The organism is Labrenzia sp. CP4 (assembly GCF_001579905.1).
In the GTDB taxonomy this organism is placed as follows: Bacteria; Pseudomonadota; Alphaproteobacteria; order Rhizobiales; family Stappiaceae; genus Roseibium; species Roseibium algicola.
In genome coordinates this window covers 4,953,157-5,068,032 of record NZ_CP011927.1, presented here as the reverse complement: position 1 = coordinate 5,068,032, position 114,876 = coordinate 4,953,157, and the positions used below count along the sequence as shown (strand labels likewise).

Annotated in this window: 105 protein-coding genes, 1 pseudogene and 1 riboswitch (1 of these 107 only partly in view); of the genes and pseudogenes, 56 read left to right on the top strand and 50 right to left on the bottom strand. The window is 59.9% G+C overall.

The annotated features are described in order from the left end of the window. The 4 genes from groES to ACP90_RS23185 all read right to left on the bottom strand — a co-directional run. Positions 1–146, bottom strand: partial view of a co-chaperone GroES gene (gene groES, locus ACP90_RS23200; protein WP_006935644.1) — the 5' portion only. The gene continues 142 nt to the left of window position 1, outside the view; only the first 146 of its 288 coding nucleotides appear in the window; it begins with the start codon at positions 144–146; its stop codon lies off the left edge, out of view. Between the two features lie 278 nt (positions 147–424). Then, on the bottom strand, positions 425–991 hold the full coding sequence (locus ACP90_RS23195; protein ID WP_062490300.1) for a hypothetical protein: 567 nt from the start codon (positions 989–991) through the stop codon (positions 425–427). A gap of 181 nt (positions 992–1,172) precedes the next feature. Further along, positions 1,173–2,663, bottom strand: coding sequence for a sigma-54 dependent transcriptional regulator (locus tag ACP90_RS23190; protein WP_055657767.1), 1,491 nt, complete (start codon positions 2,661–2,663; stop codon positions 1,173–1,175). Positions 2,664–2,877: 214 nt separating this feature from the next. Further along, positions 2,878–3,684, bottom strand: coding sequence for a hypothetical protein (locus ACP90_RS23185; RefSeq protein ID WP_062490298.1), 807 nt, complete (start codon positions 3,682–3,684; stop codon positions 2,878–2,880). A gap of 376 nt (positions 3,685–4,060) precedes the next feature. Between ACP90_RS23185 and ACP90_RS23180 the strand changes: the two genes are divergently transcribed. After that, entirely contained in the window at positions 4,061–5,623 is a 1,563-nt protein-coding gene (locus ACP90_RS23180) for an EAL domain-containing protein (RefSeq protein WP_082809835.1), read from the top strand. Positions 5,624–5,967: 344 nt separating this feature from the next. On the opposite strand, the gene ACP90_RS23175 is transcribed toward ACP90_RS23180, so the two are convergent. From ACP90_RS23175 to ileS, 5 genes are all read right to left on the bottom strand, one after another. Continuing rightward, a complete protein-coding gene (locus tag ACP90_RS23175; protein WP_062490294.1) occupies positions 5,968–7,296 on the bottom strand; it encodes a pitrilysin family protein in 1,329 nt (442 codons plus the stop codon). Positions 7,297–7,298: 2 nt separating this feature from the next. Then, entirely contained in the window at positions 7,299–8,774 is a 1,476-nt protein-coding gene (locus tag ACP90_RS23170; RefSeq protein WP_286145705.1) for a pitrilysin family protein, read from the bottom strand. Positions 8,775–8,970: 196 nt separating this feature from the next. Continuing rightward, entirely contained in the window at positions 8,971–9,642 is a 672-nt protein-coding gene (locus tag ACP90_RS23165) for a hypothetical protein (RefSeq protein ID WP_023002063.1), read from the bottom strand. Positions 9,643–9,756: 114 nt separating this feature from the next. Continuing rightward, positions 9,757–10,290 carry a signal peptidase II gene (gene lspA / locus ACP90_RS23160; RefSeq protein WP_023002062.1) on the bottom strand — a complete coding sequence of 178 codons (534 nt, stop codon included), beginning with the start codon at positions 10,288–10,290 and terminating at the stop codon, positions 9,757–9,759. Between the two features lie 21 nt (positions 10,291–10,311). Then, entirely contained in the window at positions 10,312–13,272 is a 2,961-nt protein-coding gene (gene ileS, locus ACP90_RS23155) for an isoleucine--tRNA ligase (RefSeq protein WP_062491912.1), read from the bottom strand. Positions 13,273–13,652: 380 nt separating this feature from the next. On the opposite strand from ileS, the gene ACP90_RS23150 reads away from it, so the two are divergent. Beyond that, complete coding sequence (locus tag ACP90_RS23150; RefSeq protein WP_062490291.1) at positions 13,653–14,936, top strand: glycosyltransferase family 87 protein; 1,284 nt, start codon at positions 13,653–13,655, stop codon at positions 14,934–14,936. Here ACP90_RS23150 and ACP90_RS23145 read toward each other — a convergent pair. The 3 genes from ACP90_RS23145 to ACP90_RS23135 all read right to left on the bottom strand — a co-directional run bounded on the left by ACP90_RS23145 (position 14,928) and on the right by ACP90_RS23135 (position 17,742). Next, positions 14,928–15,863, bottom strand: a complete 936-nt coding sequence (locus tag ACP90_RS23145; protein WP_062490289.1) for a DMT family transporter — start codon at positions 15,861–15,863, stop codon at positions 14,928–14,930. The two genes, ACP90_RS23150 and ACP90_RS23145, sit on opposite strands and share 9 nt — an antisense overlap. Before the next feature lie 248 nt (positions 15,864–16,111). Continuing rightward, entirely contained in the window at positions 16,112–17,110 is a 999-nt protein-coding gene (locus tag ACP90_RS23140) for a bifunctional riboflavin kinase/FAD synthetase (protein WP_062490287.1), read from the bottom strand. 185 nt (positions 17,111–17,295) lie between these two features. Continuing rightward, the gene (locus tag ACP90_RS23135) at positions 17,296–17,742 is read right to left on the bottom strand and encodes a MaoC family dehydratase (RefSeq protein WP_023002057.1); all 447 of its coding nucleotides are present in this window, start codon (positions 17,740–17,742) and stop codon (positions 17,296–17,298) included. Positions 17,743–17,992: 250 nt separating this feature from the next. Between ACP90_RS23135 and ACP90_RS23130 the strand changes: the two are divergent. After that, positions 17,993–18,377 (top strand): annotated as a pseudogene (locus ACP90_RS23130) (response regulator). A 173-nt stretch (positions 18,378–18,550) separates the two neighbouring features. Next, positions 18,551–19,243, top strand: coding sequence for a protein phosphatase CheZ (locus ACP90_RS23125; RefSeq protein ID WP_023002056.1), 693 nt, complete (start codon positions 18,551–18,553; stop codon positions 19,241–19,243). A 201-nt stretch (positions 19,244–19,444) separates the two neighbouring features. Here the strand turns inward: ACP90_RS23125 and ACP90_RS23120 are convergent, their stop codons facing one another. Together ACP90_RS23120 and ACP90_RS23115 are read right to left on the bottom strand one after the other, a co-directional pair. Beyond that, a complete protein-coding gene (locus tag ACP90_RS23120; RefSeq protein ID WP_062490285.1) occupies positions 19,445–22,570 on the bottom strand; it encodes an efflux RND transporter permease subunit in 3,126 nt (1,041 codons plus the stop codon). Beyond that, complete coding sequence (locus ACP90_RS23115) at positions 22,567–23,940, bottom strand: hypothetical protein (RefSeq protein WP_062490284.1); 1,374 nt, start codon at positions 23,938–23,940, stop codon at positions 22,567–22,569. Before ACP90_RS23115 ends, ACP90_RS23120 begins: the two co-directional genes overlap by 4 nt. 201 nt (positions 23,941–24,141) lie before the next feature. Between ACP90_RS23115 and ACP90_RS23110 the strand changes: the two genes are divergently transcribed. Next, complete coding sequence (locus tag ACP90_RS23110) at positions 24,142–24,714, top strand: TetR/AcrR family transcriptional regulator (protein WP_158514211.1); 573 nt, start codon at positions 24,142–24,144, stop codon at positions 24,712–24,714. A gap of 28 nt (positions 24,715–24,742) precedes the next feature. Here the strand turns inward: ACP90_RS23110 and ACP90_RS23105 are convergent, their stop codons facing one another. Next, the gene (locus tag ACP90_RS23105) at positions 24,743–25,618 is read right to left on the bottom strand and encodes a TIGR01459 family HAD-type hydrolase (protein WP_062490282.1); all 876 of its coding nucleotides are present in this window, start codon (positions 25,616–25,618) and stop codon (positions 24,743–24,745) included. Positions 25,619–25,732: 114 nt separating this feature from the next. On the opposite strand from ACP90_RS23105, the gene mutL reads away from it, so the two are divergent. Further along, the gene (mutL, locus tag ACP90_RS23100; protein ID WP_062490280.1) at positions 25,733–27,625 is read left to right on the top strand and encodes a DNA mismatch repair endonuclease MutL; all 1,893 of its coding nucleotides are present in this window, start codon (positions 25,733–25,735) and stop codon (positions 27,623–27,625) included. A gap of 63 nt (positions 27,626–27,688) precedes the next feature. After that, positions 27,689–28,567 carry an alpha/beta hydrolase gene (locus tag ACP90_RS23095; RefSeq protein WP_208993391.1) on the top strand — a complete coding sequence of 293 codons (879 nt, stop codon included), beginning with the start codon at positions 27,689–27,691 and terminating at the stop codon, positions 28,565–28,567. A gap of 77 nt (positions 28,568–28,644) precedes the next feature. On the opposite strand, the gene ACP90_RS23090 is transcribed toward ACP90_RS23095, so the two are convergent. Both ACP90_RS23090 and ACP90_RS23085 read right to left on the bottom strand, forming a co-directional pair. Beyond that, positions 28,645–29,829 carry a porin gene (locus ACP90_RS23090; protein ID WP_062490276.1) on the bottom strand — a complete coding sequence of 395 codons (1,185 nt, stop codon included), beginning with the start codon at positions 29,827–29,829 and terminating at the stop codon, positions 28,645–28,647. 162 nt (positions 29,830–29,991) lie between these two features. Further along, positions 29,992–30,453, bottom strand: coding sequence for a nucleoside deaminase (locus ACP90_RS23085; RefSeq protein ID WP_286145704.1), 462 nt, complete (start codon positions 30,451–30,453; stop codon positions 29,992–29,994). Between the two features lie 218 nt (positions 30,454–30,671). Between ACP90_RS23085 and ACP90_RS23080 the strand changes: the two genes are divergently transcribed. Then, a complete protein-coding gene (locus tag ACP90_RS23080) occupies positions 30,672–32,090 on the top strand; it encodes a pseudouridine synthase (protein WP_208993390.1) in 1,419 nt (472 codons plus the stop codon). Next, complete coding sequence (gene rsmD, locus ACP90_RS23075) at positions 32,087–32,644, top strand: 16S rRNA (guanine(966)-N(2))-methyltransferase RsmD (RefSeq protein WP_023002046.1); 558 nt, start codon at positions 32,087–32,089, stop codon at positions 32,642–32,644. The genes ACP90_RS23080 and rsmD overlap by 4 nt, the downstream gene beginning before the upstream one ends. Positions 32,645–32,701: 57 nt before the next feature. Here rsmD and ACP90_RS23070 read toward each other — a convergent pair whose 3' ends face one another. From ACP90_RS23070 to purD, 6 genes are all read right to left on the bottom strand, one after another. Then, a complete protein-coding gene (locus ACP90_RS23070; protein ID WP_055659388.1) occupies positions 32,702–33,511 on the bottom strand; it encodes an MBL fold metallo-hydrolase in 810 nt (269 codons plus the stop codon). Positions 33,512–33,779: 268 nt separating this feature from the next. After that, entirely contained in the window at positions 33,780–34,124 is a 345-nt protein-coding gene (locus ACP90_RS23065) for a hypothetical protein (protein ID WP_023002044.1), read from the bottom strand. Positions 34,125–34,239: 115 nt separating this feature from the next. Continuing rightward, positions 34,240–35,088, bottom strand: coding sequence for a patatin-like phospholipase family protein (locus ACP90_RS23060; RefSeq protein ID WP_023002043.1), 849 nt, complete (start codon positions 35,086–35,088; stop codon positions 34,240–34,242). A gap of 124 nt (positions 35,089–35,212) precedes the next feature. Beyond that, the gene (locus ACP90_RS23055; protein WP_062491909.1) at positions 35,213–38,362 is read right to left on the bottom strand and encodes an EAL domain-containing protein; all 3,150 of its coding nucleotides are present in this window, start codon (positions 38,360–38,362) and stop codon (positions 35,213–35,215) included. 427 nt (positions 38,363–38,789) lie between these two features. Further along, positions 38,790–39,707, bottom strand: coding sequence for an alpha/beta hydrolase (locus tag ACP90_RS23050; protein WP_062491907.1), 918 nt, complete (start codon positions 39,705–39,707; stop codon positions 38,790–38,792). A gap of 110 nt (positions 39,708–39,817) precedes the next feature. Continuing rightward, complete coding sequence (purD, locus tag ACP90_RS23045) at positions 39,818–41,089, bottom strand: phosphoribosylamine--glycine ligase (protein ID WP_062490272.1); 1,272 nt, start codon at positions 41,087–41,089, stop codon at positions 39,818–39,820. Positions 41,090–41,456: 367 nt separating this feature from the next. Here purD and ubiA point away from each other — a divergent pair, with 367 nt between their 5' ends. Then, complete coding sequence (gene ubiA / locus ACP90_RS23040) at positions 41,457–42,413, top strand: 4-hydroxybenzoate octaprenyltransferase (RefSeq protein WP_055657806.1); 957 nt, start codon at positions 41,457–41,459, stop codon at positions 42,411–42,413. Positions 42,414–42,468: 55 nt separating this feature from the next. Here the strand turns inward: ubiA and ACP90_RS23035 are convergent, their stop codons facing one another. Then, positions 42,469–43,059, bottom strand: coding sequence for a DUF6101 family protein (locus ACP90_RS23035; protein ID WP_208984425.1), 591 nt, complete (start codon positions 43,057–43,059; stop codon positions 42,469–42,471). Positions 43,060–43,502: 443 nt separating this feature from the next. Here ACP90_RS23035 and ACP90_RS23030 point away from each other — a divergent pair, with 443 nt between their 5' ends. From ACP90_RS23030 to lpxK, 6 genes are read left to right on the top strand one after another with little or no spacing between them, the layout of a single operon-like run. Then, complete coding sequence (locus ACP90_RS23030) at positions 43,503–44,846, top strand: TldD/PmbA family protein (RefSeq protein WP_062490270.1); 1,344 nt, start codon at positions 43,503–43,505, stop codon at positions 44,844–44,846. Next, positions 44,833–45,681 (top strand): 3'(2'),5'-bisphosphate nucleotidase CysQ, encoded by an 849-nt coding sequence (locus ACP90_RS23025; protein WP_197923128.1) that lies wholly within the window; start codon positions 44,833–44,835, stop codon positions 45,679–45,681. Before ACP90_RS23030 ends, ACP90_RS23025 begins: the two co-directional genes overlap by 14 nt. A gap of 34 nt (positions 45,682–45,715) precedes the next feature. Next, entirely contained in the window at positions 45,716–45,955 is a 240-nt protein-coding gene (locus ACP90_RS23020; RefSeq protein ID WP_023002035.1) for a DUF4170 domain-containing protein, read from the top strand. A gap of 32 nt (positions 45,956–45,987) precedes the next feature. Then, positions 45,988–46,686 carry a lysophospholipid acyltransferase family protein gene (locus tag ACP90_RS23015; protein ID WP_055657809.1) on the top strand — a complete coding sequence of 233 codons (699 nt, stop codon included), beginning with the start codon at positions 45,988–45,990 and terminating at the stop codon, positions 46,684–46,686. After that, positions 46,679–47,995: a 3-deoxy-D-manno-octulosonic acid transferase gene (locus ACP90_RS23010; protein ID WP_062490268.1), complete on the top strand. Its 1,317-nt coding sequence runs from the start codon at positions 46,679–46,681 to the stop codon at positions 47,993–47,995. Before ACP90_RS23015 ends, ACP90_RS23010 begins: the two co-directional genes overlap by 8 nt. Then, complete coding sequence (gene lpxK, locus ACP90_RS23005) at positions 47,992–49,014, top strand: tetraacyldisaccharide 4'-kinase (protein ID WP_062490266.1); 1,023 nt, start codon at positions 47,992–47,994, stop codon at positions 49,012–49,014. Before ACP90_RS23010 ends, lpxK begins: the two co-directional genes overlap by 4 nt. A 26-nt stretch (positions 49,015–49,040) precedes the next feature. Here the strand turns inward: lpxK and ACP90_RS23000 are convergent, their stop codons facing one another. Beyond that, positions 49,041–49,253 carry a DUF2093 domain-containing protein gene (locus ACP90_RS23000; protein WP_023002031.1) on the bottom strand — a complete coding sequence of 71 codons (213 nt, stop codon included), beginning with the start codon at positions 49,251–49,253 and terminating at the stop codon, positions 49,041–49,043. A 312-nt stretch (positions 49,254–49,565) separates the two neighbouring features. On the opposite strand from ACP90_RS23000, the gene tldD reads away from it, so the two are divergent. Further along, positions 49,566–50,990 carry a metalloprotease TldD gene (gene tldD, locus ACP90_RS22995; RefSeq protein ID WP_062490265.1) on the top strand — a complete coding sequence of 475 codons (1,425 nt, stop codon included), beginning with the start codon at positions 49,566–49,568 and terminating at the stop codon, positions 50,988–50,990. Between the two features lie 21 nt (positions 50,991–51,011). After that, positions 51,012–51,626: an HAD-IA family hydrolase gene (locus tag ACP90_RS22990; RefSeq protein WP_062490263.1), complete on the top strand. Its 615-nt coding sequence runs from the start codon at positions 51,012–51,014 to the stop codon at positions 51,624–51,626. A gap of 36 nt (positions 51,627–51,662) precedes the next feature. Here ACP90_RS22990 and ACP90_RS22985 read toward each other — a convergent pair whose 3' ends face one another. Then, complete coding sequence (locus tag ACP90_RS22985) at positions 51,663–52,277, bottom strand: hypothetical protein (protein WP_062491905.1); 615 nt, start codon at positions 52,275–52,277, stop codon at positions 51,663–51,665. Positions 52,278–52,577: 300 nt separating this feature from the next. On the opposite strand from ACP90_RS22985, the gene ACP90_RS22980 reads away from it, so the two are divergent. After that, a complete protein-coding gene (locus ACP90_RS22980) occupies positions 52,578–54,371 on the top strand; it encodes a monovalent cation:proton antiporter-2 (CPA2) family protein (RefSeq protein WP_023002027.1) in 1,794 nt (597 codons plus the stop codon). A gap of 83 nt (positions 54,372–54,454) precedes the next feature. On the opposite strand, the gene ACP90_RS22975 is transcribed toward ACP90_RS22980, so the two are convergent. Continuing rightward, positions 54,455–54,898, bottom strand: a complete 444-nt coding sequence (locus tag ACP90_RS22975) for an invasion associated locus B family protein (protein ID WP_208992238.1) — start codon at positions 54,896–54,898, stop codon at positions 54,455–54,457. Between the two features lie 661 nt (positions 54,899–55,559). On the opposite strand from ACP90_RS22975, the gene coxB reads away from it, so the two are divergent. From coxB to ACP90_RS22935, 8 genes are all read left to right on the top strand, one after another. Then, positions 55,560–56,462, top strand: a complete 903-nt coding sequence (gene coxB, locus ACP90_RS22970; RefSeq protein WP_062491901.1) for a cytochrome c oxidase subunit II — start codon at positions 55,560–55,562, stop codon at positions 56,460–56,462. A gap of 77 nt (positions 56,463–56,539) precedes the next feature. Further along, positions 56,540–58,135, top strand: coding sequence for a cytochrome c oxidase subunit I (gene ctaD, locus ACP90_RS22965; RefSeq protein WP_062490261.1), 1,596 nt, complete (start codon positions 56,540–56,542; stop codon positions 58,133–58,135). Between the two features lie 147 nt (positions 58,136–58,282). Continuing rightward, positions 58,283–59,218 (top strand): heme o synthase, encoded by a 936-nt coding sequence (locus ACP90_RS22960; RefSeq protein ID WP_062490260.1) that lies wholly within the window; start codon positions 58,283–58,285, stop codon positions 59,216–59,218. A 4-nt stretch (positions 59,219–59,222) separates the two neighbouring features. After that, complete coding sequence (locus ACP90_RS28560) at positions 59,223–59,384, top strand: hypothetical protein (protein WP_023002021.1); 162 nt, start codon at positions 59,223–59,225, stop codon at positions 59,382–59,384. 10 nt (positions 59,385–59,394) lie between these two features. Next, complete coding sequence (locus ACP90_RS22950) at positions 59,395–60,003, top strand: cytochrome c oxidase assembly protein (protein WP_023002020.1); 609 nt, start codon at positions 59,395–59,397, stop codon at positions 60,001–60,003. Between the two features lie 45 nt (positions 60,004–60,048). Further along, positions 60,049–60,921, top strand: a complete 873-nt coding sequence (locus ACP90_RS22945) for a cytochrome c oxidase subunit 3 (RefSeq protein ID WP_062490256.1) — start codon at positions 60,049–60,051, stop codon at positions 60,919–60,921. Between the two features lie 80 nt (positions 60,922–61,001). Continuing rightward, a complete protein-coding gene (locus ACP90_RS22940; protein ID WP_031269732.1) occupies positions 61,002–61,397 on the top strand; it encodes a DUF983 domain-containing protein in 396 nt (131 codons plus the stop codon). Positions 61,398–61,424: 27 nt separating this feature from the next. Beyond that, complete coding sequence (locus ACP90_RS22935) at positions 61,425–62,186, top strand: SURF1 family protein (protein WP_062490254.1); 762 nt, start codon at positions 61,425–61,427, stop codon at positions 62,184–62,186. Positions 62,187–62,447: 261 nt separating this feature from the next. On the opposite strand, the gene ACP90_RS22930 is transcribed toward ACP90_RS22935, so the two are convergent. After that, positions 62,448–62,936 carry a peroxiredoxin gene (locus ACP90_RS22930; RefSeq protein WP_055657820.1) on the bottom strand — a complete coding sequence of 163 codons (489 nt, stop codon included), beginning with the start codon at positions 62,934–62,936 and terminating at the stop codon, positions 62,448–62,450. Between the two features lie 131 nt (positions 62,937–63,067). Beyond that, entirely contained in the window at positions 63,068–63,889 is an 822-nt protein-coding gene (locus tag ACP90_RS22925; protein WP_062490253.1) for a protein-disulfide reductase DsbD domain-containing protein, read from the bottom strand. Between the two features lie 183 nt (positions 63,890–64,072). Here ACP90_RS22925 and ACP90_RS22920 point away from each other — a divergent pair, with 183 nt between their 5' ends. From ACP90_RS22920 to ACP90_RS22900, 5 genes are all read left to right on the top strand, one after another. Continuing rightward, positions 64,073–64,669 (top strand): YqgE/AlgH family protein, encoded by a 597-nt coding sequence (locus ACP90_RS22920; RefSeq protein ID WP_062490251.1) that lies wholly within the window; start codon positions 64,073–64,075, stop codon positions 64,667–64,669. A gap of 229 nt (positions 64,670–64,898) precedes the next feature. After that, on the top strand, positions 64,899–66,305 hold the full coding sequence (thrC, locus tag ACP90_RS22915) for a threonine synthase (protein ID WP_062490249.1): 1,407 nt from the start codon (positions 64,899–64,901) through the stop codon (positions 66,303–66,305). Positions 66,306–66,309: 4 nt separating this feature from the next. After that, positions 66,310–67,599, top strand: coding sequence for a pitrilysin family protein (locus tag ACP90_RS22910; protein ID WP_031269731.1), 1,290 nt, complete (start codon positions 66,310–66,312; stop codon positions 67,597–67,599). A 29-nt stretch (positions 67,600–67,628) separates the two neighbouring features. Further along, positions 67,629–68,267, top strand: coding sequence for a GNAT family protein (locus tag ACP90_RS22905; protein WP_023002011.1), 639 nt, complete (start codon positions 67,629–67,631; stop codon positions 68,265–68,267). A gap of 31 nt (positions 68,268–68,298) precedes the next feature. Further along, positions 68,299–71,208, top strand: coding sequence for an EAL domain-containing protein (locus tag ACP90_RS22900; RefSeq protein WP_023002010.1), 2,910 nt, complete (start codon positions 68,299–68,301; stop codon positions 71,206–71,208). A gap of 239 nt (positions 71,209–71,447) precedes the next feature. Here the strand turns inward: ACP90_RS22900 and ACP90_RS22895 are convergent, their stop codons facing one another. From ACP90_RS22895 to ispH, 4 genes are read right to left on the bottom strand one after another with little or no spacing between them, the layout of a single operon-like run. After that, positions 71,448–72,371, bottom strand: coding sequence for a diacylglycerol kinase family protein (locus tag ACP90_RS22895; protein ID WP_208984429.1), 924 nt, complete (start codon positions 72,369–72,371; stop codon positions 71,448–71,450). A gap of 17 nt (positions 72,372–72,388) precedes the next feature. Then, positions 72,389–72,859 (bottom strand): ribonuclease HI, encoded by a 471-nt coding sequence (rnhA, locus tag ACP90_RS22890; RefSeq protein ID WP_055657829.1) that lies wholly within the window; start codon positions 72,857–72,859, stop codon positions 72,389–72,391. After that, positions 72,856–73,821 carry a homoserine kinase gene (thrB, locus tag ACP90_RS22885; RefSeq protein ID WP_062490248.1) on the bottom strand — a complete coding sequence of 322 codons (966 nt, stop codon included), beginning with the start codon at positions 73,819–73,821 and terminating at the stop codon, positions 72,856–72,858. Before thrB ends, rnhA begins: the two co-directional genes overlap by 4 nt. 4 nt (positions 73,822–73,825) lie before the next feature. After that, a complete protein-coding gene (gene ispH / locus ACP90_RS22880) occupies positions 73,826–74,827 on the bottom strand; it encodes a 4-hydroxy-3-methylbut-2-enyl diphosphate reductase (RefSeq protein ID WP_062490247.1) in 1,002 nt (333 codons plus the stop codon). Between the two features lie 189 nt (positions 74,828–75,016). Here ispH and ACP90_RS22875 point away from each other — a divergent pair, with 189 nt between their 5' ends. The 8 genes from ACP90_RS22875 to ACP90_RS22840 all read left to right on the top strand — a co-directional run bounded on the left by ACP90_RS22875 (position 75,017) and on the right by ACP90_RS22840 (position 82,691). After that, positions 75,017–75,601 carry a hypothetical protein gene (locus tag ACP90_RS22875; protein ID WP_031269728.1) on the top strand — a complete coding sequence of 195 codons (585 nt, stop codon included), beginning with the start codon at positions 75,017–75,019 and terminating at the stop codon, positions 75,599–75,601. A 224-nt stretch (positions 75,602–75,825) separates the two neighbouring features. Continuing rightward, a riboswitch (glycine riboswitch) is annotated at positions 75,826–75,918 on the top strand. A gap of 182 nt (positions 75,919–76,100) precedes the next feature. Beyond that, complete coding sequence (gcvT, locus tag ACP90_RS22870) at positions 76,101–77,252, top strand: glycine cleavage system aminomethyltransferase GcvT (RefSeq protein ID WP_023002004.1); 1,152 nt, start codon at positions 76,101–76,103, stop codon at positions 77,250–77,252. 26 nt (positions 77,253–77,278) lie between these two features. Beyond that, entirely contained in the window at positions 77,279–77,650 is a 372-nt protein-coding gene (gene gcvH, locus ACP90_RS22865; protein WP_023002003.1) for a glycine cleavage system protein GcvH, read from the top strand. 3 nt (positions 77,651–77,653) lie between these two features. Then, entirely contained in the window at positions 77,654–78,139 is a 486-nt protein-coding gene (locus ACP90_RS22860) for an OsmC family protein (protein ID WP_023002002.1), read from the top strand. Between the two features lie 213 nt (positions 78,140–78,352). Continuing rightward, positions 78,353–79,699, top strand: a complete 1,347-nt coding sequence (gcvPA, locus tag ACP90_RS22855; protein ID WP_062490245.1) for an aminomethyl-transferring glycine dehydrogenase subunit GcvPA — start codon at positions 78,353–78,355, stop codon at positions 79,697–79,699. Continuing rightward, positions 79,696–81,288, top strand: a complete 1,593-nt coding sequence (gene gcvPB / locus ACP90_RS22850; protein ID WP_062490244.1) for an aminomethyl-transferring glycine dehydrogenase subunit GcvPB — start codon at positions 79,696–79,698, stop codon at positions 81,286–81,288. The genes gcvPA and gcvPB overlap by 4 nt, the downstream gene beginning before the upstream one ends. Positions 81,289–81,556: 268 nt before the next feature. After that, positions 81,557–82,024 carry a MarR family winged helix-turn-helix transcriptional regulator gene (locus tag ACP90_RS22845; protein WP_023001998.1) on the top strand — a complete coding sequence of 156 codons (468 nt, stop codon included), beginning with the start codon at positions 81,557–81,559 and terminating at the stop codon, positions 82,022–82,024. Between the two features lie 22 nt (positions 82,025–82,046). Continuing rightward, complete coding sequence (locus tag ACP90_RS22840; protein ID WP_062490243.1) at positions 82,047–82,691, top strand: cysteine hydrolase; 645 nt, start codon at positions 82,047–82,049, stop codon at positions 82,689–82,691. Positions 82,692–82,733: 42 nt separating this feature from the next. Here the strand turns inward: ACP90_RS22840 and ACP90_RS22835 are convergent, their stop codons facing one another. Further along, on the bottom strand, positions 82,734–83,438 hold the full coding sequence (locus ACP90_RS22835; protein WP_062490242.1) for a glutathione S-transferase family protein: 705 nt from the start codon (positions 83,436–83,438) through the stop codon (positions 82,734–82,736). 95 nt (positions 83,439–83,533) lie between these two features. Here ACP90_RS22835 and ACP90_RS22830 point away from each other — a divergent pair, with 95 nt between their 5' ends. The 3 genes from ACP90_RS22830 to tyrS all read left to right on the top strand — a co-directional run bounded on the left by ACP90_RS22830 (position 83,534) and on the right by tyrS (position 86,265). Further along, complete coding sequence (locus ACP90_RS22830) at positions 83,534–83,977, top strand: MarR family winged helix-turn-helix transcriptional regulator (RefSeq protein WP_062490240.1); 444 nt, start codon at positions 83,534–83,536, stop codon at positions 83,975–83,977. A 97-nt stretch (positions 83,978–84,074) separates the two neighbouring features. Further along, positions 84,075–84,659, top strand: coding sequence for a hemerythrin domain-containing protein (locus ACP90_RS22825; protein WP_062490238.1), 585 nt, complete (start codon positions 84,075–84,077; stop codon positions 84,657–84,659). 328 nt (positions 84,660–84,987) lie between these two features. Further along, positions 84,988–86,265 (top strand): tyrosine--tRNA ligase, encoded by a 1,278-nt coding sequence (gene tyrS, locus ACP90_RS22820; RefSeq protein WP_023001993.1) that lies wholly within the window; start codon positions 84,988–84,990, stop codon positions 86,263–86,265. A 6-nt stretch (positions 86,266–86,271) separates the two neighbouring features. On the opposite strand, the gene ACP90_RS22815 is transcribed toward tyrS, so the two are convergent. From ACP90_RS22815 to ACP90_RS22800, 4 genes are all read right to left on the bottom strand, one after another. Continuing rightward, positions 86,272–86,832 carry a DUF4166 domain-containing protein gene (locus tag ACP90_RS22815; RefSeq protein WP_062490236.1) on the bottom strand — a complete coding sequence of 187 codons (561 nt, stop codon included), beginning with the start codon at positions 86,830–86,832 and terminating at the stop codon, positions 86,272–86,274. Positions 86,833–87,201: 369 nt separating this feature from the next. Next, positions 87,202–87,417 carry a 4-oxalocrotonate tautomerase family protein gene (locus ACP90_RS22810; protein ID WP_023001991.1) on the bottom strand — a complete coding sequence of 72 codons (216 nt, stop codon included), beginning with the start codon at positions 87,415–87,417 and terminating at the stop codon, positions 87,202–87,204. 1 nt (position 87,418) lies between these two features. Next, the gene (locus ACP90_RS22805) at positions 87,419–87,805 is read right to left on the bottom strand and encodes a nuclear transport factor 2 family protein (protein ID WP_062490234.1); all 387 of its coding nucleotides are present in this window, start codon (positions 87,803–87,805) and stop codon (positions 87,419–87,421) included. Then, positions 87,802–88,416, bottom strand: a complete 615-nt coding sequence (locus tag ACP90_RS22800) for a glutathione binding-like protein (protein WP_062490232.1) — start codon at positions 88,414–88,416, stop codon at positions 87,802–87,804. The genes ACP90_RS22805 and ACP90_RS22800 overlap by 4 nt, the downstream gene beginning before the upstream one ends. Positions 88,417–88,584: 168 nt before the next feature. Here ACP90_RS22800 and ACP90_RS22795 point away from each other — a divergent pair, with 168 nt between their 5' ends. Then, positions 88,585–88,947, top strand: coding sequence for a helix-turn-helix domain-containing protein (locus tag ACP90_RS22795; protein ID WP_228148064.1), 363 nt, complete (start codon positions 88,585–88,587; stop codon positions 88,945–88,947). A 22-nt stretch (positions 88,948–88,969) separates the two neighbouring features. Next, positions 88,970–89,692, top strand: coding sequence for an alpha/beta fold hydrolase (locus ACP90_RS22790; RefSeq protein ID WP_062490231.1), 723 nt, complete (start codon positions 88,970–88,972; stop codon positions 89,690–89,692). 108 nt (positions 89,693–89,800) lie between these two features. Here ACP90_RS22790 and adh read toward each other — a convergent pair whose 3' ends face one another. Both adh and ACP90_RS22780 read right to left on the bottom strand, forming a co-directional pair. Continuing rightward, complete coding sequence (adh, locus tag ACP90_RS22785) at positions 89,801–91,321, bottom strand: aldehyde dehydrogenase (protein WP_023001986.1); 1,521 nt, start codon at positions 91,319–91,321, stop codon at positions 89,801–89,803. Between the two features lie 173 nt (positions 91,322–91,494). Further along, positions 91,495–92,439: a helix-turn-helix domain-containing protein gene (locus ACP90_RS22780; RefSeq protein ID WP_208993389.1), complete on the bottom strand. Its 945-nt coding sequence runs from the start codon at positions 92,437–92,439 to the stop codon at positions 91,495–91,497. A gap of 424 nt (positions 92,440–92,863) precedes the next feature. Between ACP90_RS22780 and ACP90_RS22770 the strand changes: the two genes are divergently transcribed. Continuing rightward, a complete protein-coding gene (locus tag ACP90_RS22770; RefSeq protein WP_062490227.1) occupies positions 92,864–93,448 on the top strand; it encodes a heme NO-binding domain-containing protein in 585 nt (194 codons plus the stop codon). Continuing rightward, positions 93,445–95,250, top strand: coding sequence for an EAL domain-containing protein (locus ACP90_RS22765; RefSeq protein WP_062490226.1), 1,806 nt, complete (start codon positions 93,445–93,447; stop codon positions 95,248–95,250). The genes ACP90_RS22770 and ACP90_RS22765 overlap by 4 nt, the downstream gene beginning before the upstream one ends. Positions 95,251–95,358: 108 nt before the next feature. Here the strand turns inward: ACP90_RS22765 and ACP90_RS22760 are convergent, their stop codons facing one another. From ACP90_RS22760 to ACP90_RS22745, 4 genes are all read right to left on the bottom strand, one after another. Beyond that, positions 95,359–96,498, bottom strand: coding sequence for a site-specific DNA-methyltransferase (locus ACP90_RS22760; RefSeq protein WP_062490224.1), 1,140 nt, complete (start codon positions 96,496–96,498; stop codon positions 95,359–95,361). A 131-nt stretch (positions 96,499–96,629) separates the two neighbouring features. Further along, positions 96,630–97,316 carry a DNA-3-methyladenine glycosylase I gene (locus ACP90_RS22755; RefSeq protein WP_062490222.1) on the bottom strand — a complete coding sequence of 229 codons (687 nt, stop codon included), beginning with the start codon at positions 97,314–97,316 and terminating at the stop codon, positions 96,630–96,632. An 88-nt stretch (positions 97,317–97,404) separates the two neighbouring features. Beyond that, positions 97,405–98,211 carry an amino acid ABC transporter permease gene (locus ACP90_RS22750; protein WP_062490220.1) on the bottom strand — a complete coding sequence of 269 codons (807 nt, stop codon included), beginning with the start codon at positions 98,209–98,211 and terminating at the stop codon, positions 97,405–97,407. Between the two features lie 123 nt (positions 98,212–98,334). Next, on the bottom strand, positions 98,335–99,135 hold the full coding sequence (locus tag ACP90_RS22745; RefSeq protein ID WP_062490218.1) for a transporter substrate-binding domain-containing protein: 801 nt from the start codon (positions 99,133–99,135) through the stop codon (positions 98,335–98,337). 198 nt (positions 99,136–99,333) lie between these two features. Between ACP90_RS22745 and ACP90_RS22740 the strand changes: the two genes are divergently transcribed. Next, positions 99,334–100,842, top strand: coding sequence for an AMP nucleosidase (locus tag ACP90_RS22740; RefSeq protein WP_062490216.1), 1,509 nt, complete (start codon positions 99,334–99,336; stop codon positions 100,840–100,842). A 224-nt stretch (positions 100,843–101,066) separates the two neighbouring features. Here the strand turns inward: ACP90_RS22740 and ACP90_RS22735 are convergent, their stop codons facing one another. The 4 genes from ACP90_RS22735 to mutY all read right to left on the bottom strand — a co-directional run bounded on the left by ACP90_RS22735 (position 101,067) and on the right by mutY (position 104,663). Then, positions 101,067–102,173 carry a Gfo/Idh/MocA family oxidoreductase gene (locus tag ACP90_RS22735; protein WP_062490215.1) on the bottom strand — a complete coding sequence of 369 codons (1,107 nt, stop codon included), beginning with the start codon at positions 102,171–102,173 and terminating at the stop codon, positions 101,067–101,069. Between the two features lie 83 nt (positions 102,174–102,256). Next, positions 102,257–102,742, bottom strand: a complete 486-nt coding sequence (gene bfr / locus ACP90_RS22730; protein ID WP_023001976.1) for a bacterioferritin — start codon at positions 102,740–102,742, stop codon at positions 102,257–102,259. A gap of 209 nt (positions 102,743–102,951) precedes the next feature. Then, on the bottom strand, positions 102,952–103,500 hold the full coding sequence (locus ACP90_RS22725) for a 2OG-Fe(II) oxygenase (RefSeq protein ID WP_023001975.1): 549 nt from the start codon (positions 103,498–103,500) through the stop codon (positions 102,952–102,954). An 83-nt stretch (positions 103,501–103,583) separates the two neighbouring features. Beyond that, positions 103,584–104,663, bottom strand: coding sequence for an A/G-specific adenine glycosylase (mutY, locus tag ACP90_RS22720; protein ID WP_062490213.1), 1,080 nt, complete (start codon positions 104,661–104,663; stop codon positions 103,584–103,586). Positions 104,664–104,887: 224 nt separating this feature from the next. Between mutY and ACP90_RS22715 the strand changes: the two genes are divergently transcribed. The 8 genes from ACP90_RS22715 (at position 104,888) to ACP90_RS22680 (ending at position 112,771) form a co-directional block, all read left to right on the top strand. Then, on the top strand, positions 104,888–105,397 hold the full coding sequence (locus ACP90_RS22715) for a DciA family protein (RefSeq protein ID WP_031269719.1): 510 nt from the start codon (positions 104,888–104,890) through the stop codon (positions 105,395–105,397). A gap of 364 nt (positions 105,398–105,761) precedes the next feature. Beyond that, the gene (locus tag ACP90_RS22710) at positions 105,762–106,397 is read left to right on the top strand and encodes a thioredoxin domain-containing protein (RefSeq protein ID WP_023001972.1); all 636 of its coding nucleotides are present in this window, start codon (positions 105,762–105,764) and stop codon (positions 106,395–106,397) included. Positions 106,398–106,484: 87 nt separating this feature from the next. After that, on the top strand, positions 106,485–109,943 hold the full coding sequence (smc, locus tag ACP90_RS22705; RefSeq protein ID WP_062490212.1) for a chromosome segregation protein SMC: 3,459 nt from the start codon (positions 106,485–106,487) through the stop codon (positions 109,941–109,943). Between the two features lie 211 nt (positions 109,944–110,154). Beyond that, positions 110,155–110,541: an AtpZ/AtpI family protein gene (locus tag ACP90_RS22700; RefSeq protein ID WP_062490210.1), complete on the top strand. Its 387-nt coding sequence runs from the start codon at positions 110,155–110,157 to the stop codon at positions 110,539–110,541. Positions 110,542–110,594: 53 nt separating this feature from the next. Next, the gene (locus ACP90_RS22695) at positions 110,595–111,344 is read left to right on the top strand and encodes a F0F1 ATP synthase subunit A (RefSeq protein WP_023001969.1); all 750 of its coding nucleotides are present in this window, start codon (positions 110,595–110,597) and stop codon (positions 111,342–111,344) included. 70 nt (positions 111,345–111,414) lie between these two features. Continuing rightward, positions 111,415–111,639: a F0F1 ATP synthase subunit C gene (locus ACP90_RS22690; RefSeq protein WP_006935776.1), complete on the top strand. Its 225-nt coding sequence runs from the start codon at positions 111,415–111,417 to the stop codon at positions 111,637–111,639. A gap of 81 nt (positions 111,640–111,720) precedes the next feature. After that, complete coding sequence (locus ACP90_RS22685; protein WP_023001968.1) at positions 111,721–112,281, top strand: F0F1 ATP synthase subunit B; 561 nt, start codon at positions 111,721–111,723, stop codon at positions 112,279–112,281. Positions 112,282–112,291: 10 nt separating this feature from the next. Continuing rightward, on the top strand, positions 112,292–112,771 hold the full coding sequence (locus ACP90_RS22680; RefSeq protein WP_023001967.1) for a F0F1 ATP synthase subunit B: 480 nt from the start codon (positions 112,292–112,294) through the stop codon (positions 112,769–112,771). 203 nt (positions 112,772–112,974) lie between these two features. Here ACP90_RS22680 and ACP90_RS22675 read toward each other — a convergent pair whose 3' ends face one another. Continuing rightward, positions 112,975–113,625 carry a ribonuclease HII gene (locus ACP90_RS22675; RefSeq protein ID WP_062491896.1) on the bottom strand — a complete coding sequence of 217 codons (651 nt, stop codon included), beginning with the start codon at positions 113,623–113,625 and terminating at the stop codon, positions 112,975–112,977. Between the two features lie 45 nt (positions 113,626–113,670). Beyond that, positions 113,671–114,783 carry a PA0069 family radical SAM protein gene (locus ACP90_RS22670; RefSeq protein WP_051990221.1) on the bottom strand — a complete coding sequence of 371 codons (1,113 nt, stop codon included), beginning with the start codon at positions 114,781–114,783 and terminating at the stop codon, positions 113,671–113,673. Positions 114,784–114,876: the final 93 nt, after the last annotated feature.

The following is a 114,876-nucleotide window of genomic DNA, read 5'->3' as shown; positions in this document are numbered from 1 at the left end:
TTGCGGGCGCCGGTGCCGATGGCGATGATTTCGCCTTCCTGCGGCTTTTCCTTAGCGGTGTCCGGAATGATGATGCCGCCAGCAGTCTTTGCTTCAGAATCTACGCGGCGAACGACGACACGGTCGTGCAGTGGACGAAATGCCATAACACTGTTTCCTCTCATGAGCGCGCCCCACGCAATAGGCAGCGCGCGAGACATGAACATTGGGTTGCGTTGCACGGAAGGAAATTGCCTCCCGTCACCAATTAGCACTCCTTAACAGCGAGTGCTAACAGCGCCATGGATTTATGTAGCTGTGCTCAGCTTGTCAATGCTTTGTGACGAGAATTTAATCGCAATCGGTCGCGTTGCGCCTATGGGGTAGTCAACAGACCGGGGAGGCGGAATTATGGCGTCGCTGCTACTGCGTCAGCGAGCCCGGCTCAATTCGCGCCGGAAACGCTGAAAGGCAGTGTAAAGGCGCTCGTTTTGCCGCCAATTTCGTCGGTGAAGCTCGTTTCCAGCTGGTAATCGCCGGCCGGCAGGCCGCTGAACTGAAACGTGAGGGCCGCGGAAAGTTCACGCTGCTTGGACCGGCCGCTGCCGGAAAAGGTCGCGAAGTTCTCCTGTTCGGCCAGAACCTGGCCGGATTTGGTCAGCAGTCTGTAGTCCGCGGTCAGCTCATAGGCATAACCGTCTTCGGTTTCCTGAAAGCCGTAACCGACTGGTTCCGCGTAGACAGACAGCGCTTCACCATCGGCAAACGTCGCGTCAGCGCGCGGCGTATACTCGCCATATCCGGTGCTCGGGCTGGAAGCGAAGGTTGCGGCCGTGAACGAAAGACCGGCGGCAGTCCATGCCTGGTCATAGGCGGCAAGTGCGTTCTGGAAAGCTTCAGGAGGGCTGGCGGGGGATTGGGCCTGCGCGGACAGCTGTCCAGCAGACAGTCCGGTTGCAATCAGAACAGCAGACAGCGTCTGCCGAAAAGCACATTTTCCCACCAGCATCATCTATATCCCCGCACGCCTTTAAATCTTGTCGTTTTCAGCGATTTTGCCGATATAAACCGACTTGTCCGATTAAACAAGGCAATGTGTGCGGCGCGGTAAACGCCGGATTTAGCTGTACTCTACTCGTTATCCGCGAAAGTAGAAAACCCGATTGCGGTTAACGTGTCGCCGGTCCGGGCATTTACATGCTGCGGGCTGTCCAGGACTGACGCTTTCGGTAGATAGTGGAAGGGCTGATCTCAAGGGCTGCTGCCGCCATGGCGATGTTGCCGTCAAAGGCATCAAGAGCGTCTTCGATGATGCGCCGCTCCTGGGCCCAAAGTGGCTCGATGGTTCCGAACGGCCGGCTTGGCGGCGCCACGCGCGATCGCTCGCGGGACAGGTCGATCAAGGTGCCCGGCCGGCTGCTCTGGTCGCGAATGATCAGCGGCAGCATGTCGTAGGTGACAGCGGCACCGTCATTCATGACAACGATCTGCCGGATGGTGTTCTCAAGCTGGCGAACGTTGCCCGGCCAGGGATAGGAAATGATCCGCGCTTCCGCGTCCGCATCAAATCCTCTGAAACCGCGCCGTTCTTCCGCCGAATAGCGTTCAAGGAAGGTTTCGGCGAGCGGCAGGATATCGTCGCGGCGCTCTCTGAGAGGCGGCATGTGGATCGGCAGCACGTGCAGCCGGTAGTAAAGGTCTTCGCGGAAGCGGCCGGCGGATATTTCCTGAACCGGGTTCCGGTTTGTGGCGCAGATGATGCGCGCGTCCACCTTGCGGGTATGTGTGTCGCCGAGGCGCTGGAACGTCCCCGTCTGCAGGAAGCGCAACAGCTTGCTCTGCAGGAGAAGGTCCATCTCGCCGATCTCGTCCAGGAACAGCGTGCCGCCATCGGCCTGTTCGGCCGCGCCCGCACGGTTGTCTGCAGCTCCGGTAAAGGCGCCGCGCACATATCCGAAGATCTCGCTCTCAATGAGGTCTCGCGGAATGGCCGCGCAGTTCAAGGTGACGAAACGGTTGGACCGGCGCTCGGATAATTCGTGAACCGCAGCGGCGCACAGTTCCTTGCCCGTTCCGGACTCTCCGGTAATGAAGACCGGAGCCTGCGACGGCGCCATGCGACCGATCTGGTCGTGGATGTCGCGCATCTGGGCGGAGGTGCCCACCAGGCGGTTCGTTCCGGAGCTTTCGGTCCTGATGTGTGCGGCGCGAAGCGGAGGTGCTGAAAGCTCCGGCATTGAAACGACAGGCTGGACACTCTGCGGTGCTGCGGGAGCAACCGGTTGAACGGGCCTTCTTTGTTTCAGCTGGAAGGAAATCTTGGACGCAAGCGCATCGAGCGAGAAGGGCTTGGTCAGGAAATCATGGGCTCCGGCGCGCATCGCGCTGACGGCCCGCGAGACAGACCCCTTGGCCGAAACCGCGATGATGACCGCCTTGGGACAGCGAACCGCATAGGCTTCCAGGGCTTCGTCGCCACCGATGGTTTCCAGATCGATGATCAGAATGTCGGTGGTCTTGTCTGCAAGGTCCTGCAGGCAGGACGAGGATTCCGTGTACAGGATGGGGTCCGTACAGGCGTGAGACAGCTTGGCGCAGACCGCAGAGGTGCGGGCAGCCTCGGAGGCCGTTGCGTCAAGTACGCGTACTATAACAGGCAGCTCTTTGCCCTCATTACTCCCCATTGCTGGGTAACTCCCATCGCTGGATACGGGTCATTCGAATATCGAAAGATTCGTCAATTTGATAATTCTCCGAACAGGGTAAACAAAGCGTTGTCAGATGACGCAAATTGCAGGCGATCTTCGCTTTCGGCACAGAAAAGGGCCGAAGTGAGCAAAATATTCCAGCTCAGGCAGTGTGTGGTGGATATGTCGAAGACCGGTCAGACCTGAGAAATCAAAGGCCGGCCGACAGGTATCCTGCCAGGAAACTGGCAAGGCAGAGGGCGAACACCAGCCAAAGGTCAACGGGATGTGCCAATGCGCGTTGCAGCTTTCGGAAGACTTCCGGAAGGCCGGTTCCACCCGGTGCGTTGGTTCCGGTGCGCAAGGCACGTGCAGGCGGCCGGAAGGCATCATGCTCGTCCACGGTTCCCGACACCCCACCTGTTTCAAGGTGCGGATGAGCCATCGTATCCGGCGCGAAATGTTTACCGGCCAGGTCCCCGTTTGGTGCATCTTTGGTGGCAAGGTCTGCTGCACAATCCGGCAACGATCCGGCGTGCGCCGGTTGGAACTCCGGTGCATAGCTGCCTTTGGGAATGGTGATGCGCACGGGGTCGTTGGCACCGGATCCGGCATAGTATTTCTCTAGCCTGCGCCGCAGGCGGGCGGCCTCGACGCGTACGATAGGGTCCGTCACCGGATTGAAGTCTTCCGGCCGCCCGAGCGCTTCAACCGCAATCGTATAGCCTTTGATCTTTTCCTGTTGTCTGTTCAGCGTGGCATGCACGACAAACCCCAGGAAGGCGCGCAGTTGGGGCGCGGACTGGAATTCGGAGCTTTTCAGGGTGTTGATGAGCGCGGCCTTGATCTGCTCCTCGCAGGGAAGTTGCTCCTGCACTGTGTTCGGGGCCGCCGCTTCACCTGACTTGAGAGAAGTTGAGGCCTCGGGTGCGGGGCGGTCCTTGGCAGGCTGGTCTATCTTCGCATCCGGCGAATTTTCGCACGATGCCCGATATGTCGTTTGTTCGGCTGCATGCATATCAGCCCCCTGCTAGACCTGTTGACTGATCCGCCGTGAAGTAGCTTCCCTTACGTAAATTTAGACGAAGTACTACCGAATGCAACGGTCAAAAAGTCATGGGGACGTCATTGCCCGGTGCGTCCAGCGGGTGAGTGGGAGACTTGTGGTTGTGAGCTGTTTGAGACACTGTGAACGCTGCGTGAGGAGCGAAAAACGCCGAAATACCGTGACGCATCAACCATAGTCGGGGACAAGTCACGGATTCCATACCGCAAGGCGGTTGTAGATTCGGCCACGCATGGTTCTTAAGGCATGATTAACCAGTAACTTTTGATTCGCGTTGGAACTTTCGAATACCATGGGGCGGACAGGGACCATATTCGTAGCAATTTGCATGGCCGTGATCGCGCTGTCGTCTGCGACAGTTCTGGTCTTCCAGTTCGGACGGCCGTTCGGCGAAGCTGTTTCCCTGTCGCTTGCGCTCATGTGCACCATGATCCTGATCCACCTGCTGATCGGTCGTGCACGCGACCGCGGCGCGGTGAGTGAAGCGGTCGACCGTCTTGAAGAGCGCATGGCGGATCTGGACGAGGATGTCGGCAATCTCGAAGGCAGGCTCACGGGCATGGAACACACCATGCCGCGCCGTACCCGCGCCGAAATCGACCCTCTGTTTGCTGAAGTTGAAGTTCTGGGCACCTTGGTCAAGCAGATGGCCGAGGCCATGTCCGACCTTGAAGCGAGGGTCGAGGACCAGCAGGCCATCGCACCGCCACCGCAGATGCCAAGCCTGCCACGTTATCAGCAGCCGCAGGAGACCTACCAGGAAGAACGCCGGTCCACCTATCAGGCGCCGCAGAACTGGCCTCCGGTTCAGCAGCCTGCGCAGGCCCCGCAGCGCCAGCAGCACGCCCCTGCGTCCTTTTCTCATGAAGCGGACAACGGCATGCAGGAGCCCTATGCACCAGCGGCTGCACCGCGCCGGGACATGAACGATTTCGATCGACGCTATGGTGTGCACGCGCCGCGTCTCGAGGATAAGCTGGGTCATGTTCCGGTAAAGGAACAGCCGAACCACCAGCAGCAGGATTACGCATTCGATCTGCCGGATGAACCCGACCAGCGCCTTGCCGCACGTACCGCGATGCCGGCCGAAAAGCCGAAGCCGAACATGGCCATGCGCGAACTGATCACGTCGGCACTCAATGCCAACCGGGTGGAGCTCCACCTGCAGCCGATCGTGACACTGCCGCAGCGCCAGGTGAAGTACTATGAAGCCTTCACTCGCCTGCGTGATAACGGTGGCAACCTGATCGAAGCATCGGCTTTTATTCCGGAAGCGGTTCTCTCAGGCCAGATAGCCCGGATCGACAATCTGCTGCTGTTCCGCTCCATCCAGGTCGTGCGCCGCCTGACCTCGCGCAATCGCAATGCCATCCTGTTCTGCAATATCTCGTCGCAGTCGCTGGTTGACGAAACCTTCTTCCCCGGCTTCCTGGAATTCGTGAAGGCGAACCAGGATCTGGCCGATGTGCTTGTGTTCGAATTCTCCCAGGACGATGTCGCCCAGATGGGCGGGATGGAGCTTGAAAGCCTGAGTTCGCTGTTCGAAGCCGGGTTCCGCTTCTCCGTCGACCAGATCGCGGACATGAAGATGGACTTCAACTCCCTGGCGGGCCGGGGTTTCAAATACGGCAAGCTGCACGCCGACTATCTCATCGGGCGCCGCGAAGCCAAACACGGCCACATCCATCCGTCCGATTTCGGCGACCTGCTTCATCGCTATGGCATGCAGTTGATCACTGACCATGTGGAAACGGAATCCCAGGTGCTGGAGTTGCTCGACTACGACGTCAAGCTCGCTCAGGGCAACCTGTTCTCGCCGCCGCGCCCGGTGCGTGCGGAAGTGCTGCAGGGCGCACCTGCTCCCGGCCCGAGACGGTCTGCCGCCGGTTGATCCGCGCAAGGCGCTTCCGCGTTTCCGAAACGATAACCTGCTTCGACATTTCAGCCGCCGTGAGCCGGCGGAGCAGCCCATGACAGTGGTCTGCCGCCATATGGCAAAAGCAGGCGGCTTGAGGGCTTTTCCACTCGGCCTTTTCAAGTGCCGACCTGGATCCTCCTGTGTCACCCCGGACAGGCGGGTCGCAATGCCTGTCTCGAATGCACATTTTCTGCCTTGAAGGCTGGTCCCAGGCTCGAGCAGTGATGATCGCACTTCAGTCTGGCAGGCAAAATCAAAAACGCCCCGGTTTGAGCCGGGGCGTTTGTCATTGAGGCAGTGTCGTTGTTGCTTTGGGGCTACCCCTGTTTCGGGCCGACGGTCACCACTGTCGGAGCCTTGTCGGCCAGCAGGCGTTTGGCCACCCGTTTGACGTCGTCCAGTGAAATAGCCTCGATCTCGCTGTTGCGGCGGTCGAAATAATCGATCCCCAGTTCTGCATTCTGCAGAGCGACCAACTGCCGGGCAATCTTGCCGGAACTGTCGAAGCGCAGAGGGTAAGAGCCGGTCAGATACTGTTTGGCAGACTGTAATTCGTCTTCGCTCGGTCCGGTTTCGGCCATGCGACTGATCTGTTCCAACATGATCTTCACCGTCTCGTCCGCCCGGTCCGCCTTGGTCGCAGCATTGGCGATCAGAAGGCCCGTGTGTGCGTAAGGAGAAAGAGATGTGCCGGCGCCGTAGGAAAGCCCGCGCTTTTCCCGCACTTCTTCATACATCCAGGAGGTGAAGGTGCCGCCACCCAGAATGTGGTTCATCACAAAGGCGGCCTGATAGTCGGGATCGTCACGTGTCAGTCCGGGAAGACCGAGCAGGATCGTGGTTTGCGGTACCGCCAGCTGCTGGTTTACTCCGGTTCCGAATTGCGGTTCGAAATCGGCAATCTGCACCAGCTGTCCTTCCTCCTGCAGAGGAGCAAAGACCTTATCGAGAATTCCGGCGAGGGTTTCAGCATCGATCGCACCGACGACACCGATGATCAGCCCCTTGCGGGCGAGAAGCTTGCCCTGCTGGTTTGCAAGGTCGTCCGCGTTCAGGCCGGCCAGTGTTTCGGCGGTGCCAAGCGTTGGCCGGGCGTAGGGGTGATCACCGAACATTGCTTCGGCAAGGGCTCTTCCGGCAATCGCATCCGGATCGCTTTCGTTGCGTCTCGCCCTTTGCGACAGCTGGGCCTTCATCCGCTCCACCGGGGCTTCGTCGAAGCGCGGCTCGTTCACGGCGAGGGCCAGAAGGTCACTGGCCTCGTCAAGGGTTGGCGTCAGGGTCCGCAAGCTGCCGTAGAACCGGTCCTTGCCGGTGCTGAAGTTGATGCTGATGGCAAGTTCTTCCAGCTTGGCCTGGAAGGTCTCGGAATCCATTTCACCCGCGCCTTCGTCCAGCGTTGCGGCGAGCAGGCGCGTCAGGCCTTCCTTTCCGACAGGGTCCTGCACGGAGCCACCGTCGAAGGAAAAATCGAGCGCAATGATAGGCACGGTATGGTCTTCTACCAGCCAGGCTGTGATGCCTTTGGGGCTGGTGACTTCCTGGATCTCGACGGCCTGCGCCAGCCTCATCAGGCCAAGCAGGGCGACAAGCGACAAAGCGAGGGCGGAGACCGGACCGCGCAGGGAGAAGAGGGTGTGTGCCATGATCAGGACTTGTCCTTCGTCTGGGGCGCATCGGATTGGGCGGCATCGGGCACGACGGGCGGTTCCATGCGCAACTCTCCGACCACGGGGAGGCCGGCGAGATAGGTGCGGGCCGCATCCAGGACATCTTCAGGGGTGACAGCCTGTATCTGCGAAGGCCAGGTCTGGACGTTTTCGATCGTTTGCCCAGTTGTCAGGGCACCGCCGAAAAGGCGTGCCAGGCCGGATTGGCTGTCCTGGGCGTAGATCGCGCTGGCGACCATGCTGTTTCGGGCGCGTTCAACTTCTTCTTCCGTGACGCCGGTCTCGAGCAGTTTCTGAAGTTCGGTCGCTATCAGCCGTTCCATGTCTTCCAGCGTGTAACCGGGGCGCGGCACGGCGTAGAGACCGAAGCGGCCGTTATCAAGGGCGCTGCCCTGATAATAGGCGCCGGCGCTGAGGGCGGCTTCCTGGTCGAGAACCAGTGCCTTGTGCAGGCGGCTGGAAGGCCCTTCGCCCAGAATATACGACAGAATGTCCAGCGCCTCCGGCGTGCGGCCTTCGCCGGTGGTCTGGCTCGGCACGATCCAGATTTGCGACAGGGACTCCTGGCGCACCCGCGGATCGGAAACGGCAATGCGTCTTTCACCCGCAAGCGGCGGTTCGGCCGGCCGGAGGCGTTCTCCAGGCTCTGCGCGCCGGGCAACCTTGCCGTAGGTTTCCTGCGCAAGCTTGCGAACCGCATCAACGTCCACATCTCCGGCAATTACCACCACCGCGTTGTTGGGCGTGTAGAACCGGTCGTAGAAGGCGATCGCAGCTTCCTTGTTGAGCGCTTCGATTTCGCTCTGCCAGCCGATGACGGGTGAGCCGTAGGGGTGGTTGACGAAGGTGATGGAATTCAGCGCCTCCTGCAGCCGGGAACCGGGTTCACTGTCGACCCGCATGCGCCGCTCTTCCAGAACCACGTCCCGTTCCGGCGTCACGACTTCGTCGCTCAGAACCAGGTTCTCCATCCGGTCGGCTTCCAGCTTCATCATGAGCGGCAGATGCTGCTTGGCGACTTTCTGGAAATAGGCAGTGTAGTCGGTGCTGGTGAAGGCGTTCTCCTGGCCACCACGATCGGCAACCATCTTGGAGAATTCTCCGTTGGGATGGTCGTGTGTACCCTTGAACATCAAATGTTCGAGAAAATGCGCAACACCTGACTGACCTTCCGGTTCATCGGCGGAACCGACCTTGTACCAGATCATGTGGGTGACAACCGGCGCCCGGCGGTCCGGGATGACCACCACCTGCAAACCGTTATCCAGCGTGAAGCTTTCAAGGTTCGGCGCAATCATGAGGTTTCCTGCCGTTGCCGGCGTGGAAAAGGCACTTCCCGGCACAAGGGCCATGCCGCCACCCAGCAGGAGCGCAGGCATCAGCACAAGGCCGATGGAGCGCTTCAACCGCCGCACGGGGGATGTCTTGTCGTGCTTCGAGGACGATGGGTTCACGTGCAACTCCCGTTCCTTGTCGTTCGAACAGCATGCGCTTCAACCAGGTGAGGGAAAAGCGCAAAGCCGGGCAATTTCATGGTGGCCAACAAAAAAGACCTCCGGACCTATCCTCCATATAGGAGGTGCGGTCCGGAGGTCCCGTTACAATTTTGTCATCTGCCTTTCGGACCCTGAAGTCCGGTCACTGAAGAGATCAGTTACAGAAGTTCTGGTCGCCTTCCAGGCAGCGCGGATCGAGCGGCTTGGAGTCGTATTCGTCGTAATTCGTCGGCTTGCGCTTTTTCTTCACCACTTCCGGCATCGGTGCATCCGGAGAAGGCGTGCTGTAGCCGGTGGGCGGATCGGTCAGGTAGCGGCGTGCGGACAGGCCATTCTGCTCGATACCTGCCTGCTGGGACCGCAACTGCTGCAGGCGCTCCCATTCGGCCCGCTGCTCTTCACGTGTCAGCTTGCCGCCTTCGGTGATCTCGTTGAAGCGGCGCTCTGCGTCGAGATCGCGATTCTGACCGGTAACACCGGTAATCTTGAAGCCGCGCATCTGTTCCGGGGTCAGCGCTTCGCTGTTCATGCTGCCGGTCTTGCCGGAGCTGGCATAAAGCTGCTTCAGCTCGGTCAGCTGTTCGTTTTCACGCTGCTTCGGCCAATTCTGATCGTTTACACCGGCAACATTGGTTTCCGGTTCTGGAAGGTTCGTCGGCTCTGCGGGCATGGCCAGCGGTCCGCGAGGTTTGTACTCGATCTGCTTTTCATTCGGATCAACGGCGCCAAGGCCTTTCATCACGGTGTCGACAAGGGCGACATCCGGTGCCTGGCTCGTGCCATCCGCTGCCTGGCATGCGGCCAAACCGGCCAAAAGCACCAGCACTGCAGAATTCTTTACAAACCCAACTAACGTCCGCACTGCGCAGACCCCTCGATTTCTCATAAAAAACAGCCGGCAGCACTCCGCCCGCGATCAGTCGTTGTCCAGCCTAAACCATTATTTTGCGGCTGAATTAGGACCATCTCGGAAACTGTCATACAGGAGACCGACGACGCCCGCAACGATCCACACATCTGCCAGGTTGAACACGTACCAGGAGAACGTGCCGACGTGGAAATGGACGAAGTCGACGACGGCGCCATAGGTCAGTCTGTCGATCCCGTTTCCGATCGCCCCGCCAATGACCAGCGCCAAGGCAAGGGCCACCAGGCGTGACTGGCAACGCGCCGACCAGACCCACAGGCCAATCGTGACTGCAATCGTCACACCGGCCAGAAGCCAGCGGCCCAGGTCGCTGTTCTGCTGGAACAGGCCATAGGAAATACCACGGTTCCAGACCAGAACGATCTCGAGAACCGGCAAAAGGTCAACCGGTCCGTTGCGGGCAAGATCAAAGCCGTAAACCAGCCAGAGCTTGCTGCCCTGGTCGATGACAACCCCGACAAGCGCGATCAGAAGCACAAAGGTGCTGAAACGGCCCCAGAGAAGGGGCCGTTTCGTATTGTTGGAAGATGTATCCTGTTGCGTCATCGTGACCGGGAACCCTGCCGCTCAGGCTGCGGCATGGGCAGCGTCCCATTCACGCAGGGCGGTAGCATCGCGCAGGGTCACATCCGGATAATCCGGATCGGAGCCGACTTCCGGCAGGATCTTCCAGGAGCGGGCGCATTTGGTACCCTCGGCAAGGCCGGGCACGACAGCCACACCTTTGGTGTCGCCGAGCGTGAACGCGCCTTCCGGTGCCGGTTCGCTGCTGAGCGTCAACTGGCTGGTGATGGCGATGTCCGCCATGTCCTTGCCCTTGAGCGCGTCCATCAGTTCCGCATCGGTGACATGCACGACCGGGTGGGCTTCCAGCGAGGAGCCGATCCGCTTTTCACGGCGCTCGATTTCCAGCGCGCCGGTGATCACGCGGCGAACCGTCTTGATCTTCGCCCACTTGGCGGCCAGTGCATCGTCACGCCATTCGGCCGGAACGGTCGGGAACTGCTCCAGGTGAACGCAGGCATCCTCGCCGTAACGGGAGGTCCAGGTTTCGTCCATGGTGAACGGCATCATCGGTGCGAGCCAGGTCACCAGGCAATCGAACAGCTTGTCGATCACGAAAAGCGACGCCTTGCGGCGCACGGATGAAGCCGCATCGCAATAAAGCGCGTCCTTGCGGATGTCGAAATAGAAGGCCGACAGTTCCACCGTCATGAAAGTGAACAGCTGGTGGAAGACCTTTTTGTAGTCGAACTCCCAGTAGGCTTCACGGATCATCTTGTCGAGTTCGACCAGCCTGTGCAGCATCAGCCGCTCCAGTTCAGGCATGTCGACCAGCGCTACTTCTTCGCCGGTGGCATGGCCAAGCGAGCCCAGCATCCAGCGCAGCGTGTTGCGCAGCTTGCGGTAGCTGTCGACGCTGGTCTTGATGATCTCCGGCCCGAGGCGCTGGTCTTCCCAATAGTCGGTGGAGGCCACCCACAGGCGCAGGATGTCGGCGCCATACTGCTTGATGACGTCCTGCGGGAACACCTGGTTGCCGAGAGACTTCGACATCTTGCGGCCGTCTTCTGCCATGGTGAAGCCATGGGTCAGAACGGCGTCGTAAGGTGCATGACCGCGTGTGCCGCAGCTTTCCAGCAGCGAGGAATGGAACCAGCCGCGATGCTGGTCGGAGCCTTCAAGGTAAAGGACATAGTCCTTGCCGCCGTCGGTCTTGCGCTTGGGGGCGAGATCTTCGCGCTGTTCCAGAACGAACGCATGTGTGGAGCCACTGTCGAACCAGACATCCAGGATGTCACGGACCATGTCCCACTCGTCTGCCTTGTAGTCGTTGCCCAGGAAACGCTCCTTGGCGCCATCCGCAAACCAGGCGTCGGCACCCTCCGCCACGAAGGCATCGAAGATGCGCTTGTTGACGGCTTCGTCCTTAAGGACTTTCGAGGTTTCCTTGTGGATGAACACGGTGATCGGCACACCCCAGGCGCGCTGGCGCGACAGGACCCAGTCCGGCCGGTTCTCGATCATGGAGCGCAGACGGTTCTGGCCGGCACCCGGCACGAAGCGTGTCTCGTCGATGGCGTTCAGTGCCCGCGTGCGCAGCGTGTCGCCTTCGCCGGACAGCTGCTTGTCCATGTAGACGAACCACTGCGGCGTGTTGCGGAAGATCACCGGCTTCTTGGAACGCCAGGAATGCGGATAGGAATGCTTCAACCGGCCGAGGCCGATCAGGTTGCCGCTTTCCTTCAGCTTTTCGATCACGGCCTTGTTGGCCTTGCCCTTCTCGCCCTTGTGCGTGATGACTTCGCAACCTTCGAAGCCAGGGGCATCCTTGGTGTAGAAGCCGTCATCGGCAACAGTGAAGGGGATCGCGGTGTTGATGCCGCGTGCTTCCAGATCGGCCCGTTTGGTCATCCAGATTTCAAAGTCGTCCGTGCCGTGGCCGGGTGCCGTGTGCACGAAGCCGGTACCGGCATCGTCGGTCACATGGTCACCGTCCAGCAGCGGCACGTCGAATTCGTAACCGCCGAGATCGAGCCCGGCCAGCGGATGAGCACAGGTCAGTGTTTCCAGTTCGTCGTTGCTGACGGACCGGACACGCGCAAAATCGGTGATGCGGGCGTTCTTGAACACTTGGTCTGCAAGGGCATCCGCCAGGATCAGCTTGTCGCCCTTCTGGACCCAGTTGTCGTCCGGCAGTCCGTCCTGCGTGACCTCGTAGAGGCTGTAGTCGATGCGCGAGGAATAGCTGATGGCGCGGTTGCCCGGGATGGTCCAGGGCGTGGTCGTCCAGATCACGACCGAAGCGTCCAGCAGTTCCTCGACGGCCGCTTCATCACGTCCGCCGGCACTTTCGACCGGGAACTTCACCCAGATCATGTCGGACTGGTAGTCCTGATACTCGATCTCGGCTTCGGCAAGCGCGGTCTTTTCGACCACCGACCACATCACCGGCTTGGAACCGCGGTAAAGCTGGCCGGAGGTCGCGAACTTCATCAGTTCCCGGGCAATCACGGCTTCGCTCTCGAAGCGCATCGTCAGGTAAGGGTTGTCCCAGTCGCCCTCGATGCCGAGGCGCTTGAATTCCTTGCGCTGGACGTCGATCCAGTGCTCGGCGAATTCGCGGCACTCGCGGCGGAATTCGTTGATCGGCACCTCGTCCTTGTTCTTGCCCTTGGCGCGGTACTGCTCCTCGATCTTCCATTCGATCGGCAGGCCGTGGCAGTCCCAGCCCGGAACGTAGTTGCTCTCGAAGCCCGTCATCTGCATGGAGCGCGTGACGATGTCTTTCAGCGTCTTGTTCAGGGCATGGCCGATATGGATGTTGCCGTTGGCATAGGGAGGTCCGTCATGCAGCACGAACTTGTTGCGGCCCTTGCCCTGTTCGCGCAGCTTTTTGTAGACGTTCATCTGCTCCCAGCGAGCGAGGATTTCCGGCTCTTTCTTGGGAAGGCCGGCACGCATGGGGAATTCGGTCTGCGGCAGGTTCAGCGTTTCGGAATAGTCGCGTTTATCTGTCTCGGTCATCGTCACGTCGATCCGGTCGTTCGGGCCCTGGGCCCGCGTCATATGTCAGGATGATTGCCGGCCCGTTTCGGGCAGCAACATGAAATCAGGAAGTCCCGGTCCCTGGCGCCGCATTGCCGCGTCAGCCGAAGGCCGGGCAAGTAATTCGCGTAATCGCGGTCGTCGGTCTGGCGACGACTATGAGAGCCTTGTGTTGCATGGCAAGGGACATAGCAGCACTTCGGCGATGAATAAAGATGTTCCGGCAAATCCTGTGTTGTTTGTCTGTCCGGCAAACGTACAACTTCCGAAAATCGGCTTCGGGTAACCGAATATGAATGTCTTTCGGTCATGGATAGGCCCGGATTGAGACGGGTGAGCGACGGACAGACCGGCAGAAAATGGCCAATCAGGTGAAACAGGCGGCAAATGGGCCGCAGGCGGGCGTAGACAAGGCAAGTCTCTGGTCTCGCGGTGTCGTGACAGGCGACTGGCTGAGCTGGGACCGGATCGGCTTTGCATGTCTGTGTTCCGCAATCGGTTTCACACTGGGCCTGTTGTGGATGCTGGTGGTGCCCAATACTTATGGCGCGCCCAACGGCACGTTGCTGATGGATTACCTCAGCTTCTGGATGGCTGGGGGCCAGGCTCTCAACGGAACGCCGGAAGTGGCATACAGTCCCGCTGCGTTTTCCGCCCTCCAGCAGCAGTACACCGGAACAGACACCGTCTTCGGTTTCTTCTATCCACCCACCTTCCAGATGCTGCAGATGCCGTTTGCGCTTCTGCCCTACAAGATCGCGTTTGCCGTCTTTATCGGGCTCACCACGGGCCTGTTGTGCCTGGCCTGCCGCCTGATTGCGGGCAACTGGCTGCTGGCCGCCTGTCTGATCCTCGTTCCGGCCTGTGCGAACAACGCCTTCCATGGCCAGAATGCAGCGTTGACCGCAGCGCTCTACGGTTTCTTTCTTGTCGGGATCGAACGGCGGCAGATGGTGTGGGCGGGCATCGCGCTGGGTCTTCTGACCATCAAGCCGCAGTTGGGCATCCTGGTTCCGCTGGCCCTTGTTGCCAGCTTCAATTGGCGGACCTTCCTGAGTGCATCCGTCTCGACGCTGGTGTTCGCTGCGCTCGGCGTTGCGGTACTCGGCTTTGGCACCTGGCAGGCCTTCTGGCTTCAGGCGCCGGTTGCCTCCGCCATGATGGAGCTGGGCGGCGTTGAATGGGTCAAGATGATTTCGGTTTACGGTGCAGGCAGGGTGCTGGGGCTCGGTCATCTGCCGGCGATGATGGTGCAGGCGGTCTTTGCCCTTGCCGCTGCCGTTTGCGTGTGGCGGGTCTGGCGGCGGACGGACGCCATGTCGGTGCGGGCTCCAGTCCTGGTCGGCGGCACCTTGCTGGTCACACCCTTTGCCCTTTCCTACGACCTGACGCTGATCATCATCCCTTGTGCCTTCCTGATCCGCGAGGGTCTCAGAAACGGCTTCTTGCCTTACGAGAAAATAGCGCTCTTCATCATCATCGGCCTGTCTGCATCCACCAGCCCGTTTGCGATCTGGCTCGGCATGCCGATCGCACCCGTCCTGCCGGTGATGCTCGTCTGGCTGGGGCTGCGCAGACTGCAGTTGCACGCCGCACATCCGGAACGTGAGCGCCTTGACGGCGCGGTTGCCGGATCAGTTTGAGGCCGCCTGCCGCAGCTTGCGCTCGCGGTGGGTGATGTAGAGCCCGCTTGAGATGATCAGGGCAATCCCCAGCCAGGTCGGGCCGTCCGGAAAATTGGAAAAGACCAGATACCCGAACAAGGTGGCGCTGACGATTTCGATATATTGCAGCGGTGCCAGCATACTGGCGCTGCCGCGTTGAAACGCGGAAACAACAAGACCGTGGCCAGCGAAGGAAATCAGCCCGATCAAGGCCAGCAAGCCGGATTGGGGTGCGTCCGGCATGACGAATTCCATGCCTTCGATCCCGGTCAGATATCCGATCACGAGACCTGTCCCAAGCAACAGTGAACCGGAAAGGCCCGCGCTGAACTGGATGGTCAGAAGATCGTCGCGAACGGGGTAGAGCCTGTTGAGCAGCAGGTAGAAGGAAAACAGAACGGCGGTTGCTACCGGCAGCATGCAGCCGAGACCAATCTCCGCCAGCGTCGGCCGCAGCACGATTATGGCCCCCAGCAGGCCAACGAGAATGGCGCCGATCCGCCGCGGGCCGACCTGTTCCTTCAAAAGCACCGCCGCCAGGATGGTAAGGACCATGGGCTCAACAAAGAAGATCGAGATCGCGGTCGCCACCGACATGTACTTCACCGCAGTGAAGAAACAGAGCGATGCCGTGCCCAGAAGAATGCCGCGCAGGTAGTTCACGACCGGTTGCTTGCCCCTCAGGTGCATGAGGCGGCCGGTGAACAATGCAATGGCAAGGCTGATCAGAAGCTGAAAGAAAAAGCGGCCGAATGTGACTTCAAGCGTCGGCAGCTCCGCGGAGAGATATTTTGCGGTGATATCCATCACCGGCAGCAGCAGCATGGCCGACGTCATCAGGAAAATCGCCATGAGCGGGTTCTGCTCGACATCCCCGGAACGCGAGGAAATGGATTGACGCTTCATCGTGCTGCAACCTCCGGAGCGTCTTCATCACTGAAAACCACACGCGAACAGGGATTTCGCCGACTTTCCGGCGATGGGCAATCGCTTGGGAGAAGGACCGGCAACAAGGAAAGGGCCGGGCAAATATCTCTGCGGTCGCTGGCCGCAGCAGGATTGCCGATCCATATTCCTTTTGAAGTTGAACGTCTCCCGGAGCAAGCCGGCAAACGCCAAGTTCGTCAGAAAAGAGAAAATATTCTGAAGGCTGCTCAGGCGGAAAGATCGAGCAGTTTCATGTCGAGTTCGGAAAGCGGCTGTAGCGAGCCGAGCGCGGCGCGGGCTTCTTCGCTGTCCCGGTCCATCTGGGCAATCAGTGCCTCGACCGAGTCGAACTTTTCTTCGCCGCGCAGATAGGACACCAGGTGCACGCGCAGCGTCTTGCCGTAGAGATCGCCAGCAAAGTCGAACAGGAACACTTCAAACAGTGCGGCGCCGTTGTCGAAGGTCGGGCGGCGACCATAGCTGGCGACGCCGTCATGCCAGGCCCCGTCGACACGGACCTTGACCGCATAGATGCCCTGCTTCAGCGGGCAGTCCTCGGTAAGGCTCATGTTGGCGGTCGGATAGCCGAGGTCGCGGCCGCGCTTGTCTCCGTGGCGCACGTCCGCCTCGAAGAACCAGCGATAGCCAAGGAGACTGTTTGCCTGGGCGATATCCCCCCGTGAGAGGCTGTCGCGGATACGGGTGGAAGAAATGACTTCGGCGCCTTCGTCTTCCTCGCGCTGGACGATGGTCACGCCGAAGCCGTGATCGGCACCGGCGGAACGCAAATAGTCTGGCGTCCCCTGTCTGGCCCGGCCGAAGTGGAAGTCATAACCGGTGACCGCGTGGGAGATGCCGAGCGTGTCGATGAGGATGTCCTGAACGAAGGCATTCGCCTCGATGCCGGCAAACTCCCGGGTGAAGGGAAGGATGAGCGCGCCATCGAGACCGCACAGGCGCAGCAGGTCGAGTTTCTGCTGTGGCGGGGTCAGACGGAAAACGGGTTTGGACGGGTTGAAGACCGTGCGCGGATGCGGCTCGAAGCTCATGGCATAGACGGGATGATGCGTGCCGTGGCCAAGACCGAGCGCGGCGTCGAGCACGGCACGGTGGCCCCTGTGAACGCCGTCGAAGTTGCCGATGGCAACGATGCCGCCTTTCAGGTCCGCCGGAAAGGCATCCAGGCTTTCGATGATCGGAAAGCTGGAGGGAACAGTGGAGCTCATGCGGCAAACCTTCGCGCAACGATACGTCACAACGGTCCGGTATGCCGGCCCGTCCTGCAGGAACACGTCGAACAAGGCGCTCCGGGTGGAGCAGCCCTGCCGACTTTGGCGTGGAACCTGCCGTCAAGCAAAGCAAAGGTCAAGATGGGGATGTGCCGAAGACTTGCCTTTGCGGTCGCTGCCCGTCAAAGACCGGATTGATCCTCGTCCCGGCCTGGAACCTTCACCAGTGCCTCGCCTTCCAGAACCACGGTGTCGTCGACGCTGCAGATACAGGAAAGGCGGGCACGGTTGCCGCGCTCCATCAGTTCCTCGACGGTGACAGTCACCTTGACGTCGTCGCCGATCCTGACCGGGGCCTTGAAATTGAGCGTCTGCGACAGATAGATGGCGCCGGGGCCGGGAAGGCGGGTGCCGAGCACGGCCGAGATCAGGCTGGCCGTATAGAGGCCATGGGCGATTCTCGTCTTGAAGGGCGTGCGGGCGGCAAAATGTTCGGACAGATGAATCGGGTTCCGGTCGCCGGATACTTCCGCAAAGCCGACCACGTCGGAAGAACTTACATGCTTCACGAGTACTTCGCTCATACCCACGGAAAGATCTTCGAAGCAGAGTTTTTGCAGTTCCAACATTACGGTTTCCGCCCTGATTTGTCTTGATTTGAAGTAGGCGGACGCTAGGCGGTGCAAGGTTTTCTGGCAATTGTGCTTTGGGCGAAGAAAAAAGCGCCTGTTATTAACGGTCTTTTCAGGGGCGGCGGGTAGATTGCGTTGAGTGTGGGGAGGTGAGGACACAATAATGTGTCGCTCTCCTTCGAAGTCATAACGCGTTTCCACCGGCCCACGGCCAGGGGCCGCGCAAATTGACAGTATGGAGTAGACAATGGCCCTTGATCTTCAGATGCCGGTCCTCGTGGTCGATGACTACAAAACGATGATTCGCATCATTCGGAACCTGCTCAAGCAACTCGGTTTCGAAGACATCGACGATGCTGCGGACGGCACCGAAGCTTTGGAAAAAAATGAAACAGCGCCGTTATGGCCTGGTGATTTCCGACTGGAACATGGAGCCGATGACCGGTTACGAGCTGCTGAAGCAGGTTCGTGCCGACGGCAGCCTCAGCAAGACGCCTTTCATCATGGTGACTGCTGAATCCAAGACGGAAAACGTCATCGCCGCCAAGAAAGCCGGCGTGAACAACTACATCGTGAAGCCTTTCAATGCTCAGACGCTGAAAGGCAAGATCGAGGCGGTCTTCTCCGATTGATTTCTTGCACTTGGCGGGGAGCTGCGTTGGGGCGCACCTCCGCCAGTGCCAGACGGATGTACAGGATCGGCGCGGTCTTGCTGGGCAGGCAGGCCGGGTCAGCTTTGCTGCATCCGAAAAGTTATAGCGGTTCCTGAGAATTCCGGATCCGCGCTTCGGAGGATGCTTTCAAAATGGAAAGGCTCGACCTGGTGGCCAGTATGAAACAGGAAAACATTGCCCGAGTCATAGACTTCCTGCAGGAAAACAAGAACAGGCAAGGTGAAGTTTCCCTGACCGACGTGATGCATCTTGCAGAAGTCATGTCGGGTTCGATGCACGACTTTCTGTCGACCGTACAACCGGCCGTAACGGAAGAGCTGACCGTCATCGCCAAGGAAATCAGGCGCATGAAGGAGGAAATCTCCCAACTGCGCGCCAATGACATGACTGGCAGCAAGATCCCGGACGCCGGACGGGAACTGGACGCCATCGTTGAGGCGACGGAAGAAGCCACCAACACCATCATGGAAGCGGCCGAAGAGATCATGGGCGCCGATGCCAGCGACCAGGAAGCCTATCAGGAGCTGGTCAGCAACAAGATGATCAGCATCTTCGAGGCTTGCACCTTCCAGGACATTACCGGCCAGAGAATTTCGAAGGTGGTCGCAACACTGCGTTACATCGACGAGCGTGTGACTTCCTTCATCGAACAACTGCGTATTCCGGAAGATCTCGATGCGACGCTCGTCGAGACAGAGTCGGAGCGCCGCAAGCGCGAGCTGATCCTCCATGGTCCGCAGCATTCAGGAGAAGGTGTTTCGCAGGATGATATCGATGCCCTTCTGGGCGGCGCACAGGCGGATATCGACAAGCTGTTCGACTGATCCGGACTGAAAAAAAACGATTTCGAAGGGCTCTCCATTGGAGGGCCCTTTTTGGTTGTGAACTTTCTCTCCTTCGTCATCCCATGGCTTGACCATGGGATCCATGCCGTTTGGTCTCCAGTCGGATTGGCCTTGTGCGGGTCAAGGCAACGGCTTGGACTGCAGGGTAAGCCCTGCAGCGACGACGTCGGAGAGGAGCATCTATTCGGCGGCCGCCAGCTTCTCCCGATGCGCCTTGCGTTCCCGGGCGAGTGAGGTCAGGTCAAAATCGTCGAGGATGGTATAGAACGCCGGAACCACGAAGACGATCATGAGTGTCGTGCCGATCAGTCCGAAGGAGATCGAAGTCACCAGCGGGGTCAATACCTGCGCCTGGGGGCTTGTTTCGAACAGCAGCGGCAGCAGGCCGACGATTGTGGTCACCGACGTCAGCAGGATCGCGCGGAACCTGGCCTTGGCACCCAGTGGAGCGATCTCTGCAACGCTTTCCAAAGAAGGGTCGTGCTCGTCCTTGATGAACTGGACCAGCAGGATTGAATCGTTGACCACGATCCCGGCTAGCGAAATGAAACCCAGCATGCTTGGCATCGCAAAGTCGATGCCCATCAGGAAGTGCCCCCAGACCGCGCCAATCAACGCCATGGGGATGAGCGTCATCACCACGACCGGTTCGCTGTAGCTGCGGAACTGGAAACTCAGCAGGATGAACACGAAGATCAGGCCGGTGCCGAGTGCCTTGACCATGGACGCCTGCGTCTTGGCGCCTTCCGCATTCTGCCCCTCGGTCGAAGTGCTCAATCCGGGGTATTTTTCGAGGAGTTGCGGCAGGTATCTCGTTTCCGTGTCCTTGACGACTTCGTTGGCATTGGCAACACCGAGAAGAACGTCGCCGGTGACCGTCACGGTCGGTACCCGGTCAATACGATTGATCCGCGTGAAGCTGCGGTCGGACCGGATGTCGGCGACGGAGCCGAGCGGGACCCGGTGACCAGAAGGGGTCTCCACGGTGAAGAGTTCGAAATCGCCAAGGCTGTTGCGGTCGCTGCCGGCAAGGCGGACATCGACCTCGAAGCTTTCCGAACCGACTTGCACCTCATCGGCGGTAATGCCGTTGTAGGCCCCTCTCAGCTGGTCGGCGATCGCCTTGGCATCAAGGCCGACCGCCCCGGCTCCGTCCTTGAGAGACAGGGCCAGTTCCGGTTTTCCGAGGCTGAGATCGTCGGAAATGTTGTAGACGCCGTCATAGCCCTTGAGCCAGGCCTGAAGCTCTTCAGAAGCCTGGTCGAGCAATTGCAGGTCATTGTGGGCCAGGCGCAATTCGATGGCGCGTCCCGCCGGACCGATGCTGGATTCGGTGAGAATGATGCGCCGGACGTCGAGCGTTTCGGGCAGTTCCTGGCGCCAGACTTTCAGGATCTCCTGGTTGCCTGCGTCACGAACGGGCCCGTCCAGCAAATCAATGTCGATGGTCGCCAGATGTGCTCCGCTGGTGCCGGCATCGCTGTTTTCGTTGAACCGCACCAGTATGTTCTTGAGGAGGGATGTTCCATCCGGATTGCGCGGCGACAGCGCCGCATCGGTGCGTTCCAGCGCACTGATTGCCTCTGTCACGACCTTGCGTGTGTCGGCGAGCGTCGCACTTGCCGGCAGTTCGATCCGCGCTTCGATCTGGTCGCCTTCCACGTTCGGAAAGGCCTGGAATTTCACGACGCCGCCGGCCAGCAGCGAGACAGAAGCAAGGAAAAGCATGAAGCAGGCACCGATGACAAAATAGCGGTTCCGCACAGACCATGTGGCACAAGGACCGATCACATGCTCCCGCGCCCACCCGACACCGCTTTCCGCCTTGCGGGTTACCCAGTTCGGGGTGTCGCGCGTAGCGCCATGGGACAGGTGGTTGGGCAGGATCAGAAAGGCTTCGACCAGCGACACGGCCAGAACCAGCAACATGACCATCGGGATCACGCGCAACAGGTCGCCAAGGTCGCCCTCGATAAAGGCAAGTGCACCGAAAATGGCGGTGGTCGTGGCAAACGAAGACAGCACACCCGGGGCGACCTGCCGCGTTCCCTGCACGGCGGCCTCCAGGGGACTGAGCCCTTTCTGGCGCCGTGTCGCGATGTTTTCTGAAATCACGATGGCGTCGTCCATCATGATGCCGACCACGATCAGCATGGCCACCATCGACAGCATGTTGATCGTCAGCCCCAGAATGGACATTGCGGCGAGCGCGCCCAGAAAGGACACCGGCAGGCCCATGCCGATCCAGAATGCCTGTCGCCCGCCGAAGAAGATCCACATGGCCGCAACGACAAGCGCCAGTCCCTGGAGAGAATTGTTGACCAGCATCCACAGGCGATCCTTCAGGATGATCGAGCCGTCGTTGATGATGGTCAGGGTGATGCCTGGGGCAGTACGGGCCTGTTCCTCGTCGACGAATTCCTGCACCCGCTCCACCACCTTGATCAGGTCGTCACTGCGGGTCATGGAAATGTCGAGAACAGCGGCCAACCTGCCGTTCAGCCGGGTTTCGACCTCTTCGTCCTCGAAGAGATCACTGATCGTGGCAATGTCGCCCAGCTTGATCTGGCCGCCTTGCGGGGAAGAGGCGACAATCACCGACGCATAGGCATCCGCGGCAAGGCGCTCGTCGGCGAAACGCAGCAGGATCGAGCCGCCTACAGTCGTGATCTCTCCAGAGGGAGCACTGACATTCTGCCTGGTGAGGGCATTTGCGATTTCCGAGAGGGTTAGCCCAACTTCACGCGCGGCGGCGTCGCGCACCTCGATGCGGAACTGCCGGTCAGAGAAGCCGGAAATCTCGACCTGGGGTATGCCGCCGAACTTCAGCATGCGGTCCTTCACCGCTTCGGCGTAGTTCTTCAGCTGCGGCTTGTCGTCAATTCCGGTGATGACGATGGAGGTCGCCTCGCTCAGGCGGCCCGCCTCTTCGATGATCGGGTCTTCAACGCCCTCGGGGAAATCATCGATCGCGTTGATCTCGCGGTCGATATCCAGCATCAGCTGGTCGATGTCCTTGCCTTCCATGATCTTGACGGTCGCAAGTGCGAGGTTTTCCCGGGAATCGCATTTGAGTTCGTCGATGTTCTCGATCCCGTCGAGTGCATCCTCGATGCGCCGGCAAACAGTGCGTTCGACATCGGCTGAGGTCGCTCCGGGATAGGCGACTGTCACGGTAATCCGTTTTATCGGGATCTGCGGAAAGGTTTCCAGCAGAAGACCCGGAAGGTTGAGCAGTCCGAGAATGATGAAACCGGCCATCAACAGATTGGCGGCAGTTGGGTGCTGGGCGAAGTAGCGGATCATGGCTGGTCCTCACCGTTGAGGGCATCCGTGCTCGCCATTCGCTTCAAACCTGCCTTTACGGCTTCGTCTTCGACAGGCTTCAGCAACATGCCTTCGATCACCGGGGACACATCGCTGACGATGACCTTGCTTCCAGCTGGCAGATCCGTTCCCAGAACGACGATATCATCGAAGCGGAAGGCGATTTCGACCGGCACCGTAACCAGTCGGCTGTCGGGCGAGACAGTCATGATCCTGCCACTGTGGACCGCGTTGCGCGGCAACACGATCTGATCGGCCACGGGCGGTGCGGACAGCTCAACCTCGGTAAACATGCCTTTGACCAATGGCGGCTTTATACCCGGCCGGATGGTGTCATAGGGCTTGTCCACGCTTACGATCAGTCCGATGGAGCGGGTGTCCGGATCCACCGTGTCGCTGACCCGCTTGACGTGCGCATCCCAGACGGCGGTCTCTCCGACGGATCCGACCCTTACCTTGGCTTTCAGCCGGTCAAGCGAATGCCGTGCCCGGATGACACCTTCTTCCGTTTCCAATTGTCCGGGAAAGGCCAGATTGGCAAATCCGGCCATGTTGCCAGGACTGATCTGAACGTCGATGTCGGCTGCGTCGATGCCGTCAAGTTCACCGATAGAGCTGCCGGCACCGACATACTGGTCGATCTCTACATTGACCTTTGAAACCCTGGCATCGAAGGGAACACGGATCGTGGTGCGGGCAAGGTTCAGCTTTGCGGTTTCCAGACGAACCTCGTTCTTGGCCTTTACCTGCTCCAGTGCCTTGCGCTTCACCGGGTTGAGCGCAATCTCGTTCTCAAGGTCCTGAACCCGCGACTTTTGCTGAAGCACCGTGCCTTCCTGGTTTTCGACCAGCTGATCGGAGGCGACCTTGCGTTCCTGAAGCGTTTTCAGCCGGGCCAGCTCACGCTGTTCCAGGTCGAGGACCGATTTGGCAATCGCCAGGGATTGTTTCTGTGTATCCAGGGTAACGGCCAGCTCTTCAATATCCACATCGGCACTGGCGATATCGCTCTGCGCCTCGGCAATCTCCAGCTCGTAGTCTTCCGGTGCGAGTGTCACCAGAATCTTGCCTTCCGGGATGAATTCACCGCGTTTGAAATCCGGATTGATGTAGGTGACCCGGCCGGACACCTGCGCGATGGCATCAAGTGTATGGGCCGGATCGACCGTGCCGTACCCGGTTACGCGCGGCACGAAGTCCTGAGGCTCGACCGTGACGACACGCACGAGCGTCGACGTTTCCCCGATGTCGGTGCGCTTGGGTGCTTCGCGCCCGCTCACAGCATAAACCAGCACTGCCGCACCGGCGATCACGGGGGGAAGGATCAGGGCTTTTCGCAACAGCGACACGGCGGCTCTCCTGGCAATGTTCGCTCGGCGGGCTGCAGACCTCCGCCGACCACAATTCTTTTAATGCAAGTCCAAACTTGCAAATAGTGATGATCCAATTTTATTGCAAGCGATTGCTTGCATTTGCACCCTGTTTGGCATTAGGTGCGACGGAATGTCTTCCGGAAAATTGAGGGCGCGCTCGGCGCGTTTGGCGGCCAAGTGCCTAGAAATGTAGATGTTTCAGAAATCTATTCCGCAACCGTCGCACTGTTTTGCGAGCGCGGGTTCAGCGGAACCACCACCAAGGAAATAGCGGACAGGGCAGGGGTGAACGAAGTCACGCTGTTTCGCCGTTTCGGGTCGAAGGCAGGTTTGATCGAGGCCGCCATCGGTGACACGCTATCCGACGTCTCGTTCGGCAAGATGTTGCCGGGGGAAGACGTAAAGGCCGATCTTCTGGAAATCGTGCGCAATTATCTGGAGACCTACCGCAAGCACAGCGGGCTTGCCCTGACGCTGTTTGCGCAGGTGCCCCAGCATCCTGAACTGCGAGCGGTGACACCCTTCCTGCTGAAAAACCTGCAGGGCGTAGCCCGCACATTGGCAAAGCATCAGAGCAGCGGGCGGCTCAAGCCAGGCGATCCGGTCAGCTTCGCCGTTGCGCTCATCGCGCCGCTGGCCGTCATGGGTTTCATGAAGGAGATGGGCCTGGGGACAGGCCACGAAGGTCTGGACGTGGAAAATTACGTCCAGACCTATTTGCAGGGGCATGGCCCCGATACGGGACGTTAAATGAGCCCGCTAGCAATACTGTGCGCGCTTACCACCAAAGACGCGGCAGGGCAGCACGTGCGCGCAGGCCTTCTTCAGCCAGACGGCGGCGGATCAGATGTTCGTCCGGCGCGTCGCTCGGGCCGAAGTCGGAGGCATGGATGCCAGCGGTGATGAACAGAACGTCGAGATCCTGAGACACCGCACCGCGGATATCGGTCGGCAGGCCGTCGCCGATGGCCAGGACGTCTTCCTTGGCGACGTCTTCGCCCGCCAGCGTCGCGAGGCGCTTCATTGCCGCGTCGTAGATGGGGGCATGCGGTTTGCCGAGAATGGCCACTTCGCCGCCGAGATCTTCATAAAGACGGGCAAGGGCACCGGCGCACCAGATCAGGCGCTCGCCGCGCTCCACCACGATGTCGGGGTTGGCGCAGATCATCGGCAGGCCGCGTTCGGCCAGCTTCTGCAGCCGGTCGCGGTAATCGTCAGGCGTTTCGACCTCGTCGTCTTCCAGCCCGGTGCAGCTGATGCCTTCCGCTTCCTCGTCATTGGTGGTGAAGGTGGCTTCAAGGCCGTGATACAGCGGCTGGTCCCGGTGCGGACCGATGTGCAGGAGCGTCTTTTTGCCCTGAGCCACAAGGATCTCGCGGGTCACGTCGCCGGACGTGACGATGTCGTCGTAGGTTCCCTCCGGCACGCCAAGAGCGGCCAGCATTTCACCAACCTGCTTTGCAGGGCGCGGGGCATTGGTGATGAGGACCACCTTGCCACCGGCTTCCTCGCGAAAGGCCTTGAGGGCTTTGTGCGCGCCTTCAAAAGCCGATACACCGTTGTGCAGCACGCCCCACACGTCACACAGGATGCCCTTGTAGGACGGGGCGAGGGTGCGGAGCCCCTCAACAAGAAGCGGTGCAGAAACTGTCATGGCGGGTCACTCGGATCTGGGTAGGTCTGATAAGCTTTGCTGAAGAATCGACGCAAACTCGGCGCGGACCATATAGGAACATGGCGCGGTGCGAAACCGAGTAGAGGGAGTTTCATGAAGGTCAGGCAACTTGGCGAACAGGTGATCAACCAGATTGCGGCCGGCGAGGTCATCGAAAGACCCGCCAGCGTGATCAAGGAGTTGGTGGAAAACGCCGTCGACGCCGGGGCAAAACAGGTCGAGATCGTTACCGCCGCCGGTGGCAAGACGCTCATGCGCGTTGCTGACGACGGCGAGGGCATGCGCCAGGAGGATCTGCAACTGGCAATCCGCCGGCACTGCACCTCCAAGATTTCCGACGACGACCTGTTCGACATCCGCACGCTCGGGTTTCGCGGTGAAGCGCTGCCGTCCATCGGCTCCGTTGCCCGGCTGGCGATCCAAACCCGTCACAAGGACGAGGACCACGCCTGGGCCATCGCCGTCGAGGGCGGCAGGGAGCAGCCGCTTGTGCCCGCAGCCCGCACAAAAGGCACCCAGGTTGAAGTGCGTGACCTTTTCTTCGCGACACCTGCCCGGCTGAAATTCCTGAAATCGGATCGTGCGGAAGCGGCCGCCATCACCGAAATCGTTAAGCGGATCGCGCTCGCCTATCCGGAGATCGGCTTTTCCCTCGGCGGCGCCGACCGGCAGTCGCAGAGCTGGCCAGCAGCACGCGGCAGTGAACCGCATCTTGCTCGGATCGCGCAGATTCTCGGCCAGGATTTTGTCGACAACGCCATGGAAATCGACGCTGCCCGGGAAGGCGTGCGTCTCACCGGTTTTGCAGGCTTGCCGACACACCACCGTGGCAATGCGCAGAACCAGTTCTTCTTCGTCAACGGTCGCCCGGTGAAGGACAAGCTGCTGCTATCCGGATTGCGCGGAGCCTATGCCGATGTGCTGGCCCGTGACCGTCATCCGGTCGTGGTCCTGTTCATCGATCTCGATCCGGCATTGGTCGATGTCAATGTGCACCCGGCCAAGGCCGATGTGCGCTTCCGGGACAGCCAGCTTGTGCGCGGGCTTCTGGTGGGTGCCATCAAGCATGCACTGGTTCAGTCCGGACACCGGTCATCGACCTCGAACGCGGCCGTTGCACTGGACGCCATCAGGGCACAGTCGGCGGGGTTCTCTCAACCGGGTCACACACCGTCTTCTCCGGCAGGATCCGGCGGATATGGCGGTGGTTCCTACACACGCACGTCTGCGGCGCCCCAGTGGGCGCCGGAAGCCTTTCGCCCGCCCCAGATGGAGGAGGCGCCTGCAGCAGGCTTTGCCGAAGCAGCACAGCCAGCCTTTGAACGGCAGAACGGTTTTGCCGACTTTGCCAGACCGTCGGCGGATGCCCGCGCGAATGACGTCCCGGTCGAAGCCGAAAAGACCCGCCTTCCGCTGGGGGCCGCCCGTGCGCAGGTTCACGAAACCTATATCATCGCCCAGACCGAGGACGGTGTCGTCATCGTTGACCAGCACGCTGCCCACGAGCGCCTTGTCTACGAACGTCTGAAGGAAGCGCTGGCCAAGAAAGATGTCGCCCGCCAGATGCTGCTCATCCCCGAGATCGTCGAGTTGCCGGAAGAAGATGCAATCCGGCTGGCTGATCGCGCGGAAGATCTCGAAAAGGTCGGCCTGTCCCTGGAAGCCTTCGGCCCGGGTGCCATCGCCGTCAGGGAGACACCCGCAATCCTAGGCGACATGGATATCCAGGGCATGGTCCGGAACCTGGCCGACGAGCTTGCCGAATGGGACACTGCCGAAGGTCTCAAGGAAAAGCTGGACCATGTTGCCGCCACGATGGCCTGCCACGGTTCGGTGCGTGCAGGCAGGCGCATGCGTCCCGAGGAAATGGATGCGCTCTTGCGCGACATGGAAGCTACGCCGCTTTCCGGACAGTGCAATCACGGCCGGCCAACCTGGGTGGAGCTGAAACTCGGCGATATCGAGAAGCTGTTCGGCCGCAAATAACCCGGCAATCTGATCGACCTCCCGATGCGGATCGTAGACGTCGGAGCAATGGGAGACAGTCAGATGACACAAACCGGCTCCGGCAGCACGGAACAGGCATTGAACAAGACCGGCAAACCTGGGCGCACGCTTTGGAAGGCCGTCTCGCGTGTGGCTGTCATTGCCGGCATCGCCTACGCCATGGCGGCCGGTTACATGTATTTCAACCAGCGCAGCTTCATCTTCGTTCCAACCGGAGAATTGAGTACGCCGGATGAAAAGGGGCTCTCAGGTGTCACCGTTGAAACAGCGGCGATGGCTGACGGTACAAAGGTGACCGTCTGGCACGCGCCACCTGCTGCTGAAGGCGCTCCCACGGTACTCTATTTTCACGGCAATTCAGCCAATGTCTCCTCCCGCTGGAAGCGGTTCAAGCAGATCCTGGACAGCGGTTTCGGTCTCTATGCGCCCAGCTACCGGGGATATGCCGGAAGTGAGGGGAGCCCGTCGGAAGAGGCGTTGATTTCGGACGGCCTTGAACATTTCGACCGGATGGCAGCTTCGGGCACGCCGGTCATCGTCCATGGAGAAAGTCTCGGCTCGGGTGTTGCCGCCGCAGTGGCGGCAGAGCGTTCGCAAACGGACCTTGTGGTGCTGGAAGCGCCCTATACCGCGCTGATCGACATGGCCTGGGACAGGTATCCCTGGTTGCCGGTGGGCCTCATGATGAGCGACCCGATGGCGACACGGGATCGCGTCGGCAAGATCGCCGCGCCGGTCCTGATCGTGCACGGGACGGAAGACCGGGTCATCCCGGTCGAACACGGCAGGCGTCTATATGAATTTGCGAAAGACCCCAGGCAGCTTGTGATCGTCGAAGGTGGCGGTCACAGCAATCTGTGGTCAAACGGGATGTGGGACTTCGTTCTCGCCGCCTGGGTGAAATGGCGCGAAGGCTCTTGAACCATCTGCGGTGTTACGCCTGAAACAGAAAACCCCGGGCGAAGTGCCCGGGGTTTTCCTTTGCCGGGGTTACGGCATCAGAATGTGCGCTGCAGACGGAAGGTCCCGTAGAGCTCGTAGGTGTCGTTCAGGCCGGAGGAGCGGCTGTAGTCGACATCACGATACTGGAATTCCGGACCGATCAGGAAGCCGGAGACCGGTTCCCAGACCACGTTTGCGGTCGCGTCCCACTGGGTGAAGTCATAGGCGCTGGTGCCGCCATCGACATCATGGTAGCCGCCTTCGACATTCACCTGAACGGTGTCGGTTACGCCGAGCGTCACGCCGCCGAAGATGTTCAGCGTCTTGGTGGTCTCGGTGCTGCTGCCATTCCAGACCGCATCGGTGATGCGGCTGTTCCAGCCCGTGGACCCGTATCCGCTGGCGCCATCGGTATAGACGGCCTGCAGGGAGACTGCACCGCCCTTGGCGAAGCCACCGAAGTTGACGGTCACGCCGGCACCAGCTGCCCAGCCGAGTTCGTCTTCCGTCCGGCCTGCAAGACCGTTGTAGGCAGCGCTCGGATAGACCTGGTGAAGAGCACCCATGATCTGGGCCTGACCCCAGCCCTGGTTGACGCCCAGTGCTGCGACGAAGTCCGGTGCACGGGTGCCGCCATAGCTCTGGTTGGTGCCGTTGAACGCGATATTCTCTTCGCGGCCCGAACGGTCTTCCAGCGCGACAGTCGCATTGAAGCCGTTGCCGAAGGCCATCGTATAGGCGACCTGATTCAGCTTGCGATCGGAATAGCTTTCGATCTGCGCGTTGAAGGCATATCCGGTGAAGAAGTCGAAGTTCGAACCGTTGTGACCGGCCAGCAGGCCGCCCCACTGGATATAGGCCTTGTCAAGCGTGGTCGAAGTCGAGGCGTTGGTCAGCGTGATGTAGGATTCGATAAAGGCACGCAGTGTGCCGAATTCGGTCGCGGTACGTGCATCGAGGTAGAGATACCCGCGCGAGCGCCACTGGTAACCATCGGTGTCCCGGTCGCCCCAGGCGTTTTCGGCCTCGCCGAAGTTGCGGACGCGGAATTCGGTCCGGACACGACCACCTACGCGCAGGCAGGTTTCGGTGCCGGGAATGTAATAGAAGCGCGCGCCGTAGGCGTCACAGATCCGGACATAGTCGACAGGTTCCGGAGCCACTGGCAGGTCGGCCGAAAGAGCCGGACTTGCGGCCGCGAAGAAACCGGCAATTGCCCCGAGAACAACATTACGAGTCATTTGATACTCCGATGAAGTGCGGAAATACCCCCACGCACATTATGCCGTTCGTAGATGTCAGTTTCAGCCTCTCGGAGAGGTGAAATCAGCAGATATGAGCGATTGGTTGATGTTGTTGTTTTTGAGCAACGGGCAATCCGGTCAATTTAACTTGAAAACCGTTTAGCGCTTTGCCTGAAAGAACGATCTGAGCAACTCCGCCGCGCGTGTCGCGCCTATGCCGGAATAGACATCCGGTGTGTGATGACACGTCGGCTGGCAGAAAAAGCGGGTGCCGTGATCGACCGCGCCGCCCTTTTCATCTCCCGCGCCATAGTAAAGCCGGCGAACCCGCGCGAAGGAGATCGCTCCCGCACACATGGGGCACGGTTCGAGCGTCACGTAGAGATCGCAGTCCGGAAGGCGTTGCGAAGCTGCCCGTTCGCATGCGGAGCGGATCACGAGAATTTCTGCGTGAGCTGTCGGATCGTTGAGCTCCAGCGTCCGGTTCCCGTCTCGAGCGATCACTTCACCATCGCGAACGAGCACCGCACCGACCGGCACTTCACCGCGTGCCGCCGCTTTCTCGGCCTCTTCGAGCGCGAGATCCATGAACGATGTCTGATTGGCGGAAGTGGTAAGCATCGAGCAGGGTGAGTCGGAGCGTAAGTGTAGGGTTCAGCCTCGATTTGAGAGGCTGTCGGCTTTGTTCTGTTTACCCGTTATTATGCCGGTCGTCAGCCCCGGACAGGGGCTTAGCGGAGGCGTCAGGCCGCTGCCATGCATCCGGAGCACGGCGCCTCTGCGGTTTATGCAGAAAACAAGCGATTCCCGAAAGGCTCAAGCTCTGCTATGACGCGCGCATGACGACAAGAAAATTCTCTTCCGAGCGCCCGGGTCCCGCAAAAGGCCGGGGACGCGATAAACGTGCACCGGAAAAGCGCCGGTCCGCACCGAACGACAAATCGAAAGCCGGCCCCAAAAAGGGCGACTTCGAAAAACGGGCGCCGAGACCGGCGACTGCACCGCTGGCAGACGAAGCCAATGATCGTGGCGAACGCATTGCCAAGGTCATGGCGCGCGTCGGCCTGTGTTCTCGCCGAGAGGCGGAAGTGTGGATCGAAAACGGCAGGGTTGAGCTCAACGGCAAGCTGTTGACCACGCCTGCGGTAACAGTGACAGCAGACGACAAGGTGCTGGTGGACGGGGAACCGTTGCCGATGCGCGAGCGCACCCGGCTCTGGCTCTACCACAAGCCACGGGGTCTGGTGACGACCAACAAGGATCCGGAAGGCCGTCCGACGGTGTTCCAGCGCTTGCCCGATGATCTCCCGCGCGTCCTGACCGTGGGCCGGCTCGACATCAACACTGAAGGCTTGCTGCTCCTGACCAATGATGGCGGCCTGGCGCGCGTTCTGGAATTGCCGGCCACCGGCTGGTTGCGCCGCTACCGCGTGCGCGCCTTCGGCAAGGTGACCCAGGCGGATCTCGACACATTGAAGGACGGTATCGCGATCGATGGCGTGCTCTACGGCGCGATCGAGGCGACGCTCGACAAGGAGCAGGGCAACAACGTCTGGATGACGGTCGGCCTGCGCGAAGGCAAGAACCGTGAGGTCAAGCGGGTTCTGGAACATCTCGGCCTTGCCGTGAACCGCCTGATCCGCCTGTCCTATGGCCCGTTCCAGCTGATGGATCTGCCGGAAGGCGACGTTCGTGAAATCCGGGGCCGCGTTTTGCGTGACCAGTTGGGCGATACGCTGGCCGAGGAAGCCGGTGCGGATTTTGACGCTCCGATCTTTCATGCCCCCAAGCCGGAAGCGGAAAAGAAGTCCGCAGGCGCCAAGCGTGGCGGTGGCCGGGAAGGTGGCGGCCGGGAAAGTAGTGGCAGGGATGGCGGCAAGCGTGAAGCCAGCCAGGGTCGCTGGATGACCGCGCGCGAAGGCCGTAGTGAGACCGATCGCAAGCGCGCAGCCAAGACTGAACGCAACGAAAAGCGTGAAGATCGCAAGAAGGCATCCGGCCAGGGGCCGCGCAAGAATGCCGGGCCGCGCCAGGAAAAAGTAAAAGTCTCGCCGCGCTCCCGTTTCCGCCTGACGTCCGAACCGAAACCGCGCAAGGATTTCGGTGAAGAGCGTTTCACACCGCCGCCGCGCCGCATCTGGGGCGAGGAAGGCGTGGTCGAAGACAAGCAGCAGGAACGCCGTTCCAGCCGCGACAAGGACGACCGGCGCGGGCCTCCGAAAGGTGGACGTCCGCCGCGTCGCGGGGGTCGTTCGTGAGAATAGTCGCCGGGCGTTTCAAGGGCGCGGCTCTGGCCGCGCCGAAATCGCACGACACACGGCCAACCAGCGACCGATTGCGAGAAACCATTTTCAACATCCTGGCTCATGGCCTGGATGTTGATCTTGAAGATGCAAGGGTCCTGGATCTTTTTGCCGGCACGGGCGCGCTGGGCTTCGAGGCGATCAGCCGGGGCGCCCGCCATTGCACTTTCATCGAAGAAGGGACGGAAGCGCGCGGCATCATTCGCCGGAACATGGAGGCCCTGGGCCTCAATGGCGCTGCCAAGATCTTCCGGCGCGATGCCACCCGCCTTGGCAGTGCAGGCACCATCGAGCCTTTCGATCTGGTGTTTGCCGACCCTCCCTATGACAAGAAGCTGGGTGAAAAGGCCCTTGCTTCGGCAGCGGGAGGAGACTGGCTGAAACAGGGCGCCTTGTGCGTGCTTGAAGAGAGATCTTCAGCTCACATCGATGTTCCCGAAGGCTTCGAGGAACTCGACCGCCGCCAGGCAGGCGATAGTCAGGTCGTGTTCCTGCGATATGGCGGCTGAAGTCTCTTTCGGCCCGCCATCAACCCTCTCGTCTCGCTATGGGATTTCCTTCGTCCGTCAGGCGCCGCCCGGCATCATGATGTAGGCGGTTTTCCGCGTTGGCAGGCTGGAACGGCTGACGATCAGGGCCGGCGTTTGCGCCCGCACGATGTCATACCCTGCCTCCTGTGCTCGCCCGACAAAGGCCTGAAGTGCTCCGGAAAAATGGAAGTGCATCGGCACGACCATCGCAGGGCCGATGCTTTCCAGAACGTCCATCAGGCTGTCCAGCCGAAGCGTCGAGGAATTGTCTATGGCCGCAAATACGACGTCGATCTGACCTAGGCGGACGAGATCTTCCTGCGTAAGCCGGTGATGCAGGTGGCCGAGATGCGCAATGCACATGTCGGCCACCTCGAAGATGAAGATCGAATTGCCGAGCCGGCGTTCTTCCCCGTCCCAGCCACGGATGTTGGTCTGGATATTGCGGATGCGGACATCCTCAACAGTGACGTCATGGTCCAGCGGCCCGCCCTTCGGATTCCAGCCGTACAGAAGATGTTCGATGTTCGGATCCGGGCTGATGGAGTAATGCGTGCTGTGAGCCCCGTTCATCGTGGCTACATCCGGCGGCAGAAGCGGGCGGACACTGTCGTTGTAGTCGGTTGCGATCCGCACGCCCTTTGGCGTTTCAAGTTCAAAGGTGGAATGGCCGATGTAGCGGATCTGGACTTCATTTGCCTGAAGAGACGCGCGCCAGATGCGCATTTCGTCCGGCCCGGGCGCTCGGTAGGGGGCGTCAGCAACCAGTTGACAGACCGCGAATGCGGGTCCTGCAACAACAGCTGTAACCAGAAGGCTGAGCAGCACCGGAACCAGCCGGAACAATCCGCCGGCCTTCTGTCGCCGTCCGTGAATTGGGAAAAAGCACATCTCCATGTCAGTCCATCCCGAAAACCACACCTGAGCAAAATACTAGGGGGCAGACCGCCAACGGCAAGGCATGTCGAGGTGTACGCTGCCCGTTTGCCTGAAACTTGAGACGTTTTGGAAGGGGATGCCAAAAGAAAAGGCAACCGGCCTGCGCTTGTAGCTGCAAAGGCGGTTGCCTGAGGTGGGGGCGGGTGGGAGGAAGAACCAGCCCCGGAATTGACTTTCAGACCACGTAAAGACTGACCGGCGGTTTCCCGGACTTTGCCGTCCGGTTGGCCGCGTCGCCTTCGCTCATGAACCCGGCGCTGCTTGCCTGGCGGTAGATAAGATCGCCCGCGTGCCCGGCCTCCATGACCAGCGCCTGCTGGCTGCAAAGCGAGGCCAGCGAAAGACCCAGACGGCGGAAATGCGCCCGGCGATAGCAGTAGACGGCAAGTGCCGCGCGCTGCTGTTCCGGCAGCTGGCATCCGACATCAGTCACCGCGTTCAACGTTGCATCCAGCAACCGTTTCAGCAAATCGTCCGATACCGGACAGGCTTCCAAATCTGTTGATCCCGATGGCCGCATTGACCTTCTCCTAATAGATTGAGAAAAGTATTTAGGAGTAAGATTAATGATTTGTTAAACGCAAAGTCGGGTCCAATAAAAAGGAATTATACGGATAAATCTGCTGATGTTGCCATCAAGTAACTTCCATTGTTTCTTTTATCAGTTCCTCCAGTTTTGCCCTGGTAACTGTACGCAAGGATTCCGCCTTATCCAGTATGCTCTCGGCTTTCATGAAGTCCAGAACCCGGATGGAGTCATGGGGCGGGCTGACCAGGATATCCGGTTGATCTGATTTCAGTTTTTGCTTTGTGATGGTCTGCATCAGGATCTGGGAAGAGCCGAACAGGGAATCCAGCATGCTGATGTCATCCTTGTTGTCTCGCGGCACCGGCGCGCCAACGACATCAACGGCAATGACGATATCGCAACTCGCCCTGAGCCCGTCGAAAGGCAGTGGATTGACGACGCCGCCGTCGATCAGAAACCGGTCGCCATAGCGCACGGGTCTGAAAACCGCGGGAATCGCTATCGAGGCGGCCAGGGCAGGCAGCAAGGGGCCACTTTCAAAATCCACTTCCTCGCAGCGATAGAAGTCCGTCGCCAGCATACGCAGCGGGATGTCCAGGTCTTCGAACGTTTCGGACAGATAGTCCGAGACAAACACTTCCAGCACGCGAAGCGGGTCGAACTGCACCGGGCCGCCACGGAACACATCTGCAAACTTGCGTGGTCTCAACTGCCACAGGCGCGACAACACACTGTTGCGATCAGCAAAAATCTCCAGCGCAATGTCGCGGATTTCCTGGCCACTGCGACCACTGGCATAGGCCGCCCCCATCAGGGCACCGATGGACGTGCCGTTGATCCGGACAGGTTTTATGCCCAGGTCATCCAGCGCTTCCAGAACGGGGATGTGGGCGAGGCCGCGCGCACCACCGCCACCAAGGGCAAGACCGATTCTGGGGGAGGAGGTAGAGGGCATGGCGCGGGTCCGGCATTGAGAGCGTTACTCCCTGCACATGGGGGCTGACGCGCGCCTTGCCAACCTTGCAACTGCCTGCAACGGCAGTTGCGAACAGGAAATACCTGCTCAGTGCCGGGAAAACTCAGATCACGAAGTATAGATCGTCCGCGGCTTCCGACATCCAGTCTGTTGCATGATCAAACGGCATCGGCCGGGCAATCAGGTAACCCTGGATCGAGAAATCGCCCATCATCCGAAGCCGGTCGTATTGCTCTTCGGTTTCAACGCCTTCGCAGACGATGCCGATGTTGAGCGATCGGGCCAGATGGATGAGCTGGTTGACGATCACTTCCTTTTTCGGGTCCTGAAGCATCTGGCGCGTGAAGGAACGGTCGATCTTGAGCCCGTTTATCGGCAAGTCAGAGACATGGGAGAGGGACGCATAGCCGGTGCCGAAATCATCCAGCTCGATATGAACGCCGAGTTCGAAGAGTTGCCGCAGCGCAGCCAGGTGACCCGACCGGTTGTCGTTCAGGAACACCGATTCCAGAACCTCGGCGGTGATCCGCTCCGGCCCGACATTGTGCTTTTCCATCGCGGCCTTGAAGTGCTCGAGCAGCAACCCGGACGACAGGTGCGATGGCGAGATGTTCACGGAGATGCGGCCAAAATCGAGGCCCTGGTCGATCCAGTGCCGGGCAGCGGCAAAAGCCTTGTCGATGACAATCTCACCCAGGATCGGCGCCAGACCGGATTTTTCCACGACCGGCAGAAAGTCTCCGGGTGAAACCGTGCCGCGCTCGGGGTGTCGCCAGCGTACCAGCGCTTCGATGCCGGTAACGGCCTGAGTGCGCAGGTTGACCTGCGGCTGGAACACGAGGAAGAACTGGTCGTTCTTGACCGCGTCCTTCAGTTCCAGCTCGATCTGTGCTTCCGTTTCGCTGTCTGTGCGCATGTCCGGACGGAAGAAAGTATACCGGTCCTTGCCGTTTTCCTTGGACTGGTAAAGCGCGAGATCGGCATTGACCAGAAGCGTGTCGAAGTTGTCACTGTCCTCCGGGCACAGTGCCAGTCCCATGCTGACGGTCGGCCAGAACCTGTTGCCGTTGAACTCCATCGGCATCCGCATGATCCGGCGTGCCCGTTCGCACAACTCGTTGGGATCCGACGTTCCGCTTTCCGCCAGAATGACGAACTCGTCGCCTCCCCAGCGATAGGCCGTGCCCAGCCCACGGCAGACTTCGCGCAGCCGGCGGCCGGTCTCTTCCAGGCAATGATCGCCGGCAAGATGGCCGAGCGTATCGTTGACCCGCTTGAACCCGTCCATGTCGACGTGAACCAGGAACGCCGGCTTCTCGCTCCGGGCGAAACGCTCCTTGGCATCGCGCTGGCAGCCGGCGCGGTTGGACAGTTTGGTCAGGGGGTCGAAATAGGCCAGGCGCTCCGCCCGGACCTTGGCTTCGCGGGTTTCGTTTTCCCGCTGCACCCGTTCGGAAACGTCATTGGCAATGGCCACGAACAGGTCGCGGTCCTGATCGCGGAGAAGCTGTACCCTGAGATCGACAGGATATTCCGTGCCGTCCTTGCGCCGGTGAACGCTTTCGACCGACAGGTTGTCCCGATGTCCTTTCAGGAGGGGCGCGACGTGGCGCCGGACCGTGTTCGGGTCGTAAACGGGATCGATATCGCCGATTTTCTGGGATTTCAGCTCTTCGATCGTGTAGCCGAGATTGGCCAGGGCACAGCGGTTGGCATATTCGATCTGGAAGGTTTCCGCGTCGAGGATGTAGATCTCGTTGAGCGAGGACTCCAGAATATTGGCCAGCAGATGGTTCCTGCGTTCTGCCAGGCACCGGTCGGTGATGTCGTGAACGGTCCCGATCACCTTGGATGCCTTGCCGTCCCGACCGGCAAGCACATACCCGCGAACGTGCAGGTACTGGATGGTGCCGTCGTCATGCACCAGCGGGTGTTCGGTGTCGAATTCACCGCAGGATTTCACTGCTGCATTGACCGCGTCCAGAGTTTTCTTCCGGTCGTCACCGGGAATACGATCAAAGAGATAGGCCTGGATCTCGTTTGCCGGAAGGTCCGGCGGGATCTTCATGACCCGGTAGTATTCTTCCGAGCCAAGGATTTCGTTTGAAGCGATATCGCGTTCCCAGCTGCCCACATGCGCAATCCGTTGGGCTTCGATAAGTTGAAGCGTGCTGCTTTCCAGCTTCAGGGTATTGTCCAGAACTTCTGCCTCGAGGCGCGAACGGGTCAGCTGCACGGAGGACTGAAGGCGGGACAGGAGACGGAAGACCACCGTCCAGGCGAGCAGCGCCAGACCGATGCCTGCCATCAGAGACAGCAATGTCCCCTTGGCAAAGTCCCAGATGTTGTCCGTGATGTCCTTTACCAGCAGAAGCTTCACGTCGTTGTTCGGGGTTACGACCATAATTGGCAGATCGCGAACCATGAACACCTTGCTGTTCTGGAGGAAGAAGCTGTTGAAGCCGGCGAAGTGGCCGTTGGAGGCGATCTTGCTGAAGTCGAAGCCGGTCGGCGTCAGATTGCCCAGCACCTTGTAGTGAACCGTGCTGGTATCACCTGCTTCAGTGACTTCGCAGGCCTTGACGATCTGGGCATTGACCGCGGAACTGGCCAGCGCGAGCGATTGTTCGATGTTGATCGCGAGTTTCAGATACCCGATCCGGGTTCCCTCAACGAGCCAGGGTTTCAGCACGCTGACGATGAACTCGTTGTTGCGGCCGAGTTCGATGGCATCGACTTCGCGAAAACGGTTGGAATTCAGTTCGGTTTCAAAGCTGGCGGAATCCTGGGCCGGGGTGGCATTGCTTTGCGCGCGATAGACGATCTGCTGGTCGGCGGAATAGATGGTCAATTCCGAAATATTGAGATCGGCAGCTTTTCCGGCGAAGACCCTGTCGGCAACGGCCTTGATGTTGGCGGTGTCTTTCTTGCGGATGGCTGTCTGCAGATCCGTGTCGGCGCTGACGACACTGACTGCCTGGTCGAGCGTTTGTTCCCCCAACGCCCTTTGATGCATCAAAAGACGTTCAGTCGTCCGGACGATCAAGTCCTGCGGCTCGCTCAGCGTACGATATTCCGTCACCACGTTCTGGAGCGTCAGGACGGCAACTGTCAGGCAGAGAAACGACAGAAAAACGACGCGAAGGGGTTTTTCGAAACGGGTTTCGTCCTTGCACCACCGCGCCAGGATCTGGTCAAGAATGGCACTCGGACTTCGCGCGCGCGCAACTGTGCGCGATTTCTCGTCGCGCAAGTCCTTGTCTTGCCAAAACTCTTGCTTGCCCACGCGTTGCACCCGTTCCCCCGAGCAGCCGCAGCTCCTCTTTGATCGGCAAGGACAGTCCGCTGTTTGTTATGGTCACCGGGCACGGCGAAGTTATGCAAACCATCACTGCCAATTTTCTCAATAGGCTGTATTGGTTAAATTGTATTGAATGTGTTCCTTAAGGCTTATTAAGAATAGAATTCATCCGAGAGGAATTCTTCCAGTCTCAAGATCAAATGTATTTGCGCTGGGCCTGATGATTGGCGATGCAGCAAAATAGTTTGATCTAAATCAGACGATCTCCTTTGAGCGTCACCAGTTGAGGTGATATCGCCGCCCAAGCGTCTGTGTTTGACCCAGCCGATTGACGCGAGCCAGCCTCAACTTGGCAAACAAGTCGTATGGCGCGGTTCTATCAACTCTCTGATGCGCTTGCGAAGAACTCGAGGAGGGCAGTGACCGTCGCTTCCGGGGCTTCTTCGGGCAGGAAGTGCCCACCGGGAAGCGCGGCGCCGACAGCGGTCCTTGACCAGCCCCGCCAGACTTCAAGCGGATCGTCCACGCTGGTGGCGATACCTTTACTTCCCCAAAGTGCAAGGAGGGGAACAAGGATCTTTCTTCCCGCATCCAGATCCGCGCGGTCGTGGTCGTAGTCGATCGTTGCACCTGCGCGGTAGTCCTCACAGGTTGCCGATACCCGGTCTGGTTCGCAAAACCAGTCACGGTTATGCGCCATGGCTTCCTTGGAAAAGCACGACAGGGTCTTGGCTGCAGTCCAGCTGGCCAGCGTGTGATCGAGAAATCGTATCGGTGCGGCAGAAATTGTCTTTTCCGGGAAAGGCGCAGCCTGGGCCAGAAACATCCAGTGATAGATCTTGATGCCGAACAGTCTGTCCATCCGGTCCCAGTAGTCACATGTCGGAAGGATGTCGAGAACGGCGACCTTCAGAAGGGCTTGCGGGTGATCGAGGGCAAGGCGGTAAGCCACCCGGCCGCCACGGTCATGGCCAGCCAGAAAGAACGTCGAGTGGCCGAGCACCTTCATGAGCTCGACCATGACCGAGGCCATGCTTCGTTTGGAATAGGCCGCGTGATCGTGTGATAGCGGCGGCACGGACGAACGGCCATACCCCGGCAGGTCGGGCAGGACGAGCGTGAAGTGTTCGGCAAGCTGCGGGGCCACCTTGTGCCAGCAGACATGCGATTGCGGGTAGCCGTGCAGCAAAAGCAACGGTGGGCCGGACCCGCCGATCCGGCAGAACAGCCGCACATCGTTGGCTTCCACAGTGATGCTGTCAAACCCCGGAAACAGATCCGGCAGGTCGTTTTTCACGTCTGTCTCCCCAGCCCGCACCGGGGAGAAGATTACCTTTGCTTTCAAGCGCCTGCCAAGTCCCGGAAACCGGAAATGCCACGATTGCCGGTTTTTCGCCTGGCTCGGCCTCAGCTTTCCCGGGCGATGGCCCGCCAGCCGATGTCGGTTCGGCAGAAGCCTTCCGGCCAGTCGATGTCGCGGATCCGCTCGTAGGCCCGTTGCTGTGCCTCGCGAACGGTGGTGCCGACCGCCGTCACGTTCAAAACGCGTCCGCCATTTGCCAGGATCTGCGTGCCATCGCGTTTGGTGCCTGCGTGAAAGACGGCAACGTCATCCGTTGCTGGTGTATCGAGACCACGGATTTCCGTGCCCTTGTCGTAGCTGCCCGGGTAACCCTTGGCGGCCATGACGACCGTCAGTGCGGCTTCGTCGCGCCAGTCCGCCGTTGTCAGGTCCAGCCGACCTTCGACGCTTGCAAGCAGCAGCTCCAGCAGGTCGCTCTTGAGGCGCATCATCAGGACCTGGCATTCCGGATCACCGAAGCGGGTATTGTATTCGATCAGCTTCGGGCCGTTCTTGCCGATCATCAGTCCCGCATAGAGAACACCCTTGAAAGGGGTGCCACGTTTGGCCAGTGTCGCGATGGTCGGCTCGATGATGGTACGCATCACCTCGGCAATCAGTGCATCTGTCAGGACGGGAGCGGGCGAGTAAGCGCCCATGCCGCCGGTATTCGGGCCTTCGTCACCATCATAGGCGCGTTTGTGGTCCTGGGCGGTGGCAAGCGGCAGTGCGTTGGTGCCGTCGGACAACACGAAGAAGCTCGCTTCCTCGCCTTCCAGGAATTCCTCGATGACGACTTCCGCACCTGCAGCCCCGAACGAGCCTTCAAAACAGGCCGTTACCGCCTCTTCGGCGTCTTTCAGGGTCATGGCGACCACGACACCCTTGCCGGCTGCAAGCCCGTCCGCCTTCACGACAATCGGTGCACCTTTTTCCCGGACATAGGCGAGCGCGGCATCTGCCGTATCAAAGCGGCCGTATCCGGCGGTCGGAATATCTGCTTCGTCGCACACGCCCTTGGTGAAGGCCTTGGAGCCCTCCAGTTGTGCTGCTGCCCTGGACGGTCCGAAAGCCTTGATCCCGGCCGCTTCCAGATCATCGACAAGGCCCGCCACAAGCGGTGCCTCGGGGCCGACGACCACAAGATCGATGGCATTTTCGCGACAGAAACCGATGACTGCCTGATGATCCGCGGTGTCCAGATTGCAAAGCTCGGCCACCTCGGCAATCCCGGCATTGCCGGGCGCCGCATAGAGCTTGGTCAGCTTGGGAGATTTTGCCAGCGCCCAAGCGAGCGCGTGTTCGCGGCCGCCGGATCCGATCAGGAGAAGTTTCATAAACGGGCAGTCTCTTCGTGAAGGTTGAAGCAAGAGGGCCGTCCCCTAACACGGAGGGCGGCATACCGCAATTGGCGGCGCATGCAACGGCGCATTTCTGCCGGTCTCCGCCCAACTTGTGACGCGGCGGGAGAGGTGGTTTCCGCGACCAGCAAAAGGCCGGAACGCTTGCCAGCCAGGTGTGGCAAGCACGAAGATAAACCGGAGGCCAACCAGGTTTGGGTCGTCAGACCATGGCACCTTGCCCAACTCTGAGTTTCACGATAGCGCCCCTGTGACCTCTTGCGGGATGAATTTCCTTCTGAAAATCGCTAAAAGAACCTGAGAAGGGCGGAAAGCAGGAGCGTTTCCGCCGGATAATCGAGAAATGGACGGATCTAAAGTGTTTTCCACGAACGACACGGGGCCGGTTGCAGATGCGGTCAAGCAGCACTGGGTGGACACGCGGCTGCCGGCTGGCCTGCGCCCCTATGCGCGCCTTGCCCGCTGGGAACGTCCGATCGGTTGGTGGCTGTTGCTGTGGCCCTGTTTCTGGTCGGCGGCATTGGCGGCGGTCGCCGGTGGCAAGGCCTGGCCGGACCCCTGGCACATGGTTCTGTTTTTCATCGGTGCGGTTGCCATGCGCGGTGCAGGCTGCACCTACAACGACCTTGTCGACGTCGACATCGATTCCAAGGTCGAGCGGACCCGCTCCCGGCCCATCCCGGCGGGGCAGGTGTCCAGACTTCAGGCAAAGATTTTTCTGGTGGTCCAGGCCCTCATCGGCCTTGCGGTGCTGCTTCAGTTCAACACCTACACGATCTGGCTGGGCATCGCCTCGCTGCTGCCGGTTGCGGTCTACCCGTTCATGAAGCGCATCACCAACTGGCCGCAGCTGTTTCTGGGGTTCGCCTTTTCCTGGGGGGCGCTCATGGGCTGGGCGGCCGCCTTTGGGTCCCTGTCCTGGTCTCCGGTGTTTCTCTATATCGGCGGCATCTGCTGGACGATCGGCTACGACACGATCTATGCCCATCAGGACAAGGAGGACGATGCGCTTGTCGGTGTGAAGTCGACGGCCCGCCTCTTCGATGAGCACACCAAGCCGGCTCTCATCCTGCTCTACAGCTGCGCAACCGCGCTGTTCTTTCTGGCTGCGATCTTTGCCGATGCCGGTCCGGCCGCTTTTATCGGTATCCTGGCTGGCGTCATTCATCTGGGGTGGCAGATCGTCGTACTGGATATCGATGACGGCGATCAGTGCCTGCAACTGTTCCGATCCAACGGGACCTATGGCTGGATCCTGTTCTTCGGTTTCTTCGCCGATGCCCTTATCGGTGCGCTCTAACGAAAAAAAAGCCCCGCTCAGCGGGGCTTTTTTTTGAAGACTTTCGTGTGCACGCTCAGGTGCGGGCAATGATCTCACGCTCATTGGCATGGACGGTTGCCGAAGGTTCCTGCCGGCCGGGAAGACGGCGGTTCAGGAAGCGCGGACGGCGGCCGGTCAATAGGCGCAGCTTGCGCCGGGGCGCAGGTTTTGAAGCCGGAACGGCACTGTAGGCTTCGATCGGCTTTACCTTGCCGCCGAGGTCACACACCAGCATAGGCAGGTTGAACACCTGGGCCCACCGGCTCCACAGGACCGCGAGGTCGTCGGATTTCTCGGTTTCGGCCAGGGTGATCGACAGCGCGCTATCGGGATGTTTCAGGATCAGTGCCGCCACGATTTCGCCCGGCACCGCGCCCGGAACGATCCGGACCATGACACCATCGAAACCTTGAGCGGGCACCACCACCGTCACCGGAACACCAGCAACCCGCCGCTTGATGACCGCCCTGTCGCGATCCAGGAAAATTTCGGCTGGCAGGGAAGGGGTACCCGGCCGGTTTTCAAGGCGTTGCTCGAAGTGGGCCGGCAGGCAACCGGGATGCGGCATCGTTTGGGCGCCGACCCCGGTTGCTACCATTTCCTGTATTTCTGTTTGACGTCTCAAATGACTCTCCACCGGACCTTTAGGTCGGACCATTTTTGGTCTCTCGATGCATTCAATCTACTGAAGAAAAGTCGTGAACCACTTAAGATACAGAGTTAAAAAAGTCTGATTTATAAGAGGGTTACTGGAATGTAATCAGACAGGTAACACCTTGTTCAGTCATGTGGCAGACTCGACTTGATACAACCTTTGAATGAATTTTCCGCCCTGTCCCGATCCCGCCTATCTTGCGGTCATCATTACGAAAATCGGATGAGGCGCTGCGGCATTGCAACCTCTTGCCGGAACCGGCTCAAAATCCCATTTCCCACCTATCAGGGGAAAACCATGGCTCTGGAAGGCGCCCGGCACGACCGGATTGCCCGCAAAAGGCCCCGACAGTTGCAGCGCAGCCGTGCGGGGCGTAAACAACTGCCGAACCAGAAGACGAAAGAGCGGACACGATGTCGGAACTGATTGATCAAAGCGAATTGCAATCCCGGGCAGCCCGTCTGGTGGAAGCAGCCCGCAAGGCCGGAGCTGACGCCTGCGACGCGATTGCGGTTACCGGTGTCTCGCTTTCGGTCGATGTTCGCGAAGGCAAGGTGGAAGAAACCGAGCGCGCCGAAGGCGACGACGTCACCTTGAGGGTGTTTGTTGGCAAGCGCACTGCTGCTGTCTCAGCCAACCGTCTCGATGACCCGGCAAGCCTGGCTGAACGTGCCGTCGCCATGGCCAAGGTCGCGCCGGAAGATCCCTATGCCGGTCTTGCCAATCAGGATCTTCTCGTGAAGGAGTTTCCGGAACTTGAGCTTCTGGACACAAAGGAAATGACTGCCGAGGACCTGACGCAGATTGCGCTGGAAGCGGAAGCGGCCGGTCTGGACGTCGAAGGAGTCACCAAATCCGGCGGTGCGGGAGCCTCCTGGCGTCTTGCCGGTGTCGTTCTGGCGACCAGCCATGGGTTCCAGGGGTCCTATATGTCGTCCCGCTATGGCATGTCCATGACAGCCGTCGCAGGGGAAGGGACCGGCATGGAGCGGGATTACGATTTCGACAGCCGTACCTATTATGAAGACCTGGAAGCACCGGCGGAGATCGGACGCAGGGCCGGTGAAAGAGCTGTGCGCCGTCTCAACCCGAACAAGCTTTCGACCCGCACCGCGAACGTCATTTATGAATCGCGCGCTGCCCGCAGCATTCTCGGGCACCTTGTCGGGGCAATCAACGGGGCCGCAATTGCGCGCAAGACCAGCTTCCTGAAAGACCGGATGGGCGAGGCCGTGTTCGCACCTGGCATCCAGGTGGTTGACGACCCGTTCAAACGCCGGGGTGCCGCAACACGCCCCTTCGACGGGGAAGGGACCCGGGCGGAGCGTCTCGATGTCATTGAAGACGGTGTCCTGCGACACTGGTTTCTGGACGGTGCTTCCGCACGCGAACTGGGTCTGACGCCCAATGGCCGGGCGCACCGCAGTGGCAGCGGCACGTCGCCTGGCGCAACGAACGTCACATTGATGCCGGGCGAAAAATCGCTGGAAGATTTGATGGCGGAAGCCGGGCAGGGCCTGCTGGTGACCGACCTGATCGGTCACGGCGTAAACGGCCTTACCGGTGACTATTCGCGCGGGGCAGCCGGGTTCTGGTTCGAAAACGGCCAGATCGTAGAAGCCGTCAGTGAAATCACCATTGCAGGCAATCTGAAGGACATGTTTGCACGGCTCGTGCCCGGCAGCGACCTCGACAACCGTTATTCGGCAGCCACTCCCTCGGTCATGATTGAAGGAATGGCCCTTGCCGGAAGCTGACAAGGGCCTGAACGACACCGGACGAAGCGAAATCGGGCTGGATGAAGCCGGAAGGGACGCGGACCTGCGCCTGCTGGAGTTGGCTGCGCGCCAGGCGGGCGATATTGCACTGGGTTTCTTCGGTCAGGATCCGGAGACCTGGTACAAGGGCAAGGCGGGCATGTCGCCGGTTTCCGAGGCAGATCTCGCGGTAGACCGTTTTCTCGCGGACTACCTGCGGTCTGCGCGGCCGGACTACGGCTGGCTTTCGGAGGAAACCGCCGACGACCGCAGCCGTCTCAACCACGAGCGTGTCTTCATTGTCGATCCGATTGACGGCACGCGGGCTTTTCTGGCGGGTGGGGACGAATGGACGGTGGCGATTGCCGTGGTCGAGGCCGGTCGGCCCGTTGCAGCTTCGGTCTTTTGCCCGCGCCGGGACGAGATGTTCCTGGCCCGTACAGGCGGCGGAGCCTGGCTCAATGGGGCACGACTGGCGGTGTCAGATCGCACCGGTCTTTCCGGCGCAACCTTGACCGGGCCTCATTCCATTGTTGCCAATCAGGACGTTGTCGCTGCAGGTTTTGTCGGCACGGAAATCCTGCGCTCCCTGGCTTATCGGCTGGCGATCGTTGCAGCAGGAAGGGTCGATGTCGGGGCCGCACGGGGCGGGCCGAGCGATTGGGATCTTGCGGCGGCGGATCTTTTGGTGCAGGAAGCGGGCGGTGTATTGACCGACCTGTCGGGTCGGAACCTGATCTACAACCGCGCCAAGACCGGCCACCCGGCCCTGATCGCAGCTCCTGTTGCGCTGATCGGGCCTGTGCGCGACGCGCTCGACGACCTGATCAGGTAACAGACCGGTTGCAGCGACGAAAGCGAGGATATTGATGAGTAATACCGATACTCCGAAGCAGCTCCTTCATCTTGTGTTCGGCGGCGAGCTGGAATCACCGGAAGGGCTGACGTTCCGCGATCTGGACGAACTGGATATCGTCGGAATCTACCCGAATTATGCCGAAGCCTACAAAGCCTGGAAATCCAAGGCACAGGCGACGGTAGACAACGCTCATATGCGTTACTTCATCGTCCACATGCACCGCTTGCTCGATCCGGAAACGGCTTCTTAAGGCAGCGCAGCTCTCTCAGGCGAAAACACCAAATGATAAAACGCCTCGGCCGTCAGCCCTGGGTTCTGGCCAGCATCGGCACTTTGATGGCCGTTTACCTGAAACTGGTCTACCGTACCAACCGGTTCGTGATCGATCCGGAGGGCGTGCACGAACGTTCCGAACAGGATCTCCCGGTTATCGTGGCCATGTGGCACGGCCAGCACTTCATGGTGCCCTTCGCCAAGCCGGCTCACTGGCCCGCCAAGGTGATGATTTCCCGGTCTGCCGATGGCGAGGTAAACGCGATCGCGGCCCGCAAGCTCGGCCTCGGCCTGATCCGTGCCTCCGGCGGCAAGAACGCACGCCAGATAAAAAAGCGCGGCGGCATGCGAGGTTTCATCGAGGCGCTTCGTGCGCTCAAGGAAGGCTATTCCATCGCCATGACGGCGGATGTGCCCAAAGGTCCGGCCCGCAAGTCTGGCGTTGGCATCGTTCAGCTTGCCAAGCATTCGGGCCGTCCCGTCCTGCCTGTGGCGGTGGCAACCAGCCGCAGCATCGAGCTGAACAGTTGGGACAAGGCCAGCGTCAACCTGCCGTTCGGCCGGGGCAGCATCGCGGTGAGTGATCTCATCTGGGTTCCCGCCGATGCGGACGACGACACGCTTGAGGAATATCGCCTCAAGGTGGAAGAGGGGCTCAACGCCGCAACGAAACGTGCTTACGAGCTGGTCGGAAGGGCGGATGGCTGACCGGCGACCCCTTGTCTTCAGTCTCTACAGGGGCCTTGCACGGGCCCTGACGCCTCTGTTCAATCTGCTTTTCTGGCTGCGCAGCCGCTCCGGCAAGGAATTGCCGGCCCGCAAGGGGGAACGTTTCGGACGGAGCGCAACAAGCCGGCCAGCAGGCAAGCTTGTCTGGATCCACGCGGCCAGTGTCGGTGAAACCGTATCCGTGCTGCCGCTGGTTGATGAACTGACGGGGTCCGGCAACAAGGTGCTCCTGACCACTGTCACCGTGACGGCGGCACAGCTGGCACAGGGCCGCTTGCCGGAAGGGGCGATCCACCAGTTCATGCCATTCGATGCGCCCGGGCCGATCTGCCGATTTCTCGACCACTGGTCCCCGGACCTGGCGATGGTGGTCGAGTCCGAAATCTGGCCGTGCCTTTTCGATGAAATGCGTTCACGGCAAACGCCCTTCGTACTTCTCAACGGCCGCCTGTCGGACCGGTCGTATCGAAGCTGGGCGCGCTTTCCGCGTATTTCCGGATATCTGTTTCGGTGTCTGGATATGGTTCTGGCGCAAAGCGCCGCCGATGGCGAGCGGTTCCGCCTGTTGGGCTGCCGCAATGTTTCAACGCCCGGCAATCTGAAATTCGATGCACCGGACCCGGCCGTGGACGAAGGCCAGGCAACCGCCCTGTTGGCGCAGACAGGAGCGCGTCCGGTCTGGCTGGCCGCCCTGACGCATCCGGGCGAAGACGAAATTGTACTCGAGGCCTTTGGCCGTCTCACCGAGGAATTTCCCGGTCTCCTGCTGGTCCTGGTGCCGCGACATCCCGTTCGGACAGATGATATTGCGGCCATGATCGATAGCCGTGGCCTGCGTGCGGCGCGTCGAAGTCTGGATCAGGCAATTGAAACGGACACAGATGTCTATCTCGGTGATACACTGGGCGAGATGGGACTTTTTTACAGATTGGCACCGGTGACGTTTTTGGGTGGTTCATTCAACGATGCGGGCGGTCATAACCCGGTGGAAGCTGCATTGTCGGGCTCCGCGTTGGTCACTGGCCCGCGTGTTGCGAACGCCCGAGCCGTCTACAAGGACTTCTGGAGCCGGCGGGCTTCGCTGAAAGCGGAGTTGCCGGAGAACCTGGCAGATAGTGTCGGCAGTCTTTTGCGCGATGCTGACGCTGCCCGAGCGCAGGCGGAAAGAGCAAGAGCCCTGGTCGAAGCCGGGCGCGGTGCCTTGGCCGAAACCCTGAAAGTGTTGCAACCCATGTTGGGAAAAGCAGGTCCGGCGACTGACGATCCGCTGCCGCGGGGCCGCGCATGAAGTCGGCGCCCGACTTCTGGTGGAAGCCGGGACAGACACTGGCAAGTTGGCTGCTGTCGCCGGCAGGCTGGATTTACGGACTGGTCTCTGGGCGCCGCATGTTGAAGAAGCCGAAAGCGAAAAGCCGGTTGCCTGTAATCTGCGTCGGCAATTTCGTCGTCGGCGGAACCGGAAAGACACCCTTCGCCATCGAACTGTCCTACAGATTGCAGGAAGAAGGCTTGCGGCCCGGTTTCCTGCTGCGCGGTTACGGCGGCAAGGCAAAGGGGCCGCTCCTCGTCGATGCCGGCATGCACGACGCCGATGTTGTCGGTGACGAGGCCTTGTTGCTGGCCCGGTACGGTCCAACCGTGATTGCGGCCGACAGGCCGTCGGGGGCACGGCTTGCCGAACAGCAACCCATTGATGTCCTTCTGATGGATGACGGATTTCAGAACCCGGCGCTGGCCAAGGATCTCAGCCTGGTGCTGGTCGATTGCAGCGTGGGGTTCGGCAATGGCAAGTGTCTGCCTGCCGGGCCCTTGCGGGCACCTGCGGCCAAGCAGATCGTGAAGGCCGATTGCCTGGTCCTGGTAGGCGAGGGGGATGCGGCAGAGGAAGCTGTGCATCTGGCTGGACGCAAGGGGCTGCCGATCCTTCACGCGCATGTGCGGCCACAGCCGAACGATGAACTGGCGGGAAGCAGGCTCTTTGCATTTGCGGGCATCGGCAGACCGCAGAAATTCTTCGATACGCTGAAATCGCTTGGCTACGACGTGAAGAAAACGCGGGAATTCCCCGATCACCATCAATACACGCAAGCCGACGTGCGTGCGCTGCTGACCGAAGCCGAGGAAGCCGGGTTCAAGCTGGTGACGACGTCCAAGGACATGGCCAGGTTGGAAACGTCGACGGGAGAACTGTTCCACTGGATCGCATCCAGTGCGGCCGTCCTGGAAGTGCGAATGGAGATCGACGACGAAGACAGGCTGGCGTCACTCATCAAGGAGCGGCTACGTAGGCGTCAGTTCGGAAAATGAGGCTGCTTGACTTCGCCTGATGCGGCTCAGCGCGTTTCCAGATACCGCTTCATGGACGCATTGGCATCGACATAGGCTTCCTGCCGTTCGACAGACCAGTATTTCAGCTCGTCCAGCGGGATCGCCGTGCCGGTGACCGCACAGCGCACGAATGTCCCCGGTGTTTCCACCTGATAGTCGCCGTCCAGGTAGCGGACACGGGCTTCATTGGGGATGCGCGGATTTTCGTAGCGGTTCATGATCTGCAGTTTGGCTGTCGGTCTATCGGGAAGTCTTGATAGCATTTATGGCAGACTGGCAGGAGAGGGCAAGTCAAAGCTTTGCCGGGGGCCCAATTCCCCGTTGCGGGACAATCGGCTTCAAAACCGCGCAGGGTAACCCGGCCCCGACTGCATTCCGGCGCGCGGTACCGTATGACTGGCAAGTGGAATTCTCCGCTTATGGGATGATTTGCGCGCCAAAACGCCTATGTTGAGAGAAACAACCAAATTGCCCGGTCTGGCAGTGCAACCTGCATTGGCAGACCTTCCGGGCGAAATCAGGACAGACAGATGACCCTTTCCACCACCGATCTTATCGAATCTTCAGGCCTGGGCCTCGAAACGGCAAGGCGGATCACTCAGGACGCACTTGATGGAGCGGATGATGGCGAGCTTTTTGTCGAGTACCGGCAAAGCGAAGGCCTTGTCTTCGACAACGGGCGCCTGAAAGGGGCCAACTACGACACCGCACAAGGTTTCGGCCTGAGAGCCGTTGCCGGTGAAGCTGCCGGTTACGCTCATGCCGGAGATATCTCCGAAGGTGCATTGAAACGGGCGGCCGATGCGGTCAGCGCCGTCAAGAAGGGGTATTCGGGTAGCTATGCGGCGGCACCTGCGCGCACCAACCAGACGCTTTACACCGATGCAAATCCGCTTGGCGGGCCGAGCTTCGAGGACAAGGTCAAGCTGCTGCAGGAAATCGATGCCTACGCGCGGGCAAAGGATCCACGCGTGCGGCAGGTGTCCGCGTCTCTGGCGGGGTCCTGGCAGGTGGTCGAGATCCTGCGTGCGGACGGTCATCTGGTGCGCGATGTGCGTCCGATGGTGCGGCTCAGCATTTCCGTCGTCGCCGGCAATGACGAACGCCAGGAAAGCGGCTCTTTCGGTTGCGGTGGTCGGGAAGGCTTCGAGCGTTTCATCACCACGGAAAACTGGCAGGGCGGTGTCGATGAGGCGCTGCGTCAGGCTCTGGTCAATCTGGAAGCGGTTCCGGCACCGGCCGGCACCTTCGATGTCGTGCTGGGGCCGGGCTGGCCGGGCATTCTTCTGCACGAAGCCGTCGGCCACGGACTGGAAGGCGACTTCAACCGCAAGAAAACGTCCGCGTTCGCCGGTCTCATGGGCCAGCGCGTCGCTTCGCCTGGCGTGACCATCGTTGACGACGGAACGATTGCCGATCGTCGGGGCTCGCTGACTGTGGACGACGAAGGCACGCCTTCCAGCCGGACGGTACTGATTGAGGACGGTATCCTGAAGGGCTACATGCAGGACCGCCAGAACGCGCGCCTGATGGGCATGGAGCCGACAGGTAATGGCCGCCGGCAGTCCTACGCCCACATCCCGATGCCGCGCATGACCAACACGGTAATGATGGCCGGTGACAAGGACCCGGACGAGATCCTGGCATCGGTCAAGGACGGCATTTACGCCGTGTCTTTCGGCGGTGGTCAGGTCGACATAACCTCCGGCAAATTCGTGTTCTCCTGCACCGAAGCCTACCGCGTGGAGAACGGCAAGGTTGGCGCGCCGCTGAAAGGCGCAATGCTGATCGGTAACGGACCGGACGCGCTGACCCGCGTTGCCATGATCGGGAACGACATGAAGCTCGATCCCGGCATGGGCACCTGCGGCAAGCAGGGGCAGGGCGTGCCTGTTGGTGTTGGCCAACCGTCCATGCGCATCAATGCCATGACCATAGGCGGGACGGCGGTCTGACAAAGCCGCCTGGAAGGACCTATGCCGGACATAAAATTCGTCATCTTCGATATGGATCTGGTGCTCTACGACTATGACCACCAGATCCGCTTGAAGCTGCTTGAAGAGCTGACAGGAAGGCCTGCCGCCGATATTGATCTCTCGGTCTGGGGCGGTCCTCATGAGAATGCAGCCGAGGCGGGAGATCCTGCAACGGCGGATGCCTATCTGGAGCAATTTGCAAGGCTGCTCGAGTTTCCGATCGATTTCGAAACCTGGGCGGATGTGCGCCGGCAGATGATGCGCCCGCGCCGGAATGTCTTGTCGCTTGTCCGCCGCCTGAAGACGACCGCAGACATTGCGCTGCTGACCAACAACGGCATGCTCTTGAAGGATGCCTTGCCCGTCTGCGCGCCGGAAACGGTCGAAATTTTCGGTGAGAAAGCCCATGTCTCGGCTGAGTTTGGAGCCCGCAAGCCTGATCCGCTGGTCTTTGAGCGCATCTGCGGCCGCTACGGCTACGGTCCCGAGGAAAGTGCGTTTGTCGATGACCGAGCGGAAAACATAGAAGGGGCGCAGAGCGTCGGGCTGAAGGGCCATCACTACAAGACTGTGGATGGCCTGGAAACGTTCCTGAGGGCTTGTCGGCTGATCTGATCCGGAACACAGGTTTGCGCGATCAGTGTGTTTCAGTCAGGGCTTTGGGTGAAAGTGCCTTTGAGGCAGCAGTTCTTCCGAACTGAAAGTCCCGTTTCCGGCTATCACCATGCCGCGTGCCACGCTCAGGTTCCTGGCAACGCCGCTTCCTTTCAGCAGACCGCCTCTCATGTCCGGATCATCTTCCTGAAAGGAGCCTCCGTCCGACAGCGTACAACTGTCGACCGTGATATTACCGAGGATCTGACTGCCGTCTCCCAGCATGCATCTGCCGAACAGGGCCGGGTTGTTGAGGAACCGGCCATGGCTGCCGATCCGGATTTCCGCGCCGGGTCTGTTGGCCTTGGCGGTAAATCCGCCTTCGCCGAACTGGTTCTTGCTACCGATCAGAATATTGCCGTTCGACGCTTCGAAATGGCTGCCGGAGTGCACAATGTTGTCGTCGCCCAGCCGGATCTCTGCTCCGGATGAGGTCTTCAGCGTGACGCCCGGATAAAAGATGTTGTTCCTGCCCGCCGATACGCCTGCGGAAACCAGTGTGGAAAAGGGATCCAGAACATGATTGCCGTCCAGGATTTCCATCATCTGAGACAGCGGCAGAAACCCGCAGGCAAGGCGTGCGGCATCGATTGAGGCAAACAGATCGGACATGCGGTGCAAGAGCTCCGTCTTGGAGTACAGGGATAGATAGCCAGCCTTTGGACTGGACGTTGCCTGCCAGACTTTTTCACCGGACATCTGCAACGCTACGCAGCAAATATCCAACGTGCAATCAGCTTGTGCGGTTCTCGGCGCGTGGGGCTGTCCTTTGATTGAAAATAAAGCACTTTTTTGCTGCAGTCGCTGGATTTGATTAAAGGATAGGGCGTATTCTCTGATATCGTTGAAGTGAGCCGAAGTCGCCTGAAACAAGAAGGCGACGTGTCGTGACCATGCGGTTAAGGAGAAGGAATGGCAGCAGAAGGAGCCCCTCCGTTTTTTGCCGAATCGATCGTGTTTCTGGCCGCGACGGTCGTCGCCGTTCCGATCGCGAAAAGGCTGGGGCTTGGATCGGTGGTCGGATATCTCGCTGCCGGAGCCGTTATAGGCCCGCACGGCCTAAAGCTTCTCGGCTCGGGCGAGGACGTGCTTCATGTCGCCGAACTTGGCGTCGTCCTGCTGCTGTTTGTCATTGGTCTGGAGCTGGACCCGCGAAAACTCTGGCGGATGAAGCGTGACATCTTCGGCCTTGGAACGGCCCAGGTGCTTCTGACCGGTGTGACCTTCTACGCCATAGGGCGGCTGTTCGGTTATTCCTTCACCACCTCTCTGGTTGCTGGCTTCGGCCTGGCGCTTTCTTCCACCGCGTTCGCGCTGCAGATCCTGCAGGAACGTGGACAACTTTCCTCAGCCTACGGCCAGCGGGCGTTCGGCATCCTGTTGCTTCAGGATATCGCCATCGTGCCACTGCTTGCGATGGTCGCCATTCTGGCGCCGGGGGAAGGCCCGTCCACCTATACCCAGATCGCGAGCGAGATCCTCATCGTTCTGGCGGCGGTGGCTGCCGTTATCCTGACTGGCCGATATCTGGTGTCGCCGATTTTTCTGCTGCTGGCGGCAAGCCGCGCGCGCGAGGTCATGCTGACAGCCGCTCTCCTCGTCGCTCTTGGCAGTGCCGGCATCATGCATGCGGTCGGCCTGTCGATGGCGCTCGGGGCGTTCCTGGCAGGTGTTCTGCTGGCCGAATCGAGTTTCCGCCATACGCTTGAAGCCGACATCGAGCCCTTCCGGTCTTTGCTCATGGGCCTGTTCTTTGTCGCCGTCGGCATGTCGCTTGATGTCTACCTGGTGATGACCCACTGGGAAATCCTCGCAATCGGCGTCATCTGTGTGATGGGCGTGAAGGGCATATTCCTTTGGGCTCTGTCACGGGGCACCGGCTCGCCGAATTCCGATGCATTGCGCATTGCCGTCACGCTGCCTCAAGGTGGTGAATTCGCCTTTGTCCTGTTCACCGCCGCTGTCGGCGAACGCCTGTTGAGCTATCAGGCCGTCAACCAGCTGAACGCGATTGTGGTCTTGACCATGTTGCTGACGCCGGTTGCCTGCCTCGGGCTGGACCGGCTGGCGGCCAGGGTCAAGGCACGGGGTGTTGAAAACCCGTCGATCGAAACATTCGAGGAGGCAACTCCGACCGTGCTGGTGATCGGCTTCGGCCGCTTCGGCATGGTGGTGGCCCAGTTCCTGACATCCGAGGGTCTTGAGATCACTGCCATCGACAACCGGCCCGATCGTATCGCCTACGCCCGCAAGCAGGGCTACAAGGTCTATTACGGCGATGCGACACGGGCAGACGTTTTGGCGGCGGCTGGGGCAGGCAAGGCAACATTGGTTGCCATGTGTATCGAGAACGACAAGGTGATGGGCAAGGCCATCGACCTTGTGCGCGAAGGCTTCCCCGAAGCGCTGATCTTCTGCCGGGCGACAGACCGCGCACATATGCTGGATCTCACCAAACGTGGCGTAGATTTCCAGATTCGTGAAACCTTCGAATCAAGCGTCGTCTTCGGCCGGGCGGCACTCGAGGCACTGGGAACTCCCCTCGACCGGATCGACCAGATCGAGGAAGACGTTCGCGACCGGGACGAGGAGCGGCTTGCCCAGCAACTGCGTGAGGGCATGTTTGCCGGCGCCGACAAGCTGCACAAGGTAACGCCGCGCCGGTCGATGGAGGCGAACGCTCCTGACGCACCAGCCGCGGAATAGGCGGCAAGGCTCATCACCAGGATTTCGGAAACAAAAAAAGGCGCCGAATGGGCGCCTTTCGTTTGGTTGCTTGCGTTTCCGTGTCAGGGCAGGGCGTCGAAGCCTGCGGAGAACCCGTTCAGCGAAATCGGGATGCCGATCCCTTCTTCCGGGGTCTGGAAGATGATGAAGGTCGCCTGAGAGCCGGCCTGCAATTTGCTCAGCAGATCTTCTTCGAGAATGACCTCGGCAATGCAGCCGTTCGGAAGACAGCGGACGAAACCGGCCCGGCCGATATCGGCGTTGTCGACCCTGAGGCCAAGACCAGACGGCAGCAACACGCCGAGCGGTGCGAGAACCCTGAGAATGCGGGCCTGCTTGTCGGCGGTTTTCAGAATGATCACGGAAAGCCCGACGTTTTCCCGGTCGGCCGCAGTGACGTTCTGGATCAGCGCGCACTGGTCACCGGTGGAACCGGGAGGCGTGTCGCAGCGCATTTGCCAGTCGCCGTGAGTCGAGCGGACCTCGCCTTGTGCCGCGGCGGGCATATTTCCGTAAGTCAACGAACTGAAGACGATCCCGGCAACGGCCGCGAGTTTGGAAAAAGACAGTCTGGAACGTCCATTAGGGCGGGCAGCCAGTGACTGCGGCAATTGGGTTGACAAGAAATCCTCCAGTCAATCGTTGTCCGGTTCGCTTTTGGTCGGCCTGCCAAAAGAGATGCGGCCTGCTTGGCGAATCAAGGTGTAATTCTAGGCCAGACATTGCCGCATGACGGCGCACGTTTCCAGTCCGGCAGTTCAGGAACCGAAGGAATAGCCGCAATTCTTGTCGAAAATTCGCATGTCCTTGACCCGTGTCAAATGACAGAGAGCTTCAGGTGGCTGTGAAAAGTTGGAAATTCCGTTGCAGCTCGGCGTTTCTTGTGGTTTTTGTGCGGCTCAAAGGTGTCGGTGGAATGATGCGGCACATCGCCGCTATGCCCGATGGTAGCCATCGCCCTTTATATGAGTTTGTGGTTATAGTCCGGTCAAACTCATGACCTTGTCCAACGCCAGGACGCAGCAGATTTGGCTTGCGCAGCGCCGCCAAGCCCGCTACTGCCGCACCGGATTGGACCGGATCTGAGTCCGGAAATTTAGCATTTTCCGCCATTTCAGGCGGATGAGGGAAGGGAGCGCGGACGTGAAGGCAGTCTTCAAGCGTCTCATGACTATGGCCGGTGCGGCGGCAACTTTTGCTGGAGTGTCGACAGCGGCCCTGGCAGCGGAATCCGGCATCAAGGAATGGCAGCTGGGCTTTCAGGCCTCTGTCACCGATGTGATGGACGACATTACCTGGTTCAACGGGTTCACCCTGGTGATCATTACCGTGATCACCCTGTTCGTGCTGGCGCTGCTGATCGTCTGCATGACCCGCTTCAGCGCGAAAAAGAACCCGGTTCCGTCCAGGACATCGCACAACACCATGATCGAAGTGGTCTGGACGGTTGCTCCGATCCTGATTCTGGTCGTGATCGCGATCCCGTCTTTCCGCCTGCTCTACAAGCAGCTGGACATTCCCGAATACGAGATGACCATCAAGGCGACCGGGTACCAGTGGTACTGGGGCTATGAGTACACCGATGAGAACATGGGTGAGCTCTCCTTCGACTCCATCATGGTCAAGGACGACGAGCGCCAGGCTGTTGCAGAAGCTCGCGGCGTGACGCTGAACGAAGTTCCGCGCCTTCTGTCCGTTGACTACGATCTCGTCATTCCGGTCGACACCACTGTTCGCGTCCAGGTGACCTCCGAAGATGTTATCCACGCCTTCGCGATGCCGTCCTTCGGCGTCAAGATCGACGCCATCCCGGGCCGTTTGAACGAAACCTGGTTCCACGCTCGCGAGGAAGGTGTCTACTACGGTCAGTGTTCCGAGCTTTGCGGCAAGGACCATGCCTTCATGCCGATCGCGATCCGGGTGGTTTCCAAGGATCAGTTCCAGACCTGGTCAACTGCCGCCCAGGACGATCTGGACACTGCCAACCAGCAGCTCCTGGCATCGATCGCCGATGCGAAGAAAGTGGCTGCTGCAGGCAAGCTGGAAGAGATCTCTGTCGCCGCGAAATAATGTGGCGGCGATCCTGTTTGGCGATGCGCGCGATGACATGCAGCGCCGCTGAGAAAGTCTGAAAGAGGGAGCCCAAAATGGCTGCGACCGAAGCACATGCGGCACATGGCCATCCGACCGGATGGCGCCGCTGGGTCTATTCGACCAACCACAAGGACATCGGTATCATGTACCTGATGTTCGCTATCATGGCAGGTATCGTTGGCGGCGCGCTCAGCGTCGGCATGCGGATGGAACTTCAGGAGCCGGGGATGCAGATCTTCGGTGATCCGCACCTGTTCAACGTGTTCACCACCGCACATGGTCTGATCATGATCTTCTTCATGGTCATGCCGGCCATGATCGGCGGTTACGCCAACTACTTCGTGCCGATCATGATCGGTGCGCCGGACATGGCGTTCCCGCGGATGAACAACATCTCCTTCTGGCTGCTTCCGCCGGCCTTCCTGCTCCTGCTTCTCTCCCTCTTCGTTGAAGGTCCTCCGGGCTCCAACGGTGTCGGTGGCGGCTGGACCATCTATCCGCCGCTGTCCACGTCCGGTCAGCCCGGACCGGCGATGGATCTGGCGATCCTGGCCCTGCACATTGCTGGTGCTTCCTCGATCCTCGGTGCCATCAACTTCATCACGACCATCTTCAACATGCGTGCGCCGGGCATGACCCTGCACAAGATGCCGCTGTTTGCCTGGTCCGTGCTGATCACCGCGTTCCTGCTGCTGCTGTCCCTGCCGGTTCTGGCTGGTGCCATCACCATGCTTTTGACCGACCGTAACTTCGGCACCACGTTCTTCGCACCTGCCGGTGGCGGTGACCCGATCCTGTTCCAGCACCTGTTCTGGTTCTTCGGACACCCGGAAGTGTACATCCTGATCCTGCCGGGCTTCGGCATCATCAGCCACATCATTTCCACCTTCTCGCGCAAGCCGATCTTCGGTTACCTGGGCATGGCCTACGCCATGGTCGCCATCGGCGTCGTCGGCTTCATCGTGTGGGCGCACCACATGTACACCGTCGGCATGTCCTCCGAGACGCAGGCCTACTTCGTGGCCGCCACCATGGTGATCGCGGTTCCGACCGGCGTGAAGATCTTCTCGTGGATCGCGACCATGTGGGGTGGTTCCATCGAGTTCCGCACACCTATGGTCTGGGCAATCGGCTTCATCTTCCTGTTCACCGTCGGCGGTGTGACAGGTGTGCAGCTCGCCAACGCCGGTCTCGACCGTGCGTTCCACGACACTTACTTCGTGGTTGCTCACTTCCACTACGTGCTGTCTCTCGGCGCCGTGTTCGCCATCTTCGCGGCCTGGTACTACTGGTTCCCGAAAATGTTCGGCTACATGTACAACGAGACGATCGGCAAGGCCCATTTCTGGATCACCTTCGTGGGCGTGAACCTGGTGTTCTTCCCGCAGCACTTCCTGGGTCTGAACGGCATGCCGCGTCGCTATGTCGACTATCCGGATGCGTTTGCCGGCTGGAACTTCGTTTCCTCCATCGGCTCCTACATCTCGGCCTTCGCGGTTCTGGTGTTCCTCTTCGGCATCGTCGAAGCGTTCTCCAAGAAGCGCGTCGTCGGCAACAACCCGTGGGGCGAAGGCGCAACGACCCTGGAGTGGACCCTGTCTTCTCCTCCGCCGTTCCACCAGTTCGAGACCCTGCCGCGCATCAAGTAATTCGCGGAGGGAGGTTCGCCTCCCGGTCAAGATCAGCACCGCGCCGGTTGCCGGCGCGGTGCTCCCTTTCAAAAAACTGCCGGGCCATGTGCACCCGGACGCGATCCCCGGATCGCGATTGAAAACAAGAATTCAAAGGACGCGCCTATGTCGCTCGTTGAGCGCCAGGATACGATGAGCCAGGAAACCGCTGTCTGGGACGGCGGCATGGGATCGGTGAGCGACTATGTGGCGCTCCTGAAACCGCGTGTGATGTCTCTGGTCATCTTCACCGCTTTTGTCGGCCTGATGCTGGCACCGGGCTCCGTGCATCCAGTGCTGGGCATTGTCGCGATCCTGTGCATTGCCATCGGAGCGGGCGCTTCCGGCGCGCTCAACATGTGGTACGACGCCGACATCGACGAAGTCATGACGCGCACCCGCAAACGGCCGATCCCGGCCGGCAAGGTCACGCGTGAGGAAGCGCTTGCCTTCGGTGTGACGCTGTCCATCGGTTCGGTTGTGCTGCTCGGCCTTCTGGTCAACTGGTTTGCCGGTGCGTTCCTGGCCTTCACCATCTTCTTTTACGTGATCGTCTATACGATGTGGCTGAAGCGCTCGACGCCGCAGAACATCGTTATCGGCGGCGCAGCCGGGGCGTTTCCTCCGATGATCGGCTGGGCAGCCGTTACCGGAAGTGTAAGCCTGGAAAGCTTCGTGCTCTTCCTGATCATCTTCATGTGGACACCGCCGCACTTCTGGGCGCTGGCACTGGTCAAGAACGGCGACTATCAGGCCGCCAAGATACCGATGCTGCCAGTTGTCGCCGGCGAGACCGTGACACGGCATCATATTCTTGCCTACGCCATCCTGCTCGCACCTATCGGTGTCGCGCCTTATCTGCTTGGCTTTGCAAGCCCCGTCTACGGCATCGCATCCGCTCTTCTGAGTGCCATCTTCGTCGGCCTTTCCTTTGACGTCTGGCGCAAGCGCGAGGGCGATCCGGCGAAGGCTGCGTGCTGGCGTCTGTTCAAGTTTTCAATCTTTTACCTGTTCATGCTGTTTGCCCTGCTTCTGGGCGAGAGCCTGATTGCAGGAGCGTGACGTGATGGCCAAGGAAGAGCAGGGCATTGCGCTCACCGAAGAGCAGAAGAAGAAGCGCCGGTCGCGGTCGATTGCAATCGCCTGCGTGCTCGGCGGCCTCGTCGTGCTGTTCTATGTCGTGACCATCGTCAAACTGGGCCCCGGTATCCTGGACCGGGCGCTTTGAGGGAGATCGTGTGAGCAACGGACAAGACACTTCAAATCTGTCACGCAGCAACCGCAAGGTCGCGGTGGTTTGCGCTGGCGTGTTCATGTTCATGGTTGGGGCGGCCTATGCCGCCGTGCCGCTCTACAATCTTTTCTGCCGTGTCACCGGGTTTGGTGGCACCACGCAGGTTGCCACGGCTGAAAGCGACGTGATCATCGACCGCAAGATCACCGTGCGCTTCGACGGCAACGTCAATCACGAGCTGCCCTGGAAATTCAAACCGGTGCAGCGTTCGGTCACGCTCCAGATGGGCGAAACCGCTCAACTGGAATATGTGGCAACCAACACGGGTTCCGGCAGGACCGTCGGCACGTCGACTTTCAACGTGTCGCCGCCGACGGCCGGAGCCTATTTCAACAAGCTGCAATGCTTCTGCTTTACCGAGCAGGCGCTGGAAAGCGGCGAGACTGTTCAGATGCCGGTCGTTTTCTTCGTCGACCCGGAAATGGACAAGGATCCTGAGCTGAAACACGTGAAGGAAATCACTTTGTCCTACACCTTCTTCCCGGTAGAAGAACCGGAACGTCCTGTTGCAGCAAAGGCCGAGAAGGCCGCAGCTGAAACAAAATTCGAGTGATTGGCGCATCCGCGCTTGAAATGACTGTCTTTGGGGAGCTTGCCGATGGCTGAGGCACATACCAAAAACCACGATTACCACTTGGTCGACCCGAGTCCGTGGCCGTTCATCGCATCCGTCGGTGCATTCGTCATGGCACTGGGTGCCATCGGCTTCATGAAATATGCACAGGGCACGGAGTTCGTGCTGCTTGGCCTGGATCTCACCGGCTGGGGCCTGTTCGCTATCGGGCTGCTAATCGTCCTTTATGTGATGTTCGGCTGGTGGCGCGACACCGTTCGCGAATCCGCTCAGGGTCACCACACCCGGGTGGTCTCGCTGCATCTTCGCTACGGCATGCTGCTGTTCATCGCTTCTGAAGTGATGTTCTTCGTTGCATGGTTCTGGGCCTACTTCGATGCATCGCTGTTCACCAGCGAAGCCATCCAGTATGCCCGTGTCGAGGCAACTGGCGGTCACTGGCCGCCTGCCGGCATCGAAACATTCGATCCCTGGCACCTGCCGCTGCTCAACACCCTGATCCTGCTGTGCTCCGGCACCACGGTCACCTGGGCACACCATGCGCTGCTGCATAATGACCGCGATGGCCTGAAGTGGGGCCTGACCCTTACGGTTCTGCTGGGTGTTCTCTTCACCGTCTGCCAGGTCTACGAATACATGCACGCTGCGTTCGATTTCGGCGGCAACATCTACGGCGCGACCTTCTTCATGGCGACCGGTTTCCACGGTTTCCACGTTATCGTCGGCACCATCTTCCTGGCCGTCTGCCTGTTCCGGGCACTGGCTGGTCAGTTCACCGTCGAGAAGCACTTCGGTTTCGAAGCTGCCGCATGGTACTGGCACTTCGTTGACGTCGTCTGGCTGTTCCTGTTCGTCTCCATCTACATTTGGGGCGCAGGCACACCGGCCGCTCACTAGGATCGCGCCAAACCGGCACGAGCAACGCCCGATCCGGCCACCGGATCGGGCGTTTTCATTTCAGCTGAGGCTTGAGGCACATCATGGAAGACAAGGCGCATTTTCCACCGGTCAATCCGGTTTCCGCAGGCCTGTCGGGCAAGTGTCCGCGCTGCGGCCAGGGGAAGCTCTTCGACGGTTTCCTGAGCGTCAAGAAATCCTGCATGGCCTGCGGGCTCGACTACTCTTTCGCCGACAGTGGTGACGGCCCGGCGGTTTTCGTCATCATGATCGTCGGGTTTATCGTGGTCGGTCTGGTGCTCTTCGTCGAACTCTCCTACCAGCCGCCGATCTGGGTACACCTGGTCCTCTGGCTACCGCTGACGATCCTGCTGGCCGGCGGAGTGCTTCGACCGCTGAAAGGCCTCATGATTGCGCTTCAGTTCCGGCACAAGGCTGCCGAAGGTCAACTGGACACCGGCAAGGACGACAATTGACCGGGCAGGTCCCGGGAAGACAATCTCATGCGTAAACTCGTTATCCCGACACTCGCTGCCATCGTGGCTCTGGTGGTTCTGCTCAATCTCGGTTTCTGGCAGCTCGACCGCCTGGCCTGGAAAGAAAACCTCATCGAACAGGTGGAAGCCGGTGTTTCGACCCCGCCGGAAACAGCACCCGAACCTGGGGCCTGGGGCGACCTTGCCCCCTCTGACGACTATAGCCATGTCAGGCTCACCGGACGTTTCCTGGAAGGGGCGGTTTTCTATTACACCGCGCTGACTGATCCGATCGGGCCAGTAAGCGGGCCCGGGGTGATGGTTTATGCACCTTTCGAAACGGATCAGCAGTGGATCGTTCTGGTCAACCGCGGCTTCCTGCCACAAGGGCTCGACAAGGATTCGCGCGAAAAGGCAATCACGCCGCCTGATGGTGCCTGGGAGCTGACCGGACTTTTGCGGCTGAGTGAAAAACCGAACTGGACAACGCCGGAACCCGGTCGGGATGATCGTATCTGGTTCGCACGTGATACGGATGCCATGGCAGCAGAACTGGGCCTCGATCCCGCCAGGCTGGCTCCCTTCAGCATAGATCTCGACGCTTCCTTCACGCCGCCGTCCGGTCTGCCGCAGGCGGGGGAGACCATCGTTCATTTCAAGAACGACCACCTCGGCTATGCGCTGACCTGGTTCGGTCTGGCGGCAACGCTGATCGGTGTCTACCTCACTTACGCTGCAAGTATCCTTTGGCCGCGCAAACGGCAGGCGGGCGAAACGTCGACCAAGTAGGTGGTGCTGGTGGCCTCGTGACACGAAGGAACGTGGCCCCGGAGGGGCAGGAGAACCTAGGCTCTCGGTCGTCGTCGCGGCCAAGCGAAGCGCGAGCCGGGATCGGGGATCCACTGCTTCACTTTTGTCGGCAGGCAGGTTGAAAAGCCCTCGGCTCTCCGGTCACCGATCTCCGCGTCCGGGATGATCTGCTGAGAGGGGGCGATCAAAAAAGGGCCCCGCAGGGCCCTTCATCATTTCTCCTGCAAGCTTGCAAACAGCTTAGCCGAGTGCTTCCAGGATTGCGGCGGCACCGGACTTTACGGCTTCGCCCGGAGCGTCTTCAATAGCCAGGAAGGTGATCACGCCATCCTTGGCAATCAGCGCGAAACGCTGTGAGCGCAGGTGACCGAAGATCGGTGCCGGCCCGAGGCCGAGGCCTGCGGCTTCGACAAAGCCGGCAGCCGTGTCTGACAGGAACGTGATGCTGTCGCCGGCGCTGGAGGCTTTCTTCCAGGCGTCCATGACGAAGACATCGTTCACGGACAGGACAGCAATGGTGTCGACACCCTTGTTCTTCAGCGTTTCCGCATGCTCGATGAAGCCCGGCAGGTGGTTCATGTGGCAGGTCGGGGTGAAGGCACCCGGCACGCCGAACAGCACAACGGTCTTGCCGGATGTCAGCTCGCCGGTCGATATTTCGCCGGGGCCGTCCGCGGTCATGGTGTTGAATGTTGCCTCAGGAAGACGATCCCCAACAGAAAGTGTCATAGTGAATATCCCTTGATTGACCGGCTGCGGCGAAACGGCAGCCCCGCGACACAGATAGGGCTTTGTTGGCCGTCCGTCGAGGGAAGTTGAGGCAAAAGCGGTTCGATAGACAGACCGGCAGGAGGCAGTTTCTATTTCACCCAGGCCGGATCAATGGGAAACAGCTGCTCGACCGCCCGACCGCCCGCAGTCAGCACAAGGCGCAGATCGTCGTCGGTCTCAGTTGTTTTCATGCCTTTGAGTGGCAAGCGCCAGAGTGTCTTTTCACCACCTTGGCCGGCAGGTTTAGGCAGGCCGATATAGGAGCCTTCGGGAGCTGCTGCAAAAAGATCCGGCGTGGTGTCGTCAGGCGCCTGGACCTCGATCTCCACTGCATCGCCCGATGCCGACAGGGCTATCGCACTTATCTTCAGATCCGCGGACGGCTGCTTGGCAGGCACGGCCTCGAGGTCTCGTAGGATCAGTGTCTGGGCAAGGCTGTCGGTCTGGTCATCCGGGGTCAGATCAAGCGTCAGGGAGGCCTCTCCGGGAACGCAGATCTCGTTGCAGATACCAAAGAAAACGTCCAGGGAAAGCGTCACGGTTTGACCGGGATTTTCAGGTTCGACCCGCAGAGGCAGAACAATGCCATTGTGATAGACGATCGATTCAGAAAAGCCGTCGTCATAGCGCTCCGGCGCAGGATAGAGCACCTCGGTGGTCTTGATGTTTGCGCTTCCGGTCGTATCGATCTGGGGCGGAATTCCGGCTTCGCCAGGATAGCGCCAATAGGTGTGCCAGCCCGGTTCCAGAAGGAACTCCAAACCGGCTTCATAATGGCCGTCCTTCATGGGGCCCGAGGCGATCAGCCTGACGGCGCCTCCCTGAACTTCCGTCCAGCCGGTCATGGCGGCATGGGCGGGTGGAGCAAAAACAAAAATAGTGAGCGCAAGGGCAAGGACAGAGCGTTTCATGCCTTCTTTGCTACACGAGTTTCAGGCAAGCGTCATCGGCCAGACTGGGCAATCCAGGTCATATCCTTGTGACGCTGAAGTGAGCCGGTTGCCATTCGGCGAGCACAAACAGACATTAACAAAGCCCGGCAAAGGGGCTATGCTCCCCTTGGGCAGAGAGCGTCAACAGAAAACGAGGTACGCATGGCCGGATCCGCAGCAACAGATTCCCTTGAAGGTCAGTTTCTGATTGCGATGCCGGGCATGTCAGACAGCCGGTTCGAACATTCTGTGATTTACCTGTGCTCTCATTCGGACCAGGGCGCAATGGGCCTCGTGGTGAACCAGGTGGCCCGCCATCTGTCACTGGAAGAGCTTCTGATTCAACTCGATATCGTCAACGACGATGGTGCCATTCGCCTGCCGTCGAAAGTCCGCGACATGAGCGTCCACAAGGGTGGCCCGGTAGAGGTCGAACGCGGCTTCGTGCTGCATAGCGACGATTTCATGCTGAACCAGTCGACCCTTGCCATTGATAACGGCATCTGCCTGACGGCAACACTGGAGATCCTGCGGGCGCTTGCGCAAGGGACCGGCCCCAACCAGGCCATGCTGGCCCTCGGTTATGCGGGCTGGGCTCCGGGGCAGCTTGAAAACGAAATCCAGGCCAATGGGTGGCTGACGGCTCCGGCCGATCCGGAAATCCTGTTCGATCAGGCCTCCGACAAGAAATGGCATCGCGCGCTTGCCAGCATGGGTATCGACCCCGCCATGCTTTATGCCGATGCGGGGCACGCCTGACGGCGCTGACGTCACGGCCGGTTTCGCAAAACTTGTCTCTCCACGGTCATCATTTTAGCCAAAAGCGACTTGCGCTTGAATGTTATGGCGCGTAAGTCGCATCAATGGCATGGTTTGTTTCAAATCTGCCGGAATTCAAGTAGGCTGATCCTTCTCGCATCAGAGGTCTGGCAAACAGGCAGGGGACGCGGGCGTCCCGCGACAAACAAAGCAAGAGGAACGTTGCGCGGTGAAATACATCAGTACGCGTGGTGAAGCACCAGTTCTGGAATTTTCCGATGTCCTGCTACAGGGGCTCGCACGCGACGGCGGACTTTATTTACCCGAAACCTGGCCGCAATTTGATGCCGACACCATCGCGTCTTTCGCCGGTAAACCCTATCAGGATGTTGCCTTCGAGGTTATTTCGCCCTTCGTGGCCGGCGCCATTCCCGAAGACGATCTGAAGTCCATGATTGCAGAAGCCTATGACGGCTTCCGCCACCCGGCCGTGACGCCGCTTGTCCAGACCGGACCGAACACTTTCATCCTCGAACTCTTCCACGGCCCGACGCTGGCGTTCAAGGACGTCGCGATGCAGCTGCTTGGCCGAATGATGGACTATGTCCTGACCGAGCGCGGCTTGCGCGCGACCATTGTCGGCGCAACATCCGGAGACACAGGCGGTGCTGCGATCGAGGCCTTCCGCGGGCGCGAGCGCACCGATATCTTCATCCTGTTTCCCGACGGACGCGTTTCAAGCGTGCAGCGCCGCCAGATGACGACCCCGGCGGAAAAGAACGTTCATGCCCTGGCACTCGACGGCGACTTTGACGATTGCCAGGCCATCGTCAAGGGAATGTTCAACCATTTCTCCTTCCGCGACAGGGTTGCCCTTTCCGGCGTCAATTCGATCAACTGGGCGCGGATCCTGGCGCAGATCGTCTATTATTTCGTCGCAGGCGCTGCCCTTGGCGCGCCGCATCGCAAGATCTCCTTCACGGTGCCGACCGGCAACTTCGGTGATATTTTCGCCGGCTATGCCGCCATGCAGATGGGGCTTCCCGTCGAGAAGCTGGTGGTGGCGACCAATGTCAACGACATCCTGGCGCGGACACTCAAGACCGGGCGTTATGAAAAACGCGGCGTGACGCCGACCATTTCTCCGTCCATGGACATCCAGGTGTCCTCCAATTTCGAGCGACTTCTGGCGGAGGTCTGCGGACGCGATGGCGCGGCAGTCCGGCGCATGATGAACCAGTTGAGCCAGTCCGGCAGTTTCGAGATCGAGGAAGGTCCGCTCCGCGCCATGCGCGCGGTCTTCGGAGCAGGCCGCTGCAACGAGGATGAAACGGCATCGACCATTGCCGAACTGTGGAACGAGGCAGGCTATCTGCTGGACCCGCACACGGCAATCGGTGTCCATGTGGCGAAAGACCATGATAACGGTGAGACACCGATGGTGGTGTTGGGCACGGCGCATCCGGCCAAATTCCCGGATGCGGTGGAAAGGGCTTCAGGAAACCGGCCGGAGCTGCCGGAAAACCTGAAGGATATGATGACTGCGGAGGAGCGCCAGCAGGTTCTGGCGGCGGATCAGGGCGTGGTGCTGCGATACATCGAAGATCACGCCCGGGCCGTTACTGCTGGGGTGTGAGCATATGAAAGTACAAACAACAATCCTCGATAACGGGATGACGGTCGTCACCGACCAGATGCCTCATCTGAAAACGGCGGCTCTTGGCGTGTGGGTGCGAACCGGATCCCGCGCGGAGAATGTGCATCAGAACGGGATAACCCATCTTCTGGAGCATATGGCCTTCAAGGGCACCAAGACCCGCACGGCGCGTGGCATCGCAGAAGAGATCGAGGCCGTCGGTGGTGAGCTGAACGCTTCCACAAGCATCGAACACACCAATTACTACGCGCGTATCCTGGCTGAGGACACGCCGCTTGCGGTCGATATTCTCGCTGACATCCTGCAGAATTCCACATTCGATGCCCAGGAGCTGACGCGCGAACAACATGTGATCCTTCAGGAAATAGGCGCGGCAAACGACTCCCCCGACGATCAGGCTTTCGATCTGTTCCAGGAAACCGCCTGGCCGGACCAGGCCATCGGGCGGCCGATCCTCGGAACGCCAGAAACGGTGCAGGGGTTCAACCGCGACGCGCTCAACGCCTATCTCGCCGATCGCTACCGGGCACCCGACATGGTGCTGGCCGCTGCCGGCGCGGTTGATCATGAAGAGCTTGTCGCTCTTGCCCGCGAGAAGTTCGGTGGTTTCAACTCCGAGCCTGCAGCTCCTGAATCCGAAGCACGCTACCGCGGCGGGGAAACCCTTCGGCCGAAGGAACTGATGGAAGCACAGGTTCTGATCGGTTTCGAAGGCCGGCCCTACAAGTCCAAGGACTATTACGCCATCCAGATCCTGGCATCGGTCCTGGGCGGTGGCATGTCCTCGCGCCTGTTCCAGGAAATCCGCGAGAAGCACGGCCTTTGCTACGCCATCTACAGCTTCCACTGGGCGTTTTCCGATACCGGACTGTTCGGCCTGCATGCGGCCACCAGCCAGGAAGACCTGGCTGCGCTGATGCCGATGATCGTGGACGAACTGATCGCCGCCACCCAGACGATCACCGACGAGGAAGTCGCCCGCTCCAGGGCGCAGATCCGCGCGGGACTGATGATGGCGCTGGAAAGCCCGGCAGCCCGCGCCGGACAGATTGCCCGTCAGATCCTCGTGCACAACCGCGTGCTCGATCCGGACGAGATTTCCTCGAAGATCGAAGCGGTGACGGCTGCCGACATCCGCAGGGTCGCGCACGAGACTTTCGTGGGCACGGTGCCGACCCTGACTGCGATCGGGCCGGTTGACGGTATCATGACTGCGGACGAACTCGCAGGACGGCTTCAGCAAAGCCCGGTCCTGCGGGCCGCATCCATGTAAGTCGGACAGAACAAGGCGGAGAGTGGGGCATGGCGCTGTTACGGCCGGGAGCAACACCTGACGCCGAACTCCTGATCGAGGCCGGCGGTTATTATCTTCGCCCGCCGATCATGTACGACTTCAAGCCCTGGGCGGAACTTCGCGGCGAAAGCCGGGCGTTCCTGAAGCCCTGGGAACCGCTCTGGCCGTCCGATGATCTCACCCGAACCGGCTTTCGTCGCCGCTTGCGCCGCTATTCGAAGGATCGCAAGGAAGGGCGCAGCCTGTCGTTCCTTCTGTTTCGCGCGCGCAGCAACGAGATCCTCGGCGGACTGACACTCAGTAATATCCGCAGGGGTGTCAGCCAGACTGCGACACTTGGCTACTGGATGGGCGAGCGGCACGCTGGAAAAGGACATATGTCCTCGGCTGTCGCCATGATCTTGCCGTTTTGTTTCGACGTGTTGAACCTTCATCGTATTGAAGCGGCATGTCTGCCAACGAACATGCCGTCCATCCGTCTGCTCGAAAATGCCGGGTTCCACCGGGAAGGCTACGCACGCAACTATCTGTTAATTAACGGGACCTGGCAGGATCATCTTCTGTTTGCCTGTTTGGCGGAAGACCATGCGTCGCGACCTGAAAAGGTGGCACCGAGCGTCGAGGGAATCTTGAAAGAATTCTTGTGACATGCGCCACAACCCGGTACTTCTTCGCCCCATGTCGATTGTGATACCGGATCCGAAAACAAGCGTGATCAGAAACCTTGTCATTGCTCTGACGTTGTTTGCAACGTTGCTTGCCACCCTGCCTGCGCGGGCGCTGGAGCCGATCCCGGTTCCGATCGACGTCGAAGCACTGGACATCACCAATTCCGTCGACCTGCATCGCGAAGCCGGCACCCGGCTGCAGGTGTCGACCGCACCGGGTGCGGATGGCATCGTGCGCCGTATCGAGGTTCCCTCCCGAGATGGTACCAACACCAACTGGGCGGTGTTTGCGCTGGCCAACACCAGCGATGAACAGATCGACCGGCTGATCGTTGCACCAAATTACAAGCTGGTCGGCTCCGACCTGTTCTGGCCTGATCTCGGTTCTTCGCGCATTCTGGCGATCACACCGAGCCAGGGCATCGCTCCCGAACGTCAGAAAAGCCTTGAGGCAGACGTCTTCCTGGTCACGCTCGACCCGGGGTCGATCGTCACCTTCGTCGCGGAAATGACGACGCCGAACCTGCCGGAAATCCGGATCTGGGAACCGGATGTCTACGAGGAAACCGTCAACGCCTACACGCTCTACCGTGGCATCATTCTGGGCATCTCCGGCCTGCTGGCCCTGTTCCTCACCATCTTGTTCGTGGTCAAGGGCACGGTCATGTTCCCCGCCACCGCGGCACTTGCCTGGTCGGTGCTGGCCTATCTGTGCATCGATTTCGGCTTCTGGGGCATGGTGTTCAATCTGGAGGGCGGTGGCAGCCAGCTTGCGCGCGCCTGCGCCGAGGTCATGCTCGCGGCCAGCTTGATCATCTTCCTGTACGCCTATCTGAACCTCAACCGCTGGAACATTCATTATTCCCATCTGGCGCTGACGACGCTGATCCTGATCCTGGGTCTGCTTGGCGTTGCCGTTTGGGATCCTTCGATTGCAGCCGGCATCGCCCGTCTTGCGCTGGCCATCATCGGCTTGCTCGGGTTCGTCACCATCGCGGTGCTGGCCTTCCAGCACTATGACCGCGCCATCCTGCTGATCCCGACCTGGTGCCTGCTGATGGCCTGGCTGGTTGGGGCGGCGATGACCGTAACCGGATATCTGTCCAACGACATCGTCCAGCCCGCGCTCGGCGGTGGTCTGGTTCTCATCGTGCTGCTGATCGGCTTCACGGTGATGCAGCACGCCTTTGCCGGCGGTGCGATTGCGCAGGGGCTTATCTCCGATGTCGAACGCAAGGCACTGGCCCTGACGGGTGCCGGCGATATCATCTGGGACTGGGACATCGACCGTGACCGCATCTACACGGGCAATGAGGTTGAAGATCTGCTCAACCTGAAGCGTGGCACCCTGGAAGGGCCTGCGCGCGACTGGTTGGACATCCTGCATCCCCAGGACCGTGACCGGTTCCGGGCGACGCTCGACGCGGTCATCGATCAGCGTCGCGGCAAGGTAACCCAAACCTTCCGTCTGCGCTCAGAAGACGGTCACTTCCGCTGGTTCCGCCTGCGGGCCCGGCCGATCATCGGATCGGACGGCGAGGTGATCCGCTGCGTGGGCACGCTCCTGGACGTGACCGAGGAACGCACGGCGGAAGAACGCCTTCTGCACGATGCCGTCCACGACAATCTGACCGGCCTGCCGAACCGCGAACTCTTCGTCGACCGCTTGCGCACCAGCGTCATCCGGTCGCGTGCGGAAGAAACCTCCAAGCCGACCTTGCTCGTGCTCAATCTTGATCGTTTCAAACAGGTCAACGACAGCATTGGCCTATCTGCCGGCGACAGCATTCTCTTGACGGTGGCGCGTCGTCTCGGTCGACTGATCGGCCAGCAGGACACGCTGGGACGTCTTTCCGGCGACCAGTACGGCCTTGTTCTCCTGTCCGAACAGGAGCCGGACCGGATTGTTGCGCTGGCGGATTCGCTGCGCAAGGCGGTCCGCGCACCGATCACCTTCGGCGACCGGGAGATCTTTCTGACCTGCTCCGTCGGCATTGCCTTCTTCGAAGGTGGCAAACAGGCGGTCGAGGACATGGTCACCAATGCGGAGATCGCCCTCAATCACGCCAAGCGTCTGGGTGGCGATCGCCAGGAAGTGTTCCGTCCGATCTTGCGCCCGCTCGACAAGAACATCGTCGATCTGGAAGCCGACCTGCGCGAAGCGATCAAGAAGGAAACGCTGGGTGTCTACTTCCAGCCGATCATCCGGTTGGAAGACCAGGCGGTAGCCGGCTTCGAAGTGCTGGCACGCTGGAACCACGCCAAGCGCGGCAAGATTTCACCTTCGGAATTCATTCCCGTCGCAGAGCAGTCCGGTCTGATCAACGAACTGGGCATCTACATGCTCGACAAGGGCGCACAGCAGCTGGCGTTCTGGCAGCGCGAGTTCCCCATGCAGCAGCCTTTGTTCGCTTCGGTGAATCTCTCCTCTCGTCAACTGTTGAAACAGGACCTGATCAACGATGTGAAGGCCGTTCTGTCGAGAACATCGCTGGCACCGGGCACCTTGAAGCTGGAACTGACGGAATCACTCGTCATGTCCAACCCGGAATATTCCGCAAAGGTGCTCGAGCGCCTTCGCGGGCTGGGGGCAGGCCTGTCCCTCGACGACTTCGGCACCGGCCATTCATCGTTGTCCTATCTGCAGCGGTTTCCGTTCGACACGATCAAGATCGACCAGTCCTTCGTCAAACCCAACGGGTCTTCTGCCCGGCCGGTCCTGCTCAGGACAATCGTTGCCATGGGGCATGACCTTGGTATGTCGGTCGTTGCCGAAGGAGCGGAGAGCGAGAACGATGCGCTGGAGCTCTACCAGCTCGGCTGCGAATACGCTCAAGGCTTCTACTTCGGCGAGGCCGTCACGGCAGCGGAAGCCACCAAGATCCTGCGCAAGATGCCGGCGGAAGCCGAAACGGCCTGATATTGGCCGGCACCTATCGTGCCGGCTGATCTTGCGTCAGGGGCTCTGACAGCAGTTTCCCACACCCTTCGTCATGCCATGGGTCGACCATGGCATCCATGCCGTGCGCTATCCAGCCGCAAGGGCTTCGGGGTCGCCGAGGTCACGAATTGGATTGCAGGGGCAAGCCCCGCAATGACAGAGGGAGTTGATGTAGTTGGGGTTGGAAGGCGAGGAGGCGATGCCGCGCCGTTTCCGCGTCAAGGTGCCAGGATGGGCACGGTCTTGTCCGTTTGCCGGATTTCCAGCGGCGTTGCACCGAAGGGATCGCCGTCCACCTGTGCAGCCACGGCACCTGTTGCCAGAATGGAAGCCGTTTTGAACGGGCGCACCAAAGCGCCCTTGGCCTTGTGGATGCGGCCCATCAAGAGCGCGACGCCGTAGCAGAAGGACGACCAGGGGTCGTCCCTTTCCAGAACCAGCATATGCAGGCCGGGATCGGTCGCCCCGCCGGGGCAAATGACAAAGGGGCCGCCATAGTGGCGGGCGTTGCTGGCTACGGCGAGTTTGCCGGTCAGCTCTTCTCCATCCAGGATAACTTTCAGCGACGCGCTCTTGCGTTTGAAACCGGTCCGCAGCGCTGTGATGACATAGGCGAGCTTGCCAAGGCGCCGCTTCAGGGAAAGCGGCACGGCGTGAACGACTTCGGCATCGAACCCGGCAGAGGCCATCAGTACAAAAGGCCTGCCGTTGGCAAGGCCATAGTGCAACTGCCTGGTCTTGCCGCGTCGGATCAGTTCGGCAATTGCCTTTGCATTGCGCGGGAGGCCAAGTTCAAGGGCAAGTACATTGGCGGTGCCGAAGGGAATGATGCCCAGTTGCGGCGGGGCAGGGTGGTTCTGAAATCCGGTCAGGGCCTCGTTGACGGAGCCGTCTCCGCCGGCGACCACCAGCGTCTGCACAGGCAGCGAGGGATCCGCGCAGATGTCGCCGATCTCGCCTGCGCGTCTCGTCAACCGGATCTCGGTCTTGCAGCCGAGATCTTCCAGGCGATTGCGCACGTCATCCAGAAATTCGGCGCTATAGCCACCCGAGGTCGGGTTGGCCACGATCAGAACTTTTCCGGCCATATCCGGAACCATTGTGCGCACTGCTGCTGCGCCGGACCACCAGAAAAGTCTCACTCAAAATCCTCTGCTCATCAGACAGGATTCGTTTTTTCGCCGCTCTTATACGGGGCCATTCCGCCGCGCGCCAGTTCATCTGCACGTTCATTGTCCGGATGGCCGGCATGTCCCTTGACCCAGTGCCAGGTAACGTCATGACGTTCCCTTGCGGCGTCAAGAGCTTGCCAGAGATCCGCATTCTTTACCGGCTTGTTGGCAGCCGTGCGCCAATTCTTGCGCTTCCAGCCGTACATCCATTCCTTGATGCCGCTGCGCACGTAGGTGCTGTCGGTATAAAGGTCGACCGCACAAGGGCGCTTGAGGGCATTCAGCGCCTCAATGGCGGCCATCAGCTCCATACGGTTGTTGGTGGTTTCCGACTCGCCGCCGGAAAGCTCTTTCTCGTGCTCCCCAAACCGCAGGATAACACCCCAGCCGCCCGGGCCAGGATTGCCGGAACAAGCGCCGTCCGTATAGATCGTGACCCGGTTGTTGTTCTCCGTCATCGCTCCAACCCGTAGGCCTGCGTGGAGGAAATGCTCTGGTGGAAGCGGAGTTTCTTCAGATATTCGAGCGGATCTTTCGGCGTAACCAGCGCACCTTCCGGCACGCTTAGCCAGTCATAGAGCCGTGTCAGCAGGAAACGCAGGGCCGCACCCCGGCAAAGGGTCGGCAAGGCATCGTATTCAGCCTCGCTCAACGGTCGCACGGCGGCATAGCCCTTGAGCAGGGCCTTTGCCTTGGTCACGTTGAACGACATGTCCTGCTCGAAGCACCATGCGTTGAGACAGATGGCAATGTCATAGGCAAAGGCATCGTTGCAGGCGAAATAGAAATCGATCAGCCCGGAAAGCTCGTTGCCCAGAAAGAACACGTTGTCGGGAAACAGATCCGCATGGATCACCCCGCCCGGAAGGTCCCTGGGCCAGACCTTTTCCACGTGGTCCAGCTCGCTGGCGATCTCTGCACCGAGACCGGGATGAACCGTATCGCTGCGCTCCCCGCATTGATCGAACAGGGGCCGCCAGCCGCTGACGTCGAGCGCGTTCTTGCGGAACCCGTCGTAATCGGCGCCGTCCAGGTGCAACTCTGCCATGGCCCGGCCCAGCTCGGCGCAATGATCCACTTTGGGCCGCTTGACCCACATGCCGTCCAGAAAGGTGACCAGCGCGGCCGGTCGGCCGGCGAGTGTGCCCAGAAGTTCGCCGTCCCTCGAAGGGACCGGCGTCGGACAGGACAGGCCCTTTGCGGCCAGATGCTGCAGAAGGTTCAGAAAATAAGGCAGATCGTCCGGGTTCACGCGCTTTTCGTACAGCGTCAGGATGTAGGACGCCTTGTCCGTGTGGACCAGGAAGTTGCTGTTCTCGACACCTTCGGCAATGCCCTTGAATGACAACAGACGTCCGACATCGTAGCTGCCGATGAAGTCGTTCAGTTCCTCATCGGTTACTTCGGTATAAACAGCCATGGGGTTATCCGGCAGCGGCCTGGGAGGAGGCGATCATCTCGCGCAGCTCCCGCGGCAGGTTGAAGGAAATCGTTTCTTCGGCAGTACGCACCGTCTCGACGTTGACGTCGAACCGACCGGCAAATGCCGCGATGATTTCCTCTACCAAGGTCTCGGGGGCCGATGCACCTGCTGTCAGACCCAACGACGTGATACCTTCGAAATCGTGCCAGTCGATGTCGCTTGCGCGCTGGATCAGCACTGCAGTCCTGCACCCGGCCCGTTCCGCAACTTCACGCAGGCGTTGCGAGTTGGAGGAGTTCGGGGCGCCGACAACGATCATTGCGTCGACCTTTGGCGCCACGTGCTTGACCGCTTCCTGCCGGTTGGTGGTTGCGTAGCAGATGTCCTCCTTGTGCGGAGCGACAATCTGCGGGAACCGGTCCTGCAGCACAGCCACGATCCCGGCCGTGTCGTCCACGGACAAGGTGGTCTGGGTAATATAGGCGAGGGGGCGGTCGGTCTTCGGCGTGAAGGCGCGCGCGTCGTCTTCAGTCTCGATCAGGCTGACGGTGCCCTCGGGCAATTGGCCCATGGTGCCGATCACTTCAGGATGCCCCGCATGACCGATGAGGAGAATCTCGCGGTCCCGGCGAAAATGGATTTCCGCTTCCTTGTGGACCTTCGAGACCAGAGGACAGGTGGCGTCGAGATAGAACATCTTGCGGCTCTGGGCGTCTTCCGGCACGGATTTCGGTACGCCGTGCGCAGAGAAGATCACCGGTCTGTCGGTGTGCCCGGCCGGTATTTCTTCCAGCTCTTCCACGAACACAGCACCCTTGGCCTTCAGCCCGTCCACCACGAACTTGTTGTGCACGATCTCGTGACGGACGTAGACCGGACTGCCGTATTTTTCCAGGGCGAGTTCCACGATCTGGATCGCGCGATCGACACCGGCGCAAAACCCGCGGGGCGCGCAAAGGTGAATGGCAAGCGGTGTTTTTTCCTGATTGCTCTCGGTCATCATGCTCTTTCGAGGAACGTTTCTGCGCGCAATAAGGGCTCGCAGCCACGCTGTGTCAAGGGATGTGCGGCAAGCTGAACCAATTCAGCCACAATGAGCTGCTTGAAGGTTTGCGTTTGACAAGCCTCGCCAAGCAATTCTTCACCTGCTATGAAGCTCCGCCGACAATTGTTGCATTTTTATGGAATGAAGATGATCAGTGCGATTCCCGCCGTCTCCGGCAAGACCCTGAAGACAATTATGGCCGTGGGCCTTTCCGCCGCGGCTCTTGCGGGGTGTATGAGTGCCGCTGACGGTGTTGCGGGCAAGGTTATTTCCGGTGGCCAGCAGCCGATCGAGATTTCTCCCGAAACCTTCGCCCCGCCGGTTCCCTGTCCTGCGCTGCAGCTTCAGTCCAACACCTTTCTGATCCGCAAGTATGTGCGCGGCAAGGACGATGACCCGCAGGGTCTGCTTTACCAGGCCACCGTCAAGGATTGGGCCAACACCTGCACGCAGCAGCCGGACGGTAGCCGCCGCATGAAGCTGGGCCTGTCCGGCGATGTCACCTCCGGTCCTGCCTGGAAGGGCGGCGAAGTGGTTCTGCCGATGCGCGTCGCCATTGTGCCCGGTGGCAGCGGTGCCAAGCCACTCAGCTCCGAGATCGTGAAAATTCCGGTCACGCTTGGAGCGAACTCGCCAAGCGAAACCTGGACGCTGATCGAAGAGAAATTCACGATCCCGGCAGGTGCGGACGCCAAGGTTGTCTTCGGCTTTGACGAAGGCCGTCGCCGCTAAGGCCCGGCCACGCACGTAGCACATCAGGTTCGACTGAATTTGAGGCCTGGCCGGGAAGATGGAAGCCGGCCGGCCATTGGTCGTGCACACCTTGCAAGACGATGCCTAAAATTGTGCACCGGCAAAATTGCGAGGGCTGCATGTCGCATATTGACAAGACTATGTCTGCCTCGCACAATCCGGCCCCAATCGGGGTCGTCCCCCGGTTGGCGTGGAAACACGTCAATGTTTATGCGGGAGAGGCCGGGTGAAAGGATCCTGGCGCCGAAGGAGCAACCGCCCCGGAAACTCTCAGGCAGAAGGACCGCATGAACTGCAACGCTCTGGAAAGCAGTGCTCCGCAAGTGGGTTTGCGGACTGCTCACCGAAGGAGTAACCGAAAGGCGTCATCGGCGCCGGTCGGGAAATCTCTCAGGTACTCGGACAGAGGGGGTGCAGACGGATCAGGACCCATGCGGGCCGGTTCGGGACTGCGCAACCCCGAATACGAGGACCGTTCATGGCGGAAACCGTTGCAGACGAAGATCTGAAACAAACGCCTCTTCACGACCTTCATGTGGAACTGGGTGCACGCATGGTGCCGTTTGCCGGCTATTCCATGCCCGTGCAGTACAAGGCCGGCATCATGGCCGAGCACCAGCAAACCCGCACGAAGGCCGGCCTTTTTGACGTCTCCCACATGGGCCAGGCCCTGTTGATCGGTCCCGATCACGAAACGACGGCCCGGGCTCTGGAAGCGCTTACCCCATCCAATTTCGTCGAACTTGGCCACGGCCGTCAGCGCTACACGGTGCTGCTCAACGACGAAGGTGGCATCATCGACGATCTGATGGTCACCCGGCCGCTGTCCGAAGCAGAAGACGGCAAGCTGATGCTGGTGGTCAATGCCTCTCGCAAGGATGTCGACTACGCCCATTTCCGCGACAGACTGCCTGAAAACGTGACCCTTGAAGTGATCGACGATCGTGCATTGATCGCGGTTCAGGGACCGGAAGCCGTGGCTGCGGTCGCAGCACATGCGCCAAAGGCAGCCGAACTTGGCTTCATGGCCGCCGCACCGATGGAGTTTGACGGTATCGACTGCCACGTTGCCCGTGCCGGCTATACCGGCGAGGACGGCGTGGAGATGTCCGTGCCTGCCGGTGCTGCTGAAGCGATTGCCCGTGCACTGCTCGCCGACGACAGGGTCGAACCGATTGGGCTCGGGGCCCGCGACAGCCTGCGTCTTGAGGCAGGGCTGTGCCTCTACGGACACGACATTGACGAGATGACGTCTCCCGTCGAAGGCGCCATCACCTTCTGCATGCAGAAGCGCCGCCGAGAAGAAGGCGGCTTTCCGGGCGCCGAACGCATTCAGGGTGAACTCGAAAAGGGACCGGGCCGTGTCCGCGTCGGCCTGCGCCTCGATGGCAAGGCACCTGCGCGGGAAGGAGCCGAGATCGCACTGCCCGACGGGCCGGTGATCGGCACCGTCACATCCGGCGGTTTCGCACCGACCGTGGGTGCCCCGATCGCCATGGGCTATGTCCCGGTGGAGCACTCCGAAACTGGCACGCCACTTGAATTGATCGTCAGAGGCAAGCGCTTGCCCGCTACCGTCGCGGACATGCCGTTTGTTCCGAACCGGTATTACCGCAAACCCAAAGCATAAATCTTTCCAGATAACGGACGCACAATATGACCACCTACTACTCCAAGGACCACGAGTGGATCGCCGTAGATGGCGACAAAGCCACCATCGGCATCACGACTTACGCGCAGGAGCAGCTCGGCGACGTCGTTTACGTTGAACTGCCGGAAGCCGGCAAGGCGCTGTCACAGGGCGATGAAGCCGCCGTCGTGGAATCCGTCAAGGCCGCCAGTGAAGTCTACGCTCCGATCGACGGTGAAGTCGTTGAAGCCAACGATGCGCTGGTGGACGAGCCGGCCAAGGTGAACGAAGATCCCGAAGGCGCTGCATGGTTCATCAAGATGACCGTCGGCAATGCGGATCAGCTGTCCGACCTGATGGACGCGGCAGCCTACAAGGCGTACGTGGAGACGTTGTAATTCATGGCAGGGCACTACTACACGGCACAGGTGGAATGGGCATGCGACGGCGACTATGCCGCAAACGCCTATTCCAGAGGGCACATCTGGCGTTTTGACGGTGGTCTGGAGATCCCGGCAAGCGCCTCGCCCACGGTGGTACCCCTGCCATATTCCATTGAGGCCGCCGTCGATCCGGAAGAGGCTTTCGTCGCCGCTATCTCGTCCTGCCACATGATGTCCTTCCTGGATCTTGCCCGGCGGGCGAATTTCGTTGTCGCCAGTTACAGCGACCGTGCCCAGGGCGAAATGAGCCGGGTGGCGCGGGGCAAGATGGCAATCACGAAAGTGGTGCTGCGGCCGGTTATCACGCTGGTTGCGGCCGAGGACCCGGATCCGACCTGGCTGACCGATCTGCATGAAAAGGCGCATGACGTCTGTTTCATCGCAAACTCCGTGAAGTGCGAGATCGTTGTGGAGCCCGAACCGCTCCGCCTCGTCGCACCGTGACTTTCCGGAACCGGCCGCACGAAGTCGCAGCCGGTTCCCTGTTCTGGATGGTGACCAGTTCTCTTCTCTGTGTGTCTGCACGGCGCCACCGCGCCGAGCAGGAAACGGGGAGCCCGTATCCGGAAGCTTGTCAGTTCTCCGGTTCCGGGCTGATGAAGCGAGAGCGTGGTTTTCGCCGGTCCGATTTTTGATCAAACCCTTGGGAGCTGCCTGATGCGCTACCTGCCTTTGAACGATACCGACCGCAGCGACATGCTCGCGCGGGTCGGCGTCAAATCCGTCGATGAACTCTTTGCGGATATCCCTGAAGACGTTCGCATGAAGGGTCTGCTCGACCTTCCCAAACGAGCCAGCGAAATGGAAGTGGAGCGCAAGCTCTCGGCCATGGCATCGAAGAACACTGCGGCCGGCTCCGTTCCGTTCTTCGTCGGCGCAGGTGCCTACAAGCACCATGTGCCGGCAACAGTCGACCACCTGATCCAGCGGTCGGAGTTCCTGACCTCCTATACGCCCTATCAGCCGGAAATCACGCAAGGTACGCTTCAGTACCTGTTCGAGTTCCAGACCCAGGTAGCGCGCCTTACCGCAATGGATGTCGCCAACGCGTCCATGTATGACGGCTCCACCGGCACCGGTGAAGCCGTGCTGATGGCGCACCGGGTGACCAAGCGCAACAAGGCCGTGCTTTCCGGCGGGCTGCATCCGCAGTACCGGGAAGTCGTCGAAGGCCTGTCCAACATGGCCGGCGATCGGGTCGTCAGCCTCCCGGCAGACCCGACGGGCACCGAAGACATCCTGTCACAGATCGATGACGAGACGTCTTGCGTTGTCGTCCAGTCGCCGTCGTTCTACGGCCAGCTGATCGACCTGAAGCCGATTGCCGAAAAGGCGCACCAGCACAAGGCGCTGCTGATCGCGGTCTTCACCGAAGTGGTGTCGCTCGGCCTGATCGAACCGCCGGGAACACAAGGCGCCGACATCGTGGTCGGTGAAGGCCAGTCCATCGGCAACGGCCTCAACTTCGGTGGTCCTTACGTCGGTCTCTTCGCCACCCGCCAGCAATATGTCCGCCAGATGCCGGGCCGGCTCTGCGGTGAGACGGTGGATGCGGAAGGCAAGCGCGGTTTCGTGCTGACGCTGTCGACCCGCGAGCAGCATATCCGCCGCGACAAGGCAACGTCCAACATCTGCACCAACTCCGGTCTCTGCTGCCTTGCCTTCACCATTCACATGTCGCTGCTGGGGCAGGCCGGGTTGACCAAACTCGCCCGCATCAACCACGGCAACGCGGTGAAGCTGAAGAAGCTTCTTGCCGACGTGCCCGGTGTCGAGGTTCTGAACTCGGCCTATTTCAACGAGTTCACGATTGCGCTGCCGAAGGTGGCCGAGGATGTGGTCGAGCAACTGGCCGAACGGGGCGTTCTCGCGGGCCTGCCGGTTTCTCGACTGGAGCCGGGCAACAAGGATCTCGCGAACCTGTTGGTCGTCGCGTCGACCGAAGTCAATACGGATGAAGACCGCGCGGCCTTTGCGGACGCGCTGAAGGAGGTGCTGGCATGAGCATGAACACGCAAGGCCGCCCGACCGCAGCAGGTGATGCCGGGGATGCTTTCCACCCGAAGACCTTCACCGGCAACCGTGGTCTCGATATGGAAGAGCCGCTGATTTTCGAATTCGGCTCGCTGGAGACAACCGGTGTCGATCTCGACGAGGACGAAAGCGCCGAGTTCGAGCTTGGCAGCTTCAAGCGCAAGGCCGAGATCGGTCTGCCGGGCCTCGCCGAACCGGAAGCCATGCGCCACTATGTGCGCCTGTCGCGGAACAACTATGCCATCGACAGCGGTCTCTATCCGCTCGGCTCGTGCACCATGAAGCACAATCCGCGCCTCAACGAGAAGATGGCCCGCCTGCCGGGCTTCGCGGACATCCATCCGCTTCAGCCGGTCTCCTCGGTGCCCGGCGCACTGGAACTGATCGATGCGCTTGCCCACTGGCTGATGGTGTCCACCAACACCTCCGCTGTCGCGATGAGCCCGAAAGCCGGTGCCCATGGCGAATTGTGCGGCATGATGGCGATCAAGGCAGCCCACACCGCTGCCGGCCGTGATCCGAAGATCGTTCTGGTGCCGGAAAGCGCCCATGGCACCAACCCGGCAACGGCAGCACTCTTGGGTTACAAGGTCGTCAACATCGATGCCAAGGACGACGGTACCGTCGATCTGGAGGCACTGAAGAAGACCATTGCCGAACACGAAGGCAACATCGCCGGCATCATGCTGACCAACCCGAACACCTGTGGGCTGTTCGAGCGGGAAGTGAAGCAGATCGCCGATCTGATTCACAAGGCGGATGCCTATTTCTACTGCGATGGCGCCAACTTCAACGCCATCGTCGGCAAGGCCCGCCCGGGAGATCTTGGCGTCGACGCCATGCATATCAACCTGCACAAGACCTTCTCGACGCCTCACGGCGGCGGTGGCCCAGGTTCCGGTCCGGTCGTCCTGTCCCAGAGACTGGCTCCTTTCGCGCCGCTGCCGTTCATCCGCAAGACGGAAAAAGGTGTAGAACTGGTCGAAACCGAAGCTGCCACCAAGGACGGCGAACAGCCATTCGGCCGCATGACCGCGTTCCACGGCCAGATGGGCATGTACGTGCGGGCTCTGTCCTACATGATGAGCCACGGCTCCGACGGTCTGCGGCAGGCGTCTGAAGATGCGGTGCTCAATGCGAACTATATTCGCGTCGGCCTGCAGGACCTGATGAGCCTGCCCTTTGGCGAGCGTCCGTGCATGCACGAAGTGCTGTTCGACGACAGCTTCCTGAAGGACACCGGCGTGACCACGCTCGACTTCGCCAAGGCGATGATCGACGAGGGCTACCATCCGATGACCATGTACTTCCCGCTGGTTGTCCATGGCGCGATGCTGATCGAGCCAACGGAATCGGAAAGTCGGGCTGCGCTCGACCTTTTCGTCGCCACCATGCGCGATCTCGTGATGAGCGCAAAGCGCGGCGAAACGGAACGCTTCTCCGGAGCACCGTACCTTGCCCCGCGACGCCGTCTGGACGAAACGGGTGCAGCTCGCAAGCCGGTCCTGAAATGGACCGAACCGGTTCCGGCCGCAGTGACCCCGGCTGCTGCCGAGTAGCACGTGGACAAATTTTCAAGGATGAAAACCCCGGCTTCGGCCGGGGTTTTTTGTTTCCATGTCCGTCAGTTTGTCTACTCGGACATTCGCTGCGCTCCTTCCGGGCAGAAGGAGTCTGCCATCTTCATCGTGTTCTCTCTCACACTTCTAAGGTCCCTGATTCAAACAGCGCTGGGTATCTGATCGGACCAAGTTCAAAAACAACGGCGAAAATCTTATTGACAATATAAATGTCAAAATGACATATAAATTGTCAAATGAGGTGCCCATGAAGAAGTCCGTCGAGCTTTACGAAATCATCCGCCTGATACGCCCCGTGCACCGCCGGCTTGCGCGGGCGGTGGAGGCCAAGCTGGAGGGAACCGGCGTGACCGTCGGTATGCGAGCGGTCATGGAAGTGCTGGAGGAGGCCGGGCCGATGGCGGTACCCGAGATCGGCCGGGCGCTGTTTCTTGCCCGCCAGCAGATCCAGCTCGTGATGAACGCTCTGGAAGAGCAGGGACTGGTCGAGCGCCGGGCCAATCCGGCGCACAAGCGATCACCACTGTTTGCCTTGAACGAAGCGGGGCACGACCGGTTCGGCGAAATCCGGGCACGGGAGACTGACGAAATCGAGACAGTCTGCGAGCTCTTCTCGGACGACGATCTGCGTTCCACGCAGCGGGTGCTCTGCACCATGCTTGATCACTTTGCCGCGTTCGAGGACGACCCGGATCGGCCCAAGGCACTGGAATAATTTCACGAACAGGAGTGGTCACATGACCGGTATCTGGATTGCGGCCGGGCTCTGTGCCGCAAGCGTTGTCGTCTATATCGTTTATTGCCTGCGGCGGCTGGGAACGCCGACAAAGGGCGCAAGCATCGACAGGTCAATGCGGCCGGGCACGGCTCTGGTGGTGATCGACGTGCAGGAGGACTTCACCAGGAACACCGGCAAACACGCTTTTGACCCAGGTCAGAGAGACGCCGTGCTTGCCGAAATAGAACGCCAGGTGGAAGCGCATCGGATGGCAGGCCACCAGGTCGCTTTCGTCAAGAATGTCTTCCGCGACTGGCCGGTGATCGCGGCCATGAAGATGTCGGCGGGCGGTATCGGTACACCGGGGCGAGACGGTTTGAAGCTCGACCGAACACTTGCTGTCGGCAATGCTCCGGTCTTTGAGAAATCGATCGGTGACAGTTTCTCCAGTCCGCAATTTGAAGCCTGGCTTGAGGAAAAGCGGATCGGGCGGCTGGTCCTGGTTGGTCTTGATGCCTGTCACTGCGTTCAGCTGACCGCAAAGGGTGCGTTGAACCGGGGGTATGACGTCGAAATCAGGGATCCGGCGACACTAACCACGACGCCGGACAGATGGACGGACCTCAAAGGCGAGTTGGGCAAACTCGGCGCAGCATTCGCCTGAAACGGGCGCAGTCGGCGCCATGTCCGGCTGCGCTTGAAGGCCTCAGTGTGCGACCAGGAGTGATTGCTCCCGGCTGCGCAAGTCGAGAAGTTGGGAGATCCAGCTATTTCGGTTTTGCAGAAAGGCGGTCAATAGCGCTGGATAGTCCGCAGTAACTGCTTCTTGAACCGTTGTACGGGCCGCAAGCTTGCTACGCCACGCAAGAACCCGGTCGAGGTCGTCAAACATTTCAAGCGTCAAAAACGTCTCAAAGACATCGAAATAGCGGAACACCGGGGCGAAAGCCGCATCGACGAGCGAAAAGGCACTACCGGCGAAGAAGGGACCGTCCGGATCAAGTTCGCCTTCCAGATGACGGAACTTTGCACGAAGTGCTTCACCCGCAGCATAAAACCCGGTGTCGTCCCTGGCGTTGTAGAGCGCGCCGATGCCGTTCAGGATCTGCGAAGCGAATTCGATATAGGCCCGGTGCCGCGCGCGTTCGGCAGGGTCCTCCGGGTGCAGCCGGCTCCCTTCTGTCTCGTCCAGGAATTCGACGATCGGGGCGGATTCGAAGAGATAGCGATCACCGCCCAGTTTCAGCAGCGGCACCTTGCCGAGTGGTGAGGCCGCGCGGAACCAGTCCGGTTTGTCGGCAAGGTCGATGGTTACCCGGTCAAACGGAACATTCTTTTCATGAAGGACGATCGCCGCGCGCTGCACGTAAGGGCAAAGCGCATGGCTGATCAGGGTAAGTGTGTCGGGCATCTGGAAACTCCTTTTCATGCATCTGCATCAAGATGGATGCATATGCATGAAAAATCAAGATTGATGCAATTGCATAAATTTTCTATTTCTTGGCTATGAGCAATTCCGCCGAAACCGTCCCCCAGGCCATCGACGCCTGGGCCCGTCTGCAGCGTGCAAGCGGCAACGTGCTGGCACGGGTCGAGGCACGCCTGAAGGCGGCCGGATTCCCACCTCTTGGCTGGTACGATGTGCTGCTGGAATTAAGCCGGGCAGAGGACAAAACTTTGCGACCGGTCGAAATCGAAAAGCGGATGCTGCTGGCCCAGTACAATGTTTCGCGCCTGCTCGACCGGCTGGCCGCTGCGGGCTACATCGAAAAGCTGAAGAGCCCGGAAGACGGCAGAGGTGTCTCGGTGCGTCTGACCCAGGAAGGGGAGACGCTCTTGAAGGCCATGTGGCCGTGTTACCGGGCAGCGGTGGAAACCGAATTCACAAGGCATCTGGAGCCGGGGGACACCGAAGCGCTCTGGAAGGTGCTGGGCAAACTGGTGCAGTGACGTCTGTTCCCGGGGAGTGAACACACTGTTTCCGCATGACAGGCCAAAACATGCGTATAAGGTCGGCAAACCTTCTCTCTGACCGGACCTGAAACCCATGACCAACACCACCAATCTGGATGAACGGACCGGACTTCCGCAGGAGTGGCTGTTCCTTCTGAAAGAACATCCGCGCGAAGACTGGCCGGGTCACCAGAACCTCGGCCCACTGACCGAATTCTGGCTCGCACGGCATAACGGCTTCCGTCAGCTCGGTGCTGACCTGGATACGATCCTGACCGACTTCCGCGAACAACGGCTCCCGGTAAACCGTTTCGGCAACCTCTTTGCCCCGCGTCTGCAACAGTTTCTCAGTGAGCTGCATCACCACCACATGATCGAGGATGAGCACTATTTCCCTGTATTCATGGAAGCCGAAAAGCGCCTGGTGGATGGCTTCGAGCTGCTGGAAGGCGACCACGAACTGATCCACCATCGCATTGAGGCGGTGATCAAGAGCGCCAACAAGTTGTTCGGACAATTGCAGACGAAAGACCGCGATGCCATCCGCCGCGCGGCCGACAGTTTCGCCGGTGTCAGCGACACCCTGATCTCCGGCCTGATGCGCCATCTGGATGACGAGGAAGACCTGATCGTTCCGGTTATCCTGGATCGCGGCGAACGGAAACTCGGGTTGTCGTAACGCGGCCAGACGTGCGCAAGCGCACGCCTGTCGCACAGGGTCAGGTGGGATTTCCTGACCGCGCGCAGCCTTGAGGCATTCCGGTTACACTTGCCGGGGGCTGGGACGTCACGAACACAACAGGCTTGACTCTTTTCCCGCCCTAACGCATTTAAGCTGGCATGACCAAGATGAGCGCATCCTTCGTGTATTTTTATTACGTCACCGACATACCGGCGGCTGCGTAGGATCTTGTTCACCCCATAGACACCTCAAAAGCCGCCGCGTCAGGCGGCTTTTTGGTTTCTAGAGACCCGAGCTTCCTGGCGGGGGAACCAGGAAGCGAAAAATGACCAGACATATGATCGAAGCCGGCAAACCGGCGACAAAACTCAAATCGGAAGCACTTGCCGTGCTTCTGGAACGTGGTCTTGTGCACCAATGCACGGATATCGAGGCGCTCGACCAGACGCTGTCACAAGGGCCGATCACCGCATACGCCGGGTTCGATGCCACGGCGGCAAGTCTTCATGTCGGCCATCTGATGCCGTTGATGACCATGCGCTGGCTGCAGAAGCTCGGCCATCGTCCCATCGTTGTGCTTGGCGGTGGCACAAGTCAGATCGGCGATCCGAGTTTCCGCAAGGATGCCCGGCCGATGCTGGAAGAACGCCAGATCGCAGCCAACATCGCGAGCATACGACGATCTGTTGAGCGTCTCGTGGATATGAACGGCGAAGATGGGGCTTTGCTGGTCGACAATGCGGAATGGCTCAATGAATTCCGCTTCCTGGAATTCCTCCGCGACTATGGCTCCCAGTTCACCGTCAACCGCATGATGACCTTCGACAGCGTCAAGTCGCGCCTCGATGCTCAGATGCCGCTGACGGTTCTGGAGTTCTGCTACATGATGCTGCAGGCCGTTGATTTTCTGGAGTTGGCAAAGCGTCATGACTGTGCGCTACAGGTCGGTGGATCCGATCAATGGGGCAACATCGTCAATGGTGTGGAACTCGGCCGCCGTGATGGCCGCAAGTTGCACGGCCTCACTGTTCCTCTGCTGACCACCGCCAGCGGTGCGAAGATGGGCAAGACGGCTGCGGGTGCCGTGTGGTTGCATCCCGAACACCTGTCGCCCTTCGGCTTCTGGCAGTTCTGGCGCAACACCGCCGATGCCGATGTCGCCAAGTGCTTGCGCCTTTTTACCGAGCTGCCGATGAGCGAAATCGAACGACTTGCGGCGCTGGAAGGGGCGGAGCTGAACGAAGCCAAGAAGATCCTGGCAACCCAGGTGACGGCAATCGTTCATGGGCCGGAAGAAGCGCGCGGCGCCTTGCAGCAAGGCGATGCCCTGTTTTCAGGCGAAGGCGAGATCCTGGAACCGACGCACAGTCTGCCGCTGAAAATTCTGGCAGACGGTCTCGGTCTTCTGGAGCTTGTGGTTGCGGTTGGCTTCGCAGCATCCAACGGCGAAGCACGGCGGCTCGTGGAAGGTGGAGGCGTTCGCCTCAACAACCAGATCGTCGACGACGCGCGCCGCCGCATTGCCACCGGCGATCTTCAGGCCAACGACCGTTTGTCGATTTCTGTCGGCAAACGCCGCAAGGCCCTGGTCGGCTTCGAGTAAGGCCGGTCAGACGGCTTGTGCATCATCGATCAGATCGGCCGGCTCCAGCCGGCCGTTGTAGCCGAAGACCTTCCCGATCAGTGGGAAGGTCACCTCTACAGTGAAACTGTACCTTCCATCGACAACACGCTCGCGCCCGACCGCTCTCGGAGCAAGGTGCAGCGGCAGCGGAAGCGGTCCAAGTGAAACCTCTGCCGGGGTAATGTCGATGCCCTTGTCACTTGCCGTTACCCGCATCTTGAACAGGAAAGGTCCAAGGCGCTCGAGCATGCAGGGATACGCTTCGCCAGTACCGGCCATCATGTCGGTCTGGAACGGCTGCCCGTCAAACCGCCGGGTCCAGCGCTCTCCACCCACGATAGGTTCAAAGCTGGTCTCGGCCGGAACACCCATCCGTGCTTCCGGCAACTTCGCCAGCCGGCAAATCAGCTTTGCGCCCCACGAGCTTCCCCGGGTGACATCCGCGGTGCCCCGCGCCACCCGCGCGAAGCTGTGCATCCGCCGGATTTCTGCCGGTACCTTGTCGAACTCGGGGCCGAGGATGGTTTGATAAAGCGTGCGGGGCATGTGAGATCTGCTTTGATGTCGAAGTGTCTTCTCAGACAGACCATTCTCGCGTTGATTGGACAACAGCAAAAACTCTTTGCACTTGTTTGGTGACCTCCAGAGGAGCACCATTCAGCCTTCCCATCATCCCTCTCCACTTCCTCCGTCATGCCATGGCCTGGCCATGGCATCCATGCCGTTCCCCATCCGCCAATTGAGGCTTCTGGCTGAGGCGCGGTCACGGCATGGATTGCAGGGTTGAGCCCTGCGATGACGAATGTTTGGGACGAACGAATCCTGGGTTTCCCGGACTGTGGAGAGGAACTGAAAGAGGGAAGCGCAACGCGGCAAAGAAAGAAGCCGGGATTTCCCCGGCTTCCATTTGACCGTTCAGCCCTGTTTTTCCTGCTGCCTTGCCCGGTATTCTTCCACCGGCAGGCCGCCGACGCCCCAGTTCTCAAGGTCCACTTCCTCGATCACCACGAAGGTGGTTGCCGGGTTCTTGTCGAGAACGTCAACCAGTAGGTCCGTCGCGCCTTTGATAAGCCGGGCTTTCTGTTCCGCCGTCACCCCTTCACGGGTAACCTGGATATTCACGTAAGGCATGTCAGGCCACTCCTTCGTTGCGTGGTCGAATTTCGAAGATCTTCGCCATGATTTGCCAGCGGCCTTCGTCACGCACGAAGGTCAGGAAATCGGTGAAATCGTTGTTGCCGATCGAACAGCGAACTCTGGCAAAGGCCGTGTTCTCACCGGCGAACTGGATCTCGTCGATGACATCGCGGCGCTCCTCACCCCGGGACGCCGGCGACTGGCGGGCGGCGACGACCGGTACATATTCGGCCATCGTGCGATAGAGCAGGGGTGTCTCGTCCGCCGTGGCGTAGATTGCCTTCTCGTGAAACACCTGCTGCAGCAGGCCGGTATCGCAGTGATAAAGCGCGTCGAAATAGTCGGATATGACCTTTTCCAGCGCGGTCAGGGCACTGCTCATGCCGCCAGGCCTTCTTCCTGAAGGGTCTTCAGGGTGGCCGGGCGAGCACGGATGCGCTCAACATAGGCTGCCGTCTTCGGCCAGTCGCCAAGAGACACGCCGATGAAGTTCGTCCAGTTCAAGATGACAAAGGCATAGGCGTCGGCAACGGAGAAGGTATCTCCCAAAAGATAGTCGCCGCCCTTGGCCAGCAAGGCATCGAACTGGCCGAGCTTGGTATTCAGCTTTGCCTGGTTTTCAGCTGCTTCTGCTTCAGAAAATTCCTTGCCGGAAAAGAACGGGCTGAACCCCTTGTGAAGCTCTGAGGAAAGGAAGCTGAGCAATTCCAGCACGCGGAACCGGTCGAGCGGCTTGCCCGCTGTATCGGTCGCAAAGTCCGGGTACTGCTCGCCAAGCCAATGCAGGATGGCAACGTTTTCCGTCAGAACGTCACCGTTCTCAAACCGAAGTGCCGGCACGTAGCCGCGCGGATTGGTCTGCACGTACGCTGCACCGGTCTCCGTCAGACCCGCGGTCGTATCGACTTTTTCGAGACTGTAGGTGGCTCCGGCTTCGTTGAGCAGCAGATGAGCAGCCATGGAACAGGCACCGGGTTTGTAGAACAGTTTCATCGATTGGCTCCTTGGTTCGTATCGATGCCCGGAAGGTGTCTTTTGAAGTCACCATTGACAAGTAGGTTTCTATTGGTAACTTGCATTTTCGAGTTACCGGGCAGAAACCTGATGGTTCCCGCGTGACCTTGGACCCTTGAAGATCGTGTGGTGCCCATGGCCTTGAAAATGCGCAAGAATCTGAGCCCGAAACCGCCGACCCCTTGCAGTCTGACCCAGTGCATGCAGGTGATTTCCGGAGCCTGGGCGCCGAACGTCATCTGGAGCCTGCGGGCAGGTCCCCGCCGCTTCAACGAGCTGAAGGCGGATATTCCCCCTGTGTCCGGCAAGGTGCTGTCACAGCGCCTTTCAGAGTTGGAAGGCCGCGGTGTGCTGTTGCGCCATGTCCGCCCGACATCGCCACCTTCCGTTGAATATGAGCTGACGGATCTGGGCCAGGATCTGATTCCGGCACTGGAAGCCATTGTTGAAGTCGGGCACAAACTGAAGGTACGGCGCGATTTCCAGATGGCGGCCGAAGCCGCCGAATAGGCGGTGAAGCGGGGAGGGGCTCTTGAAACAGCAGACTTTCGTTTGCGTCCATGGCGTCTGGCATGGCGGCTGGTGCTGGTCGCGTCTGGCAAACATCCTGCGGGCACGTGGGCATCGCGTGACCGCACCAACGCAGACGGGCCTTGGTGAGCGCTCGCATCTGCTTTCGCCGGACATCACGATCCGGACCTTCGTGGAAGATATCGTGCGCCATGTTCAGTTCGAGGACCTGGCGGACGTCATTTTAGTCGGCCACAGCTTTGGCGGCATTCCGATCACCGGAGTTGCAGACCTCGTGCCGGAGCGCATCGGGAAGCTGGTCTATCTCGACGCGATCATGCTGGAGAGTGGGGAAACCTGGTTCGATCTTCTGCCGCAAGATCTTGCCGAAGACCGCAGGAAGCTGGCGGAAACCAGCACAGGCGGCCTGTCACTGCCGCCAGCCCCGCCGGAAAGTTTTGGCATCACGAAGCCGGATGACGTTGCCTTCTTGAAGCCGCGCCTGACACCGCACCCGTTCCGGACCTTCACCACGGCACTGGACCTGAAGCACCCGGTCGGAAACGGTCTTCCAGCCCATTACATCGAATGCACTGACCCGCCGTATCCGCCGGCAAAAGTCGCACTGGCCCGGGCACAGGCCAAGGGATGGCCGGTCTCTCGGATCGCGACAGGCCACGATGCCATGGTGAGCGAGCCTGAGGCGCTTGCAGATCTGCTGGAAGAGATTGCAGAAGAACTTTGACGATGAACAGGCTGCCGTTCCAGGGGCTTTAACGGAAAACGGGGCAGCCTTCTTTCGAAGACTGCCCCGCATCACTGCCAGGACAAGATCGGGTAACGCCGGCAGTCTTTAGAAGAAACCGAGTTTGTTCGGGTTGTAGCTGACCAGCATGTTCTTGGTCTGCTGATAGTGATCCAGCATCATCTTGTGGGTCTCACGGCCGATGCCGGACTGCTTGTAGCCACCAAAGGCCGCATGGGCCGGGTAGGCGTGATAGTTGTTCACCCAGACGCGGCCTGCCTCGATGGCGCGGCCGAACCGGTAGCAGCGGTTGGCATCACGCGACCACACGCCGGCGCCGAGGCCGTACATGGTGTCGTTTGCAATCGCCAGGGCTTCTTCTTCGGTCTTGAACGTGGTGACGGACACGACCGGGCCGAAGATTTCCTCCTGGAAGACCCGCATCTTGTTGTGGCCTTTCAGGATGGTCGGCTGAACGTAGAAGCCGCCGGAAAGGTCGCCGTCGAACTTCGCTTCCGCGCCGCCGCACAGCACTTGTGCACCTTCCTCGACCCCGATGGTCAGATAGGACAGGATCTTGTCCTGCTGCTCGCGGCTGGCCTGGGCACCGACCATGGTCTCGATGGCGCGCGGGTCACCCTGCTTGATGGCTTTCACACGGGCGATCGCCCGTTCAATGAAGGCTTCGTAGATGTCTTCCTGGATCAGGGCCCGGCTCGGACAGGTGCAGACTTCACCTTGGTTGAAGGCGAACAGAACAAAGCCCTCGATGGCCTTGTCGAGGAACGCATCGTCTTCGCTCATGACGTCGGAAAAGAAGATGTTCGGCGACTTGCCGCCCAGTTCCAGCGTCACCGGAATGAGGTTCTCGGTTGCGTACTGCATGATCATCCGGCCGGTTTCGGTCGACCCGGTAAAGGCGATCTTGGCGATGCGATTTGACTTGGCGAGCGGGGCGCCAACCTCTGCACCAAAGCCATTGACGATGTTGAGAACACCATCCGGCAACAGGCCGCCGATGAGCTCCGCCAGCACCATGATTGCCGCCGGAGTCTGCTCGGCCGGTTTCAGAACGACGCAGTTGCCGGCGGCAAGCGCCGGAGCCAGTTTCCAGGCAGCCATCAGGATGGAGAAGTTCCAGGGAATGATCTGCCCGACAACGCCGAGCGGCTCATGGAAGTGGTAAGCAATGGTGTCGGCATCGATCTCCGACATGGAGCCTTCCTGGCCGCGCAGAACGCCTGCGAAATAGCGGAAGTGGTCGACGGAAAGCGGAATATCGGCTGCCGTGGTTTCGCGGATCGGCTTGCCGTTGTCCCAGGTTTCTGCCTTGGCCAGAATGTCGAGATTCTGCTCCATGACATCGGCGATTTTCAGCAGAATATTGGCACGTTCGGCGGCCGGCGTCCGGCCCCAGGCTTCCTTGGCCGCATGGGCCGCATCAAGCGCCAGGTCAACGTCAGCGGCATCGGAACGGGCGACTTCGCAAACGGTGGCGCCGGAAATCGGCGTGATGTTGTTGAAATACCGTCCGTTCACAGGCGCAACGAATTTGCCGCCGATATAGTTGTCATAGCGGGACTTGAACGGAGACGTCGTGTCGACGGAAAAACTGGGCATCTGATTCATCTGGGTTCCTCCACAAGATCGGCGGTCAGGCAACCGAAGCTGCGACGGGCCGAAGGTCCCGGTCCTCCACCGGGAATGGGTGGACTGTGCCGGAGGAACTTGCGCAGTGGTAGGAGGGGGCAGATGCCTGTGTCCGGCATGTGTCTCAGTTCTGAGACAGGTCAGCCGGGATATCAGTCTATGTTCAGCCGTTTCATTCGCCGGTAAAGGGTTGCCCGGCCGATGCCGAGCGCGCGCGCGGCTTCGGAAACGTTGCCGCCGGCCCGCGCCAGTGCACGAATGACGGCAGCCCTTTCAGCCTTCTCAAAGCCGCTCGGGCCATCCTCGCGGCCAAGCAGATCGGAAGCGGGCAGGGGCTTCAGAGGGCCGCTTGCACCAAGCCCGAAGGCCTTCCTGGCAGCGCGTGTTGCCCCGAGAACGATGTCGTCGGCGTCGACGGCAAGCAGCATTGCGGTATCGGTGGTTTCCCCGTCGGCGACGATGATACGGGCGGCAGGAAAAGCGGCGCGGAAGGTTTCGATCTCGATCTGTCTTGCAGTCTGCGAGACCATCGCTGCGATCAGCCGGTTGAAGGTTTCCGTCTGGTCGGAACGGGCAGAAGACACATCTAGTGCACCGGCCAGCCTGCCGTCCGGACCATAGATCGGCGCGTCCATGCAGCTCATGCCGACATTGCGAGCCAGGAAATGTTCCTGCCGATGGACGATCAGATTGCGTTCCTCGGCAAGGCAGGTGCCTATGCCGTTTGTGCCGACAGCGGCTTCGCTCCAGTCGGTGCCCTGGCTGAGACCCCAGTCCTGAAAGATGTCCGCATCGGCGCTCATGCAACGCTGGTCAAGCACAACCCCCTCCGCGTCGGTCAGAAGAACCGTGCAGCCGGACTGACCGACCAGGCCGAATAACTGATCCAGTTTCGGCGTGGCGATTTTCAGGAAGGCACCTGTCTCTTCCCGCCGCCGGTCAAGCTGGTCGTCCCCCATGCGCTGAGGCGCCTTGTGGGCGGCAGGGTCCAGGCCGTGCTTGTCGATCGATCTGCGCCACGAGGCTGCAATCCGGGACAGCGCAGGCGCCGATCCCGATTGCACGGTTCGCAGAACTGTCTCGACATGGTCCTTCATAAATGCGACCGCCGACCTCGGGTCTTCCGGCCGTTTGCGCCGGTTTCAAACCGTCGGATCGTTCCTCCCATGAACGCTCGATTGATCGCGGAGGATGGAGGGATTGCAAGGCGATTGCAAGCCGTCTGTCCGGCAAGGGGCCGAACCGAAGACGCGGGCGGGCTGGACACGAAGGTTGGCGTTGCCTTTCCGGCACCTCAAACGATGCGCCTTCTTCCAGAAAGAGTTTCAGGTATTCATTGTTGTTTTTCTCAAGGGGTTATTTGGAGAAAAAGAAACGTTGGGTAATTAAATCGGAAAACTCGCGCGGAAGTAGTGATTGTTTGTCAGTAATGGCAGTTAAAAACAGACATATGTCTGGAACTGATTAATGCTGACGTAAGCAAATTCGTATACTCACAATGCTAACTCTGGAGGAGTCTGCATGTATGGAATGGTGAACGAAGGCATTCGCACCTTCATTCTGGACAACCACGGACCCGAGGCCTGGCAAAGCATTTGCGAAACCGCGGGCCTGGAGGAACTCGAATTCGAAAGAATGTCGAGTTATGACGATGCCATCACCTACAAGCTCGTCGGTGCCATCTGCAGCTTTACCGGCCTGCCTGCATCGGACGTCCTGAGCATCTTCGGAAAATACTGGGTCGAATACGCAGGCGCCTCGCATTTCGGCAATCTGATGCGCCTTGCCGGCAATTCCTTCATCGAGCAGTTGAAGGGGCTCGATGATATGCACGACCGGATCCTGCTGTCGATGCCACATCTGAAGCCGCCGTCCTTCGAGGTCGACCAGAAGGAAGATGGATCCTGCATTCTGCACTACTATTCCGATCGTGACGGACTGGCGCCGATGGTCATCGGTCTTCTGCATGGTCTCGCCAAGGAGACCGGTGAGAGCATCGAGGTCAACCAGGTCGCGGTGAAATCGGAACAGGCGGATCACGACATCTTTGAAATCCGGATCCTCGACACTGCACTCAAGCCCATGAGAACCGAGGCCGGAATTTGACAGCATCCAAACTCGATCTGACCTGCAAGGCCATCGACATGCTATTTCCAATGCATGTTGTTCTGGACAATTGCGGCCGGATCAGTGGACTGGGCCCGACCCTTGAACGGATCCTCGGGCCGGAAGCGTCGGGAGCAAACTTGTTCGACGTCTTCAGGGTTGAGCGGCCGCGTAACGTCAGATCCATGGCCTGTGTTCGCGAAAGGCTCGGCACGAAACTGGTCCTTTCCGCATGTCCGCAGGATGGCGAGCCTATACAGTTTCGCGGTTTCGCCCTTGCTGCTGCGGACGAGGACACGGTGTTTCTGGACCTGTCCTTCGGTCTTCACCTGTCACAGGTCGTCGAGCGTTTCAGGTTAACGGAAACCGACTTCAAACCGAACGACTTCTCCATCGACCTCTTCTACTCCTTCGAAGCGCAGCGTACGCTTCTGGAGGACAGCCAGAAGATGGCAACCGCATTGAAGGCGGCGAAGATCGAAGCGGAAAAGAAGGCCTCACAGGATCCGCTGACGGAGATTGCCAACAGAGGGGCACTGCACCGGCGTCTGGAAGAGGCGTTGCAGCTGCCTGACACCGGGCACGTGTTTGCGTTCCTTCACATCGACCTCGACGAATTCAAGTCGGTCAACGACAACTTCGGCCATACCGCGGGCGACATGATCCTGATGCAGACGGCCGAGGCGTTGTCGGCAATATGCGGTCCGAACGACCTTCCTGCACGGCTTGGCGGTGATGAGTTTGCCCTGTTTCTGGCTGAGCCTCCGGACAAGGAAAGCCTCTATGCCATGGCGCTGCGCCTCTTGAATGCGATCGCCATGCCGATCCGCTACAACGGGCACAGCTGCCAGGTCAGCGCGAGTATAGGCGTGGTTCTGTTTCATCCCGGCGAAGTGCAGAACGCCGACAGGCTGATCGCGAATTCCGATATCGCGCTTTACGATGCCAAGGTCACCCGGTCGTCCGTCAAATTGCTGTCAAAGGAGATGATTCGGCGGCACGAGGAGACGAGCAGGTTGGTCTCACAGATCGAAGAAGGTCTGAAACGCAGCCAGTTCGTTCCCTATTTTCAGCCGCAGATCGATATCGTCACGGGTCGGGTGTGCGGCCTGGAGGTGGTCGCGCGCTGGGAGACGACAGAACAAGGGGTGTTGCCACCGGCCCGTTTCCTGGAAACGGCGACCAGGGCAAACATCATGTCCGAAATCGACCGGCAGGTGCGGTGCAAGGCGTTCACCCATTTTGCTGCCTGGAAATCCGCCGGGAGGGACATTGGCAAGCTCTCGTTGAACGTGACGGCATCAAACCTCAGGTCGGTGGAGTTTGTCGCGATCTTGCATGCCGAACTTGCCGCGGCCGGCCTGAAGCCCGGGGACATTCAGCTGGAACTGCTGGAATCGATCCTCTTCGACCAGTCGGATCAGGAGCTGATTGCGCAGTGCCGTAACCTGGAACAGGCAGGTTTCGCCCTGGCCCTTGATGACTTCGGCACCGGACATTCCTCCATCGCAACCTTGATCGAAACACCGGTCGCGACGCTTAAGATCGACCGCTCGTTCGTTTCCGGGCTCGACAGGAACCCGAAGATGCAGAGAATTGCCGGCGCCATGCTGGCAATGGCCAAGAACATGGGGCTGGACGTTCTCGCGGAAGGCGTTGAAACCCGCGAGGAGCTGGAGTTCCTGAAAAACTGTGGCTGCCGTCTATTCCAGGGTTTCTATTTTTCGCCGCCCATCGGTGCCGACGAGATCCTGCATTGGCTGGATGTCTGGGCGCCGGACGTGAAATACAAAAGCGCCTGATCGAGATATCGTTCCCGTATTCCATAAAGAAAACCCCGTCTCCTTTTCTGGGAAACGGGGCTAAGTCGATCTCGCGGGGAACGCGAAGTCTCTCTTTGGAGTGCCTGCTTATGCCTGCAGGCGGGATCTGATTTCCTTGCGGAGATCGTCGATGGGCGACGTCTTGCCGCCCTCGTTGATGTGCCAGAAGGTCCAGCCGTTGCAGGCTTCCTGACCCTGTACCAGAGCACCGACCTTGTGGATCGAGCCGGTATGATCGCCGGACTTGAGCGAGCCGTCGGCGCGCACGATGGCAAGATGCTTGCCTTTCGGGCAGCTGAGTTCCGTCCCCGGCTGCAGCAGACCGCTTTCCAGAAGCGTGCCGAACGGGATGCGCTTCAGCGCCCGCTTGCCCTGCTGCATTTCCAGCGACGCGGCATCGCCCGGCTCGATGGCCTCGATACGAGCCATGGCCGCGTCGATATAGTCCTGCTCGCGCTCCACGCCGACATAGTGGCGGCCAAGTTTCTTGGCGACAGCCCCGGTGGTGCCGGTCCCGAAGAATGGGTCGAGCACGACATCACCCGGCTTGGAAGACGCGGTCAGAACCCGGTAGAGCAGAGCTTCCGGTTTTTGGGTCGGATGCACCTTCTGCCCGTCCTTGCCCTTCAGCCTCTCGGTGCCGGTACACAGCGGCAGGTGCCAGTCGGAGCGCATCTGAAGATCCTCGTTGAAGGTCTTCAGCGCATCGTAGTTGAAGGTCGGCTTCGCATCTTTCGACTTCACCGCCCAGATCATGGTCTCGTGGGCATTGGTGAACCGTTTGCCGCGGAAGTTCGGCATCGGGTTGGACTTCAGCCAGACGATGTCATTCATGATCCAGAAGCCGAGATCCTGCAGGATCGCGCCGACGCGGAAGATGTTGTGATACGAACCGATCACATACAGCGAGCCATCCGCCTTCATCACCCGCCGGACGGCCAGAAGCCAGGCTCGGGTGAAAGCGTCATAGGCTTCGAAACTTTCGAACTGGTCCCAATGGTCGTCACAGGCATCCACCTTTGACTGATCCGGTCTGTGCAGATCGCCACCCAACTGAAGGTTGTAGGGCGGATCCGCGAAGACCAGGTCAACAGACCGGGACGGCAGTTTCTCAAGGGCGGCAACGCAGTCGCCCTTCAGGATCGTGTTCAGCCAGGAAGCACCAGCTTCCGGTTCATTTGATAGGCGGGGTGCCGCGAAGGACACCCCGGTACGCAGTACACTCATTGCGACGCAATACCTCACGCAATTTCGAGTGTCATGGTTACCGGGTTTGGTAAATCAGCGGTTAAGCTGACGGAACAAAAATTCCCTTTGAATCAAGGCTTTGTTTACAATCGTAAAAGCTGAATGAGAAGTTAATGACTTGTCCCGACCGAAAAGGCCAGAATTCTGCTGATTTCGTTCAGGGGACGACCGGAAGTTGCTTTCCATTCGTTAAAGGCGGCCTGAATCGCGGTAAGATTTTTTTTCGACATCGCGTCCTTCTCGATGACATTTTCGCGGATCAGGGCGTTAACCACATCGCCGGAGAGGACGAAACTTTCCTTGCCCATGAAGCGCAAGGCGATTTGCCCTGTGTTGCCACCAAGCCGGCTGCCGCGCTTCTTGAGCAGCTCCATCAGGCCGATCTGGTCGTCGACGGGATAATGCGACAAAAAACCGGCTGCGCTGCCGTGTTCGGTCGCTAGGTCCTTGAGGAAAATCGCGTTTTCCTGAACAGATCGGATCTTGGCACCGTTGCGGACGATGCGTTTGTCGCCGAGCAGCTCTTCAAAGGCCTCGTCAGGGAGAAAGGCGAGGCGGGGAACGTCGAACCCCTCGAAGGCTTCCTCGAAACCCGGCCACTTCTGGTCGATCACCTTCCAGCTGAAACCAGCCTGGAACACGCACTTGGTGAACATGGCCAGCCAGCGATCGTCACCGACCTTCTCCAGTTCTTCCGCAGTCCTGGGCGCATTATGCTCTGCCAAAAGAGCGTTGAGTGCTGCCGGTCCGCCTTTCTTCTCCGCGGCCAGTGCTTCTATTTCTTCAAAGGAACGCATGCGGGTCTCCGTCTCGCTGCAGACGCCGTTCCCCCTGCACCCCCTCCTCAGGATGAGGGAGGAGGAAAGGCGTGGTCAGGCGAAAACCTTAGCGCTCCTGGATCTGCTTTGCCCGTTCAAATTTGCGCAGGGCCAGCGAAAGCGTGATCGTCATCATCAGGTAGACCAGCGCGACGACATTGTAGGTCTCGAAGTACCGGAAGGAGCCGGCAGCGTAGACCTTGCCCAGCTGGGTGATATCCGCGACACCCAGAACCGAGACCAGCGAGCTGTCCTTGATCAGGGCGACGAAATCATTGCCGAGGGGCGGCAGGATGGTCTTCAGCGCCTGCGGGAAGATGATCAGGCGGAAGCGAAGCCAACCGTTCATGCCGAGTGCTTCGGCGGCCTCGATCTGACCCTTGTCGACCGCCTGGATGCCTGCCCGAAACACCTCGGCAATGAAGGCTGAATAGCCGATGGTCAGCGAGAGAACGGCGCGCCAGAGCAGAGGGAAATCCCGCGTGCGCAACGGATCCAGACCCAGAGGTTCCACAATGGCGTTGACCCCGGCAATGAACAGCGGTGTTGCGACGAAGGCGATATAGAGCAGAAGCACGATGATCGGCATGCCGCGCACGATTTCGACGTAGAACCGGGCCATCTGCCGCAAGACGATTGATCCGGACAGGGAGGCAAGCGCCAGCAGGAGCCCGATCAGGGACGCGCAGAAGAAGGCGACAAGCGTGACGAAGACCGTCAGTCCGATACCACGCGAGACCGTCGACATGACCTGCGAATAGATGTCGTCGGTCGCAATCTGGAACAACAGGAAAACCGCAATGCCGACGGCAGCAACAAGCCAATAGGGAAAGTCTTCCTTGGGGGTGCCGGACGGTGTCTTGTTGCGGAACATGGGTTGGTCTCGGCTCCAGCTTTGTTAACGGCAGTTCAAACGAAAATGGCCGGCATCGGGGCCAAAAGCCCGGATACCGGCCATGGAGTGGAAAGTCCAGCCGCGCAGGGGCGGAGGATGGCCTTACTGGGCGACTTTATAGTCGAAGAACCACTTCTTGTTCAGTGCATCCAGCGTGCCGTCTGTGCGCATGCTGGCGACAGCCGCATTGATCGGTTCGATCAGGTCGGAGCCTTTCGGGAAAATGAAGCCGAAGTCTTCCGAGCCCATCGGATCGCCGATCAGCTTGAAGGTGTCCGGATTGGTCGCGACGTACCCCTGGCCGCCGGTGCTGTCTGTCAGGACCAGATCGACGTCGCCCGCCTTGAGCGCCTGGACAGCAGCACCAAAGGTTTCGAACAGCTTGATGCGCGGGTTGGCTTCATCGCCATCCAGCACTTCATATACAGTGACGTAGAAGGGAGTGGTGCCCGGTTGAGCACCGGCCAGGAAGTCCGTGTTGGAAGCAAAGCCCTTTGCATCGGTAAACCGGTCTTCATCGGCGCGCACCAGCATGAACATTTCGGACCGCATGTAGGGCTCCGAAAAGTCGACCTGCTCGGCCCTGTCGGCGCGAATGGTGATGCCGTTCATCGCCATGTCGTATTCGCCGGCGGAGATGGCAGGGATCATCGCATCCCAGCTGGTGTTCTGAAAGGTGACGTTCAGGTTCAGCCGCTTGGCGATTTCTGCAACCGCGTCATACTCCCAGCCAATTGCCTTGCCTGACTTGGGGTCGACGAACTGCAGCGGCGGGTAGGTGTTTTCCGAAGCAATGACAATGTCCCGGCCGCCGAGATCCGGCAGATTGTCGGCAAGGGCGGAGACGCCTGCGCCAATCAGGGAGGATACGGCGACCGCGAGGGTCAGAAGGGTTTTTTTCATGGGAAACTCCTGGTCAAAAGTTAGCCGGACTTTAGCCGCTTGCCACGGTTTGGGAAAGCCTGCTCAAATGCATCGTTGAGGGGCATATGCAGAAATTTTCTCTCTGCGAAAAAAAATTCAAAATCCGATGCTAGATCTATTGACCAAGGCCAGCGTTAGCGGGACTGTGAGCCCATAACAACAATAAGGAGACGGTTTATGTCCAACTCAACCAAAAACGTTTTTCATCAAGCCGCCCGCAGGGTTCGGCATGCGCCATCGCATCCGCTTGAGGTCTTTACCGACGCCAACAAGGCGGTCGACCGTTTGATCGAAATTTTTGAATCCAACACCGCCTTTCTGCGCCAGCATTTTCAGGACCTTCTGGATGGCAAGGAAATCGACGGCCGCGTGCGCGCGTTCTATCCGCAGGTCCGTATCGTGACCGACAGCCACGTCCGCCTCGACAGCCGCCTGTCTTATGGGTTCGTCTCCCGCCCTGGCACCCACGCCTCCACGATTACCCGCCCGGATCTGTTCCGTAACTATCTGGTGTCGCAGCTTTCGCTGCTGATGAAGAACCACGACGTGCCGATCCAGGTCGGCGACAGCGACATGCCGATCCCGCTGCACTTCGCTTTCTATGACGGAACGCATGTGGAAGGCGGCGCTGCAGCAGCAAATCTCGACCGTCCCCTCGCTGACATGTTCGATCTTCCCGACCTGACGGTGATGGACGATTCCATCGCCAACGGCACCTACGATCCGGCCGACGGGGTGATGCCGCTGGCATCTTTCACGGCGCCGCGCGTCGACTATTCCCTGCACCGTCTGCAGCATTACACCGCGACAAAGGCCGAGCATTTCCAGAACTACGTGCTTTTCACGAACTACCAGTTCTACATCGACGAGTTCTGCCGCATGTCCAAGGCGCTGCTGCTGCAGCCGGACAGTGGTTACGAGGCGTTTGTTTCCCCCGGCAACGTGGTGCTGGAGGCAGGACAGACACAGCCGGACGGCGAAGAACTGACAAAATTGCCCCAGATGCCGGCGTATCACCTGAAGAGGGCTGACGGCAGCGGCATCACCATGGTCAACATCGGTGTCGGGCCGTCCAACGCCAAAACCATCACTGATCATATCGCGGTGCTGCGCCCGCATGTCTGGCTGATGCTCGGACACTGCGCAGGCCTCAGGAACAGCCAGACGCTCGGTGACTATGTGCTGGCCCATGGGTATGTGCGAGAGGACAATGTGCTCGACCAGGATCTGCCGATCTGGGTGCCGATCCCGCCGCTTGCCGAAGTGCAGGTGGCACTGGAAGACGCGGTTGCCGAAATCACCGGCATCGATGGGTATGAACTGAAACGTGTCATGCGCACGGGAACCGTCGTATCGCTCGACAACCGAAACTGGGAACTCTGGGACCAGCCGGAACTGGTCAAGCGGTTCTCCCAGTCCCGTGCCATCGCGCTCGATATGGAATCGGCAACCATCGCGGCCAACGGCTTCCGCTTCCGGGTGCCTTACGGCACGCTGCTGTGCATCTCGGACAAGCCGCTCCATGGCGAATTGAAACTGCCGGGCATGGCGACCGACTTCTACAAGCGCCAGGTCGCCCAGCATCTCCAGATCGGCATCAGGGCAATGGAGAAGATGCGAGACATGACGGCAGAGCGCCTGCATTCCCGCAAGCTCCGCAGCTTTGCCGAGACGGCGTTCCAGTAAAGTTTCCTGTCGGGCAGGAAGTTTCCCGATTTATGACTGTCGCCCCGGGCGAGCAAAGCGAGACCCGGGGCCAGGTCATTTCCAGAGAAATGACCTGGCGCGGCAAGGGGTTGGCAGAACCTTCTGCGTTGGCAAGCTGACTTGCGAGTAGGCCTCGGATCTGGGCTGCGCATGTCCGGGGTGACACCCTGGAGAACAACGCTCGCCCCCAGCCACCCCGTCCGTCAAACCGTTGCCCACGTACCGGTCTTCGACGATTTCCAGGCAGCTTCCGTGACCAGTTGCACCTCCAGCCCGTCCCGGAAGGTCGGCCAGACAGGTGTTCCGGTTTCGATGGCCTTCAGGAAGTCCCGCATCTCGATGATGATCTGGTCCTGATAACCGGTTCCGTGACCGGGGCCCTGACAGAAGGGCAGGTAATCGGGATGTGCCGGACCGGTCAGGATCTTGCGGAAGCCGCGTTCCGCCTCCGGCCCTTCGGCAAGGTAAAGCCAGAGCGCGTTCTGGTCTTCCTGGTCGAAGCGGATCGAACCCTTGTCACCGTATATCTCGTAGGCGTAACCCATCTTCCGGCCGGTGGCGACACGGCTGATGAAGAGATGACCCATCGCACCGTTTTGAAAGCGGCACATGAGATGGGCCTGGTCGTCATTGGTGACCGCCTCCGGCCCGTTTGCGCCGGGGCGTTCGGAATGGACGGTCTGAATATCCGCACTAACGCTGGAGATAGGCCCGGCAAGGCGCAGGGCGGCGTTGATGATGTGAGGGGCGAGATCGCCCATGCATCCATTGCTTATGTCCTTGGTACGCCAGTGCGACGGTGTTTGCGGATCTGACAGAAAATCCTCGGTGTGTTCAGCGCGAATATAGTGGATCTGACCAATCCGGCCTGACTGGACAAGGTCATGGGCAAATTGGCTTGCAGGAGTGCGAATGTAATTGAAGCCGGTCATGTTCGGCAGGCCGGAGGCTTCTGCCGCCGCCATCATCCTGCGGCAATCTTCGGCGTGGCTGGCAACCGGCTTTTCGCAAAAGACAGCCTTGCCGTTTTCAAAGGCGGCAATTGCGATATCCATGTGGGTCGACTGGGGTGAGGCAATCACAACCGCATCGATCGCCGGATCGGCAACGACAGTGCGCCAGTCGTCCGTCGCCCGGTTGAACCCGAAAGCACGGGCCTTTTCCCGGGCGCCTTCCAGCGTCGTGGCACAGATCGTCTCGCAAATCGGGCGCAGGCCTGTGTCGAAAACCGACGCCACTGATTTCAGGGCAACAGCATGGGCCTTGCCCATATAGCCTGTTCCGATCAGCCCGATCCGGATTTCCATCATGGTTTCGCACCTCCAATTGCAATGAAAAAGCCGGTGCAGACCTGCACCGGCTTCAACATAACCAATGAAATGGCCGCTTGCGACTACTCGGCTTCGTCGGCTGGTGCGGCATTCAACATGCCGTAGCGCTCGACACCGATCTTTTCCAGAAGGTCGATCTGGGTTTCCAGGAAGTCGATATGGCCTTCCTCGTCGGACAGCAGCTCTTCGAAAAGCTGCATGGAAACATAGTCGCCTTCTTCGCGGCAGACATCGCGGGACTTGGCATAGGCCGTGCGGGCGTCATATTCGCCGGCAAGGTCTGATTCCAGCACTTCCTTGATGTTCTGGCCGATGCGCAGCGGTGCGACCTTCTGCATGTTCGGATGGCCTTCCAGGAAGATGATGCGGTCGACCAGCTTGTCGGCGTGCTGCATTTCCTCGATGGATTCTTCACGTTCCTTCTTGGCAAGGCGCGCAAAGCCCCAGTCGCTCAGGAGGCGGTAGTGAAGCCAGTACTGATTGATGGCGCCGAGCTCCAGAAACAGAGCTTCGTTCAGGCACTCAATGACTTTTTCATTCCCTTTCACGGCAGAGCCTCCTTATTGCAAACCGGTCTTTGTTTAGAATTATTCTAGAGTAATTCACGGCAGGCGCAAGGGTCCATTGCGCACAGAAGTGTAACTTCCACTGGTTACACCCCGAAACAGCGAATTGAAACCGATCACATGCGCTTTGACGTTTTTCCGGGAGTAGAGAGCAAGCTTCGGAGCCGTGGACGCCTGTCCTCGCTCAAACCTCACCGAAAGCGGGGGCCGTGGCTCCAGCAGGTCAGGGAGTAGCGGGTGCCCTTGGTCACGGGTACGACCCTGTGCAACATGAAACTGGCAAACAGCGTTGCACAGCCCTGTTCACGCGATGCGGCCATCACCTTGTGCCCAAGGCTGATTTCCAGCGCACCACCTTCATAGTCCTGTGAAGGGGAAAGCTGGGTGACGATGGTTGCCTTGCGGAATTGCGCGATCGGGCCTTCGCCGACATCGGAATGCCAGTCGTAATGGCCTTCTTCACTTTCGTCGTAGATGGCGACCTGCAGTTTCTCGCGAAACTCGGTGATGTCGAAATCGAAAGCCTCGCGGTTGGCCTTTGCAACGGCGGTCATCACGCGGTTCAAAACCCATCCCGCATCGCCTTCGTCATCAAGCCAGCTGATTCTGGCCCGGCGGATGTCACCCTGCTGCTTGCCCCCGACGAGGCCGCCAGTATCCTGAGCTTCGGCCCGGCTCAGGCGGATGATTTCATCGCAGTCCTTTTGAGAGAAGAGTGCGTCATAGGAATAGGTGAACATCGAGGCTCAGATCCAAGGATTGGGTGCGCTGTTCAACATCCAAACCGGACAAACTGCAACTGTTTTCTTGAGCCGGGAAAGAACTATTTCCGGGGGCTTTCGAACGCAGCGGCAAGAGCCTTCTTCATAACCGTGGGAAGTGCTTCGGTTTCAATGACTTCCGGGGCCGACCACCAGCCACCGTCAAGCAGTGGAGTGGTGTCTGCCGTGAGGTCGGCCCGATACACGGTGAGCCGCAAATGGAAATGGGTGAAGGTGTGTTTCACTTCCACCGGTCGCTGCTGCCAATCCGCTGGAAACGGTGCGAAGTCTGGAGCCGCTTCGGGCGAGAAGTCCTCTGCCCATTCGGTCCCCGGCACTTCGCTCATCCCGCCAAGCAGGCCTTTTGGTGGGCGGCGGCGCAACAGCACGGCCCCCGTCGCCGTATCGACAGCCACGAATGCAGCTCCAAAACGGGTCGGCTTTTCTTTTTTGGGTGCTTTGCGCGGCAGTGTTTCGGCAAGGCTTGAGGATTGCACCTTGCAGATAGAGCGCCACGGGCAGAGCGCGCAGGCCGGACGTCTGGGTGTGCAGATGGTTGCGCCAAGGTCCATGACCGCCTGCGCGAAGTCACCGGGCCGTTGGTCCGGTGTCAGGCCAGCCATTTTCGCCTTTATTTCTGGTTTGGCGTCCGGAAGCGGTGTTTCGATCTGGAAAAGTCGTGTCAGCACCCGCTCCACGTTGCCGTCGACCACTGCCGCGTGCCGGTCAAACGCGATGGTTGCGATGGCGGCAGCCGTATAGGGGCCGATGCCCGGAAGCTTCAGCAATGCGTCTTCGTCTTCCGGAAAGCGGCCGTCGTGATCACGGGCAACGGTTTCTGCGCATTTTTTCAAATTGCGCGCCCGCGAGTAATAGCCAAGGCCCGCCCAGGCTTTCATGACGTCTTCTTCAGCCGCGGCGGCAAGATCGGTTACGGTTGGCCAGCTTCGCGTAAACTTCGTGAAATAGTCTTTGACGGCGGCAACGGTCGTTTGCTGAAGCATGACTTCGGATAGCCAGATCCGGTAGGGATCGGGGACTTCGCCCAGTAGGCGGTCTTCCGGGGAAACCCGCCAGGGCAGGCGCCGGGCATGACGGTCGTACCAGTCGAGAAGCAGTCGGGAAGGGGAAGCAGACGCCATGAGATCAGCAGAACAAGTGGTGTTGATATGAAGCAGCAAGCCTTGGATAGCCTGGGGACAACTTGGCTGATAAAGGCAGTGCGGTGAGGTTGGGGAAAGTATTCGTCGTCATTTTGTCGTATTCTATTGAGACACAACACCCCAATCCGGACAATGGTCGGCAAATCGCCGCACCTTACATCTGGATGAGGAGGTAGGCTATTAGCGCTACAAAGGCAAATCCCGTGCACGCCTCGAAGGGGGTGAAATCGCTGGCCGATCTTGTCGGCAAGGCGATGACGCCTGTTTGCCGGAAGCGTGGATTTGCGTCCGTCGATATCATTGCCTCCTGGGCCGATATTGTCGGCGAGCGTTACGGCACGCGCGTGCAGCCGGACAGGCTGATCTGGCCGCGGCAGCCTGAACGCGGCGATCCGGAAAACCCGCCGGAACCGGCGACGCTGGTGGTGCACACGGACGGGGCGACAGCCTTGATCCTGTCTCATGACAGTGCCCAGGTGATCGAGCGTATCAATACTTTCTATGGTTGGCGGGCCATCGGCCGCATCAAGATCCTGCAGAAGCCGGTTCTGGTGAAGCAGCCCGTGCGCAAGAAGCCCTTGCGCGACTTGACGCAAACCGAGGAACAGCAGCTCGAAGCGCGACTGGAGGGGGTGGAAAACGACCGCCTGCGGCAGGCGCTCAGGAAGCTTGGCGCCCAGGTTATTGCCCGCAGCGCAGAAGATGCGGCCTGACGGTCCACATTGCTTCTTCCAATAACAACTCTGTGAAACCGGCACTGGCAAACGTGCCGCCGGCTTTGGCATGATATCGAAGAACTCAGGATTTCCCTTGTGTTGGTGTCGGCGGGTCAAGGGTGGATGCCAGTATTTAATAGCCTTTGACCGTCCTCGCTCCTGCCACATTTGATAAGCTTTGTTGACGCCGCCTGCCCGAGAGGGCACAGAAAGCGGCAAGCTGGTTCATCCTGCATTCAGCTGAACGCAAATAGGGTGGCCCGGTATCAATTAACCCGATCGGCCAGGATATCCGACAGGATGTGCTTCGATCCACGCACCGGCCGGTGCAGCGCTTGATTAATGTGACAGGACGATCTTCGTGACCCAGACCCGTAGACAGTTTCTCAAAACCACTGCCCTGGCGACGGCCGCATTCTGCCTTGCCGGTTCGAGCTTGGCTCTTGCGCAGGCCGTCGACCAGGACGAGCTGGTCAAACCCGGCCCGCTGGGCGACAAGATCCTTGGCGACGAAAACGCGCCGGTCACGATTGTGGAATACGCATCCATGACCTGCGGACATTGCGCCAATTTCCATGAGCGTACCTATCCGGCCCTGAAGGCCGACTACATCGATACCGGCAAGGTTCGCTTCATTTTCCGCGAATTCCCGCTGGATCCGGTTGCGGCCGGCGCGTTCATGCTCGCCCGCTGCGCTCCTGCGGACAAATATTTCGAGATTGTGGACATCATGTTCGAACAGCAGCGGACCTGGGCGTTTACCGACAATCCGTACCAATCCATGCTCGACTTTTCCAAGCAGATAGGTTTTACAAAAGAGTCCTTTGAGGAATGCTTGGGGAACCAGGGTCTGCTCGACGCCATCGATGCGGTGAAAAACCGCGGTGCAAACGAGTTTGGCGTGAACTCCACCCCGACGTTCTTCATCAATGGCGAAAAGCACTCGGGGGCGCTTTCGATTGAAGAGATGGGCAAACTTATTGACGCAAACCTCTAGACTGGCGGTCTATCCGCCGGTCTGTTCGGTATGCGCCGATCAAGCCTGTGATCTTCAGGTGTCCGTGTCCAGGAGGCACGGGCGCCAATGAAATTTTCCAAGCTCCGCATTGTCGGTTTCAAATCCTTCGTCGAACCGATGGAGTTCATCATCGGCAACGGCCTGACCGGTGTGGTCGGGCCGAATGGCTGCGGCAAGTCCAATCTTGTCGAGGCCCTTCGCTGGGTGATGGGCGAAAACTCCTACAAGAACATGCGTGCGTCCGGCATGGACGACGTCATCTTTTCCGGCAGCCTGAACCGCCCGGCGCGCAACACCGCGGAAGTGACGCTCTACCTGGAAAACCAGGACCGTACGGCGCCTGCCGCTTTCAATGATGCCGATGCGCTTGAAGTCAGCCGCCGTATCGAACGCGAGCAGGGCTCCAACTACAAGATCAACGCCAAGGATGTGCGTGCGCGTGACGTGCAGCTTCTTTTTGCCGACGCATCCACAGGCGCCAGGTCACCTGCCATGGTGCGCCAGGGGCAGATTGGCGAGCTGATTGCCGCCAAACCGACCTCCCGCAGGCAGATCCTGGAAGAAGCCGCCGGTATTTCCGGTCTGCATTCGCGCCGGCATGAGGCGGAAATTCGCCTTCGCGCCGCTGAGCAGAACCTGGAACGACTGGAGGATGTCCTCGTTCAGATCGACAGCCAGCTCGACAATCTGCGCCGCCAGTCGCGCCAGGCTTCGCGCTATCGTAACCTGTCGTCTGAAATCCGCGGGGCTGAAGCCTCGATCCTTTACATTCGCTGGACCGAGGCGCGCGATGCGCTGGGAACAGCCGAAAGCCATTTTGCCGAAGCCCAGAAGCAGGTGAACGAAGCCACCGGTCTGCAGGCGGAAAGCGCCCGAATCCAGGCTATCGCCGCACACAAGCTGCCGGAACTGCGCGAGGATGCGGCCAGGGCGGGCGCCGCCTTGCAGCGGCTGGTGATCGCCCGCAACGAACTGGACGCGGAAGAACGGCGGGTAAAGGAAAAGCTTCAGGATCTGGAGCGCCGCCTGGTGCAGCTGGCGGAAGATATCCGGCGCGAACAGTCCATGGTGTCCGAGAACGACGAGGTTCTGGAGCGCTTGTCGGAAGAACGCGCAGAGCTACTGGAAGAAAACGAGATGGTGCAGGAGCGCACCGAAAGCGCTCGTGAAAAGGTGGCCGAGGCCGAAGAGACCGTGGGAACGCTGGAGAACCAGTTGTCCGACCTGACCGCGGCCGAAGCGCGTGCAACCGCCGAACGCCGCCAGTTGGAGCGGGCAGTCGCGGAAAGCCGCCAGCGCTCGGACCGTTTGTTAGCTCAGGCTCAGGACGCTCAGAAAGCTCTTCAGGAAATCAACGAACGCATGGCCGAACAGGACGGCGTTTCCGAAAACCGGGAAGCGCTGGAGGTGGCCGAGGAATCTCTTCTGGAGGCGGAAGCTGCCGCGGAAGAAGCCGAAACCGCGACCCGCGAAGCGCGCGAACAGGAACAGTCCGCACGTGGACCCGTTGGTGATGCCCGCCAGATGTTGCAGGGCCTCGAGACAGAGGCACGGACGCTGGAGCAGGTGCTGAATGTTCACTCCGAACAGGATCACACGCCGGTTGTCGAGCAGATCCAGGTGGAGCAGGGCTTCGAAACGGCTCTGGGGGCGGCGCTTGGTGAAGATCTTGATGCCTCACTTGAAGAAGCTGCCGCTGTTCGCTGGGGTGGTGTCCTCTCTCATGATGGCGATCCGGCCTTGCCCGCCGGAACCCGCAGTCTGGCCGAGGTGGTTGAAGCCCCTGTCGAGTTGAGCCGCCGCCTGCGCCAGATCGGCCTTGTCGACCAGACCGTCGGACCAGGCCTGCGCACGACCCTGAAACCGGGGCAATGTCTGGTTTCCGTGGAAGGCGACCTGTGGCGCTGGGATGGATTCGTTATCGCGGCCAATGCGCCGACACCGGCGGCACAGCGACTGGCGCAGAAGAACCGCCTTGCTGAACTCGGAGATGAAATCGAGCAGGCCCGGCGCGAGCTTGAGGATCGTCAGCAGGCACTGGAAGGTGCCGCAACGAGGGTTCGGCAGGCCGTCGAACTTGAACAGATGGCCAGGGGCAAGGTTCGTGACGGCCAGCGTCAGGCAGCCGCGGCGCGCGAAGCCCTGGCTGCGGCGGAAAGGGCCGTTTCCCAGTTCGCCGCCAAGCTGGAAGCTGCGCAGGACCGGGCACAGCGTCTTGGTGAAGAGGCCGAGCTGGCACGTGAACAGCTGGCAGAGGCCGAAGAACGCCTGGAAGAAGCGCCAGACGGAACCAGCTATCGCGAAAGCATCGAAGAATTGCAGGGGCAGGTCGCGGCCGCACGCGGCGCCCTGGCCGAAGCAAGGGCCGTTGCAGAGGGGCTTGCCCGCGAACAGCAGATGCGCGACCGGCGGCTTGAAGCCATCGCCCGGGAATATGACGGCTGGAAGACCCGTGCTGCCAATGCCGCCCAGCAGATTTCCATTTTGCAGGAACGGCGTGAAGAAGCGGAAGAAGAGCGGGCCGAGCTGATCGAGGCGCCCGAAGACATCGAAATCAAGCGCCGCGACGTGTTTTCCGCCATTGCCAAGGCAGAAGAGGAAAAGAAGGCGCGGGACGATCAGCTTCAGCAGGCGGAACTGGATCTTGCCGACGTCGACCGTGCAGCCAAGGCCGCGATGGAAGCGATGGCGGGCGCACGAGAAGAGAAGATTCGCGCCGAGGAACGGCTGGAAGCCGCCCGCGACCGCAAGCAGAACCTGGAACGGCGGATCGACGAGGACCTGGAGGTTGCGGTAACGGCATTGCCGGAAATCGCGGGTCTGAAGGAAGGCGCACCGTTGCCGGATCCCGATTCCATGGAGCGCAAGCTGGAACGGCTGAAGGCCGAGCGCGAACGGCTTGGCGGCGTCAACCTGCGTGCGGAAGAAGAGCTGCGCGAAATCGACGATCAGAAGACCACGCTGACCTCGGAGCGCGACGACCTGATCGAGGCGATTCGCCGTCTGCGAACAGGGATTTCGAATCTCAACCGCGAGGCGCGCGAACGTCTGCTCGCCTCCTTCGAGATCGTCAACGGTCATTTCCAGCGCTTGTTCACTCATCTTTTCGGCGGCGGCACGGCCGAACTCCAGCTGGTCGATTCCGATGATCCGCTGGATGCGGGGCTGGAAATCATCGCGCGCCCCCCCGGCAAGAAGCCACAGACCATGACGCTGCTGTCGGGTGGTGAGCAGGCGCTCACGGCCATGTCCCTGATTTTCGCGGTCTTCCTGACCAACCCTGCGCCGATCTGCGTGCTCGACGAGGTCGATGCGCCACTGGATGACGCGAACGTGGAGCGTTACTGCGATCTCCTGGACGAGATGGCCAAGAGCACGGAAACCAGATTTGTGGTGATCACGCACAATCCGATCACCATGGCGCGCATGAACCGCCTCTTCGGCGTGACGATGGCCGAGCGCGGGGTTTCCCAGCTTGTTTCGGTCGATCTGGAGACGGCAGAGCGATTCCGCGAAACTGGCTAAGATTGCGTCTGGTGCGGCACTGCCGCGAAAACCTTATGCAACTTAGGTCTGGCTGATTCTGCAAAAACAGAAAAGATCTTTATTTTTCAAATGGATAGAGTTTAGTGCAGGCTTCTTGACACGGCATGAGGTGCCGACTATGGTGCGCGCGGCTTAGGGGGCTCCCCAGTTGTCGGATAAAGCTGTCGGCGCAAGCTGAGGACTTAAGAACATGTCTTCGCAAAACGGCGATAACAAGGATCGGGCGGTTGGTTCCCCGGAAGCAGGTCTGTCGGAACGGCGGGCTCAATTGAACCGGAAGCTTGATGACATAAGGGTGGTTGAAGAAAAGACCGCTCGGAAGTCTCAAAGCAGCTCATCCGGATACGCGCAGGCAATGAAACTCTCTTCGGAGTTTATCGCCGGCGTGCTGGTGGGGGCCGGGATTGGTTGGGTTGCCGACCAGTGGCTTGGGACGTCGCCTTTCGGGCTGATTGTCTTTCTGTTGCTGGGTTTCGTAGCCGGGGTCTTGAACGTTCTGCGCGCGGCCGGTGTCGTCGAGCAGCCGGATGCCAAGGTCCAGCGCGAAAAAGAAGTTCAGAACGACAGATCGAAATAGAATTTGTCGCGCCTTCTGGCGCATTGATATGAACGAACGAAGAAGGCTGGCCGGTGGCGAACGATCCGATCCATCAGTTCCATATCCAGACGCTATTCCCGATTGAAGTCGGGGGCATGGATTTCTCTTTTACCAACTCTTCGTTGTTCATGGTTTTGACCGTGGCGGCGACGTCTGCATTCCTGATTTTCTCGACCAGCGGCCGCGGACTCGTTCCGACCCGCCTGCAGTCGATTTCGGAAATGGCGTATGAGTTTGTTGCCGGAACATTGCGAAGTTCAGCAGGAACGGAAGGGATGCGCTTCTTCCCTCTCGTGTTCTCGCTCTTCATGTTCGTTCTGGTTGCCAATCTGTTCGGGATGTTCCCGTACTTCTTTACCATCACCAGCCACATCATCGTGACCTTCGCCCTGGCAATGCTGGTGATCCTCACCGTGATCATTTACGGCTTCATGAAAAACGGCATGAAGTTCCTCAAGCTCTTCGTCCCCAGCGGCGTGCCCGGTGCACTGATCCCGCTCGTGACGCTGATCGAGGTGATCTCGTTCCTTTCGCGCCCGATCAGCCTGTCCGTTCGTCTTTTCGCGAACATGCTCGCCGGTCACATCACGCTGAAAGTGTTCTCCGGATTCATCGTCAGCCTTAGCGCGATGGGTGCGGTCGGTATCTTCGGATCCATTCTCCCTCTCGGAATGACGGTTGCCCTGACGGCTCTGGAATTCCTGGTCGCGTTCCTGCAGGCATACGTCTTCACCGTTCTGACCTGCATGTACCTGAACGACGCCATTCATCCTTCACACTGAGGGTAACCCAATCACACGGCCATTGCGCCGCGAGTGAGCAATCTGCAAACACCATTTAGGAGCACGTGTCATGGAAGCAGAAGCAGCAAAATACATCGGTGCCGGTATCGCATGCCTGGGCATGGGCGGCGCAGGCATCGGCCTTGGCAACATTTTCGGTAACTACCTCGCAGGCGCTCTGCGCAACCCGTCCGCTGCTGATGGCCAGTTCGGCCGTCTGATCTTCGGCTTCGCCGTGACGGAAGCTCTGGGCATCTTCTCCCTGCTGGTGGCTCTGATCCTCCTGTTCGCTTAATCGCTAAACCTTAGCGACTATCGATGCGACTCCGGTGGCGGCGCTCTCTAGCGCCGCCCAGCCGGATTTAGGAGACTGGAAATGGCAGGCCAAACTCACTCGACCACAGAAGGCATGCACGAAGCCATAGAAGTGCCGGCCGCAGAGCATGGCGCGGGTTTCCCGCCTTTTGACAGCACCACATTCGCCTCCCAGCTCTTGTGGCTCGCGATCACGTTCGGCGTGTTCTACTGGATCATGAAGAATGTGGCCGTTCCGCGGATCGCAGGCATTCTGGAAGACCGCAGGGACCGTATCGCCGGTGACATTTCCGAAGCCAACCGGCTGCAGGAAGAAACCGACGCTGCGATCGCAGCTTACGAGCAGGCGCTGGCCGAGGCCCGCAACAAGGCTCATGGCATTGCCCACGAGACGCGGACCAAGCTCAAGGCAGATCATGAAGCTCGCCGCGAAAAGGCGGAAGCCGAGCTGAACGGGAAGCTGAAAGCGGCTGAAGCACAGATCGCTGCAACCAAGACCGATGCCCTTTCTCAGATCGGGGATATTGCCGGAGAAACCGCTTCAGCGCTCGTTGAGCAGCTGATGGGCAAAGCTCCGACCAAGACCGACCTGACCAAGGCGCTCAAGTCGGCGATGAACTGAGGAGACCGTCATGGATGCTACATTTTGGGCCCTGATCGGTCTTATCCTGTTCTTCGTCGTAATTTTCTACGTCAAGGTTCCGGCCAAGATCAACGGTTCACTGGACGAACGCGCAGAAACCATCCGCAAGGAACTGGAAGACGCACGCAAGATGCGTGAAGAAGCCCAGGCTCTCTTGTCCGAGTATCAGCGCAAGCGTCATGAAGCCGAAAGCGAAGCGGAAGCCATCATCGCAGAAGCCAACTCGGAAGCCGAGCGCCTGACGCTCGAAACCAGCCAGGCTCTGGAAGAAATGATTGCTCGCCGTACCAAGGCTGCGGAAGACAAGATTGCACAGGCCGAAAGCCAGGCAGTCGCTGAAGTCCGTGCCAAGGCCGCTGACATTGCCGTTGCCGCTGCCGAGGAAATCCTTGCAGCGAAGGTGAAGGATAAAGTCGCCGACGACATCCTCGCCAAGAGCATTGAGCAGGTGAAGGAGCGGCTGAACTAAGTTCGGTCCACTCTGCTGACGAATTGAAGAAGCGGCCTTTCGGGGCCGCTTTTTTGTTGCGGCAGGCAATGCGAACGCTAATTGGCACTAATCTGCAGCGAACTCCATTGCTGGTTGGTTTTGACGTGCCCGAAAGCAGGGGAGTGTCGCTGACTTGCGGCGTGTTTCCTGCCGTCTAAACCCAATCCGTTATGTCCTGAACTTCAAGACCCTGCAGCCAGCCTGACCGGCTTGAAACTGAGGCGATGGTGAACGGTCGGCCCGTGGCGTTCCAGGGTCGCCTGATGCTGCGGCACGCCATACCCCTTGTGCTGGGCAAACCCGTAGTCCGGAAAACTGGCGTCGAGGTGAACCATCATCCGGTCCCTTGTCACCTTTGCAACGATAGAGGCAGCCGCAACGCACAGGCAGCGGCCATCTCCCTTGATCAGCGCTTGTCCGGCCTGTTTCAGCCCTTGCGGCACATCGCGGCCGTCGACGAGAACGTAGTCGGGAACAAGTGGTAGGTGATTGACGGCCCTCACCATGGCCGAAAGGGTCGCGGTGCGAATATTGACAGCATCGATCGTTGCCGGTGAAGCGCTGGCGAGCGAGACATGGGCTGTAGCAACAATCTGCTCGAAAAGCTCTTCGCGCCGGGCTTCGGTCAGTTTTTTGGAATCATTGAGGCCAACCGGTACCCGGTCGTAATCCAGGATAACTGCGGCCGTGACCACGGGCCCGGCCCATGGGCCACGACCGGCTTCGTCTACGCCGCAGAGCCGACCGTCAAAGGATTTCGCGTGCTTGCGCTCGATGGCAAGGTCCGGGCTATCGGGAAAGGCGAGGTCAAAGAGGGAAGGGCTGAGCGTCATGAACAGCACCCTGCCGTCCGGCAGCAAGTTTCTCAAGATCTGGCTTCAAAACAGGTCCAATTGCACACCGCCTTTTTGCGGCTGGACGAAGGCCTCGGTGTTGAGCTTTCGGCGACGCAGATTGAGGCCAAGGCGCTTCGCTCCCAGCGAGAACCGTTTGGCAATCTGGTCGGCATACGGACCTCTCCCGCGCATGCGCTCGCCCCATTTCGCGTCATAGTCCTTGCCGCCGCGCATGGCACGGATCAGGTTCATCACATGGCGATAGCGGTCCGGACGCTCTCGCAGCAGCCAGTCCCGAAAGAGTTCCGACACTTCCAGGGGAAGCCGTAAGAGGATGTAGGCGACCTCCGTCGCGCCATGCTCGGCTGCCGCTTCAAGAACGTTTTCAATTTCGCTGTCTGTCAGGGCTGGGATCACAGGCGCCATCATTACGGACGTGGGAATGCCCGCGTCGGAGAGAGCCCGGACGGCCTCAAGCCTTTTGTGGGGTGCAGACGCACGCGGCTCCATGGCCCGGCAGAGCTTCTTGTCGAGCGTCGTGACCGACAAGGCAACCTTCACCAGATTTCGTTCTGCCAGCCTCGACAGAATGTCGATATCTCGCGTGACCAGGGCTGACTTGGTGACGATCGCAACCGGGTGGGAGCAATTGTCCAGCACTTCCAGGATCTCACGCATCAGCTTGTAGCCGCGTTCCATCGGCTGGTAGGGATCAGTGTTCGTGCCGATGGCGATCACGCGCGGCTGATAACCGGGGCGGGAAAGTTCACGTTCAAGCAACTGTGCGGCATTGGGTTTGGCAAACAGCCTGGTTTCGAAATCCAGGCCCGGAGACAGCCCCATGAACGCGTGGCTTGGTCTGGCGAAACAGTAGATGCATCCATGTTCGCAGCCCCGGTAGGGATTGATCGAGCGGTCGAAGGAAATATCCGGCGACTCGTTTCGGGTGATGATCGTGCGCGCACGCTCTTCCTGAACCTGGGTTTTCAACGGCGGCAGGTCTTCAAGCGTTTCCCAGCCATCGTCGAAACATTCACGAGTTAATTTCTCGAAGCGGCCGGAGGCATTGAGCGCAGCCGCGCGGCCCCGCCGCCTGTGCTCGGCAACGGAGCGGACATCGGGTACAAGCCCGGCTGCGTCGGCTGGTAGTGAAATCTTATCGGGGGGGCTGAAGGGCACGCGAGAACGTCCAGGTTACGAAATGGAACATAACAAGAACATTATCACGACACCAACGCGACGCAAGAT

Coding starts and splice junctions, on each gene's coding strand:
- ACP90_RS23195 (WP_062490300.1), bottom strand. CDS start 991: ATGATGCTGGTGGGAAAATGTGCTTTTCGGCAGACGCTGTCTGCTGTT.
- ACP90_RS23190 (WP_055657767.1), bottom strand. CDS start 2,663: ATGGGGAGTAATGAGGGCAAAGAGCTGCCTGTTATAGTACGCGTACTT.
- ACP90_RS23185 (WP_062490298.1), bottom strand. CDS start 3,684: ATGCATGCAGCCGAACAAACGACATATCGGGCATCGTGCGAAAATTCG.
- ACP90_RS23180 (WP_082809835.1), top strand. CDS start 4,061: ATGGCCGTGATCGCGCTGTCGTCTGCGACAGTTCTGGTCTTCCAGTTC.
- ACP90_RS23175 (WP_062490294.1), bottom strand. CDS start 7,296: ATGGCACACACCCTCTTCTCCCTGCGCGGTCCGGTCTCCGCCCTCGCT.
- lspA (WP_023002062.1), bottom strand. CDS start 10,290: ATGACGCAACAGGATACATCTTCCAACAATACGAAACGGCCCCTTCTC.
- ileS (WP_062491912.1), bottom strand. CDS start 13,272: ATGACCGAGACAGATAAACGCGACTATTCCGAAACGCTGAACCTGCCG.
- ACP90_RS23150 (WP_062490291.1), top strand. CDS start 13,653: ATGGCCAATCAGGTGAAACAGGCGGCAAATGGGCCGCAGGCGGGCGTA.
- ACP90_RS23145 (WP_062490289.1), bottom strand. CDS start 15,863: ATGAAGCGTCAATCCATTTCCTCGCGTTCCGGGGATGTCGAGCAGAAC.
- ACP90_RS23140 (WP_062490287.1), bottom strand. CDS start 17,110: ATGAGCTCCACTGTTCCCTCCAGCTTTCCGATCATCGAAAGCCTGGAT.
- ACP90_RS23135 (WP_023002057.1), bottom strand. CDS start 17,742: ATGTTGGAACTGCAAAAACTCTGCTTCGAAGATCTTTCCGTGGGTATG.
- ACP90_RS23125 (WP_023002056.1), top strand. CDS start 18,551: ATGGAAAGGCTCGACCTGGTGGCCAGTATGAAACAGGAAAACATTGCC.
- ACP90_RS23120 (WP_062490285.1), bottom strand. CDS start 22,570: ATGATCCGCTACTTCGCCCAGCACCCAACTGCCGCCAATCTGTTGATG.
- ACP90_RS23105 (WP_062490282.1), bottom strand. CDS start 25,618: ATGACAGTTTCTGCACCGCTTCTTGTTGAGGGGCTCCGCACCCTCGCC.
- mutL (WP_062490280.1), top strand. CDS start 25,733: ATGAAGGTCAGGCAACTTGGCGAACAGGTGATCAACCAGATTGCGGCC.
- ACP90_RS23095 (WP_208993391.1), top strand. CDS start 27,689: ATGACACAAACCGGCTCCGGCAGCACGGAACAGGCATTGAACAAGACC.
- ACP90_RS23090 (WP_062490276.1), bottom strand. CDS start 29,829: ATGACTCGTAATGTTGTTCTCGGGGCAATTGCCGGTTTCTTCGCGGCC.
- ACP90_RS23085 (WP_286145704.1), bottom strand. CDS start 30,453: ATGCTTACCACTTCCGCCAATCAGACATCGTTCATGGATCTCGCGCTC.
- ACP90_RS23080 (WP_208993390.1), top strand. CDS start 30,672: ATGACGACAAGAAAATTCTCTTCCGAGCGCCCGGGTCCCGCAAAAGGC.
- ACP90_RS23065 (WP_023002044.1), bottom strand. CDS start 34,124: ATGCGGCCATCGGGATCAACAGATTTGGAAGCCTGTCCGGTATCGGAC.
- ACP90_RS23060 (WP_023002043.1), bottom strand. CDS start 35,088: ATGCCCTCTACCTCCTCCCCCAGAATCGGTCTTGCCCTTGGTGGCGGT.
- purD (WP_062490272.1), bottom strand. CDS start 41,089: ATGAAACTTCTCCTGATCGGATCCGGCGGCCGCGAACACGCGCTCGCT.
- ubiA (WP_055657806.1), top strand. CDS start 41,457: ATGGACGGATCTAAAGTGTTTTCCACGAACGACACGGGGCCGGTTGCA.
- ACP90_RS23030 (WP_062490270.1), top strand. CDS start 43,503: ATGTCGGAACTGATTGATCAAAGCGAATTGCAATCCCGGGCAGCCCGT.
- ACP90_RS23020 (WP_023002035.1), top strand. CDS start 45,716: ATGAGTAATACCGATACTCCGAAGCAGCTCCTTCATCTTGTGTTCGGC.
- ACP90_RS23015 (WP_055657809.1), top strand. CDS start 45,988: ATGATAAAACGCCTCGGCCGTCAGCCCTGGGTTCTGGCCAGCATCGGC.
- ACP90_RS23010 (WP_062490268.1), top strand. CDS start 46,679: ATGGCTGACCGGCGACCCCTTGTCTTCAGTCTCTACAGGGGCCTTGCA.
- lpxK (WP_062490266.1), top strand. CDS start 47,992: ATGAAGTCGGCGCCCGACTTCTGGTGGAAGCCGGGACAGACACTGGCA.
- ACP90_RS23000 (WP_023002031.1), bottom strand. CDS start 49,253: ATGAACCGCTACGAAAATCCGCGCATCCCCAATGAAGCCCGTGTCCGC.
- tldD (WP_062490265.1), top strand. CDS start 49,566: ATGACCCTTTCCACCACCGATCTTATCGAATCTTCAGGCCTGGGCCTC.
- ACP90_RS22990 (WP_062490263.1), top strand. CDS start 51,012: ATGCCGGACATAAAATTCGTCATCTTCGATATGGATCTGGTGCTCTAC.
- ACP90_RS22985 (WP_062491905.1), bottom strand. CDS start 52,277: ATGTCCGATCTGTTTGCCTCAATCGATGCCGCACGCCTTGCCTGCGGG.
- ACP90_RS22980 (WP_023002027.1), top strand. CDS start 52,578: ATGGCAGCAGAAGGAGCCCCTCCGTTTTTTGCCGAATCGATCGTGTTT.
- ACP90_RS22975 (WP_208992238.1), bottom strand. CDS start 54,898: ATGCCCGCCGCGGCACAAGGCGAGGTCCGCTCGACTCACGGCGACTGG.
- coxB (WP_062491901.1), top strand. CDS start 55,560: ATGACTATGGCCGGTGCGGCGGCAACTTTTGCTGGAGTGTCGACAGCG.
- ctaD (WP_062490261.1), top strand. CDS start 56,540: ATGGCTGCGACCGAAGCACATGCGGCACATGGCCATCCGACCGGATGG.
- ACP90_RS22960 (WP_062490260.1), top strand. CDS start 58,283: ATGTCGCTCGTTGAGCGCCAGGATACGATGAGCCAGGAAACCGCTGTC.
- ACP90_RS28560 (WP_023002021.1), top strand. CDS start 59,223: ATGGCCAAGGAAGAGCAGGGCATTGCGCTCACCGAAGAGCAGAAGAAG.
- ACP90_RS22945 (WP_062490256.1), top strand. CDS start 60,049: ATGGCTGAGGCACATACCAAAAACCACGATTACCACTTGGTCGACCCG.
- ACP90_RS22935 (WP_062490254.1), top strand. CDS start 61,425: ATGCGTAAACTCGTTATCCCGACACTCGCTGCCATCGTGGCTCTGGTG.
- ACP90_RS22930 (WP_055657820.1), bottom strand. CDS start 62,936: ATGACACTTTCTGTTGGGGATCGTCTTCCTGAGGCAACATTCAACACC.
- ACP90_RS22925 (WP_062490253.1), bottom strand. CDS start 63,889: ATGAAACGCTCTGTCCTTGCCCTTGCGCTCACTATTTTTGTTTTTGCT.
- ACP90_RS22920 (WP_062490251.1), top strand. CDS start 64,073: ATGGCCGGATCCGCAGCAACAGATTCCCTTGAAGGTCAGTTTCTGATT.
- ACP90_RS22910 (WP_031269731.1), top strand. CDS start 66,310: ATGAAAGTACAAACAACAATCCTCGATAACGGGATGACGGTCGTCACC.
- ACP90_RS22905 (WP_023002011.1), top strand. CDS start 67,629: ATGGCGCTGTTACGGCCGGGAGCAACACCTGACGCCGAACTCCTGATC.
- ACP90_RS22900 (WP_023002010.1), top strand. CDS start 68,299: ATGTCGATTGTGATACCGGATCCGAAAACAAGCGTGATCAGAAACCTT.
- rnhA (WP_055657829.1), bottom strand. CDS start 72,859: ATGACGGAGAACAACAACCGGGTCACGATCTATACGGACGGCGCTTGT.
- thrB (WP_062490248.1), bottom strand. CDS start 73,821: ATGGCTGTTTATACCGAAGTAACCGATGAGGAACTGAACGACTTCATC.
- ispH (WP_062490247.1), bottom strand. CDS start 74,827: ATGATGACCGAGAGCAATCAGGAAAAAACACCGCTTGCCATTCACCTT.
- ACP90_RS22875 (WP_031269728.1), top strand. CDS start 75,017: ATGATCAGTGCGATTCCCGCCGTCTCCGGCAAGACCCTGAAGACAATT.
- gcvT (WP_023002004.1), top strand. CDS start 76,101: ATGGCGGAAACCGTTGCAGACGAAGATCTGAAACAAACGCCTCTTCAC.
- gcvH (WP_023002003.1), top strand. CDS start 77,279: ATGACCACCTACTACTCCAAGGACCACGAGTGGATCGCCGTAGATGGC.
- ACP90_RS22860 (WP_023002002.1), top strand. CDS start 77,654: ATGGCAGGGCACTACTACACGGCACAGGTGGAATGGGCATGCGACGGC.
- gcvPA (WP_062490245.1), top strand. CDS start 78,353: ATGCGCTACCTGCCTTTGAACGATACCGACCGCAGCGACATGCTCGCG.
- gcvPB (WP_062490244.1), top strand. CDS start 79,696: ATGAGCATGAACACGCAAGGCCGCCCGACCGCAGCAGGTGATGCCGGG.
- ACP90_RS22845 (WP_023001998.1), top strand. CDS start 81,557: ATGAAGAAGTCCGTCGAGCTTTACGAAATCATCCGCCTGATACGCCCC.
- ACP90_RS22840 (WP_062490243.1), top strand. CDS start 82,047: ATGACCGGTATCTGGATTGCGGCCGGGCTCTGTGCCGCAAGCGTTGTC.
- ACP90_RS22835 (WP_062490242.1), bottom strand. CDS start 83,438: ATGCCCGACACACTTACCCTGATCAGCCATGCGCTTTGCCCTTACGTG.
- ACP90_RS22830 (WP_062490240.1), top strand. CDS start 83,534: ATGAGCAATTCCGCCGAAACCGTCCCCCAGGCCATCGACGCCTGGGCC.
- ACP90_RS22825 (WP_062490238.1), top strand. CDS start 84,075: ATGACCAACACCACCAATCTGGATGAACGGACCGGACTTCCGCAGGAG.
- tyrS (WP_023001993.1), top strand. CDS start 84,988: ATGACCAGACATATGATCGAAGCCGGCAAACCGGCGACAAAACTCAAA.
- ACP90_RS22815 (WP_062490236.1), bottom strand. CDS start 86,832: ATGCCCCGCACGCTTTATCAAACCATCCTCGGCCCCGAGTTCGACAAG.
- ACP90_RS22810 (WP_023001991.1), bottom strand. CDS start 87,417: ATGCCTTACGTGAATATCCAGGTTACCCGTGAAGGGGTGACGGCGGAA.
- ACP90_RS22805 (WP_062490234.1), bottom strand. CDS start 87,805: ATGAGCAGTGCCCTGACCGCGCTGGAAAAGGTCATATCCGACTATTTC.
- ACP90_RS22800 (WP_062490232.1), bottom strand. CDS start 88,416: ATGAAACTGTTCTACAAACCCGGTGCCTGTTCCATGGCTGCTCATCTG.
- ACP90_RS22795 (WP_228148064.1), top strand. CDS start 88,585: ATGCGCAAGAATCTGAGCCCGAAACCGCCGACCCCTTGCAGTCTGACC.
- adh (WP_023001986.1), bottom strand. CDS start 91,321: ATGAATCAGATGCCCAGTTTTTCCGTCGACACGACGTCTCCGTTCAAG.
- ACP90_RS22780 (WP_208993389.1), bottom strand. CDS start 92,439: ATGAAGGACCATGTCGAGACAGTTCTGCGAACCGTGCAATCGGGATCG.
- ACP90_RS22770 (WP_062490227.1), top strand. CDS start 92,864: ATGTATGGAATGGTGAACGAAGGCATTCGCACCTTCATTCTGGACAAC.
- ACP90_RS22760 (WP_062490224.1), bottom strand. CDS start 96,498: ATGAGTGTACTGCGTACCGGGGTGTCCTTCGCGGCACCCCGCCTATCA.
- ACP90_RS22755 (WP_062490222.1), bottom strand. CDS start 97,316: ATGCGTTCCTTTGAAGAAATAGAAGCACTGGCCGCGGAGAAGAAAGGC.
- ACP90_RS22750 (WP_062490220.1), bottom strand. CDS start 98,211: ATGTTCCGCAACAAGACACCGTCCGGCACCCCCAAGGAAGACTTTCCC.
- ACP90_RS22745 (WP_062490218.1), bottom strand. CDS start 99,135: ATGAAAAAAACCCTTCTGACCCTCGCGGTCGCCGTATCCTCCCTGATT.
- ACP90_RS22740 (WP_062490216.1), top strand. CDS start 99,334: ATGTCCAACTCAACCAAAAACGTTTTTCATCAAGCCGCCCGCAGGGTT.
- ACP90_RS22735 (WP_062490215.1), bottom strand. CDS start 102,173: ATGATGGAAATCCGGATCGGGCTGATCGGAACAGGCTATATGGGCAAG.
- ACP90_RS22725 (WP_023001975.1), bottom strand. CDS start 103,500: ATGTTCACCTATTCCTATGACGCACTCTTCTCTCAAAAGGACTGCGAT.
- mutY (WP_062490213.1), bottom strand. CDS start 104,663: ATGGCGTCTGCTTCCCCTTCCCGACTGCTTCTCGACTGGTACGACCGT.
- smc (WP_062490212.1), top strand. CDS start 106,485: ATGAAATTTTCCAAGCTCCGCATTGTCGGTTTCAAATCCTTCGTCGAA.
- ACP90_RS22700 (WP_062490210.1), top strand. CDS start 110,155: ATGTCTTCGCAAAACGGCGATAACAAGGATCGGGCGGTTGGTTCCCCG.
- ACP90_RS22690 (WP_006935776.1), top strand. CDS start 111,415: ATGGAAGCAGAAGCAGCAAAATACATCGGTGCCGGTATCGCATGCCTG.
- ACP90_RS22685 (WP_023001968.1), top strand. CDS start 111,721: ATGGCAGGCCAAACTCACTCGACCACAGAAGGCATGCACGAAGCCATA.
- ACP90_RS22680 (WP_023001967.1), top strand. CDS start 112,292: ATGGATGCTACATTTTGGGCCCTGATCGGTCTTATCCTGTTCTTCGTC.
- ACP90_RS22675 (WP_062491896.1), bottom strand. CDS start 113,625: ATGACGCTCAGCCCTTCCCTCTTTGACCTCGCCTTTCCCGATAGCCCG.